This is a genomic window from Nonomuraea sp. NPDC001831, assembly GCF_042892035.1.
Classification (GTDB): Bacteria; Actinomycetota; Actinomycetes; order Streptosporangiales; family Streptosporangiaceae; genus Nonomuraea.
The window spans coordinates 566076-681418 of record NZ_JBIATU010000003.1; the positions used below are offsets into that span (position 1 = coordinate 566076).

Below are 115343 nucleotides of genomic sequence, written 5' to 3' on the forward strand. Positions count from 1 at the left end.
GGTGGCGACGGCGTCGGGGCCGTCGCTGGGCGGCATGCTGGTCGGCGTCTGGGACTGGCGGACGGTGTTCTTCCTGCACCTGCCGGTCGGCGCGGCCGTGCTGGCGGGCGCCTGGCGGATCGTGCCCAGGGGGACGGGCGAGGCGGCCACGTCCAGGCTGCCGGACATCGCCGGGCTGCTGCTGCTGGTGGGGGCCATCGGGCTGCCCTCGCTGGCGATCGTGCAGAGCGACGCGTGGGGGCCGGGGAGCCCCGGCACGATCGCGGCGCTGGTCGCGGGCGTCGTCGTGGCCGTGCTGTTCGTCCGGCGGGCGCGCACGCATCCCGCGCCGATCGTGGACCTGGGCGCGCTGCGGGCGCGCGGCACGCAGCGGGCCAACCTCGCGATGTTCCTGGTCGGGCTGGTGATGTTCGCGCTGCCGCTGGCCAACATCCTGTTCCTGACCGGGATCTGGGGGTACTCCGTGGCCGCCGCGGGGCTCGCCGTCACGCCGGGCGCGCTCGCCCAGGTGCTGACCGCGCCGCTGGCCGGGCGGCTGGCCGCCAGGACCGGCCACCGCCTGCTCGCCCTGTGCGGGGTGGCGCTGCTGGCCCTGTCCACGGCGTACCTGGCGTTCGCGGCGGGGGGCGAGCCGGCGTACCTGGCGGTGGTGCTGCCCGCGGTGGTGCTGTCGGGGGTCGCGGTGGCCGTGCTGATCACGTCGCTGAGCGGCGCTGCGGTGGCCGAGATCCCGCCCGCGCGGCTGGCCACCGGCACCGCCCTGTCGGTGACCTCGCGGGCCGTCGGGGCCGTCATCGGCGTCTCGGCGCTGGTGCTGGTGCTGTCGGGCGACCGGCTCGGGGCGGTGGGGGCCTACCACGGGGTGTGGCTGACGATGCTGGGGCTGTGCGCACTGGTCGCCGTCGCCGCCGCCGGCCTGCGCGCCCCGCGGGCCGAGCCCGCCGCGCAGCGCGCCTGACCGGCGCACGCCTTCAAGGGACGGGCCTGCCGGGTCAGTCGGGGGCGTAGGCCAGGACGTGGTCGTGGAGCAGGCGTCCGGCCTGCGGGTCGTCCCGCTCGAACGCCTCCACCAGGGGCTCGTGGTCGGCCGCGTTCTCGTGCGGCCGCATCCTGAACAGCCGGATCGACACGTGCGTCCACACCTCGACGCCGAGCGACTCCCACACCGACACCAGCAGCGCGTTCCCGGAGGCCGCGACGATCTCCCGGTGGAAGGCGACGCCGTGGCGCACCTGGTCGTCGAGGGAGCCGGCGGCCGCGGCGGCGTGCAGGCGGGCCACGTGGACGCGCAGCGCCGCCGCCGGCGGCCGGCCGAGACGGGTGGCGGTCTCCTCCAGGCCGGCCCGGACCTGGTAGACCTCGCGCAGGTCGTCGAGGGTGAAGCCGCGCACCCGGGCGCCGCGGTTGGGCGCCGACTCGACCAGCCGCAGCGCCTCCAGCTCGCGCAGCGCCTCGCGGACGGGGGCCTGGCTGACCTGGAGCTCGGCGGCCAGGCGGCGCTCGACGATGCGCTCGCCGGGCTCCCAGCGGCCGCTGATCAGGCCGTCGAGCAGCACTTTCCTGATCTCCTCGCGCAACGGCGGCCGCACCACGGGCTCCACAGATAATCCTTTCATCGGATGATCGATCATATGGTGTTTAATGGAAGCATGGAGAAAGACCTGGATCCACAGGAGACCGCCGAATGGCTCGAATCGCTTGAGGCGGTCCGGCGGGCGGCCGGTCCCGATCGGGCCGATTACCTGCTGCGCAGGCTCGCCACGAGCACGCGCTATCTCAACACGGTGCCCACCGCCGAGGAACCCGCCTACCCCGGCGACCTGGAGCTCGAAGAACGCGTCGCGGCCTACGACCGGTGGAACGCCGCCGTCATGGTCAGCCGGGGCAGCAAGCTCGGCCTCGGCGGCCACCTGGCCACCTACGCCTCGGCCGCCTGGCTGTACGAGGTCGGCTTCAACCACTTCTTCCACGGCACGGACGACCAGGTCTTCTTCCAGGGGCACGCCTCCCCCGGCGTCTACGCGCGGGCCTTCCTCGAAGGTCGCCTGAGCGAGGAGCAGCTCGACCTGTTCCGGCGCGAGACGCAGGGCGGGCTGCCGTCGTACCCGCACCCAAGGGCGATGCCGGGCTTCTGGCAGTTCCCGACCGTGTCGATGGGCATCGGCCCGCTCAACGCGGTCTACCAGGCGCGCTTCAACCGCTACCTGCACAACCGCGGCATCAAGGACACCTCGCACAGCCATGTCTGGGCCTTCCTGGGTGACGGCGAGATGGACGAGCCGGAGTCCACCGCGGCGCTGACGCTGGCCGCCAGGGAGGGGCTGGACAACCTCACCTTCGTGATCAACTGTAACCTCCAGCGGCTCGACGGCCCGGTACGCGGCAACACCCGGATCGTGCAGGAGCTGGAGAGCGTCTTCCGGGGCGCGGGCTGGCACGTCGTCAAGGCGCTGTGGGGTGCCGAGTGGGACGGCCTGCTCGGCTCCGACGAGCTCGTGGCCCGGCTCGGCGAGGTGCCGGACGGCCAGTTCCAGACGTTCGCCGCCGCCGACGGCGCCTACATCAGGCAGCACCTGTTCCAGGGGCTCGACGTGCCGTACTCCGACGACGACCTGCGGCGCATCGTCGGCGGCTCGCGGGCCGGGCACGAGCCGCGCAAGGTGTACGCCGCCTACCACCGGGCGCTGCAGAACCGGGGCGCGCCCACGGTGGTCCTCGTCCAGACGGTCAAGGGCTGGACGCTGGGCGCGGGCGTCGAGGCGCGCAACGCCAACCACCAGATGAAGAAGCTCACCCTCGACGAGTTCCGGGTCATGCGCGACCGGCTCGGCCTGCCGGTCCCCAACTCGGCGCTGGCCGGGGAGCTGCCGCCGTACCTGCACCCGGGGCCCGGCTCGGCCGAGGCCGAGTACGTCGCCGAGCGCCGCCGGGAGCTGGGCGGCCCGGTCCCCCGCCGCACGGTCGCCGCCCGGCCGCTGCCGCAGCCGGGCGAGCGGCCGTTCGCGGCCCTGGCCAAGGGCTCGACGCAGCCGATCGCCACCACGATGGCGTTCGTCCGGCTGGTCAAGGACCTGATGAAGGAGCCGGAGACCGGGCGGCGCTGGGTGCCGATCGTGCCCGACGAGGCCAGGACGTTCGGCATGGAGTCGCTGTTCCCCACAGCGAAGATCTACTCGCCGCTCGGCCAGCGGTACGAGTCCGTCGACCGGGAGCTGCTGCTGGCGTACAAGGAGGCGGTGGACGGGCAGATCCTCATCGAGGGCATCACCGAGGCCGGGTCGATGGCCTCCTTCACCGCGGCGGCCACCAGCTACGCCACCCACGGCGAGCCGATGGTGCCGTTCTACATCTTCTACTCGATGTTCGGCTGGCAGCGGACCGGCGACCAGATGTGGGCCCTGGCCGACCAGCTCGGCCGCGGCTTCCTGGTCGGCGCGACCGCCGGCCGCACCACCATGACGGGCGAGGGCCTGCAGCACGCCGACGGCCACTCCCAGCTCCTGGCCTCCGCCAACCCCGCCTGCCTGGCCTACGACCCGGCCTTCGCCTACGAGGTCGGCGTCATCGTCCGCGACGGGCTCAGGCGCATGTACGGCGAGGCCGCCGAGGACGTGTTCTACTACCTGACCGTCTACAACGAGCCGCTGCCCCAGCCGGCGATGCCCGAGGGCGTCGAGGAGGGCATCGTCAAGGGCATCTACCGCTACTCCGCCGGCGGCGGCGCCGCGCACCTGCTGGCCAGCGGCACCGCGATCCACTGGGCGCTGGAGGCCCAGCGGCTGCTGGCCGAGGAGTACGGGCTGGGCGTGGACGTCTGGTCGGTCACCTCGTGGAGCGAGCTGCGGCGCGAGGCCATGTCGGCGACCGGGGTGCCGTACCTGCGGCAGGCGCTGGCCGGGACCGAGGGGCCGGTGATCGCGGTCAGCGACTGGATGCGGGCCGTGCCCGACCAGATCAGGCCGTGGATCGACCGGCCGTGGACGTCGCTCGGCACCGACGGGTTCGGGCTCTCCGACACCCGGGAGGCCGTGCGCAGGCACTTCGGGGTCGATCCGCGGTCGATCGCGGACGCCGTGCTGAAGGCGGTGGAGGAGTAGCAACGAGGCGACTCGTCCCGGCGTAACCGTATTTATCGAGGAATCTCCCTAAGTTAGGGCCTGGTGCACCAACCGTGTTCTGCTGATCCCGGGGGGAGACGGGTGAGAACACGGTTGCGCCGGTCGCTGCGTACGCGCCTGGCACTGCTCGCCGGCATCGCCATGCTGCTGCTGAACGTCGTCGTCAGCGGCTTCGTCATGTTCGGCATCCACGACGACGTCGCCGACGTGCGCGCCAGCGACGTGTCCGCGCGGGCCCTGCGCGTCCTCCTCATGGTCAAGCGCAACCAGCTCCCCCAGGTGCTGGAACCCCTCGGCCTCGACGGCATCCAGGTCGTCGACCCGGCCGGACGGGCCGTCGCCTGGACGCCCAACCTGGCCGGCGCCCCCCGCCAGACGGCCCACATCCCCCGCGACCAGGCCAACTACGTCAGCAGGAGCTGCGACCTGCCGGCCTTCCCCGGCCGGTGCGAGCTCGTGGTCGCCCTGCGCGCCTTCCAGCCCGAGGGCACCTGGATCATCTACGCCTTCGACCCCGCGGTCCCCTGGTTCGTCAGCCCGCAGGTCGTGCTGTTCCAGATCGTGGTGTCGGCGCTGCTGGTCGGGCTGACCTTCTTCGGGGTGTCGCGGGTCGTGGCCAGGACGCTCGCCCCCGTCAGCAGCATCACCAAGCGGCTCGCCGAGATCACCGCGGACGGCGGCGGCCTGCGGGTGCCCGTCCCGGACACCGACGACGAGATCAGAGCCCTGGCCGAGACCGCCAACCAGACGCTGGAACGGCTGGAGACGGCGCGGGCCCGCCTGGAGGCCGCGATGGAGCAGCAGCGCAGGTTCGCCGGCGACGCCTCGCACGACCTGCGCAGCCCGATCACCGCCATGCGCGCGCAGGTCGAGGAGGCCATGCTGCATCCGGAGGAGACCGACTGGCGGGAGACCAGCACCCAGGTGCTGGCCAGCCTCGACCGGCTGCAGGCCATCGTCACCGACCTGCTCACGCTGACCAAGCTGGACGCCGGGGCCCCGAGCGACCGCGAGCCGGTGGACCTGGGCGACCTGGTCACCGCCGAGACCGCCCGGCCGCGGGCCAAGCGCGTGGTCACCCACCCGGACGAGGGCGTGGTCGTCATGGGCGACCGGCTGCAGCTCACCCGGCTGCTGACGAACCTGCTGGACAACGCCGAGCGGCACGCCGAGACGCAGGTCACCGTGACGGTCCTGGAGGAGGACGGCCGGGCCGTGCTGGAGGTCCTGGACGACGGCGCAGGCATCGAACCGGCCCAGCGCGAGCTCGTCTTCCAGCGCTTCACCCGCCTGGACGACTCCCGCAACCGCGACGCCGGCGGCACCGGCCTCGGGCTGCCGATCGCCCGCGAGATCGCCACCGCGCACCACGGCACGCTGACCATCGAGGACTCCCCCAAGGGCGCCCGCTTCGTCCTCCGCCTCCCCCTCGCCTGACGGGTGCGGGGCCGCGGGGTTCCTAGTGCTTGCCGTGGCCGCGGGCCAGGCCCTTGCCGTGCTTGGCCTTGGCAGCCTGATGGCCGACCTTCCGCCCCTTGCCCGAAGTGGCCGCAGAAGTGGCGCCGGACCTGGCGCCGGTCCTCGCGCCGGTTACGGTGGGCCGCTGGGCCGGCGGCTGGGCGAGGGGCTGTGCGGACGGACGGCGGCGGGAGCCGCTCTGCTCGCCGGCGCGGTCGGCGGCCTCCTGCGAGGTGCGGTCGCGCGCGACGGCCACGGCGTGCATGATGCCCTCCTGCTCGGGGGCCTGGTTCGGCGCCGGGTCGGCGTAGGAGGGCGTGCGGGTGGCGGCGGGCGGGCCGCCGTCGCCGTTCCAGGACGTCGTGAGGAGCACGCTGGTGACGAGCGCGGCCAGGGCGGTGAGCTGCCGCCAGCGCTGCGGCCTGCCCGGATGCGGGATCGACACCGAGAACGGCAGCAGCTCGCGGTGCGCGCGAAGCCCTCGCGCGGCGCCGGGCATGGTCCGGCGGAGCACGTGGTTGCGCTCGCCGGTCCTGCGTCCCGTGCGGTCCCCCCCGGGGATCCGCCGCCTGGCGTCCGGCCGCGCCCCGGCGACGGCCCCCACGTCCGCGACGCCCGCCGGGACGGCGACGCTCTCCGGGACGGCGACGCTCTCCGGGACGGGGGCGGGAGCGGTTTCCGGGGTGGGGAGGGAGACCTCCGGGGCGGGGCCCGGGGGGAAGAGGGTGGGGGCCAGGAGGTCGCCGGTGTTGGGCAGCGGGGTGGCCAGGGGGATGGCGGCGGTGTCGTGGGGTTCCTCGTCGCGCAGCGCGGCCACCCGGGTCAGGCGCCGCCGGGCCTCCTCGCCGTCGATCCGGCGGGCGGGGTCCTTGACCAGGAGACCGGCGATGACCGGCGCGAGCGGCCCGGCCAGGTGGAACGGCGCGGGCTCGGAGGTGAGCACCGCGGTCAGGGCGGCCAGGTGGCCACTGTGCGGGAAGGGCGACTGGCCCTCGACGGCCGCGTACAGGGTGGCGCCGAGGGACCACAGGTCGGCCTGCGGGGTCGCCTGGCCGCCGCGCAGGCGTTCCGGGGCGATGTAGGCGGGCGTGCCCACCACCATGCCCGACTGGGTGATGTTGGCCTGGTCGTCGAGGGTGGTGGCCAGGCCGAAGTCGGTGAGCAGGGCGTGCCGGTCGCCGTTCAGCAGGATGTTGCCGGGCTTGACGTCGCGGTGCACGATGCCGTCGGCGTGCGCCGCGCCCAGCGCCTCCAGCACCTGCAGCCCGAGGCGCGCGGCCTCGGGCGGGGACAGCGGCCCGCGCTCGGCGATCACGTCGGCGAGGCTGCGCGAGGGCACGAGCTGGAGCACGATCCACGGCCGTTCGTCGGCCACCACCACGTCGTAGACGGCGGCGATGTGCGGGTGGCTCAGCCGGGCGGCCAGCCGCGCCTCCCGCATCGTCCGGCCGAGCAGCCGCTCCCGCTCGGCCCCCAGCGTGTGCCCGAGGGTGACCTCCTTGACCGCGACCTGCCGGTCGAGCAGCTCGTCGTGGGCCCGCCAGACGCGGCCCATGCCACCGCGGCCCAGTTCGGACAGCAGCCGGTAGCGTCCGGCCAGCAACCAGCCCGCACAGTGGGAAAGTGACATGCCGCCCTGCCTACCCGATCATCCCGCCCTCATGCAACGGCCGCACAGGCTTCGAGTTGATCCTGTGAGAAGGGCGGGCGCGGGAGTCACCCGTTCGTGGGGAAGCCGAGGTTCACGCCGCCGTGGGACGGGTCCAGCCAGCGCGAGGTCACCACCTTGCCCCGCGTGTAGAAATGCACCCCCTCCGTGCCGTGCACATGCGTGTCACCGAACAACGACGACTTCCAGCCGCCGAAACTGTAGAACGCCATCGGCACCGGGATCGGCACATTGATCCCCACCATCCCCACCTCGACCTCGTTCTGGAACCGCCGCGCCGCACCGCCGTCGTTGGTGAAGATCGCCGTGCCGTTGCCGTACACACCCTCGTTGATCACCCGCAGGCCCTCCTCATAAGAGGACACCCGCACCACCGACAACACCGGCCCGAAGATCTCCTCGGTATGCGTCCGCGACCCCACCGGCACCTGATCCAGCACCGTCGGCCCCAGCCAGAACCCGCCGCCCCGACCGCCCAGCACCTCGCACTCCCGCCCGTCCACCACCAGCTTGGCCCCCTCGGCAACCCCCAGATCCAGATAGGACGCCACCTTGTCCCGATGCGCCGCCGTCACCAGCGGCCCCATCTCCGACCGCGGATCATCCCCCGGACCCACCACCAGCCGGCCCACCCGCTCCACGATCTTGCCGACCAGCTCATCACCCACCGGGTCCACGGCCAGCACGACCGAGATCGCCATGCACCGCTCACCCGCCGACCCGAACCCCGCCGACACCGCCGCATCAGCCACCAGATCCAGATCCGCGTCCGGCAGCACCAGCATGTGATTCTTGGCCCCGCCCAACGCCTGCACCCGCTTGCCGTGCGCACTGCCCCTCTCGTAGACGTACCGGGCGATCGGGGTGGAACCCACGAACGACACCGCCGCCACGTCCGGGTGCTCCAGCAGCCGGTCCACCGCCACCTTGTCGCCCTGCACCACCGAGAACACCCCCTCAGGCAGCCCCGCCTCCTGCCACAGCCGCGCCATCAGCAACGACGCCGACGGATCCCGCTCCGACGGCTTCAACACGAACGCGTTCCCACACGCGATCGCCACCGGGAACATCCACATCGGCACCATCGCCGGGAAGTTGAACGGCGTGATCCCCGCCACCACCCCCAACGGCTGCCGGATCGAGTACGAATCCACCCGCGTCGAGACACCCTCGGAGAAACCACCCTTGAGCAGATGCGGGATCCCGCACGCGAACTCCACCACCTCCAGCCCGCGCGCCACCTCCCCCAGCGCGTCCGCATGCACCTTGCCGTGCTCGGCCGAGATCAACGCGGCCAGCTCGTCACGATGGGCGTACATCAGCTCACGGAACCGGAACAGCACCCGGCCGCGCTTGATCAGCGAGGCGTCGCGCCACGCCGGGAAGGCCGCCACCGCGGCGGCGACCGCCGCGTCCACGTCGGCCGCCGACGCCAGCGCCACGTGACCGCTGACCTCACCCGTGGCCGGGTCGAAGATCTCCGCCGTGCGGTCGCCGCCGTCCGCCAGGGCGCCGTTGATCCAGTGCTTGACCGACTTCACCGTTCTCCCTCTCCCAGTGCCAGTTCCACCGCGTCCACGAGCGCGCCCTCGGCGCAGGGACGCGAGACCACGTCCGCGGCCGACAGGACGTCGGGATGGCCGTCGCCGACCGCGATGCCCAGGCCGGCGGCCTGGATCATGTCGATGTCGTTGGGGTTGTCGCCGATGGCGGCGACCTGCTCCAGCGGCACCCCCCGGGCCTGCGCCAGCTCGCGCAGGGCGCTGCCCTTGGTCGCGCCCTCCGGCAGCACCTCCAGGTACGTCGCCTCCGACCGGACGGTGACCGTGCCCGCGATGTCCAGGTCCGGCAGCCGGTCGCCGATCAGCATGCACTTGGTGATCCCGTCGGGGGGCAGCGCCGCCCAGTCGCCGGGGTCGCGCAGCGTGATGCCGTCGCGCCGGGCGTAGTCCCGCAGCCCCGGGACGTCGTCCACGGCCAGCGCCGCCCCGCCGGAGAACGCCACCGGGTACACGCCCGCGGGCAGCTCGCCGAACAGGCCGAGCAGCGTCTTCCAGGCGGTGGCGGGCAGGTGGCGGGAGCGCAGCACCTCGCCGGTCGCCAGGTTCACGGTGCGGGCGCCGTTGTAGAGGATGGCCGGGCCGTCCAGGCCCAGCTCGTCGTAGTAGGGGCGGGCCGAGCGTTCCATGCGGCCGGTCGCGATGACGACCTCGCCGCCCGCGGCCCGGTAGCGGCGCAGCGCGTCCCGGGCGGCGGGCACCATGGCCAGGTCGCGCCCGACGAGCGTGCCGTCGAGGTCGGTCACGATCCAGCGGATCACGTCGCGCTCCCCGCCCCGGCGACGCCGACGGCCCCGACAGCCCCGGCGGCCCCGGCAGCCCCGACGGCCCCGACGGCCCCGGCGGCCACGTCGGCCAGCACCGAGGAGGCCAGGTCGAACCCGCCGACGCAGGCCAGGTAGCCGCCCGGCTCGAAGATGCTGCCCGACAGCGGGAGGTAGACGCCGCCGGCCTGCCTGACCAGCAGGGACCCGGCCGCGACGTCCCAGGCGTTGACGCGGGTGCCGTACGCGACGTCGGACCAGCCGGCGGCGACGTGGGCGAGCTTGAGCGCGGCGCTGCCCGGACGGCGGATCGTCGCGAACGACTGGGTCATCCTGGAGAAGCGGCGCAGCGCGCCCTCCTCGTCCTCGGCCAGGTCGCGCGGCGTGGGATAGCTGGACAGCAGCACCGCCTCGCGGTCGGTGCGGGCGCCCGCGCTGCGCAGCGGCTCGCCGTTGCAGACGGCCCCGCCGAGCCAGGCGGTGAACTCGTCGGCGCGCACCGGGTCGTAGATCACCCCGGCCACCACCTCGCCGTCCACGGCGGCGGCGATCGAGGTGCAGAAGAACGGCAGGCCGACGGCGAAGTTGGCGGTGCCGTCGATGGGATCGACGTACCAGCTGATGGCGCCCTGTCCCCTGGTGCCGCCCTCCTCGCCGACCACCACGCTGTCGGGGCAGAGCCGGTCGAGCACCTCGCGGATGCCCTCCTCGGCCGCCTTGTCGTGCTCGGTCACCGGGTCGTGGAAGTCGCGCTTGGTCTGGATCTCGGGACGCGAGCGGAAGGCGCCGCGCAGCCGGTCGCCGACCGCCCTGGCCGCCTCGGCCGCGATGGCGGCCAGTTCGCGAGAGGTGTTCACGTCCATGTCTCCTCCAGGAGGGTCAGCAGGGCGCGGGGGTCCTCGACCGTGGCCTGAGGGCTCTGCCGCACCCGGTACGGGATCTTGTCGGTGCTCGCGGAGACCATCAGGACGGTCGCCCCCGCCCCGGCCCGGGCGCCGCAGATCACGTCCCGGTCGTAGTTGTCGCCGACGTACCAGGCGTCGGCCGGGTCCACGCCGAGGGCGCGGCAGGCGAGCAGGATCATCTCGGGGTTCGGCTTGCGCACGCCGACCTCGTCGCTGTAGACCTGCGCCGCGAACAGGTGCTCCAGCCCGGTCCCGGCCAGGTAGTCGCGGTGCACGGCCCCGCACAGCGCGTTGCTGACGACGGCGGGGACGACGCCGTTGCGCAGGCAGGCGTTCAGCAGCTCGGCCATGCCGGTGCGCAGCTTCCGGTCGCTGCGCAGCTCGCCCATGCGCTTGCACAGGGGCGTCGCCTCGACGGTGACCAGCGTGCGGGCCTGCTCGGGCCAGTCGGTGGCGACGAACTCGGCCCAGAACCGGCGGTGGGTCATCTCCTCGGGCGCGAACTGCCGGGACGTGGAGTCCTTCCAGTACTTGTCGGCCCGCGCCCCGGCCCGGATGTCGCTCTCGACGTCCTCGGCCGTCAGGCCGTCGAACCCGGTCCTGGCCAGCATGGCGTGCACCTCGGCGGCCAGCTCGGCCGCCCAGGACGGGCGTTTGGCGGTCTCGACGATCACGCCGCCGAAGTCCAGGAGCAGCGCCTTGGGGCGGATCACGCGGTCACCTCCGCCCGGTCCCAGGAGGAGATGCGGGCGCCGTCCGCGCCGAACAGGTGGAGCTGCTCGGTCCAGCAGGGCAGCACGTCGCCGGGCGCGGCCCGCACCGGCGTGTACGACAGGGCGAACAGCTCGGTGTCCAGGACGCGCAGCCGTACCGTCCAGGAGGAGCCGGCCGGCAGCACGGCCTCGACCAGCGCCTCCTCGCTCCAGGCGGCGGCGGGCGGCGTGCCGAGCCGCAGCGCCTCTGGCCGGATGCCGACGGCGGACGGGGTGACCCCCGAGCCGCGCGCCTCGACGAACCGCAGCAGGGATCCGGCCAGCCCGCCGGGCGCCGGACCGGCGTCCACGATGGCCATCGGCGGGCTGCCGACGAACTCGGCGACGAACCGGTTGGCGGGCCGCTCGTACATCTCCATGGGCGCGGCGAGCTGCTGCAGCTCGCCCTCGTTCATGACGGCGACGTCGGTGGCCATGGTGAGGGCTTCGAGCTGGTCGTGGGTGACGAAGACGATCGTCGCGCCGGACTCCTCGTGGATGCGCTTGAGCTCGGCACGCATCTCCAGCCGCAGCCGGGCGTCGAGGTTGGACAGCGGCTCGTCCAGCAGCAGCACTGACGGGTTGACCGCGAGCATCCTGGCCAGCGCGACCCGCTGCTGCTGGCCGCCGGACAGCTGGGACGGGTAGCGGTCCATGGCGGCGTCGACGTGCACCATCTTCAGCGCGGCCTCGGCCCGCGAGCGCCGCTCGGGGGCGGGCACCTTGCGCATGCGCAGCCCGAACTCCACGTTGTCGCGCACGGACAGGTGCGGCCACAGCGCGTAGTTCTGGAACACCAGCCCCATCGCCCGTTTCTCGGGCGGGACGTAGACCCCCTGCTCGACGGAGTCCAGGACGCGGTCGCCGACGGCGATGCTGCCCGCGGTGGGCTGTTCGAGGCCGGCGATCATGCGCAACGTGGTGGTCTTGCCGCAGCCGGAGGGGCCGAGCAGGCACATGAAGGCGCCGTCGGGGACCACGAGGTCGAGGTTCTTCACCGCGTAGTCGCCGCCGCCGTAGCTCTTGGAGACTGCGCTCAGGGTGATGTTCGGCATCTATCCTCCTAGGCCGGACGCCAGGCTGCTCTTGGTCAGCCGCTGGGTCAGGGAAGTCATGGTGAAGGAGAGCAAAGCGATCATGAGGACGACGCCGTTGGCGAGCTGCGTGTATCCGTAGTCGACCAGGCCGATGGAGAGCGTCGTGAGAAGCTGGGTGCCGGTGGTGGTCAGCATCACGACGATGCTGAGCTCCTTCAGCCCCGAGATGAACGGCAACACGATGCCGGTGACCAGGGCGCCCTTCTGGATCGGGAAGATGATCCGCCGCATCCGGTGCCACCAGGACGCCCCGGCGATCTGCGCGGCCTCCTCCGGCTCCCGGCCGAGCTGCATCATCGCCGCGATGCCCGAGCGCGAGCTGTACGGCAGGTGCGTCACCGCCATGACCAGGATCAGCAGGAACGTCGTCCCGTACAGCGCCGGGACGGGCCCGCGGGCGACGGCGAACAGCGACAGCGAGGCGGCGGCGAAGGCGATGCCGGGGATGAGGTACGGCAGGAACGACACCTGGCGCAGGAACCCGGCGATGCGCGGCGCGGTGCCGCGGACGACGACGTACCCGATGAGCAGGCCGGCGACCGCGCAGATCAGCGAGGCCAGGCCGACGATGCGCAGCGAGTTCCAGGCGGCCTGCCACAGCTCGGAGCCGCGCAGGATGCCGTGCGGGAACCCGACCGCGCCGGGCAGCCGGTCGGCGATCCAGTAGTCGAGCGTCAGGGTCGACAGGTCCAGCGGCGTGCGGGTGAGCGTGGACAGCAGCAGCGTGAGCACCGGGATCAGCACGCTGACCACGAAGACCACCGCGCCGAGCGCGAACGCGGGCCAGCGCCAGCCGCGCAGGTCGCCCAGCCGGTCCATCGCGCCCTTGCCGCCGACGGTGACGAACCTGCGCTGCTCGCGCATCAGCCGCATGTCGGTGAAGACGATCAGCACCCCGATGATCACGATGACGGTGGCGAGCACGGAGGCCACGCCGGTGCTGCGGTCCCTGATCGACTGGAACAGGCCGGTGGACAGCACCTGGTAGTCGGCGGGCAGGCCGAGCACGTACGGGGTGCCGAACGTGCCGAGCACCCGCCCGACCACGAGCAGCACGGCCGAGGAGAGCGCGGGCAGCATCAGCGGCACCACGATCCGCCGCACGACGACCCGCCGCGGCGCCCCGAGGATCCGGGCCGAGTCCTCGAGCTGGACGTCGATCCTGCGCAGCGCGTTGCCGACCAGCAGCAGCACGAACGGGTAGTAGTGCAGCCCGAGCGTGACGATGATCGGCAGCGGGCCGTAGGCCAGCCAGTCGGGGGTGCGCACGCCGGCCGACTCCAGGAAGCCCACCTGCCCGCCGGCCCGCTCGTTCTTGAACAGCGTCAGCCAGGCCAGCGAGAACGTCCACGACGGCAGCATGTACGGCACCACCAGCGCCCCGGCCAGCCACTTGCGGCCGGGCACGTTGGTCCGCGTCACCAGCCAGGCCATCCCGCCGCCGAGCAGCAGCGCGAACAGCACGGTGCCGACCGCGACGACCAGCGTGTTGACCAGCGGGCCCCAGAACAGCAGGCCGCTGATCTGGGAGCGGAAGACCCGCCACAGGTAGTAGCCGGTCCACTCGCCCGGCTGCTGGCCGGCGTGCAGCTCGTCGCCGAACTGGAGGCGGAAGGCGTCCGACAGGACCGCGATCAGCGGGGCGACGACGAGGTAGGCGAGCAGGACGACGAGGATCAGGCCGAGCGCGGCGGTCGGGTCGTGCCGCAGGACCTGCAGGCGGTAGCGGAGTCGGCGCCGTCTCGGCGGGCGAGGCGGCGGCTCCGTCTTGGTCAGAACAGCCATGGTCTTCCTTCGGGGGGTTTTCAGTGGCTTCGTTTGAGCATGGCGTCGGCGAGGGCGTCGGCGGCCTCGCCGAGCCGGCGGCCCACGGCGTCCAGGCGGGAGAGCAGTTCGCGTTCGCGCAGGGTGTCCATGTCCAGCGGGCCGGCGAACAGCTCGGTGAGCCGGGCCTGGTGGAGCTGGCGGACGCGGCTGCGGGACTTGCGGGTGGCGAGCACGGCCACGGTGACCGAGCCGGGATCGCCGGTGATCTTCAGCAGGGCCTGTTCGAGCTGGTCCAGGCCGTCGATGACGGCGCCCAGCGGCTCGGCGGCGAAGGTCAGGTCGGCGGGCCCGAACAGGTCAGCCTCGCGGACGAAGTCGCGTAACTGGTCCAGCACGTCGTCGATCGAGCGGGAGAGCCGGAACAGGTCCTCCCGGTCGATGGGGGTGGCCAGCACCCGTCTCAGCGCCCGGACGAGCTCGGCGCGGGCGGCGTCGCCCTCGTGCTCGACCTCGGCCATGCGGGCGCGGGCGGCGGCCTGCCCGGTCGTGCCCGAGGCGGCCGAGCGGGCCAGCACGGCGCCCTCCCTGGCCACGGCGACCTGGCCGCGGATCAGGTCGATCACCCGCCGTCCGGACCGGCCGCGCAGCTCGTCCCAGGCGCGGGCGAGCCGGCGGGGCCGTCCGCCGCTCACAGCAGCCTCAGGCCGAGCCCGGCCAGGGCGCCCAGGGCCATGGACGACGGCAGCGTGACCAGCCACGCCGTACCCATGTTCAGCACTCCTTGCCATCGCACCCTCCTGCTTCCTTCGCTTGCCACCACGCCGACGACCCCGGCGGTCACGGACTGGGTCATGCTCACCGGGCTGCCCAGGGCCGAGCTGCCGAGGACGGCGCCGGTGGCCGCCGTCTCGGCCGACAGCACGTGCAGCGGCCGGGTGATGACCAGGCCGCGGCCGACCCGCCCGCCCACCCGGGGCAGCGTGGTCAGCGCCCCGGCGAGGAACAGCGCCACCAGCACCGCCATCCACCCGGGCGCGAGCTGGACGGGCCCGACCCGGCCGAGCCCGTTGCGGCCCACGTCCACGGCGACGCTCACCACGGCGATCATCTTCTGGCCGTCGTTGACGGCGTAGGCCAGGCACTGGGCCGCGTACGCCACCAGGTGGGCGGCCAGCACCAGCCCCGGCATCCGGCGCGAGGACGGCACCCGCCGCGACGCGGTGCCCAGCAGGTAGCCGAGCACCAGCCCGACCAGCGGCGCGCACGCCCCGATCGCCAGGACGGTGACCAGGCTCGGCCAGGCCACCGGCAGCCCGGCGCCGAGCCCGGCGCCCGCGATGCCGCCGATCACCGCCAGCGTCAGGCTGGTGGGCAGCCCTTTGCCGGTCAGCGCCGCCACCACCACGACGGCGATCACCACGCCGGCCAGGAACACGGCCGCGCCGCTGCCCGAGTCGAGCCCCGCGAGCCCTTCGGTGAAGGTCCGCGCGACCGCGACGCCCAGCACGTACGGCCCGGCGAACAGGACCGCCACCAGCAGCGCGGCGGCCAGCCAGCCGGGCGTGCGCGGGAAGCGCAGGCCGAGGCCGATCAGCGTGGCGCCGTCGTTGGCCCCGCTGATCAGCACGAACAGGACGGCCACCGCGGCGAAGGCCAGCGTCCAGCCCATCAGAGGTAGAGCCGCTGGTCGCGCTTGGCCTCGTCGTAGCGCTCGCGCGCGGCCCTGACCTCGGGCAGGCCGGACACCTGCGCGACGGGCACGTCCCACCAGGCCTGCGCGCCGGGGCCGCCGCCGGGGACGGGCTCGACGTACACGACGGTGGTCCTGGCCGACTCCCTGGCCTTGACCAGGGCGGCCCGCAGCGACTCGGGGCCGTCGGCGCGCAGCACGTCGGCGCCCAGGCTGGCGGCGTTGGCGGCGAGGTCCACCGGCAGGGGCTCGCCGTCCAGCTCGCCGCCGGGCCCGCGGGTGCGGTACGCGGTGCCGAGCCGCCGGGCGCCCACCGACTCGCTGAGGTTGCCGATGGAGGCGAAGCCCCGGTTGTCCACCAGGACGATCACCAGCTTGATCCGCTCCTGCACGGCGGTCGCGATCTCCTGCGCCATCATCAGGTACGACCCGTCGCCGACCAGCACGAAGACCTCGCGGTCCGGCGCGGCCAGCTTCACCCCGAGGCCGCCGGCGATCTCGTAGCCCATGCACGAGTAGCCGTACTCGACGTGGTACTGCTCGGGGTCGGCGGGCCGCCAGAGGCGGTGCAGGTCGCCCGGCATCGAGCCGGCCGCGTTGACCACCACGCCGCCTTCCGCGACCTCGTTGAGGATGCCGAGCAGGACGGGCTGGGTGAGCTCGGGGCCCGCGTAGGTGTGGCCGATCTCCGACTGCCAGGCGGCGGCCAGGGCGGCGGCCCGGTGGGTCCACTCGGGGTCGGCCCGCCAGTCCACGTCGTCGAGGGCGCGCAGGGCCTCGCGGGCGTCGGCAACGAGCGTGGCGCCCGCGTTCTTGGCCGCGTCGAAGGCGGTGACGTTGACGTTGAGGAAGGCGGCCTGCCCGAACAGCGTCCTGGAGGCGGTGGTGAAGTCGGTGTAGCGGGTGCCGACGCCGATGACCAGGTCGGCCTCGCGGGCCAGGGTGTTGGCCGCGTCGGTGCCGGTGTGGCCGATCGCGCCGGCCGCGCAGGGGTGGTCGAAGGGCAGCGCGCCCTTGCCCGCCTGCGTCTCGCCCACCGGCACGCCGTGGTTCTCGGCGAAGCGGGTCAGCTCCGCCCACGCCCCGCTGTACCTGACGCCGCCGCCGGCCACGATCAGCGGCCTGCGGGAGCCGCGCAGCAGTTCCTTCGCCCTGGCCAGCGCGGCCGGCTCCGGGACCGGGCGGGGAACGTGCCAGACCCGCCGGGCGAACAGCTCCTCGGGCCAGTCGTACGCCTCGGCCTGCACGTCCTGGGGCAGCGCGAGCGTGACCGCGCCCGTCTCGGCGGGGTCGGTGAGCACCCGCATCGCCGCCAGCAGCGCGGCGGGAAGCTGCTCGGGCCGGTTGATCCGGTCGAAGAAGCGCGACACCGGGCGCAGCGAGTCGTTGACCGACACGTCGTAGGACCGGGGGTCCTCCAGCTCCTGCAGCACCGTGCCGGGGGCGCGGGTGGCGAAGACGTCGCCGGGCAGCAGCAGCACCGGCACCCGGTTGACGGTGGCCAGCGCCGCGCCGGTGACCAGGTTGGTGGCGCCGGGCCCGATGGACGTCGTGCAGGCGAAGGTGGACAGCCGCGCGCGGGTGCGGGCGTAGCCGACGGCCGTGTGCACCATGGCCTGCTCGTTGCGGGCCAGGTAGTACGGCAGCGCGTCGCCCGTGCCCGCGCCCTGCTCGGCCAGCGCCTGGCCGACGCCCGCGACGTTGCCGTGGCCGAAGATCCCGAGCACGCCGGCGATCAGCCGCTGCTCGACGCCGTCGCGCTCCGACCACTGGGCGGCCAGGAAGCGGGTCAGCGCCTGAGCCGTGGTCAGCCTCATGAGGCACCTCCTTGCACGAGATCGGGCACGCCGCCCTCCAGCAGGCCGAGCGCGGTGTCCACGGCGGCGCCCACGTCCCCGTCGGGCGGGTAGAGCAGCGCCCGGCCGACCACCAGGCCGCGCACGCCCGGCAGGCGCAGCGCCTTGCGCCAGGAGTCGTACATCTCGCCGGCGTCCTGGCCGGAGTCGCCGCCCAGCAGCAGCACGGGCAAGGTGGTGGACTCCACGACGCGTTCCATCTCCGGCACGACCGGGATCTTCAGCCAGGTGCGGGCGGAGGTCGCGCCGAGGCCCTGGCCGACGCTGATGGCGTGGATCACGGCCTCGGGCGACAGGTCGTGCCGCACCACGCCGTCCTGCCGCCTGGACCAGAACGGCTCGACCATCGCCATCAGGCCGTGCCTGGCCAGGTCGGTGACGGCCTGGCCGCAGCTGGCCAGGGTGGCGGCGGTGGCGCTGTCCTCCAGCGCGATCCGGCACAACATCTTGCCGCCGTCCAGGCCCATCGCGGCGATGGTGGGGGCGTCGTAGGCGGTGAAGCGGTCGTCGAACTCGAACACCGAGCCGTGCACGCCGCCGCGGTTCATCGAGCCGATGACGATCTTGTCGTCGAGCGCGCCGAGCAGCAGCAGGTCCTCGACGATGTCGGGGGTGGCCAGCAGGCCGTCCACGCCGGGCCTGGCCAGGGCGGTCGTGAGCCGGTCGAGCAGGTCGGCGCGGCTGCGCATGGCCATCGGGTGGCCGGCCACGCCGAGCGCGCCGCGGGCCGGATGGTCGGCCGCGATGATGAGCAGCTGCTCCCTGCCGTTCCTGAGGGGCCTGCGCCGGCGGGCGGCCGCCGCCTCGGCGACGCGCTCCGGCTGCCAGGCGCGCTGGTCGAGCAGCCGGCGGTAGTCCTGCTCACGCATGCGTGACGGCTCCTTCCGAGAGGGTGGCGGACAGGACGGCCTCGACCTCGTCCGCCGTGGGCATCGCGGGTGCGCAGGCCAGGCGCCCGGCGACGATCGCGCCCGCGGCGTTGGCGAAGCGCAGGGTGCGTTCCAGCGGCCAGCCTTCGAGCAGGCCGTGGCAGAGCGCGCCGCCGAAGGCGTCGCCGGCGCCGAGCCCGTTGACCACCTCGACCGGGACGGGCGGCACCCGTACGGTCTCCGTGGCGGTCATGCCGAGCACGCCGTCCGCGCCCTGTTTGACGATGGCCAGCTCGACGCCCGCCGCCAGCAGGCTCTCGCCGGCCGCGCGCGGGTCGCGGGTGCCGGTGGCCACCTCGACCTCGTCGAGGTTGCCGGCCGCGACGGTGACGTGCGCCAGCGCCTCCCGCACCCGCTCGCGGGCGGTGGCCGCGTCGGCCCAGAACATGGGCCGGTAGTCCAGGTCGAGCACGGTGTGCCGGGCGCGCCCGCGGGCCTGCCAGGCGGCCAGGTGGGCGGCGTGGGACGGCTCGGCCGACAGGCCGGTCACGGTGGCCCAGAACAGCCGGGCCCCGGTGACGGCCGCCAGGTCGAGGTCGCCGGGCGCGATCTCCAGGTCGGGCGCGTCCTGGCGGTAGAAGTAGAGCGGGAAGTCGTCCGGCGGCCTGATCTCGCAGAACGTGACCGGCGTCGGCCGGCCGGGCACGGCGCCGACCAGGCGGTCGTCCACCCCGTAGGAACGCAGCGCGTCGCGGACGAACGCGCCGAACGGGTCGTCGCCGGTCCGCGTGATCACCGCGCTGGAGCGGCCCAGGCGGGCGGCGGCCACGGCCACGTTGGTGGGGCTGCCGCCCAGGTACTTGCCGAACGTCTCCACGTGCCGCAGCGACACGCCGGTCTGGAGCGGGTAGACGTCCACGCCGACCCGGCCCATCGTCAGCACGTCGAGGGCGCTCACGCCAGGCCCCGCAGGAACGCCACGCCCGCCCGCACGTCGTCGGCCGGGCCGGCGCCCGCCGGGGGCTCGGCGTCGAGGACGACGTCCTGCTCCATGACGTACCAGCCGTCGTAGCCGGCGGCGGTCAGGCGTTCGACGATGCCGCGGACGTCCACGTCGCCGCGGCCGAGCCGGCGGTAGATCCCGGCGCGGACGGCGTCGGTGTAGGTCAGCTCACCGGCCCGGACGCGGGCGGCGAGCGCGGCGTCGACGTCCTTCAGGTGCACGTGGGCGATGCGCTCGGGGACGCGGGTGACCAGCTCCAGCGGGTCGCCGCCGCCGATGAGCAGGTGCCCGGTGTCCAGGCAGAGCGGGACGGCGCTGCCGCCGAGCACCCGGTCCACCTCCTGGCCGGTCTCGACCATGGTGCCGACGTGGGGGTGCAGGGTGAGCGCGCGGCCGTCGCCCTTGGCCTCGTGGAAGGCGCGGTCGAGGTTGCCGAGCAGGGTGCGCCAGCCGGTGTCGTCCAGCTCGGGACGGGCGTCGTAGCCGTCGGCGCCGGTGGCGGCGGCCAGCACGACGACCACGTCCGGGTCGAAGGCGTTCCAGGTGGCGCGGAGGGCGGGCAGCGGGTCGTGGGCGGGGTCGTGCAGGACCGCGGGGACGAATCCGCCCACGGCGCGCAGCCCGTACCGGCCGAGCAGGTCGCGGTCGGCGGGCAGGAAACCCTCGGGGCCCAGCTCGGTGGCGGTCAGGCCGAGCTCGGCCATCTCGGCGAGCACGCGGTCGGCGGTGAGCTGGTGTCCCCATCCGGGCACCTCGCACACGCCCCAGGAGATGGGTGCGGCGGCGATCCTCACTTGGCCACCTCCAGCACACGCACCGGACGGCCCTCGCGGCGCGCCAGGTCGGCAGCCTCGGCCAGGTAGAGGGCGGCCAGGGCGTCGCGGACGGTGCAGGGGCTCTCGCTCTCGCCCCTGGCCATCGACAGGAACGCGCCCATCTCGGCGACGTAGGCGTCCTCGAACCTGGTCTGGAAGTCCGGCCACGGCGGCCCGCCGGGGCTCAGGCCCTCGGCCGAGCGCAGCGGGGTGCGGTCGCCGAGCCCGACGGCGCGGGTGCCGAGCGTGCCGGCCAGCTCCATGCGCACGTCGTAACCGGCGCCGTTGTAGCGGGAGCCCTGCAGGGTGACCAGCGTGCCGTCGTCCATGACGATCAGGGCGGCGCTGTTGTCGACGTCCTCGGCGGCGGCGAAGTACGGATCGCCGCGGTTGGCGCCGACCGCCTGCACGACGTCCGCCTCGCGGCCGGTGACCCAGCGCAGGATGTCGAAGTCGTGGATGTGGCAGTCGCGGAAGATGCCGCCGGACTGGGCGACGTACTCGGCGGGCGGCGGCGCCGGGTCGCCGGTCAGCATGTGCACGCGGTGCAGCTCGCCGAGCTCGCCCGCCAGCAGCGCCTCGCGGGCGGCCCGGTAGCCGGCGTCGAAGCGGCGCTGGAAGCCGATGTGCACGCCGATCCCGGCCCGTTCGACGGCCTCGGCCACCCGCAGCGTCTCCTTGACGGTCGGCGCGGCCGGTTTCTCGCAGAACGCCGGCACTCCCCGCTCGCACGCCCTCAGCAGGCCCTCGGCGTGGGCGGAGGTCGGCGTCGCGAGCACCACCGCGTCCGCGTCGAAGGGATCGCCGGTACGGGCGCCGAGCCGCCGGGCCACCTCCTCCGCCCTCGCCGTGTCCACGTCGGACACGACGAGCTCGTCAACCAAGGCGGACAGGGTGGTGGCATGGAACATGCCTATACGTCCAAGGCCCAGCAGACCCACACGCATGATCGCTCCTCATCCAGGGGGGCCTCCAGTTCTAGATGAACAGGAGATGAACAGTCAAGACTTTGTCCTGACATAAGGATGAACTGTCGTAGCTGGGAGGCCAGGTCCTGGCTCAGCTCGCACGTAAGAATGTCTTGACAAATTATTCACGTGACGTTCATCGTGAGCACACAATGGCGCCGGTCGGGGCTGGCGCGGCGCCTTGCGAACCCGAGAGGCAAGAGGAGTGACGCCATCATGAGGCGTACCGGGAAGATCATCTCCATGGCGTTGCTGGCGTCCGCCGCCGTGGCGTGCGCGCCCTCCACCGCAGGCGGAGGACCGTCGGCGGCGGCGACGGCCAAGGCGCTGCCCGGCCCGTCGCTCGATGCGAACTTCGACCTGGAGGCGCTGGTCGCCGCGGCGAAGAAGGAAGGCAGCGTCCTGGTCTACGACTCCAGCGGCGACATCGAGGAAGTGGCCAAGGCGTTCACCGCGAAGTACGGCATCGCCATGGAGGGGGTGAAGTCCGACACCCCGCAGACGGCCGAGAAGATGACCAGGGAGCACGCCGCCGACAACGTCACCATCGACGCGGCCATGTACGAGGACGGCGGCGTCCTGGTCGGCCAGCTCGCGCCGCAGGGCGTCACCCAGACGTGGATCCCCGGCGACCTGAAGGACCAGATCCCCGCCGAGAACCAGAACCCGCTGCTCGCGCTCTCCAAGGCGACGGTCTTCGGCTACAACACCAAGCTCTCCCCCGGCGGCTGCCCGGTGAAGAACGTCTGGGACCTGACCGATCCGGAGTGGTCCGGCAAGCTGGTGATGCAGGACCCGCTGGGCAAGCCCACCGTGCTGTCGTTCTTCACCCAGCTCGACGCGTACGGCAACCAGGCGCTCGAACAGGCCTACCAGGCCAAGTACGGCAAGCCGCTGAAGACCGAGGAGAAGAGCGCCGCGCAGGAGTGGATCAAGCGCCTGTCGCTCAACAAGCCGGTGCTGACCGGCTCCGACGAGGACATCTCCGCCGCCGTGGGCGCGCCGGCCGCCACGGACAAGAAGATCGGCTTCATGTCGATCTCGAAGTTCCGCAACAACGAGGACAAGGGCTACCACCAGGCCGCCTGCGAGGGGATGACCCCCTTCACCGGCTTCAGCTACCCCAAGTACGCGGCGATCGCCACCAAGAGCAAGCACCCCAACGCGGCCAAGCTGTTCGTGCACTTCATCATGACCGAGGAGGGCGTCAAGCACGAGATCGGCGAGGGCGGCGTCTCGGGCAACAGCACGGTCAAGCCGATGGTCACCCCGCCCGGCCTGTCGGACTGGCAGGGCCAGCTCTTCCACACCGACCCCAAGGGCCTGCTCGGCGACCTGCAGAACCGCCAGGCCATGTCGGACTTCTGGCGCGTCAACCGCAGCTAGCGCGGGCCGTCGCACAGCCCGGCCGGGAGGATCCCCGGCCGGGCGCGTCGGCATGCCCTGGCAGTCGTGCAACACCTAATGTCCTGACATAAGGACGACCTATTGATTTCTTGTAAACTGGTCGTTACGTTTTGGGGCAACATCAACACCCCGAACGAGGAGGCGCAATGCGTCCCCTGTCCAGGCTCTCCCTGGCAGCCCTGATGTTGACCGTGTTGGGCGGGATCGCCGCACCCGCGTCCGGCGCCGGCGTGGCGACCGTGTACCCCGACGTCGAGACCCCTTCCCTCTACGACGACGAGGCCGGCGGCGACGCCAACGGCGACGACCCCGCGATCTGGGTCGACCCGTCCGACTCCGAGGACAGCGTGGTGATCGCCACCGCCAAGAAGGGCGGCCTGTACGTCTACGACCTCGACGGGCAGCAGCTCCAGCACCTGCCGGCGCCCGCCGCCCCCGGGCCGGACGACGAGGCGGGCCGCTTCAACAACGTCGACGTCGCCTACGGCTTCGGCGGCAGGGACCTGGCGATCGTCTCCGACCGCGGCCGGGACACGCTGCGCATCTACGCCATCTCGCACGGCCACCTCACCGACGTGACCGACCCGGCCGCGCCGTTCGTGTTCAACACGACGCAGCAGCAGGTCAACGACGCCGAGACGGCCTACGGCCTGGCCGCCTGGAAGGACTCCACCGGCACGTACGCGCTGGTCAGCCGCCGGCACAAGACCTCGGTCGGCCTGGTCAAGCTGCTCGCCAAGCCGGGCGGCAAGATCGGCTACCAGCTCGTGCGGACGCTGAGCCTGCCCAACTCCTTCACCCTGCCGAACGGCCAGACCTGGTCCCCCTGCCTTGAGCCGGACGAGCAGGCGCAGGTCGAGGGCATGGTCGTGGACCAGGAGCGGGACGTGCTCTACGCCGCCCAGGAGGACGTCGGCATCTGGCGGATGCGCGCCGACCTCACCGGCACGCCCGTCCTGGTGGACAAGGTCCGCGAGTACGGCGTCCCGGGCACCTACGACCCCGCGACCGAGGAGTGCACCCCCGGCGCCGACCCCGGCTACGGCGGCAAGCACCTCACCGCGGACGCCGAGGGCCTGACCATCTACTACCGCGAGGACGGCAAGGGCTACCTGCTGGCCTCCAGCCAGGGCGACAACACCTTCGCCGTCTACCGCAGGGAGGGCTCCAACTCCTACCTCGGCCAGTTCCGGATCGGCGAGGCGAACGGCATCGACGGCTCGGAGGTGAGCGACGGCTCGACCGTGCTCAATGTGCCGCTGGGCGAGTTCGACGAGGGCATGTTCATCGCCCACGACGGCGTGAACACGCCGGCCACGGCGGACCGGGAGAACACCAACTTCAAGTTCGCCGACTGGGGCGACATCGCCGACGAGCTGGACCTGGACGTGGACACCGACGGCTGGGACCCGCGCGACTGATCATCGCCGCCCAGCGGTCCCGCGACCCGGGGCGCCGTCCAGCCGGACGGCGCCCCTTCGCCGTTTCGGGCGTCATTCCGCTGATTTGGGCATGCCTTCGCGGAGCAGGGAGAATGGGGTGCGCGTGCGGAGGAGGAGCGTGACCGAGAGCCAGTCGCTTGACCACCTCGCCCGCCGCCTGGAAGAGGTGGTCGGCGAGCTGCGCGGCATCCCCGTCGACGTCGAGCGGCTGGAGGACCCCGAGCTCGTCCGCCGGCAGATCCTGCGCGCCACCCGGTCGTCGGCCGAGCTGCGGGCCATGCACCCGGTGGGCTCGCGCGAGCAGGGCCGCGAGGAGCAGCGCAGCCGGCGTACCGTGCTGGACGCCCTGCGCGAGGGCCTGTCGATGCGCACGATCGTCCATTCCAGCGTGCTGGACGACCCGCGCAAGGCGGCCCGCATCAAGGAGCTGCACGCCGCCGGCGACCTGCACCGGGTCATCGACGAGCCCATCCAGCAGCTGCTGATCTTCGACCGCTCCGTGGCGTTCGTCCGGATCACCCCGATCGCCTACACGCCGGGCGCGTTGATGATCAGGCAGCAGGGGCTGATCGCCACCCTCATCGACCTGTTCGAGCTGTCGTGGGCGCGGGCCAGGGAGGTCACCGAGCCGGCCCATCGGCTCTCGCCCCGGGAGCGGGAGGTGCTGGCGCTGATCGCCGAGGGCCGGTCCAACAGCGCCGTGGCCCGCGCCCTGTCGATCACGGAGGCGGCCGTCGGCAAGCACGTGGCCTCCGTGTTCGCCAAGCTCGACCTGCCCGCGACCGACGACGCCAACCGGCGGGTGCTGGCGGTGCTGGCCTACCTGCGCGGCGTGGCGAGGTAGGGCCAGGGCTACCTCGTCCTCGCCCCAGCACCCGTGCGGGCGGGCCGCGGCGGGCGCTTCGATGGACGTCATGCAGAGAATGACTGGATTGCTGGTCGGCGCGGTGTTCGGCGCGGTGTTCGTCGTCGTCAACGCGGGCGGCCCGCTCGACGGCGTGACCGCCGGCGTTCTGCGGGCCGTCGCGTGCCTGGCGGCGGCGGCCGTGCTCGCGATGTGGTTCGGCGCCGCCCGCGCCGAGCGCACCGCCCGCGCCGAGCCCGCCGAACCCGCCCGACGCCTGGAGTCCGCCGGCCCCGCCCGACGCCTGGAGTCCGCCGGCCCTCGCGCAGGGGCGGGCCGGCGGAGGCCCGGCGGGCGGGGCATGTTCGGGGGCGGCTACGTGGCCGTGGTGGTGGCCGAGGTGGTCCTGCTGTTCGGCGGGCTGCGGGTGCTGGCCGCGCTCGGACGTCCGGAGGAGGGGAACGTGGCGTGGGTGGCGTTCGTGGTGGGCGTGCACTTCGTCGCGCTCGCGCCCGTGTGGAAGGACTGGAGCATCGCCGTGCCGGGCGCGGCGCTCACGCTGCTCGGGGCCGGCGGGCTCGTCCTGGCCGCCACGCCCGCCGTGGCGTGGGTGCCGGTCGTCAGCGGGGTGCTGTCCGGCGTGGTGCTGCTGGCCGGCAGTCTCACCCTCGGCCTGCGCGGTACGGCGCGGGCGATGGCCTGACCGTCCGGCGGGCGCGCCTTCTCCCCCGGCACAGACCCTCTGATACTCTCTGTGCTGAATTGATTACTTTCTGTCGCTAGGGGAGCTAGTGTGAAGGTCGCCTGCGTCGGCGGTGGGCCCGCCAACCTGTACTTCTCGATCCTGATGAAGCGGGTCGACCCGTCCCACGAGGTCGCCGTCTACGAGCGCAACCCGGCCGGGACCACCTACGGCTGGGGCGTGACCTACTGGGACGACCTGCTCAACAACATGCGCGCCGCCGACCCGGAGTCGGCGGACGTCATCCGGGAGAACTCGATCCGCTGGGACAGCTGGGTCACCCACATCCAGGACCGCGCGACGGTGACGCTCACCGAGTCGGACGAGGGCTTCGGCATCTGCCGCCACCGCCTGCTCGACATCCTCGCCGACCGGGCCCGTTCGCTGGGCGTGCACGTCGAGCACGGCCGCGAGATCGCCTCGCGCGAGGAACTGGACGCCGACCTGGTCGTGGCCGGCGACGGCATCAACAGCACGCTGCGCGCGCCGCACGCCGACCATTTCGGCACCGAGATCGCAGTCGGCCGCAACCACTACATCTGGCTCGGCACCACGAAGGTCTTCGACGCCTTCACCTTCGCCTTCTCCGAGACCCCGCACGGCTGGATCTGGTGCTACTGCTACGTCTACAGCGGCGACCACAGCACGTGCGTCGTCGAGTGCTCCCCCGAGACCTGGAAGGGGCTCGGCCTCGACCAGGCCAGCGCGGCCGACGGCCTGGCGCTGCTGGAGAAGATCTTCGCCGACGTCCTGGACGGCCATCCGCTCATGGGAAGGGCGCACACCGACGGCAGCGCGTACTGGCTGAACTTCCGCACGCTGACCAACCGCACGTGGTACCGCGACGACCTCGTGCTGCTCGGCGACGCCGCGCACACCACCCACTACTCCATCGGCGCGGGCACCGCCCTGGCCTTCGGGGACGCCGCCTTCCTGGTCAACGCGCTGAACCAGGAGCCGGAGCTCCCGGCCGCCCTCGCCCGCTACGACCGCGAACGCCGCAAGGCGATCCTGCCGCACCAGAAGTCGGCCCGCCTCAGCGCCCAGTGGTACGAGAACCTGACGCGCTACATCGACCTCTCGCCGATGGAGTTCATCGCGCTGCTCGGGCAGCGGCACTCCCGGGTGCTGCCGCACATGCCGCCCCGCGTGTACGCCCGGGTCGACCGCGTCCTCAGCTGGTTCGGCGGGTTCGGCGGCTCCGGCAAGGACTGACCGGGAGGCGCGCCCGCTCAGGCCTCGATCAGGGGAAGTCCTTCGGGTTCACGGGGCTGGTGCGGGCGTTGCCGCCCCTGACCGGGTTCAGGGTCAGGGTCCAGATGGTGTACTGCGTCGAGGTCGTGCGGAAGCGCAGCCGGTCGTTGAACTTCTGGTACGTCGCGCCCCTGGTGAAGCGGCCCTTCGACACGCTGAACCGGTAGCCGGTGGTGAAGAAGATGCGGTACGTGCCGTCCCGGACGTCCCGGATGCGGGCGGTGGACCGCGCGCGCACGTAGACGCTGACCGCCTTGGTGCGCCCCTTGACGATGGTGACGACGCCGTCCTTCGACGTGCCGTTCTTGATCTTGAGTACGCCCCGGCCGCCGCTGAGACGGTCGTAGACGATCCGGCCGTTGGCCGGGCGGGAGGCGGCCTCCTGGACGACCGAGGAGGTCTGGACGGCGGCGGCCCGCAGGCCCGTCGTGGCGGCGCCGGCCGGGGCGGAGGTCAGCAGCGTGCCGGTCAGCGCGACGGCCGCGACGACCCCCGCGCGTAACGAAGTTGCTTCGAGGAGTCTCTTCACCATGGTCTTCTCCTTGGGGGCATGGTCAGACTGATCGCGTACCCGTGTATATCAGGACAGACCGCTTCTACGCTCGTAGACTTTAAGCCGTCCGTTCGGCTCCGAGAGGCGGCACGATGAGCTACGTCCCCGTTCCCTACGACCCTGAGCTGGCGGAAGGTCTCGCGGCGTTCCTGGCGGCGGTCGAGGGCATTCCGCTGCGCGCGGACACCATCCAGCGCAACCGCGAGATCTTCGCCGGGCTCATCCCGCCCATGGAGGCGATCGTCGCCGGCCGTCCCGTCGAGTGGTGGGACGTGGACGTGCCCGGCCCCGAGGGCGCCCCCGACGTCACCCTCACGGTCGTCCGTCCCAAGGGCGGGCCCGCGCCCGGCGCGGCGGCCGTGTACGAGATCCACGGCGGCGGGATGATCCTGGGCACCCGCTTCTTCGGCATCGAGGGCCTCATCCAGGCGGCCCTGGAGCACGGCATGGTCGGGGTGACGGTCGAGTACCGGCTCGCCCCGGAGAACCCGGCCCCGGCGGCGGCCGAGGACTGCTACGCGGGCTTCGTCTGGACCGCCGGACACGCCGAGGAGCTGGGGTTCGACCCGGGGCGGCTGCTCGTGTCCGGCTTCAGCGCGGGCGGGGGGCTCACGGCGTCCGTCGGCATCATGGCCCGCGACCGGAACGGCCCGGCCGCCGCCGGGCTCTACATCGGCGCACCCATGATCGACGACCGGAACTCGACCGTGTCGAGCCTCCAGTACGACGGCATCGGCGCCTGGGACCGCAACAACAACGACACCGCCTGGACCGCCCTGCTCGGCGACCGGCGGGGCGGCCCGGACGTGCTGCCGCACGAGGTCCCGGCGCGGGCGGCCGACCTGTCCGGGCTGCCGCCGGTCTTCATCGAGGTCGGGGCCGCCGAGGTGTTCCGGGACGAGGCGGTCGAGTTCGCCACGCGCATCTGGGCGACCGGCGGCCAGGCGGAACTGCACGTATGGGCCGGCGGCCACCACGGCTTCGCGAGCATCCCGTCCGCCCGCGTCTCCCGCGCCGCCCAGCAGACCAAACACTCCTGGCTGCAACGCACCCTGGGCATCTGACCCCACCCCCTCCCCACAACGAGGTGGGCGGCGGGCCGGGGATTCGGGGGCGGTGCGGGGTCAGGGGGTGAGGGTGCGGTGGAGCCAGGAGAGGCGGGTGGCGAGGGCGGCGTGCGTGATCTCGTGGTCCGGGGCGAAGATGTCGAACCCGTGGAAGGCGCCGTTCCAGATGTGCAGCTCGGCCTGCCCGCCGGCCGCCCAGATCCGCGTGGCGTACGCGACGTCCTCGTCGCGGAACAGCTCGGCCGCCCCCGCCTCGATGAACGCGGGCGGCAGCCCCGACAGGTCGGCCGCCCGCGCCGGGGCCGCGTGACAGGGCACGTCGGCGTCGGGGTCGCCGGCCCGCTCGCCGAGCAGGGCCCGCCAGCCCAGCAGGTTCAGGGCGCGTGGCCAGGTGCCGAGGCCGTCGTACTGGTGGCTGGAGACGGTGGTGTTGCGGTCGTCCAGCATCGGGCACAGCAGGAGCTGGCCGGCCAGGCGGGGGCCGCCGCGGTCGCGGGCCAGCAGGGCGACCCCGGCCGCCAGGCCGCCGCCGGCGCTGCCGCCCATGACCACCACGCGCCCGGGGTCCACGCCGAGCTCGGCGGCGTGCCGCGACATCCAGGTCAGCCCGGCGTAGCAGTCCTCGACGGGCGCCGGGTGGGGGTGCTCGGGGGCCAGGCGGTACTCGACGTTGACGGCGACGACGCCCAGCTCCTCGACGAGCGCGACCAGGCGCGGCGTGTCCATGGCCCGGTGGCCGGTGATCATGCCGCCGCCGTGGATGTTGTACAGCCCGGGGACCGGGGCCCGCAGGCGGCGCGGGCGCAGGACCGTGACCTCCAGGTCCGGCGCGCCGGCCGGGCCGGGGACGAGCAGCTCCTCGGCGTCGATCTCGCGGTCGCCGATCACCTCGGCGACCGGCGGCATGGGCATGGCCGCCCCGGCGGCGCGCATCAGGGGGATGGTGTCCAGGGTGGGGGCGGGACCGTCCGGCCGGGGCATGCCGTCCAGGACGGCGGCCAGCGCCGGGTCGAAGGGCACGGGGACGGGGGCGGGAGGCACGGAGGTGGAGGGCCCGAGGGCGGAAGGCGCAGGGTCGGGGGGCACGGGGGTGGGGGGCATGGTTCTCCTGGTCACTGTGGTGCGGCGAAGGCGAGTGCCCGTGCCGGGTTCTCGACCATGATCATGTGGATGGCCTCGGGGCTGACGCCGAGGCGGCGCAGGGCGGGCAGGAAGTGCCGCGGGATGTAGTCGTAGCCCTTGCCGCCGTACCGCTTGAGCTGGATCTTCTGGCACACGTCGTGGCCGAGCACGATCTGGCCCGCGTAGCCCCGTTCGACCAGGTCGGCGATGCCGCGCAGGACCTTGTGGTCGCTGCCCAGGACGAGGTGCCCCCACGGGCTGCCCGGCGCGGCCAGGAAGTCGAACTCGACGAAGACGCCGCGGGCCAGCAGCCGCTCGGCGAACTCGGGGCCGGACAGGACGTCCGTGCAGTGGCCCAGGACGACGTTGCCGGGGGCGACGCCCTCCTCCTGGAGGATGTCGAGCACCCGGAACTTCTCCTCGCCGACGCCGCCGACGTGGAAGGTGACCGGCGCGCCGGTGACGCGGGCGGCCCGACCGGCGGCCCGTACGCTCTTGAGCTCGCCCCCGGTCAGCGGCACCGACTCGGCGCCGACCTCGCCGATGATGCCCGCGCGCACGCCGGTGCCGTCGGCTCCGAGCACGACGTCGCGCACGATGACGTCGGCCAGCTCGTCCACGGTTCGCTCGTCCATGTCGGCCGGATGGAACGCCGGGGTGTACCAGCCGCCGCCCATGACGATGTGCATCCCGCTGGCCCGGGACAGCCGCAGCAGCGCCTCGGGGTCGCGGCCGAGGCCGATGGGCGAGACCTCGACCATGGTGCGGCCGCCGCTGTGGGCGAAGGCGAGGGTCTCGGCGAGCATCTCGTCGAAGTCGCCCAGCAGGTCGTTGTCGGCGTTCGGCCCGCCGTGGCGGGTGCGGGCGAGGTTGGCCAGGGTGAGCGGCTCGGCCGCCGCGGGCGCGTCCTCGCCGGGCCGGCGGGACCGGACGGGCCTGCGCAGGTCGATGAAGATGTGCTCGTGCATGGACGTCTGCCCGAGCAGCGCCGGGTCCACCGGGCCGGCGACGGTGAGCGCCTGCCCGGACAGGTCGGGGATGGGGAAGGGGTAGCGGCTCACGAGCCCGCCTCCTCGGTCCGGAGCGTGAGCAGCCGCCTCGGGTTGCGCACGGTGACGGTCTCGATCAGCTCGTCGTCGGCTCCGAGCATCCTCAGGTACGGCACGAACTGCCGCAGGACGAACGCGTAACCGCCGCCGCCGTAGGCCAGGAGCTGGGACTTGGCCCGTACGCCCTGCGACAGCAGGAGGCGTCCGGCGTGGCCCCGGCGGGCGAGTTCGAGCACGGCCGCGGCGACGTCCTGGTCGTCGGAGACGCTGAGCGCGGTGGGCAGCCTGCCGAGCTGGTCGAACTGCACGAAGACGCCGCGTCCGAGCAGCGGTTCGAGGTCGTCGGGCCGCGGGGAGAGCGCGTCGCAGTGCCCGACGGCCACCCGCGTGAGGTCCGCGCCCTCCTCGGCGAGCAGGTCGAGGACGCGCTGCTGGACGGCCGGGTCCTCGTTGCGGGCCAGCGAGACGGCGGCGCCGGTGGCCGCCGCCGCGCGGGCCGCGGCGACCAGGAGCGCGCGCTCGGCGGGCACGCCGGGGTCGAGCGCGGCCAGCTCGCCGATGACGCCGGCCCGCACGCCGCCCACGCCCTCGGTGAGGTCGCGCATCAGCTCCTCGGCCAGCTCCTCGGCCGGCGCGGCGACGCCCCGGGCGGAGGTCGGGGCGGCGGTGTCCCGGGCGGAGGTCGGGGCGGCGGTGTCCCGGGCGGCGGTCAGGGCGGCGGTGTCCCGGGCGGCGGTCCGTGCGGGGTGGTGCCGGCCGCAGCCCATGACGACGGTCACGCCGGTCTCCTCGGCGAGCCGGCGCAGCCCGGCCGGGTCGCGGCCGAGCCCGTCGGGTGTCAGGTCCACCACCGTGCCGCCGCCTGCCTGCCGGAAGGCGGCCAGCTCGGCGGCGGCCAGGTCCGCGTCGCCGAGCAGCAGGTCGTCCCGGTTGACGGCGCCCATGCCGACCTCGCCGAGCAGGTCCATCGTCAGCGGCGCGCGGTAGAGCCACAGAGCGCCGGCCGCCGTGGGGCGGGTGCGGCCGGTGCGCGCCCAGGACTCGGGCGTGTCGTCGGGCGGGGCGAAGTCGCTCAGCAGGTGCTCGTGCGGCAGGACCGCGCCCAGCGAGGCCGCTGGGACCTCGCCGGTGACGGCCACGACCGTGGCATCGGTGGTGGACACACGAGCAATATAGCCCCAGAGCGTCTACAAGTGTAGATAAAAGCGTCAGGCGACTCCGTCCACCGTCCGGGGGACGCCGAGCGGGTTGGCCTCGCGCAGCTCCGGCGGCAGGAGGGGGTCGGGGGTGTCCTGGAAGCACACCGGGCGCAGCCAGCGCTCGATCGCGGTGCCGCCGACCGAGGTCGAGGTGCTGGTGGAGGCGGGGTACGGCCCGCCGTGCTGCATCGCGGGCGCGACCGACACGCCCGTGGGCCAGCCGTCCACGACGACCCGGCCGGCCAGCCCGGCGAGCCTGGCCACCAGGCCGGCCGCCGCGCCCTCGCGCTCGTCGGCCGCCAGGTGCACGGTCGCGGTGAGGTTGCCGGGCAGCGCGTCGAGCACGGCGTCCCGCTCGGACTCCGAGCCGTACCGGGCCACGACGGTGACCGGTCCGAAGCACTCCTCCAGCAGCTCGGCGTGGGCGTCGCCGTCCGCGAGCCGCCCGGCTGCCACGGTCAGCACGCCCGGCCGGACGGCCAGCGGCGCGGCGTCGTCCTCGCCGGCGGCCAGCGCCTGCGTGACGCCGGGCAGCTGGGCGCGGGAGCGCACGCCGTCCAGGAAGGCCGCGCGCATGCGCGGGTCGAGCAGCGGTCCGGCGGGCACGGCGGCCGTGACCACGGCGTCGAGCACCGCGTCGCCCGCCGGGCCCGCGGGCAGCAGGACCAGGCCCGGCTTGACGCAGAACTGGCCGAGGCCCTGGGTGTAGGAGGCGGCCAGGCCCGCGCCGATCTCGGCCGCCCTGGTGGCGGCGGCCCGCTCGGTCACCACGACCGGGTTGAGGCTGCCCAGCTCGCCGTGGAACGGGATCGGCCGCGGCCGCGCGGCGGCCAGGTCGTGCAGCGCCCGCCCGCCGCGTACCGAGCCGGTGAAGCCGACGGCGGCGGTCAGCGGGTGCCGGACCAGCTCCGGGCCCGCCGCGAAGCCGTGGACCAGGCCCACGACGTCGGCCGGCAGACCGGCCTTCTCCGCGGCGGCGCGCAGCGCGCGGGCGGTCAGGACGCTGGTCGCCGGATGGTCCGGATGCGCCTTGACGACGACCGGGCAGCCGGCGGCCAGCGCGCTGGCGGTGTCGCCGCCCGGCACGCTGAAGGCCAGCGGGAAGTTGCTCGCCGCGAACACCGCGACCACGCCCAGCGGCACCTTGTAGCGTCGCAGGTCGGGGCGGGGGGCCGGGCGGGCGGCCGGGTCGGCGTGGTCGATGATCACGTCCAGGAAGGCGCCCGACTCGGCCACGTCGGCGAAGGCCCGCAGCTGGTAGCAGGTGCGGGCCAGCTCGCCGGTGAGGCGGACCCGGCCGAGCGCGGTCTCCGCGTCGGCGGTCGCGATGATCTCCTCGCCGCCCTCCTCCAGCAGCGCCGCGGCGGTACGCAGCAGGTCGGCGCGTACGGACCGGTCGGCCAGCGCGGGGGCCGCGGCGGCAGCGGCGCGCACGGCGCGGTCCACGTCCTGCGGCGTCGACTCCGCCGCGACGCGCTCGCGGACCTGTCCGGTACGCGGATCGACGCTCAGCACGTCACTCACGGTCTCGTCCTCTTTCATGATCTCCGTCAGGATTGTCGTCGGCGAGCGCGGCCAGCTCGCCCAGGGACACCGGGGCCGCCAGGCTCCGGGTGGACAGCGGGCGCAGGTCGCCGGCCGTGCTCTCGCGGCGGCTCAGGCAGGCCGCGACGCCGGCGGTCGCGAACCCGCACACCCGTCCCTGGCACCAGCCCATGCCCGGCCTGGCCAGCATCTTCAGCGTGCGCGGATCGTCGGCGCCCAGGTCGTCGTGGGCGCGGCGCAGGTCGCCGTAGGAGACCTCCTCGCAGCGGCAGACCAGCGTCTCGTCCCGCAGCCAGGACGTCCAGGCGCGCGGCACGGGGTAGGTCCGGTGCATGGCCGCGGCGAAGCGCCGCCCGCGGGCGATCGACCGGCGCAACCGGCCCATGAGCGCCGGGTCGGCCCGGCGGCCCAGCGTACGGGCCAGGGCCAGGGCGCTCAGCCGGCCCTCCTGGCGGGCCAGGACCGCGCCGCCGACGCCGGTCGCCTCGCCCGCGACGTACAGGCCGGGGACGCCGGTGCGCTGGAAGGCGTCCACGGTCACGACGAGCGAGCCGTCGACGTCCTTCCTGGTGCCGGCGCCGAGCATGAGCGGCAGTTCGAGGGACGGCGTGAACCCCCAGCCGAGCGCGACGAGGTCGGCGGGGATCTCGCCAGCCGGGCCGGCCGGGCGGCCGTCGCGGCCGAGCCGGGCCAGCCGGACGGCCTCGACCCGGTTCTCCCCCAGGATCTCGGTGACCACGGTCCCGGTGCGGTACGGCACGCGGTGGCGGGCCATCAGCGCGGCGTACCGCAGCGCCTCCAGCCCCTTGACCGGCACGGACGCGGCGCCGCGCGGGTCGCGCAGCCAGCCGAGCGTGGCGTTGGCCTCGGCGACCGCCGCCACCCGCGCCCCGGCCGCGGCCAGGCCGGTGGCGACCGGCAGCAGGAACGGCCCGGTCCCGGCGACGACCGCGCGGCGGCCGGCGAGCGTGCGCTGCCCCTTGAGCAGGGCCTGCACCCCTCCGGCGGCCATCACGCCGGGCAGGTCCCAGCCGGGGACGGGCAGCTGCCTGTCGTAGCCGCCGGGGCACAGGATCAGCGCGCGGGCGGTCACCGTCGTGCCGGACGCCCCCTCCTCGGGGACGGTGGGCGTCGTGCGCAGCGTGAACGTGCCGGCGCTGTCGCGGGTCGCCAGCCAGACCTGGTGGCCGGGCAGGTAGCGGACCCGTCCGGCGGCGGTCAGGGCGCGCAGCCGGTCGCGCAGCCGGGTGAAGACCGGCCAGTCGTGGTGCCCGGCGGCGTCCTCGGGGCGGGCGTGGCGTTCGTCGTAGTGCCGCCAGAACTGGCCGCCCGGCTGGCGGGCGCCGTCCACGAGGGCCACGTCCAGCCCGGCCGCGGCGGCCTCGACGGCGGCGGCCAGCCCCGCCGGGCCCGCGCCGACCACGGCGACGTCGTGCGCCTCACGCATGTGGGCCTCCCTGCTCGCCGTCTTGCTCGCCGTCCTGCTCGCCGTCTTGCTCGCCGGCTGCCGGGGCGTCGTCGCCGAGGCGCATGCCGTCGCGCGCCGGGACCAGGCAGGCGCGCAGGTCGGGGACGCCGTCGACGGTGATGAGGCAGTCGAAGCAGACGCCGATGCCGCAGAACAGGCCACGCGGCCGGCCCGCCCCGCGGGTGCTGCGCCAGTCGAGGATGCCGGCCGCGACCAGGGCGGCCCCGACGCTCTGGCCCGGCTCGGCGGGCACGCTCGCGCCGCGGAAGGTCATCTGGTGGGTCATCGGCGCCCCTCCTCGGTCGCGGCGGACCCGGCGCCGGGAAACCCGGTGCCGGAAGAACGGTCGGGGGCGGGGAAGCGGTCGGGGGCGAACGGCTTGAGGTCGAGGTCCGGGGTGCGGCCGGTGAGCGCCTGGGCGACGAGCTTGCCGGTGCCCGCGGACAGTCCGATGCCCGCGCCCTCGTGCCCGCAGGCGTGCCACAACCCGGGCGCGCGCGGATCGGGCCCGATCACCGGCAGATGGTCCGGGCAGTACGGCCGGAAGCCCAGGTACGTGCGCATGGCCCGGACGTCCCGCAACATCGGGAACAGCGCGATCGCCTTGGCCGCCAGCGCGCCGGCCGCCCGCGGGGAGAACGTGCGGTCGAAGCCGACGCGCTCCCGGGAGGCGCCGATGAGGATCGTGCCGCTGCCGGTGCCCTCCACGACGGGCGAGGTCTGCAGGGCGGCGTCGGAGCTGGCCACGTCCCCGACGTACTCGGCGGCGTAGACCTTGTGGCGGATCGTCCGGGGCGGCATGGGCTGGGTGACCAGCACGAACCCGCGCCTGGGCAGGACGGGCACGTGCACCCCGGCCAGGGCGGCGACGTCGCCGGCCCACGTGCCGGTCGCGTTGAGCACCGCCCCGGCGGGCAGGTCGCCGGCCGTGGTGCGCACGCCGGTCACGCGGCTCCCGTCGCGCAGGAAGCCGGTGACGCCGGTGCGGGTGCGCACCTCGGCGCCGTGCGCGCGGGCCAGCCGCAGCAGGTGGGCGACCACCAGCATGGGCTGGACCTGGGCGTCCTGGGGGTAGAAGGCGGCACCGGCGAGTCCGGGGGCGAGGTGCGGCTCGTAGTCGCGCAGCTCCTGCGCCGCCACGTCGCGCACCTCGACGCCGTGGCGGCGCTGGTGCTCGCCCAGCTCGCGCAGCGAGGCCAGGCCGGGCCCGGACGCCGCGACGACCAGCCCGCCCTTGGCCTCGAACTCCCACAGCCCGGCGTGCTCGGCCAGGTCCTCGCGCCACACCCGCTGGGAGTAGAGCGCGAGGTCCAGCTCGGGCCCGGCCTCCTTGTCGGACACGAGCAGATTGCCCTCGCCCGCGCTGGACGTGCCGCCGGCGATGGCGCCGCGCTCGACGACCACCACGCGCAGCCCGGCCAGCGCCGCGAAGTACGCGGCGGCCGCGCCCACCACGCCGGCGCCGACCACGACGAGGTCGGCGCTCACGGCGTGGCCTTCGCGCCGCCCGCCCGGCGGCTCACAGCAGGAACCCCGCCGGGAAGGGGTCGGTCGGGTCGAGGTGGAACTGCGAGGTGCCGGTGACCCAGGCGCGGCCGGTGATCGAGGGCAGCACGGCGGGCAGCGGGCCGACCGTGGTCTCGCCGAGCAGCCGTCCGGTGAAGCGGGTGCCGATGAACGACTCGTTGACGAAGTCGTCGCCGAGCGCCAGCTCGCCGCGGGCGTGGAACTGGGCCATGCGGGCACTGGTGCCGGTGCCGCACGGCGAGCGGTCGAACCAGCCGGGGTGGATGGCCATGGCGTGCCTGGACAGCTGCGCCGTCGAGCCGGGGGCGGCCAGGTAGACGTGGTGGCAGCCGTTGATGTCGGGCCGCTCGGGGTGGACCGGGCGGTCGTGCTCGTTGACGGCGTCCATGATCGCCAGCCCGGCCGACAGCAGGTCGCCGGCGCGGGCCCGGTCGAAGGGCAGCCCCAGCTCGGCCAGCTCGACGAAGGCGTAGAAGTTGCCGCCGAAGGCCAGGTCGTAGCCGATCTCCCCGAAGCCGGGCACCTCGACCTTGCGGTCCAGCGCGTACGCGAAGGAGGGCACGTTCTGGATGGTCACCGAGGTCGCCGCGCCGTCCTCGACCGCCACGGACGCCACCACGAGCCCGGCCGGCGTGTCCAGCCGGATCGTGGTGACCGGCTCGACCACGGGCACCATCCCGGTCTCCACCAGGACGGTCGCCACGCCGATCGTGCCGTGGCCGCACATCGGCAGCAGCCCGGAGACCTCGATGAACAGCACGCCGTAGTCGGCGTCGGGCCGGGTGGGCGGCTGGAGGATCGCCCCGCTCATCGCGGCGTGGCCGCGCGGCTCGTACATGAGCAGCGTGCGCACGTCGTCGCTGTTCTCCATGAACCACAGCCGGCGCTCGGCCATGGTCGCCCCCGGGATGGCGCCGACGCCGCCGACGATCACGCGGGTGGGCATGCCCTCGGTGTGGGAGTCGACGGCGTGGAAGGTGCGGCGTGATCTCACTTGTAGCCCTTTTCCAGGACGGCCTCGGTGTCGGCGGTGATGCGGGCGACCAGCTCGGGCGCCAGCGGCAGGCGCGGCGGACGGCAGGCGCCGCCCCTGCGCCCGGCCAGGTCCATGGACAGCTTGATCGACTGCACGAACTCGGGCTTGGAGTCCCAGCGCAGCAGCGGGTGCAGGTCGCGGTAGACGCGCAGCGCCTCGGGCAGGTCGGCGGGGTCGCCCGAGGTGGCCAGCCGGTACAGGCGGGTCGTGGACTGCGGGATCATGTTCGGGTACCCGGCGATCCAGCCGACGGCCCCGGCCAGGCCCAGCTCCAGCAGCACGTCGTCGGCCCCGATGAGCAGGTCGAGCTCAGGCGCCAGCTCGGCGATCTCGTACGCGCGGCGCACGTCCCCGGTGAACTCCTTGACGCCGACGATCAGGCCCTCGTGGTACAGCTCGGCCAGCAGCGCGGGGGTCAGGTCGACCTTGGTGTCGAACGGGTTGTTGTAGGCCACGACCGGCAGCCCGGCCTTGGCGACCTCCCGGTAGTGGGCGACGACGGCCTCGCGCGGGGCCCGGTAGGCGTTCGGCGGCAGCAGCAGCACGGACGTGGCCCCCGCCTCGGCGGCCTGCTCGGCCCACCGGCGGGCCTCCATGGAGCCGTACGCGGCCACGCCCGGCATGACGCCGAACCCGGGCGGCGCGGCCTGGACGGCCGTCTCGACGACGCGGGCCCGCTCCTGCGGCGTGAGCGTCTGGTACTCGCCCAGCGAGCCGTTGGGCGTCACACCGTCACAGCCGCCTTCGGCCAGGAAGCGCACGTGCTCGGCGAACCCGTCGTAGTCCACGGAGAGGTCGTCGGCGAAGGGCAGGGCCGTCGCGACGTGGATGCCGCGCCACGGCGTGGCGGAGGTGGTCATGCTGAGGTCTCCTCACATGGGGATATTCGAGAGATTATGCGGTGCAATGTCACAGCGACTACCTACCCGGCGGCCATCCACTTCTCCAGGCCGTCGGCGTCCAGGGGCAGCGCGGCCGACAACACGTCGGCGCCCTGCTCGGTGACCACCAGGTCGTCCTCGATCCGGACGCCGATCCCGCGCAGCTCCGGCGGGACGGTGAGGTCGTGCGGGTGGAAGTACAGGCCGGGCTCCACGGTGAGCGCCATGCCGGGGGCCATGACGGCGTCCTGGTAGGACTCCTGGCTCGCCCGGCCGCAGTCGTGAACGTCCAGGCCGAGGTGGTGGCCGACGCCGCAGACCAGGTGGCGGCGGTGGTGCTGGCCGGCGTCGGACAGCGCCTCGTCCACCGAGACCGGCAGCAGGCCCCAGCCGGCCAGGCCGTGCGCGACGACCTCCATGGCGGCGTGGTGGAAGTCGCTGAAGCGGCGGCCGGGCGCGACGGCGGCGAGCGCGGCCCGGTGGGCCCGTTCGACCAGGTCGTGCACCTGCCGCTGGGCCGGGGTGAAGCGGCCGGAGACGGGGAAGGTGCGGGTGACGTCGGCGGTGTAGCAGCTCTCCGCCTCGACGCCGAGGTCGAGCAGGAGCAGCTCGCCGGGGGTCACCGGGCCGTCGCAGCGCACCCAGTGCAGGGTGGGCGCGTGCGGGCCGCCGCCGACGATGGAGGGGTAGCCGGGGCCGTTGCCGTAGGCGCGGGCGTACCGGTCGAAGGTGCCCTGGAGCCATCGCTCGCCGCGCCCGGCCACGGCGACGGGGATCTCGCGGACGACCTCGGCGAAGCCCTCGACGGTGCGATCCACCGCCTCGCGCAGCTGGCCGAGCTCCCAGTCGTCCTTGAACATGCGCAGCTCGGCGAGGACCCGGGCGGCCTCCTGGTCGTCCGTCACCTCGATGGTCAGCTCGGCCAGCGGCTTGACCGGGACGCCCAGCGCCTTGGCCCAGTCGTCCAGGCCGGGGGCGGCGCCCACCCACAGCTCGCCGTACCTGGAGTCGGTGAAGAACGCCGGGTCGCCGGGGCGGGCGGGCGGCGGCACGTAGAGCGTGGCCTCGGCGCCCTCCAGCACGACGACGGCGTTCTCGATCTGGCAGCCGGTCAGCCAGACGAAGTCGCTGCCGGCGCGGAAGTCGTAGGCCATGTCGTTGCTGCGGATCGGGGCCTGCCCCGCGGCCAGCACGACCTTCCGGCCGGGCAGCGCCTCGGCCAGCCGCGCCCGGTGGGCGGCGGCGGCCTCGGCCGCGCCGGGCACCACGCGCGGCGTGCGGTCGGGGGTGCCCCAGCCGGTGTTCATGTACGCGGTGAACGCGGGAATCTCGGACAGCCTCGGGGGCCTGCCGTCACGCACCGGGATCACTCCTTCCATAGGGCTCAGTAATGTGTGGCATTGCACTGAACCCTAAGACGACGGGAGGCCGCCGCCAAGAGGTGACCAGAAAAATCCGCATATCGTGACAAAGGCTCGGTTACGCTGCGGGAGCCACGCGATCAACGAGCACACCCAGACCCCGCAAGCGGACGAGCACGGCGGGACGAGAGACGGGAAGAACGATGACCTCTTGGATCCTCATCGTCGTCGGCGTGCTGCTGGCCCTGGTCGGCGGGCTCTGGGCGCTCCAGGGACTGGGCGTGGTGGGCGGCAGCGTGATGACCGGCGACACCGCCTGGGCGGTCATCGGCCCGGTGGTCCTGCTGGTGGGCGTCGCCGTCGTGGTGATCGGCCTGCGCCTGCGGCGTTCGCCGTCCCGCTGAACGCGGCGATCCGGCCCGGGGAAGCGTGAAGCCGGCCGCGATCCGGGCGGCCGTCCGGTCAGGGAGGGCTCTGTCGCAAATGGCCTAGAATCCGACAGATGTCCCCCGCCTCCGCCCGGCTGGCCTGGCTGGACGCCCTGCGGGGGCCCGCCGCGCTGGCCGTCACCGCGCACCACGCGGGCTGGTCCTTCGCCCCGGCCGCGTGGGCGGTCGTGGACCGCAGGATCGACCTCGGCACGTGGGGCGTCTTCGTGTTCTTCCTGGTCAGCGGCTACATCATCCCGGCGTCCCTGGAACGGCGCGGCGACCTGCGCGCCTTCTGGACCGGGCGGGCCTTCCGCCTGCTGCCGCTGCTGCTGGCCGCCCTCGGCCTGGCGTTCCTGCTCGCCCTCGCGGGCCTGTTCCCGCTGGATCCGCGCCTCGGCGAACGTCCCGCGCCGCTGGTCGCGCTCGGCAACCTGACGATGCTGCAGGAGCTGCTCAACCTGCCGCCCGTCATCGGCGTCACCTGGACGTTGTCGTACGAGATGGCGTTCTACCTGATCAGCGTGGCGCTGTTCGCGACCGGCCAGGCCCGCAGGTCGGCGGGGATCGCCGTCGCGCTGGCGGCGCTGGCCGTGCCGGCGGGGCTGCTGCTGCCGGGCGCGTCGATCAACGGCGGGGCCGACCTGACCGCCGCGCTCCTGGTCCTCGCGGTCGTGGCGGCGATCGCGGTCACCACCCTCGGGGACGGCCGGGCCCGTACGGCGGCCGCCGCGGCGGGCGGGCTGCTCGGCCTGGCGCTGGTGGTCCTGGGCAGCCGGGCCGGCACCTGGCAGGGCGTGATCATCCTGGCCGCCATGTTCGCCGGGACCGCGGTGCACCGCGCCGAGCAGGGCGCGATCTCCTGGCGGACCGCCGGGCTCGCCTGCCTGGCGGTGGTGGCCTGCGGCGTCCCCGCCAAGGACGACCCGGGATGGGCGCCCGCGCTCGTGCTCGCGTTCGCCGTGTTCGGGGTGGGGCTGGCGTTGCGCCACAGGACGTTCCCGCGCGCGCTGACCCGGCTCGGCGTGATCAGCTTCTCCGTCTACCTGCTGCATCCCCTGCTGCTGCGCCTGCTGCCGAACCTGGTGCTGTACTACCTGGTCCTGATCCCGCTGTGCCTGGTGACGTACCACGTGATCGAGGCCCCGGCCCAGCGGCTCGGGCGCCGGCTGAGCGGGTCGCGCGCCCCCGTCCAGAAGTAGGGACCGACGCCGCGGGCGGGCACCCCCCAGCCCCCGCCCGCGCGTCAGGTGCCGCGAGCGGGTCTCGCTCGCGGAGGTGGCCGCCGTCGTCAGGCGACCACGAGTGACTGCGCCCTGAACTCCCTTCCGGCCACGATCTCGGAGACGAACCCGTCGGGTCCGACGGGACGGTCGCCGATCAGCGTGACCCGGTGCAGCGTGCGCGGCACGTCGAGGTGGTCGAGGTCGGACGGGGCGAGGTGGGCGGTGGCGCGGTTGTCCCAGAAGGCGACGCTGCCGGGCTGCCAGCGGAACCGCACGGTGTACTCGGGCCGGGTGAGCTGCTCGTACAGCAGGTCGAGGATGCGGCGGCTCTCCACGGCCGACAGGCCCACGATGTGGTCGGTGAAGCCGGGGTTGACGAACAACGCCCGCTCACCGGTCTCCGGATGCACCCGCACCACCGGGTGCACGGAGATCAGCAGGTTGTCGTTGATGCGCTTGACCAGCTTGCCGTCCTCGTCGGCGGCCTGGTAGCCGGCCAGGAAGCGGTGCTCGGCGCGCAGGCCGTCCACCAGGTCGCGCAGCGGCGCGGACAGGCCCTCGTACGCGGCCACCAGGTTCGTCCACTGGGTGTCGCCGCCGAACTCCGGCACGGTCTCGGCCCGCAGGATCGAGGCGGCGGGCGGGTTGACGGCGGCGGTGACGTCGGTGTGCCAGCCGGAGAAGTAGGAGTAGCGCCTCCGCTGGTAGAGCTCGCGATAGTTGACGCCGTAACGCTTCTCGTACCGGCGCGGGTCGATGGTCAGGATCTGCGGGAACTCCTCCGGCGGCGCGTCCTCGTGCGGGTGGGCGTGGGTCAGCTCGCCGAACTGGCGGGCGAAGGCGATCTGCGCGGCGTGGTCGAGCTCCTGCCCGCGGAAGAACACGACTTTGTACGCGAGCAGCGCCTGGCGGATCTCCTCGACCACGGACGGATCGAGCGGGTGGGCCAGATCGACGCCGGTGATCTCGGCGCCGATGTGCCCGGCGACGCGCCGGACGGTGAGCACGCTGGTGGGGGTCGACATGGTTCGGCCACTCCTCTGAGCTTCGGGGAAGGTCTGGGGGAAGGACGCTCGCGCGTCCGAGGAGAGCGGGGACCCGGAGGTCACCGCACGGCACAGAGCGCGCTCGCCTGCCGCCGGAGGTCGACGTGGAGGCGGGCCACCAGAAGGCTCTTCACGCCTCTGATCCTGCGCGAAATTTCCCACAAAAGCAATAGGTAATACATGAAAACTGGTCAGCTCGTGCCGGGGCCGCCGTCCGTCACCGTGACCCGGCCCGAGTACGCCGACGTGCCGTCCGGGTTGAGCTGGAGGATCGGGATCTCCTTGGTCTGGCGGGCGCCGCCCTCGACGATCCTGATCGGGCCGCTGGCGCCCTCGACCGACACCGTGCCGCTGGTCAGCATGTTCGCCATGTCCTGCGGCGAGGGCACGTCCGGCTCGCGGGCGAACGCCTTGGCCGTCTCCAGGGCCACGAACATGGCGTCGTGGTGCATGATGGCCATGCCGTCGTCCAGGCTCTCGTGCGGGAACAGGCGCCGGAAGCTGTCGGCGTCGTCGCCCTCGAACCTGGCCCGGATCGCCGTGAGCACCCCGCCGCCGGGCAGCGCGAGGCTCGCCGGGTGGGCCAGGGCCGTGTAGAAGAGCCGGATCCGGGTGTCCCCCCACATGCCGAGGTCGACCTTGCGGTTCATCTCGCTGGCGTCGTCGCCGGTGACCACGGTGACGCCGGGCCGCACGCACCGCTCGCGCTGGCTGAGCGCCTGCATCAGCGCGGGCAGCTGCTCGCTGCGCCCGGCGTACAGGACGGTGTTCGCGCCGGAGTTGCAGACGCGCTCGGCGATGACGTCGAGCACGGTGCCGGAGAACCTGGTCGAGGAGTCGAAGGACAACTCCATCACGCTCTCCCGGCCGGCCAGCGAACCGGTGTAGAACCGGGCGAGGGTCTTGACGTAGCTGTCGGCCGGGTTGAGATCCTTGATCACGACCGCCTTGAGCCGGGGGTTGACCTTCCTGGCGTGCACCACCCCGGCCTGCGCCTGCTCGCTGTTCAGCGCCGCGACGCGGGCCAGCCCGGGGAAGCCGGTGAGCTCGTCGGAGGTGATGACCGCCGAGACCATCGCGTACCGGCTCGCGCTCAGGGCGGCGACCGTCCTGCGGGTCGCGCCGGTGCTGGCGCCCAGCCCGGTCACCGCCACGATGTGCTCCTGCGCGGTCCGGTCCCGGACGGCCTCGACCGTCGGCTCCCAGTCCTGCGGCCCGTCGCTGGCGACCAGCACCCGCACGTACGGCGGCGAGGACGGCTGCCGGTTGCGCCACACCTGCGCCAGGTGGATGCCCTCCAGGCCGTGCCTGATGCTCTCCCGGTTCAGGGCGATGTCGGTGAGCGAGCCGGTCATCGGGAACATCGCGACGACGGTCACGTAGTCGTCCGGGTGCTCCTTCTCCACCGCGGCGTTCTCGGCGGCGATGCGGCTCATGACCGGGGCCAGGTCGGGGCCGAAGGCGTCGCTGTCGTCGGTGAGCCGCGACGTCCTGACGTACAGCCCGAGGACGACGACGGCCGCCACGACGAGCACCCCCGCCAGCGCCCTGCGCAGCAGGACGCGGTTGCGGCGGCCCGCCGCCCACTTCGCACCGACCTCCGCCGGCGCCGGATCGCCCACCCCGGCCGTGCCGAGGTCACCGTCGTCGCTCATACCTGTCGGCCTCCCGTAACAAGATCGCCGGACTGGTGGTCGACCGCCTGGCCAGGTCCCGCAGCCCGCGCGCGACCTGCTCGGCCCGGCTCCCGGACGGGTCGAGCAGCGGGTCGAGCCAGAACCAGCGGTCCACGACCAGGGCTCTGACCACGACGAGCCAGTCCCCGCGCTCGTGCGGGGCGGCGGTCGCCACCAGGGAGTCGTACAGCTCGTCCAGGGGGGTGACCAGCGGCAGCCGGTTGGGGGCGGTGGTCACCTCGTTGAAGCCGGCCAGCCATTCCGGCAGGCGGCTGCGGCCGTCCTCGCGCACGTCGAGCCGGTCGAAGAGCCGGTGCAGGCGATCGGCGACGTGGGTCAGATGGCCCTCGGGGTCGCCCCGGCCGACGCGGGCCAGGCGGTGGTGCAGGCTGCGCGGGTTCTCCTCGCCGCCGGGGCCGAGGTGGAACCGTTCCAGGTCGCCGTGCACGTCGTCCCAGCGGCCGGTGACGGCGAGCCGGTGCAGCAGCAGCCGCCGCAGCCACGGATGGATCACGGTGACCTGCGGGCCGCGCGCCCCCTCGTAGCGGCCGTGCGGGTCCCGCTCCTCCGGACGGCGGTCGAGCCAGAGGTGGTCGGCCAGCTCGTTGCGCAGGTTGGGCGTCCGGCCGGCCCGTTTGAGCAGGGCGCTCTCGGCGTCGTCCACGTTCCTGGCCGCCGCCCAGTCGGTGAGCTCGTCCAGGTGGGCCAGGTGCAGCCGGTCGGGCCAGCGCAGCAGGTCCTCGCGGCACACGACGGCGCGGAAGCCGTCGTCGTCCTGGGCCGTGGCGGCGAGCCTGCCCAGGCGCCGGGTCACGGCCGGATGGCCGCCGGTCAGCTCCCGGACGGCCGAGGCGTAGGCGCGCGACCTGTCGGCCTCCAGCGGCGGCATCAGCACGGGGTACCACCACGGCTGCTCCCGGGCGTCGTAGCCGGCCCGCCAGTCGCGGTAGCTCGCCTCCGCCAGCGTGGGCGGGTGGGCCGCGCCGGGCACCACCGTGCCGGGACGCGCCCACGAGCCGCCCATCGGCAGCCACTCCTTCGACTCCGCCACCACCAGCAGCGGGTCGGCGCCCTTGGCCGGGCCGAGCGCCCTGAGCAGCGCGCGGCCCGCCGCGGTCTCGGCCCCCTCCAGCAGCAGCAGGCAGCTGCGGGCGTGGCGGTGGCTCTTGGACCAGGAGTCGGTGAGGTCGGCGACCAGGGCCCGGCACAGGATCGCCCCGGCGGACCCGGACGGGTCGCCGCCGTGGCCGTCCCGCCGTCTGGCCAGGTCGATCACGTTGCCGTTGGCCATCTGGGCGGCCAGCCACGTCCGGCCCTTGTCGTTGAGCAGCCTGACCACGCGGCGGCGCTGGCCGCGGGCGGCGTACTGGAGCACCGAGGTGAGCGCGGCCAGCGGCTCGGCCCCCGGGATGCGGCCGAGCAGGTCGCGCAGCAGGGACAGGGCGTCGGACAGCCGCTCGGGGTCGCCGCCGTCCACGAGGTCGTCCAGCTCGCCGGCCAGCTCGTTGTCGGAGCGGTCCCGCGGGTCCAGGGCCAGCACGTGCAGCGCGAAGACCACCCGGGGCAGCCGGACGCTGGAGGTCTCCATCAGGTCGTGGGCGATGCGCTCGACCGTCTTGACCACCGGCGCGTCGCGCAGCCCCGGCAGCCGGAAGTCCACCCGCACCCGCGGCGAGTCGGGCCTGGTGACGCTCCGCCAGACGCGGGTGAGGCACACCTCGCGGTCGGTGCCGTCGGGGCCGAGCAGCACGATGACCGGGAGCCGGTCGCCGCTCCCGAGCGGGAGGCACTCCTTCGTCACCAGGCGAAGGTGAGCGTCGTTGAACGAATCCGCCATCGCAGCAACCTGCCGGGTCGTCGTCAGCTGGTGCGTGCCCGAGTGAGCCCCGAGGGTGAGCCCGAGAGTGAGCCCGAGGGTGAGCACGGGTGAGCCCGGGTGAGCATCGCCCCGCGGACGCTCGTTTCCATCATAGAAACGAAGTACCGGGCGACGACGGAAGAATCCGGATGAATGCGGAGCCTCCGGCCAGGGCCGGAGGCTCCGGCCCGGGTCAGGGGTGCGGGCGCTCGTCCACGACCTGCAGCACCTTCCCGGTACGCGGGTGCGTCACCAGCTCCGACGGCCGCACCCATTCGACGGTCAGCGGGTGCACCAGCCCCTCGGCCACGGACTTCGGGTAGAGCGGCTTGGCCGCGTACACGGCGTCCACGAGCCGCTGGGTCAGGCCGGGCGGCGGCTCCTGCGTGCAGGCCAGCCGGAGCAGCAGGCCGTCCTTGCCGTCCCAGCGGCGCTGGACCATCTGCATCGCCGACATCGCCCGGTCCGGGTCGGCGGCGACCAGCACGGCCCGGACGGCCTCGCTGGACATCGCCACCGTCTCCACCCTGGCCCCCTCCGACGTCCTGCCGACCAGCCGGAAGGCCCGGCAGTCCGCGTCGGTCCACTCCCCCAGGTCGCCGACCGGGTAGCGGATGACCGGCATCAGCGTCCTGAACAGGTTGGTGACGACCACCCGCCCGCGCACGCCGGGCGTGGTGACCGGGTCGCCGGTCACCTCGTCGAGCAGCTCCACCAGGGTGCGCTCGGGGAACGCCTCGTGCACCCGCACGTCCGCGCCGGGCACCGGGCCGCCGATCAGCCCGGCGTCCACGGAGGCGTAGCCGAGCGAGGCGATCGCCGCGCCGGGGAAGGCCTTGGCCAGCTGCGGACGCAGGTCGTCGAAGAGCAGGTCGCCGGCGAACAGCAGCAGCTCCACGGTGTCCGCGCCGCGCCCGCGCGCGATCACCGCCTCGGCCACCTTGCCGAGCTTCATCGGCGGCCCCGCCAGCACGTGCACGCCGAACAGCTCGATCAGGTCGGCGATGTAGCCGTCCTCGGCGTGGCAGGCGATGGGCAGGCGCACGTTGTCGACGGGGGCGTTGTGCAGGGCGTGCTCGATGTAGAGGAAACCGCCGTACATCTCGCCGGCGGAGAACAGGTTCGCCACCCGGTGGCCGGGACGCAGGCCCGCTCTCACCATGCCGGCACCGAACGCGGTGACCGAGTCGGCGTGCTCGGAGCGCGTCCAGGGGGAGAACTTGGGCGCTCCGGTGGTGCCGCCGGAGGCGTAGACGCCGGCGTCGGTCAGGGGGCCGGTCAGCAGCCTGTTGCCGGGGTAGGTGTTGGCGGCCCAGAAGGCGTTCTGGTCGATGATCGGCAGCGCGGTGAGGTTGTCCACGCCGTCGGGCAGGTCGCGGTAGAGGTCGGCGTAGAACGGCGAGTGCCGCCGGGCGAAGCCGATCAGGTCACGCAGGGACTTGGCGGGCATGTGTCACTCCTCGGTCGTCGATGCTCAGATCCGGCTGTGGGCGAGGCTCGGGACCCGCGCCAGCACCCGGCGGCGGTAGAACCACCAGTTGGTGGCCAGGAAGACGGCGTAGGCGCCGATGAACACCTGGAGGGCGGGCGCGACGGAGCCCGTCCCGGCCAGCGAGACGGCGAAGCCGCGGGGGATGAGGAACCCGCCGAACGCGCCGACCGCGGAGGCGATGCCGATGGCCGCCGCGGCCTCGCGCCTGGCCCGCAGCCGCGCGTCCGGCGACCCGTGCCTGGCCTGCGCGGTGAAGATGGCCGGGATCATCCGGTACGTGGACCCGTTCCCCGCCCCCGAGGCGACGAACAGCAGCAGGAACGCGCCCAGGAAGAGCAGGAAGCTGTGCCGTCCGAGCGCGGCCAGCGCGGCCACGGCCCCGGCGGCCATGGCGACGAACGACCACGAGGTGACCCTGGCGCCGCCGTACCGGTCGGCCAGCCAGCCGCCGACCGGCCGCGCCAGCGACCCGGCCAGCGGCCCGAGGAAGGCCAGGTACGGCGAGGCGGACTCGGCGAACGCCGACTTGGCGACCAGCGGGAACGCCGCCGAGTAGCCGATGAACGAGCCGAAGGTGCCGATGTACAGGAAGGACATGACCCAGGTGTGCGGACGCAGGAACGCTCTGCCCTGGGTGCCGAAGTCGGTGCTGGCGACGGCCAGGTTGTCCATGAACAGGTACGCGCACAGCGCGGCGGCCACGACGAGCGGCATCCACACCAGCCCGGCGTACGCCAGGCCGCCCGCCGCCACCAGCGGGATCAGCAGTTGCACGACCGCCACGCCCAGGTTCCCGCCGGCCGCGTTCACGCCCAGCGCGAACCCCTTGCGCCGCTCGGGGTAGAAGTAGGAGACGTTGGCCATGGAGGAGGCGAAGTTGCCGCCGCCGAGCCCGGCCGTGGCCGCGGCGGCCAGGAACATCCAGTAGGGCCTGGCCGGATCGGTGACCAGCCAGGCCAGCAGCCCGGTCGGCGCCAGGAGCAGCAGGGCGCTGGCCACGTTCCAGTTCCGCCCGCCGAAGGCCGAGACGGCGAAGGTGTAGGGCAGCCGCAGCGTGCTGCCGACCAGGTTCGGCACCGCGACCAGCCAGAACAGCTGGTCGACGGTGAACGGGAAGCCCGCCTTCGGCAGCAGGACGACGACGGCGCTCCACAGCAGCCACACCGCGAAGCCGAGATGCTCGACGAAGATGGAGAAGATCAGGTTCCTGGTGGCGACGCGGCGTCCGACGGCCGCCCAGAACCCCGGGTCCTCGGGTTCCCAGTGCTCGATCCAGCGTCCGGTCCGCCGGTTCATTCGGTTCTCCCCTCGTTGGTGGGACGGCCGGCGACCACGACGCCGTGGCCGCGGAACTCTGCGACGATCTCCCCGGCCGGGCGGCGTACGGTGACGTCGTAGACGCCGTGCCGACCGTGTCTTGCCCGTTCCGTGGCCTCGGCCACCAGCACGTCGCCCGCCGCGGCGGGGCGCAGGAACGTCACCTGGGCGCTGTGGGCCAGCATGACCGGGCCGCGGCTGTTGCAGGCGTGGTCGAAGGCGGCGTCGGCGAGCAGGAACAGGTAGCCGCCGTGGGCGACGCCGTGCCCGTTCACCATGTCCTCGGTGACGCGCATGCGCAGCCGGGCCCGGCCGCCGGCGGCCTCCTCCAGCGCGATCCCGAGCGCCCGGCAGGCCGGGTCGGGGCCGGTCGCAGGCTCGATCGCGGGGCCGGTCATGGGGCCGGTCGCGGGGCCGGTCGCGGGGCCGGTCGCGGGGCCGGTCATGGGGTGGCTCCGAGCCAGGTCCTGGCCATGGCCTGGACCGCCGAGCCGTCGGGGTCGGCGAGCTTGCCGGCCACGTAGCGGGAGGCCCAGGGCCCGGTCGGGATGCGGAAGGGCGGGTCGGGGGCGGTCAGCGCGTCCACGATCACGTCGGCCACCTGCCAGGAGGTCTGGCCGGCGCCCTCCCAGCCGGGGCCGCACACCCAGTCGAGGTAGGCGTCGAAGGCGGGGGCGTACGGGCCGGAGGCGGCCCGGATGGTCTTCCGGTTGATGTCCGGAAAAATCCCGAACCGGGTGTCGGAGACGAAGCCGGGCACCACCACGCTCACCCGTACGCCGTGCGCGGCCGCGACCGGCGCCAGGCTCTCCATGAACCCCTCGACCGCCGCCTTGGCCGCCGCGTACGCCTCGTTGAACGGCTGGCCCACGACGCCGTGCACGCTGCCGACCGTCACCAGACGCCCGCCGGCGGCCCGCAGCAGCGGCATCGCCACCCGGCTCACCTCGATCACCCCGAAGAAGTTGACCTCGAAGTTGGCGCGCAGCGCCTCCGGCGTGGACATCTCCATCGTGGGGTCGAAGTTCGACACGCCCGCGTTGTTGACCAGCGCGTCCAGCCCTCCGTACGTCTCGCGCACGCCCTCCACGCAGGCCCGCGCCGAGGCGGGGTCGGTGACGTCGAGCCGGCGGACGTCCAGGGCGACGCCGGCCCGGTCGGCCGCCGCGCGCAGGTCGCCGTCGCGGCCGGGGTCGCGCATGGTGGCCACCACCGTCAGCCCGGCCCGCGCGGCGGTCACCGCGGTGGCCAGCCCGATGCCCGACGAGGTCCCGGTGATCAGCACGGTCGTCATGACGCGCTCCCCGCCAGGTGCGCCCGCGGCTCGGCCCGGTCCATGCGGGCCTGGATGCCCGAGGCGGGCAGGAACGAGAACGCGGCCAGCAGCGTGCCGCCGGCCATGACGGCCTGCGCCGCGCCGAGCACGCCCAGCGCGGGCGTCAGCAGCGTGACCGCCGACCCGCCCGCGAGCGCGGCCAGCGGGATCACCCCCCAGGTCGCCGTGCGGAACGCGGCGTGCATGACGCCCTGGTTCTCGGCGGCCATCCGCGACTGCCGGATCGGCGCGCTGCACACGTTGATGCACGACATGAAGAAGCCGTAGCAGCCGAACGTCACGCCGATCACCGGCGCGGCGGGCAGCGCGGGCGCGGCCAGCACGCCGAGACCGACCAGGCAGTGCAGCAGCAGCGCCCAGGCCATGGTCCGGCCGAGCCCGAGCCGGTCGCTGATCCTCGGGGCGGCCAGCGCGCCGAGCACCGCGCCGACGGCCGCCGCCGACATCGCCGCGCCGAACACGCCCACCGAGACGCCGAGCCCCTGGTAGGCCAGCACCGGCAGGACCGTGACGAAGACGGGCCCGCCCGAGTTGAGCACCACCGCGGCCAGCACCACCCGGCGCAGCACCGGGTCGGCCCAGTTCAGCCGGAAGCCGAGCATCAGCCGCGAGCGCACCGGCACCCGCTCCCCGGTCGTGACGCCCCACGGCTTCATGGCCCGCAGGCACGCCGCCGAGACCAGGTAGCTGGCCGCGTCCACGAGCAGCGAGGCGACGCCGAGCAGGTGGTACAGGCCGGCCGCGATCGACGGCCCGGCCACCTCCGACACCGTGCTGCTGCCCTCCAGCCGCGAGTACGCCCGCACCAGCCGGTCCTGCGGCACGGTCGTGGGCACGGCGACGAGGTAGCCGATGTTGAAGAAGATGGTCGCGCCGCTGATCAGCGCCACGCACACGAACAACACCGGCGTCGAGAGCACCCCGCACCAGTACGCGACCGGGATGACCCCCACCGCCACCAGCCGGACGAGGTCGCACACGACCATGGTCAGCCGCTTGTCCCACCGGTCCACGAGCACCCCGGCGATCGGCCCGAGCAGCGGGATGCCGAGGTACTGGGCCATGGCCACGATGCCGACCTCCAGCGCGGAGGCGTGCAACACGAAGATCATCAGCGTCGGCACGACGAACACGGTGATCCGGTCGCCGAGCAGGCTCACCGTCTGGCCGCTCCAGTAGAGGCCGAACTCCCTGCCGAGCGACCCCGGCATCCTCACTGCTCCTCCCGCACGACGAAGGAGGACGTCTTGCCGGTGCGGTCGTTGCCGATCAGCGCGTCCACCGTCCGCACCCGGAAGGAGCCGGGGTCGTGCTGGAAGGCCGTGCTGAGGGTGAAGGTGGCGGCCAGGAGGTCGCGGCGCAGCCGTCCGGGCAGGTCGGGCGGGGTGTCGGGGCCGGTCAGCAGCAGCACGTCCACGCCGGAGACCCGGCCCTGCCGCTCGGTGACCAGGACCTGGGCGCGCAGCACGCCGGGCTCGCGCTCGGCCTGGGCGACGACGTCGTCCACGTGCAGGCCGAGGCCGCGCACCTGGACGACCGAGTCGCGGCGGCCGAGGATGCGCAGCGCCCTGCCGTCCCGGCCGCACGGGCAGGAGACGAGGCGGCCGGCGTCGCCGGTGCGGTAGCGCAGCACCGGGTTGAGCATGTCGGGGTTGAGCGTGGTGAAGTCCAGCAGCTCGTCGGCGTCGGTGTGCACGAGCTGGTCGGGCAGCGGGTGGAAGACGTCGGCCGGGCAGTCCGGGGTGTTGGTGGCGGCGACCCACGTCTCGGTGCTGCCGAACATGCCCCAGCGGCGGGCGTCCGGGGCGACCTCGGCCAGGTCCTCGTCGAGCTGGGGATGCCAGGCCTCGCCCAGCCAGAGCACCTTGCGCAGCGCGGGCAGGCGCAGGCCGGCCGCCCGCGCGTGGGCGAACCACAGCCGCAGCACGCTGGGCGTGCCGCCGAACGCGGTCACCCCGCGGTCGGCGAAGAAGCCGAGCCAGTCGCCGTACTCCTCCTTGCCGACCGAGCCCAGGGCGATGACCCGGCAGCCGGACAGGTCGGCGAGGGCCGCGGCCAGGAAGTGGGCGCCCCACATGCGGCCGGCGCCCCAGGCGTTGACGAAGACGTCGTCCGGTTCGAGCGGCTGCCAGTGGCGGTGCACGCCGTCCATGTAGAAGCCGGTGGGGGCGTAGCCGACCTTGGGCGCGCCGGTGCTGCCGCCGCTCTGGAAGAGCCAGGTAGCGCCCTGTCCTGCCTTGGGCTCCAGGTGCGCGAGCGCGACGTTGAGGTCGTCCTTGACCAGCGGCGGCAGGGCGGCCAGGTCCTCCAGCGTGAGCACCTTCTCGTGGCCCTCGTAGCGCGGCGCGAGCGCGGGCACGCTCCTCAGCCGCTCCAGCGAGCGCCTCGGGACGCGCAGCAGCGGCTCGGCCGCCGCGGACGTCAGCGAGAACGATTCGGTCATGAGGGTCACCAGCTCTCGGGTTCGTGCGAAAGGCGGTCTTTGAGGAAGCGGGCGTGGCCGTCGCGGTAGGCCGTCCAGCGGGCGCGGGTGACGTCGCGCTGGAGGGTGCGGGCGGGGTCGCCGAGGTCGGGCGCGATCACGCCGTCGGGCTCCAGCTCGGAGAACCAGTAGCGCTCGCCGTCGTGCAGGAAGTCGACGCAGAAGAACGGGATGGGCAGCCGCTCGTAGAAGTACGCCGTGGCCGCCGCCAGCTCGGGCGGCACGGGCGGGAACTCCATCGTGCCGCCCCTGCTGGCGTTGGCGACCGGCGAGCCCGGCTCCGGGATGCGCTTCATGACCGCGTACGGCTCACCGTCCACGACGTAGACGCGGTAGTCCACGGTGCCGTCGCCCAGGTAGGGCTGGACGACGAGCGTGGTGTCGCCGCCCTGGGCGAGGCTGGCCAGGCCGCGCAGCTCCTCGGAGTCGCGGGCCAGGTTCACCCCGCCGCCGCCGCACCAGCCGGCCGGCTTGACCAGGGCCGGGTAGGTGAGACCGTCGATGGCGGCCTCGTACAGGTGCTTGCTGGTGTCCCGGCCGGTGCCGATGCGCAGGGTCGGGATCGGCGGCACGGGCGAGTCGCGCAGCCGCAGGACGGTGGCGAGCTTGTCGTTGGCCACCGGCGACAGGGACGGCGGGAACGGCAGGTAGAAGCCGGCCTCCTCCAGCACGGCGTAGAGGGCGTACTGGTTGAAGACGTCCATCGACTGGTAGGGCAGGGAGTACAGGGCGGTGATGAAGAGCGTGTCCTCGGGGGTGACGGGCTCGTCGTCCACGAAGACGCGGGGCCGGCCGGGCTCCAGCGCGTCCACAGTGACCGAGTCCGGGGAGTTCCTGGTCCAGCGCAGGCCGAGCTCGCCGGCGACCTCCTCGTACAGGTCCCAGAAGAACGGGTGCCACATCGCGGTGGCCCGGGTGGACTCCCGGTCGGGGAAGATCCAGCACAAACGGCGCAACGGGCTCATGACTCTCCCTTCTGGCTCGCCCACCAGCGGCGGCCGGGCTCGGGCAGGGTGTCGATCGGGTCGTAGAAGGGGAAGCGGCGCTCCGGGCCGGGCGGCTCCAGCCCGATCCCGTGGCTCCTGGTCCAGTACGAGACGCCGCGTTCGAGGTCGTAGGCGGCGGCCTGGTGCACCCAGCGCTTGCCGACGTAGGGCACGTCGCAGACGATCCGGGGCGTGGCGTAGCCGGGCAGGTGGCCCATGATGGCCTCCTGGAGGCGCCGGGCCTGGTGCAGCGGGGTGCGCCAGTGCTCGGCGTTGGGGATCAGGTCGCAGACGTAGAAGTAGTAGGGCAGGATCCCGGCCTCGCCGTGCAGGGCGAAGCACAGGTCGAGCAGGTCGTGCGGGGTGGCGTTCACGCCGCGCATGAGCACGCCCTGGTTGCGCACGTCCCGCACGCCGGCCGCGAGCAGGGCCGCGGCCGCCTCGGCGACCAGCGGCGTCACCGAGCGGGCGTGATTGGCGTGGGTGTGCACGGCCAGGTTCACCCCGCGGGCCCGCGCGACGGCGGCCACCCGGCCCACGCCCTCGACCACGGCCGGCTGGAGCCAGTGCTGCGGCAGCCCGACCAGCGCCTTGGTGGCCAGCCGGATGTCGCGTACGGACTCCAGCTCCAGCAGCCGCAGCAGGAACGCCTCCAGCCGCGGCCACGGCATGTTCGCCAGGTCGCCGCCGGAGACCACCACGTCGCGGACGGCGGGCGTGCGCTTGAGGTAGTCCAGCATCAGCTCCTGCCGGTCCACCGGCCGGAGCGTGAGCCTGGCCTTGACGACCTGCGGGGTGGAGGTGCCGACCAGGTCCATCCGGGTGCAGTGGCCGCAGTACTGCGGGCACGTGGCCAGCAGCTCGGCCAGCACCTTCGTCGGGTAGCGGTGGGTCAGGCCCTCCACCGCCCACATCTCGGCCTCGTGCAGCGAGTCCCGCTGGGCCCGCGGATGGCTCGGCCAGACCGGGTGCCGGTCGGAGGCGACCGGCAGGAGGTAGCGGCGGACCGGGTTGGCCAGGAACGCCGCCGTGAACGCGGCCGGATCGCCCGGTTCGTCCGGCGCCATGACGTTGAGGAGCTGGGGCGTGACCAGGATGGACATGGTGGCGTACCGGGCCGCGTCGGCGGCCAGGTCGGCGAGGAAGGCGTCCTGGAGCAGGTCGCCGGTCACGGCGCGCAGCTGCGCCGCGTTGCGCACGCAGTGGGCGCGCTGCCACTGGGCGTCGCGCCACTGCGCCTCGGTGACCCCGCGCCACCCCGGCAGCCGCCGCCAGTCGGGCTCGGCGAGCGCCCGCCGCGCGTACACGTAGGGGCGGTCGGCGGCCCCGGACCCCGCACCCCCGGACCGGGCGGCCCCGGACCCCGCGGCCCCGGGCCCCGCGGCCCCGGACCGGGCGGTCTCGACGTCGGCGGCGGGGCGGCGGGGCTTGTCGTCGTTCGGGCTCATCCGGCGAACAGCGCCGCGTGCCGGGTGCGGAGCTCGCGCTTGAGCACCTTGCCTGTGGGGCCGAGCGGGTAGTCCTGCTCGGTACGCGCCAGGATCACCGCGGCCAGCGTGGCCAGGCCCGCGTCGGCCAGGGCCTTGTTGGCCTTCTCCCTGATCTCCTCGGCGGTGACCGCGGCGGCCTCGGCCTGCGCCCGTACGACGGCGATCGGCACCTGCCCCTCGGGCCCCGGCACGCCGACGACCGAGCAGTCCTGGACGAGGTCCGCGCAGTCGGCGATGAGGACCTCCTCGACGGGCAGGCTGTAGACCGGCCCGGCCGCGGTGTCGATCACGTCCACGGTGCGGTCGAGGTGGTAGAAGTTGCCCTCGGCGTCCCGGCGGGCGACGTCGCCGGTGAGCCAGTAGCCGTTGAGCTCGAAGCTGCCGGTCAGCCTGGGGTCGTGCCAGTAGCCGGGGGTGCGCGACGGGGTGATCACGCCCAGCAGGCCGACCTCGCCGTCGGGCAGCTCCCGGCCGTTCTCGTCCAGCACGGCGGCCTTGATCACGGCGTCCTGGGGCTTGCCCACGCAGCGGTCGGCGCGCGGCGTCTCGGGGGAGGTGACCTGGCCGAACAGCGCCATGCCCATCTCCGAGGAGCCGAGCCCGTCCACGAACTGGGAGCCGGGCAGCGGCTCGCCGGCGGCCTCGCCGCGCGGCAGCAGCCACGACCTGATCAGCCCCGCGGGCCGCTCGCCGAGCTGGACGAGCCGCCGGATGTGGCCGTAGTGGGCGCTGTCCCCGGTGTTGAACCAGGAGTGCACCCTGGCCGCACCGCGAACCGGCAGCTCGCCGGTGGCCAGCTCGACGAACGTGCGCGGGAACGACGCCACCATGGTCGGCTGGAACGCCTCCATGACCGGCTCCACCCCGGCCCGCCGCCAGTCCGACATGATCACGGTCGGCAGCCCGAGCAGCACCGCGGTGAGGAAGTAGCTGAGCCCGCCCGCGTGCGTGTGCGGCATGAGCGACATCAACCGGTCGTACGGCTCCGCCGGGAAACGCACCATCCGCTGCTGTTTGCCGTCCCAGAAGCTGCGATGTCCGAGGATGGTGGACTTGGGGGTACCGGTGGTGCCGGAGGAGTGGATGAGCGCCACCACGTCGTCCGGCTCGTGCCGGTACGGGTACTGCTCCGGCAGCCCGCCCGACGCCGCGTCGTGGGCCCGCACCTCGGCCGCCAGGGCGACGAACCGGGGCCGGGCGCGCGGCGTGTTGCGGTAGGCGAGCTGCAGCCGGGTCGTGTCGTCGGCGACCACGCCCACCACGCCGACGTGCTCCAGGTAGCCGGCCATGACGTCGGCCCGCATGGCGTCGTTGACCATCGCCGGGATCGCGCCGAGCGCGGTGAGCGCCAGGAAGTGCAGCAGCGGCTCCAGGCCCTCGGCGACCACGACGCCCACGGGCTCGCCGGGCCGCACGCCGTTGGCGTGGTACCAGGTGGCGTAGCGGTCGCGCAGGGCCGCGAGGTCGGTCAGGCTGTGGCCGCGTAACACGACCTGGCCGCGGTGGTCGGTGTGGTGGCTGCAAACGAACGGCACCGACCGGTTGGGGTTGGCCGCGAGCGCGTGGTCGAGGAAGTTGCCCGCGCCGAGGCCGGGCTCGGTCATGAAGCCCTGCCGTACGGCCAGGGGGGCGATGGGGGTCTGGTCAGTCATGGATGTGCCTCCACGTCGCGTCGATCTCCGCGGCCACCCGGTGTCCTGAGCGGATGGCGCCTTCCATCAGGCCGAAGAACTCGGTGCTCGTCTCGGTGCCGGCCCAGTGCACCCGCTGGTGGGGGGTCGTCAGCCGCGGGCCGAGCCGCGGCCAGTCGCCCGGCCCGAACAGCGCCGCGTAGCAGCCCCGGCTGTGCTCGTCGCTCAGCCAGTCGGTCACGTGGCAGGCGTCCGGGGCGGGCAGCCCGGGGAACAGCCGCGCGACCTGGGCCCGCGCCCGCTCGGCCTGCTCGCGCGGGGGCAGCGCGGCGAACGCCTTGGCCTGCGCGCCGGTCACGAACCCGGTCAGCACGCCCGCCGAGCCATTGGCGGGCGAGTCGTCCACGGTGGACAGCAGGGGGCCGTCCGCGCTGACCGACCAGCCCGAGAGGCCCTGCTCGCGCCAGAGCGGCGCGGGGTAGACCAGGTGCACCTTCACCGCGCAGCCGGGCGCCGTACGGGGGCCCGACCGCGGCGCGGGCAGGCCCGGACGGAACTCCACGGCGTCGGCCAGCGTCGGCGGGACGGCGACCACCACCGCGTCCGCCCTGGTGGCGCCGGTCGCGGTGACGACGTCCACGCCGGTCGCGTCCTGGTGGACCGCGCGCACCGGCTCGCCGAGGCGCACCCGGTCGCCGAGCCGGGCGGCCAGGCGCAGGCACACCTGGTGGGCGCCGCCGTCGATCCGGTCCTCCTGCGCGCCGCCCGCGAAGGCGTTCAGGTAGCGCAGGCCGCCGCCCGAGCGCAGGTAGAAGGCCAGGTGCAGGACGGACACGTCCGCCGGGTCGGCGGCCATCATCTCGCCGGCGAACAGCGGGAAGAACAGCCGCGCGTCCGGATGCGTCAGGTGCTCGGCGGCCCAGTCCGCCGCCGTGGTGGCGTCCAGGCGGGCGGCGTCCGGGGTCAGCCAGGGGGCGTCGGGGCGGACGGCGGCGGCCAGCTCCTCCAGCGCGTCGAACAGGCCGCCCAGCGCGACCGCCGACAGGGGCGGGAATCGGCCGGTCCCGGGCTCGCCGCCGAGCGCGAACCTGGCCGCGCCGTCCACGGTGGCCGGGGTGGTCTTCAGGTCCAGCTCGGCCAGCAGGGCCGTCAGCGCGGTGTGCCGTTCCCCCAGGTACGCCGCGCCCGCGTCGGCCCAGCCGCCGGGGGCGACCTCGATGCCGTGCGTACGCCCGCCGACGCGGTCCCTGGCCTCGATCACGGTGACCTGCGCGCCGGACGCGGCCAGGTCGGCGGCGGCGGTGAGCCCCGCGAGGCCCGCTCCCACGACGACGACCCTCATGCCAGGCTCGCGATCTTCTTGGCCAGCGCGGCGGGGGTGGGCGCGTCGAGGAAGTCGTCGAAGTCCAGCTCGGCGCCGCAGTCGCGGGCGATCGCGCTGAGGACGCGGGTGGCGAGCAGCGAATCCCCACCCAAGACGAAAAAGTCGGAATCATCCGTTATTTCGGGGTTTTCCAGTACCCGCCGGAAGATGTCAGAGACGGCGGTGACGTCCACGTGCATGATCTCCTTCAGTTGGTGGTGTAGCGCCGGTGCGAACCGGCGCGGTCGACCTTTCCGCTGGTGGTGTAGGCCAGTTCGGGCACGACGGTGATCCGGCTGGGCACCAGGTGGCCCGGCACCCGGTCCCGCAGGTAGTCCCGCACCTCGGCGGCCAGCCCGCTCTCGGCGCCCCGGCCGGACTCCGGGTCCTGGACGCCCCGGCCGGACTCCGGGTCCTCGGCGTCCCGGCCGGTCGGCGGGCGGGGGACGACGTACGCGGCGAGCGTGGTGTGGTCGGCGACCGTGACGCCCGCCACCGCCACCGCGCCCACGCCCGGATGGCCGGCGATGTGCGCCTCGACCTCGGCCGGGTCCACCCGGATGCCCCGGATCTTGAGCTCGTGGTCGAGCCGTCCCTCGTGGACGAGCGCCCCGCCGCCGGTCACGGTGACCCGGTCCCCGGTGCGGAAGAACCGCCCGCCGCCCGCCTCCGGGACGACGAAGCGCGCGGCGGTCGCCTCCGGCAGGCCCAGGTAGCCCAGTGCCAGGGCCGGCCCGCCGACCAGCAACTCGCCCTCCGCGCTCACCCGCTGCTCGACGTGCGCGAGCGCCCACCCGATCGGCACCCGCTCCCCCGCCGCCGACACCCGCTCCCCCACCGCCGAGCCGGACGAGTCCGCCGACGCCCGCTCCCCCACCGCCGAGCCGGACGAGTCCGCCGGCGACCGCTCCTCCGCGACCCCGTCGGCCATCGGGCCGTGCAGGTCGATCGCGTGCGTGATGAGCGTGGTCTCCGTGCACCCGTAGGTGTTGAGCAGGCGGACGCCGCCGGTGTCCAGGGCTCGCCAGTCCGCCAGGCGCGACGGGCTGACGGCCTCGCCGCCGATGATCACCAGCCGGACGCATGGAGGCAGCGCGGCCCCTTCGTCGGCCAGGTGCCGTACCAGCTCGTGCCAGAACGCCGTGGGCAGGTCCAGCACGCTGATCCGCTCCTCGGCGACCGCGCGCGACAGCCGGCGGAACGAGCCCGAGTGCGCGCCGTCGTGGAAGACCAGCGCCGCCCCGCCGGTCAGGGCGGGCAGGATCTCCTCCAGGCAGGTGTCCCAGTTCAGCGAGGCGAACTGGAGCACCCGGTCGGCCGGGGTGATGCCGAACAGCTCGCGCAGCGCCCCGGTCACGACGGAGATCGCCCGCCTGGGCGTCACCACGGGCTTGGGCGCGCCGGTCGAACCGGAGGTGAACAGCACGTACGCGGGCGCGTCCCCCGCGACGACCGGCAGCTCGCCCGCCGGGTCGTCGCCGGGGTCGCCGTGATCGGGCGGCTCGATCACCCGGACGCCGTCCGGGGCCCATGCGTCCGGCCCGGACGCGAGCAGCGTGCGGCAGCCGGCCGCCGCCAGCATCGCCTGCCGGCGGGCCCGCGGGTGTGCCGGGTCGACGGGCACGTACGCGCCGCCCGCCGCCAGCGTGCCGAGCAGCGCGGCCACGGTCCCCGGCGTGCGGGACGCCGGCACGCCCACCGCCCCGGGATCGGGCCCGAGCCGCCGGGCGATCGCGCGGACCCAGGCGGCCAGCTCGGCGTAGGTGACGGTGCGACCGTCGTGGACCAGGGCCGGACGATCGGGATGGAGCCCGGCCGTGCGGGCGAACTCCTGGAGAACGTCGTGGTGCGGTTCGGACAACGCTGCCTCTTCCCCGGGGTGACGCGACGGGGCCGGCCGCGCGTCGGCGCGTCTGTCAGCCCGTGTCAAGCGAATGTGGAGCGAACCCAAGCGAGATCGCGTTCAGAGTGCAGCAGGGCGCTGCACGGGGGCTTGATGGCGTCAGGATTTCGGCTGTACTGCCTGTCATGTCTCCTGTATGGCGGCCTGCGACGTGGCAAAGGGGAAATGCGATATGTCAGACGAAACAGCACGGGCGGGTCTGGCGGACGTACTGAAGATCGGGCTCCTGGGGGCGGTCCGGGCATGGCGGGGGCGCCAGGAGATCCCGCTCGGGCCGCCTCGGCAGCGCGCGGCGCTGGCCCTGCTCGCGCTGGACGCGGGCCGGCTCGTCTCGGTGAACCGGCTGATCGAGGGCCTGTGGGGCGAACGGCCGCCGGCCGGGGCGCGCAACCTGGTGCAGGGGTACGTCTCCCGGCTGCGTCCCCTCCTGGCCGCGGCCGGCGTCACCATCGCCTACCGCCCGCGCGGCTACCAGCTCGGCCTGGACCCCGGACAGGTGGACGTGCACGAGTTCCGGACGGCGGTCACCCGGGCGCGCGCCGGGGAGACGGCCGAGCGGCAGGCCACCGGGCTGCGCCGCGCCCTGACCCTGTGGCGCGGCGAGCCGCTGACCGGCGTCTCCGGCGGTGAGCTGCTGGACCGGCTGCGCGACGCGCTGGCCGAGGAACGCCTCGGCGCCGTCGAGGAGTGCCTGGACGCCGAGGTCCGGGCGGGCCACGCGGCCGTGCTGGTCCCCGAGCTGATCGCGCTGGTCGCCGAGCATCCGTTCCGCGAGGGGCTGGTCGGCCTGCTCATGCTGGCGCTGTGCCGGGCCGGCCGCCGCGTGGACGCGCTGGAGCGCTACGAGCGCACCCGCCGCCGCCTCACCGAGGAACTGGGCCTCGACCCCGGCCCCGAGCTGCGGCAACTGCACCAGCGCATCCTGCGCGGGAACGTTCCGCCGATCAGGCCGGCCGATTCCCGGGAAACGGTGACGCCCGCCCAACTGCCGCCCGCCCCCGGCCAGTTCACCGGCCGCACGGCTCAGCTCCGGCTGCTCGACCTGCTCACGCCCGGCGGCGACCCATTCGCGCCCGGCGGCGACGCGCCCGCAGACGGAGGCGACCCGTTCGCGACCGGCCGCGACCCGCTCGCGGGCGGCGGCGACCCGGCCGCCGGGGGGACGGCGATCTCGGTGCTGACCGGCGCGGGCGGGTCCGGCAAGACGGCCCTGGCCCTGCACTGGGCCCACCGCAACCGCCACCGTTTCCCCGACGGCCAGCTCTACGTGGACCTGCGCGGGCACTCGGCCGAGCGGCCGCTGCTGCCGATCGAGGCGCTCGGCCGGTTCCTGCGCGGGCTGGGCCTGCCCGCCGAGCGCGTGCCCGGCACGGTGGAGGAGGCCAGCGCGGCCTACCGCAGCCTGCTGGCCGACCGGCGGGTGCTGGTCGTGCTGGACAACGCCGGCAGCGAGGAGCAGGTCCGCCCCCTGCTGCCCGGCGGACGTCGCTGCGCCACCGTGATCACCAGCAGGGACCGCCTGGACGGCCTGGTCGCCCGGGACGGCGCGATCCCCGTCCCACTCGGCGTGTTGTCCACCGGCGAGGCGGTCACGCTGTTCGGCGGGATCCTCGGCGGCGAACGGCTGGCCGCCGAGCGGGACGCGGCGCTCGACCTGGCCAGGGCGTGCGGCCGGCTGCCGCTGGCGCTGCGCATCGCCGCCGCGGGCATCCTCGGCAGGCCGGGCGGGGACGCCGCCGGCGACATCGCCGGTCAGGTGCGCCGGCTCACCGGCACCCGATTATCGGCCCTGGCGGTCACCGGAGATCCGCACGCGGCCGTGCGCGGCGCGTTCGACCTGTCCTATCACCGCCTGGATCCGGCGGCGCGGCGGCTGTTCCGGCTGCTCGCGCTCGTCCCCGGGCCCACGTTCACCGCGGGGGCGGCCGGCGCGCTGGCCGGGACCGTCCCCGCCGAGGCCGAGCGGCTGCTGTCCGGGCTCGCCGCCGCGCACCTGGTCGAGGAGCCGGAGCCGGGCCGGTACACCTTCCACGACCTGATGCGGGAGTACGCCCGCGAACGCGTGCTGGCCGAGGAGTCCGCGCCGGGACGGGCCCGCGCCCTGGACGCGCTGATGGCCTGGTACCTGCGGATGGTCCGGGAGGCCGGCGACGTCGCCTACCCCCACCTGCTGCGCGCCCCCGCCGACGGCTCCGCCCGCCCGGCCGCCTTTCCCGGCGCCGCCGCCGCGCTGGCCTGGCTGGACGCCGAACGCGCCAACCTCGTCGCCGCCGTGCGGAACGCCACCGACCATCCGTACGCCTGGCGGCTCATCGACGCCATGAACGGCTACCTCGACCTGACCGGCGGCCAGCCCGGCTGGACGGACGTGCTGCGGGACGTGCGGCGGGCCGCCCGCGCGGCCGGCGACCACCTGGGCCAGGCGGCCGTCGGGCACTGCCTGGCCGCCACCCGGTGGCGGGCCGCCGAGCTGACCGAGGCGGTCGCTGAGCTGCGGGGGGCGTTCACGGCCGCCGAACTGGCGGGCTGGCCGGAGGGGAAGCTCGCGGCGCTGGCCGCGCTCGGCGTGGTCCACCTCCAGCAGGGCAGGCTCGGCGCGGCCCGGCGGCTGCTGACCCTGGCCGTGGACGGCTCGCGGCGCTCCGCGCGGGTGGGGGCCGTGCCGCTCGTCGACCTCGGGCTGGCGCTGACCCAGATGGGCCGGCTCGACGCCGCCGAGGAACGCCTGAGCGAGGCGGTGTCGCTCTGCCGCGACCGCGGACTGCCGGCGACCGAGGCCGCCGCGCTGGCCAGCCTCGGCAACGTGCTCCGGCTGACCGGCCGGCTGGGCGAGGCCGTCCGGTGCCTGACGGCGGCGCGCGGGCTCGGCGCCGCGATCGGCGAACGGTACCAGGCCGACCTGTGCCGGGAGCTGGCCGACGTGCACCTGGACGCGGGCCGGCGGGCCGACGCGCTCGGCTACGCCGAGGAGGCGCTGCGGCGGGCGCTGGCGGTCGGCGATCCCAAGCTGGAGCTGGACGCCCTGCTCGGGCTCGGCCGGATCCGCTGCCAGACCGACCCCGGAGCCGCCGTCGGGCAGCTGAACGCCGCGCTGGAGCGGGCCCGCGGCATCGGCGCCGCCGTGGGCCAGGCGGACGCGCTCGTGGGGCTGGCCGTGGCGCGTACCCGCCTGGACGAGCACGTGACCGCCATGCGCGACACGCTGGCGGGGCTGGCGCTGGCCAGGAAGGCGGGCGCGGTGCTGGTGCAGGGCGCGGCGCTGGCGGCGGGCGCCGAGGCGGCGCTGGCGGCCGGCGACCCGGGCCTGGCCATCTCCTACGCCGCCCGCGCGGCCCGCGTCCACGCCGGCTGCGGCTACAAGCTGGGCGAGGCGCGGGCCCTGGTGACGCTGGGACGCGCCCACCGCCGCACCGGCGACGAGCCGGCCGCCGAGCGGTTCCGGGCACGGGCCGGCGACCTGTTCACGGCGGTCCTGGACCCGCCACCGGCCCGGCCCGCCGAGGTGGCCGCGGGCCGATGACCGGCCCCGCCGGGATCAGCCTCGCGGGGATCAGCCTCGCGGGATCGGCCTCGCGGGCATCAGCCCGCGGGCATCAGCCCCGCCGGGATCAGCCTCGGCGGGATCAGTCTCGCCGGGATCAGTGGAGGACGCCGTGCTCCGCGGCCCAGGCGGCGACCTGCGTGCGCGAGCCGAAGTTGAGCTTGAGCAGGATGTTGGCGACGTGCCGGGCGGCGGTGGCCGGGCTGATGAACAGCTCCTCGCCGATGGCCCGGTTGGACAGCCCCCGGCTGATCAGCACGACGATCTCCCGCTCGCGCGGCGTGAGCACCGACGCCGGGCCGGCGGCAGTGCCCGACGCAGTGCCCGACGCAGTGCCCGACGCGGGCCCCGACGCGGGCCGCGCCGCGCGCTGGGCCGGCCGCTCGCCCCGCAGGCCGTAACGCAGGGCCTCCTCCTCCGTCATGCCGCCGCCCATCGTCCACCAGAGCTGGACCTGCCCCTCGCCGGCCTGCGCGCGGGCGCGGGCGAGCAGCGGCTCGGGCGTGGCGGAGGTCCACACGGGCAGCCCGAGCCGCTCCTCCATGGCCTTGGCCGCGGCCCACAGGCGTACGGCGGTCTCCAGGTCGTGCTGCTTCTCGGCCAGGACGGCCAGCGCGACCAGCGCGGAGATGATCGGCAGGTGCTGGCCCATGGACCGGCTCAGCGTCACGCACCGGGCCAGCCGCGCCCTGGCCCGCTCCGCCTCGCCCTGGCGGGCCAGGACCGCGCCGAGCAGCCCGAGACTGGTGGCGAGGACGGGCTTGGCCCCCATCTCCTCGGCCAGCTCGGCGCACTCCTCCAGGTGGCGGCGGGCGCTGTCGAGGTCGCCGAGGAAGTCGGCGAAGCGGCCCAGCTCCAGGTGGGCCCTGGTGACCCCCCACCGGTGGCCGAACCGGGAGTAGACCTCGATGGCCTCCTCGCCCCTGGTCAGCGACTCGCGCCGGAGGCCCTGGAAGGCGGCCACCCCGGACAGCAGCAGCCGGGCCGACGCCTCGATCAGGCCGTTGCCGACGCGCAGGGCCAGGTCCAGGGCCTCCTCGCCGCGCTCGGCGGCCAGCGCGATGTCGCCTTTGGTGCCCACGTACATGCCGGCGATCACGAGGGTGAAGGCCAGCATGAAGTCGTCGCCGGTCGCCCGGCGCAGCTCCAGGGCGCGGGCGGCCGACTCGCCGCAGGCGGCGGCGTCCTGCTGCTCGTAGGCCAGGTTGGCGTGGTGGAGCAGGGCCTCGGCGGACAGGTCGCGGAGTGGGCGGGCGGCGGGCAGCGCGAGCAGGCTCTCGTACCAGCGGCGGCCCTCGGTCAGCTCGCCGAACCCGGCCCACAGCGGCATGTAGCCGCATGCCAGCCGCAGGCCGGGCTCGGCCAGGCCGGACTCGACGGCCCAGGAAAGGGCCTCGCGGGCGTTGCCCAGCAGGTCCTGGAGCGCGAGCAGCCGGGCGTAGCGCTGCGGCCAGGTCAGGCCGGGCGTGGCCCACACGTCGCGGCCGTGGTGGTGGGCGAGGTCGGCCAGGCCGTGGAGCAGCCGGTCGCGCAGCTGCCGGGTCTCGCCGGCCGACTCCAGCTTCCCGGCGGCGAACTGGCGGGCCGACTCCAGCAGCCGGTAGCACGAGCTGCGCTGGTCGAACAGCACGAGCGACTTGTCGACCAGGCCGCTGAGCACGTCGAGGATCTGGGCGGCGGCCAGGCTCGGCCCCGCACAGACGGACTCGGCCAGGTCGAGGGTGAACGGCCCGCTGAACACCGCGAGCCGCCTGAAGAGCACCTGCTCCTGCGGCGAGAGCAGGTCGTGGCTCCATTCCAGGGTGGCCAGCAGGGTGCGCTGCCGGGCCGGCGCGGTACGGCCGCTCGCCGTCAGCAGCCGGAACCGGTCGTTGACCCGGGCCGAGATCTGGCCGGGCGACATCGCGGCGGTCCTGGCCGCGGCCAGCTCCAGGGCCAGCGGCAGGCCGTCGAGTGCGTGGCAGAGCCGGGCGATGTCGCCGGCGTTGGCGCCGGTGACCGCGAGCCCCGACCCGGCCGACCGCGCCCGGTCGAGGAAGAGCTGCACGGACTCGACCCGCTCGACCTCCTCGGCCGCCTCGGCCGGGCCGGGCAGCGCCAGCGGCGGCACCCGCCACACCAGCTCGCCGGGGATCTTCAGCGGCTCCCGGCTGGTCACCAGCAGCCGCAGGTCCTCGCAGGAGGACAGCAGCCGCTCGGCCAGCTCGGCGCACGCCTCGACCAGGTGCTCGCAGTTGTCCAGGACGAGCAGCGGCTTCTTGCCGCGCAGGAAGTCGACCAGCGTGTCGAGCAGCGGCCGCACGCCCTCCTCGTGCACGCCCAGCACCTTGGTGATCTCGTGGACCAGCAGGTCGGCCCGGGTCAGCCTGGACAGCTCGGCCAGCCAGACCCCGTCGGGGAAGGACGGGACCAGCCGGGCGGCGATCTGCAGCGCGCACCGGGTCTTGCCGGTGCCTCCGACGCCGCTGAGCGTCAGCAGCCTGACCTCACCGACCAGCCCGCACAGCTCGTCCAGGTCCCGTTCCCGGCCGATGAACCTGTCGGGCTCGGCGGGAAGGTTGTGTCTGAGCAACGTCACCATGATCCTCATGTGTCTGGACCCCAGGATTGGCACCCAGTGTGACACCGCCCTCACGAGCTGTCAGAGGTTTGCCCCAAGCGCGGGACCGGGGCGCGGACCGGGACGACCCGCAGCCGCGCGTCGATCAGCAGGGTGACGTCGTGCTCGGCGATGATCCTGCGGCACTCGGCGGGGTCGGGCTCGTGCGCCGCGACCAGCCGCGCGCCCGCGCCGAGCACCATGTCGTAGGCCCGCAGGTCGGCCCCGGCGACCAGGACGACGTCGGCCGCGCCCACCTTGCGGGCGGTGGTGAGCCGGGCGGTGGGCTCGATCGGGCCGTCGGCGCCGAGCAGGCTGTCGAAGCCGGCCGTGCCGGGGATGCCGGTGAAGGAGTAGACCTGCCGGATGTCGGCCTCCTGGGCGATGGCGTCGGCGTCGTCCCGGTCAGTGATCATGATGCGGGCGCCGGCGGCGGCCGGTCCGCCGGGGATGGACACGACCACGCCGCCCGCGGCGAGCACGGCGTACCCGGCGACGGGCAGGTGGCAGCCGCCCCGCAGCAGCACCACCACCGGGTCGCCGGGGCGCAGGCCCCGCCGCCGCAGGCCCTGGGCGGCCTGGCGGGCGCGGACGGCGAGCGTGCCGTACGTGAGCGTGGCGCCGCTCGCGGCCTCGGCGACCGCCACCCGCGGGCCGAGAGCGGCGGCCCGCAGCAGGACCGTCTCCGTCCAACCAGTCATGGCACCCAGGCTAGGAAGGGGGCGGCCGGGCGGCATGGTCCAGAGTGTGTAACCGGGTGTGTAATCCGGCCGCGGCCATACCCGATCGCGCATGGCTTGAGCCCGCGCGGGGGCGGCGCGCGTACCTCCTGACGGCAGATCCCGGTTCCGGTTTCGGAGGTACGTCATGCACCGCAGAGTCGCCCTGCTCGCCGTCGTCGCGCTCGCCGTGGCGGGCGCGCCGGTCCCCGCGCAGGCAGGGACCGCCCTGGACCGCGGGCCCGTGGGCTGGTCGGGGGCCGGTTCGTCGTCCCAGCGCAGGACCGTCATGGAGTACTGGACGCCGGAGCGCATGCGGGCGGCCAGGCCGCTGTCCGCGCCCGTGCCGCGCCGCGGGACGTCCTCCGGCGGGCCGACGCAGGGCACGCCCTGGGCGACGCGCGGGGTCACGGGCAGCCGCCGGATCACGACCTCGTCCTTTACCGGCTCCCGGACCGGCGGGGCGGCCTCCTCGCTCGCCGGAAGCACGGCGGCGGCCCGCCGGGCGGCGCCCGCGCAGGACAGTCCGGGCCAGGCGTGGGCCGACGGGGGCGGCGTCGCCCGCACGGTCGGCCGGGTCTTCTTCACCACCGCCGAGGGGCGTACGGCCTCCTGCTCGGGCACCGCGGTGACCAGCGCCAACCAGAGCGTGGTGATGACCGCGGGCCACTGCGTCAAGATGAACGGCGCCGCCCACCGCAACTGGGTGTTCGTCCCGGGCTTCGACGACGGCCGCCGCCCGTTCGGCACGTGGGTGGCCACCCGGCTGCTGACCACCCAGCAGTGGAACACCAGCGAGGACATCAACTTCGACGTCGCCGCCGCCGTGGTCGCGCCCTTGCAGGGACGCACGCTCACGGACGTCGTCGGCGGCCAGGGCGTGGCCTTCAACCAGCCCACCGGACGGCAGATGTTCTCCTTCGGATACCCGGCCGCCGCCCCCTTCGACGGCTCCGACCTGGTGTTCTGCAGCGGGCGGGTGTTCAAGGACCCGGTCAGGACCCGCGACCAGGGGCTGCGCTGCGCGATGACCGGCGGGTCGAGCGGCGGGCCGTGGTTCGAGGGCTTCGACACCGCCAGCGGCCTCGGCTGGCTGAACTCCGTCAACAGCTTCAAGTACGACTTCGCCCCCGACTTCATGTTCGGCCCGTTCTTCGGGAACGAGGCCATGGCCGTCTACCAGGCCGCACAACGCTCCGGCGCCGCCTGACCACCGCCGGCGTCCCCTGACTGATCTGTTTTGGGCCCCCCGGCCGGTATTCCGGCCGCGCGGCGGACGCTCTGACCCGGCGCACGAACGCCATCACGCCGTCAGGCGACCGACGGGGGACCACGTTGACCCAGACCAGTGCCGACGCCCATGCCGCGTCCCGCCTCCGCCCGGTGGCGGTGCTGCGGTTGCTGGCGGGCCGGGGCGCGTTCCGGGCCGGTACGCAGGTCGCCGCGGCGGCGCCGGCGGCCGTGTGGGACGGGGTGACGTTCGGCCACTACGCCACCGCGCTCGGGTTGTGCGGATGGCTGCTCCTGGTCGCGGACGCGCCGGAGAAGGCGGCGCTGAAGACGCTGGCGCGGGTCAGCCGGACCGGCCCGGCGGTGGCCCGGCTGACGGCGGCCATGTCCGCCGCGCCGGTCGCGGTGCTGCTGGCGGTGCTCGTTCCCGTGGCGGTGGCCGCGCCGTCGTCCGTGGCGGCCCTCTGTCTCGCGGCCGGGGCGTGGTCGGCCTGCACGGGCCTGCTGATGACGGTCTCCGGGCTGCACCGCGTACGGGGCCGGCCGGTGCTGGACACGGCGGCCTTCGCGGCGAGCGGCGGCGTGGTGCTCGCCGTCACCGCCGCCACCCTGTGGTTCGGCTGGCCGCCGCTGACGCACCTGCTGCTCGTCCTGGCGGGGACGGTCGCGGTGACCTGCGGGGCGCTCGCGGCGCTCCCCCGCGACTGGCTGCGCCGTCCCCCCGGCCGCGGGCGGCGGGCGTTGCTGCGTCCGCTGTCGCGGGCCGCCTGGTTGCTGGGGGCGGCCGACCTGTGCGACGCGCTCTGTTTCGCGGTCGTGTACCTGGTGCTCGGCGCCTCGGGGCGGGCCGGGCAGAGCGGCGTGCTGTATCTCGCGCTGCTGCCGGCGGTCGCGGTCTGCCAGCTCGTGATCTACCTGCTGCGGGTCGCGCAGCCCGCGACCTCGCGACGGCTGCGCGGGCTCGCCGGACGGGCCGGGCGGGCGCGGGCGGCACGGCTGCTGGGCCGGGCCGCGTGGGCGGGGGCCGCCGTCGCCGTCGCCTGCGCCGTCCTGCTCGGGTGGGGGCTCGCGACGTCGCCGCCGGTGCTGGCCGGGCTGGTCGTCGTCGTTCTCGCGCTGTTCCTGACTGTGATGTACGCGGCCTACCTGGTGGAGAACACCAACAACGACGTGCTCGCCGTGACGTCGGCGGGCGCGTTCGCCGGGCTGACGGCCACCGCCTCGCTGGCGGTCGTCGTCGTGCCGTGGTCGGGGGCGACCGGGGGCCTGGTGGCGCTCGCCCTCGGGGTGCCCGTGAAGGCCCATGTGATGCGCCGGATGCTGATCTCGCGGAACTCGGAGTGACGACATGTACGTAATGGGCATCTCCCGGGCGCACGACTCCGCGGCGGCGCTGGTGCGCGACGGCGAGATCGTGGCGTTCGCCGAGGAGGAGCGGCTCACCCGCGTCCGGCACGACGGCCGGTTCCCCCGCCGGGCGGTCGCGTACTGCCTGGAACAGGCGGGGATCGGCCTGGACGAGGTGGACCACGTGGCCTTCCACGAACAGCGGACGGGCTCGCCGTCCGGCTGGGAGGTCAAGGAGGCCGCCGGGCACACCGGGCCGGCCGGGTTCGGGGTGCACCGGGTGGACCACCACCGCGCGTACGCGGCCGGCGCCTTCCACGTGAGCCCGTTCGACTCCGCCGCCGTGCTCACGATGGACGGGACCGGCACCGGCCTGGCCGTCGCCGACGGGGACCGGATCAGGCACCTGCGGCACGTCGGTCACCCCCACGCGCTGGGCGCCCTGTACGCGGCGGTCACCGGCTACCTCGGCTTCCGTCCCGGCCTGGACGAGGACAAGGTGATGGCGCTGGCGGCGTACGGCGGCGACACCTACGTGCAGCCCTTCGCCGACCTGCTGCGCCTGACCCCGTACGGCGGCCACGAGCTGGACCTGAGCTGGTTCGACCCGGATCCTGGCGGCGGGCGGCACACCGTCTCGGCGAAGTTCCTCGACGCCTTCGGCCCGCCGCCCCCGCCCGCCGGTGAGACCCTCACCCAGCACGCCGTGGACGTCGCCTTCGCCCTCCAGGCCACCCTTGAGCGAGCCGGACTGCACCTGGCCCGATGGCTGCGCGAGACGACCGGGGCGACCCGGCTCGCGGTGGCCGGCGAGACGGCGATGAACCCGATGCTGAACGGCCGCCTGCTGGCCGAGTCCGGCTTCGAGGAGCTGTTCGCCCAGCCCGCCGCCGCCGCGCTCGGCGCGGCGCTGGAGGTGAGCGTCGGCCGGTACGGCCGGCCCCGCCCGGCGGGCGGTCACGTCTTCGCCGGGCCCGGCTTCACCGCGGAACGCATGGAGAAGGCGCTGCGCGACGCGGGCGTGGACTACCGGCGGCCGGACGACATCGCCGGGCACGCCGCCGCCCGCATCGCCGACGGCCTGATCGTGGGCTGGTTCCAGGGCCGGACGGAGTGCGGGCCGCGCGGCCTGGGCAACCGCTCGCTGCTGGCCGACCCGCGCGACCCCACGTCCGCCGCGCGCATGAACGAGCGGGTCAGGCGCCGCGAGCCGTTCCTGCCGCTCGCGCCGTCGTGCCTGGCCGAGCGGTCCGCGGACTACTTCGCCGAGGGACATCCCTCGCCGGTCATGCTGCTCGGGTTCGACGTGCTGGACCACCGCCGCGGCGAGGTGCCCGCGATCACGCACGTGGACGGCAGCGCCCGCGTGCAGACGGTGAGCCGCGCCGCCAACCCGCTCTTCCACTCCCTGATCACCCGCTTCGAGGCGCTGACCGGCGTGCCGATGCTGGCCGGCGCCTCCTTCCGCGACGACGACGAGCCGATCGTGTGCACGCCCGAGGACGCCGTCGCCTGCTACCTCAGGACCGGCGCGGACGCGCTGGCCCTCGGCCCGTTCTGGGCCCGCAAGCAGCGGACGGACGACTGGGACGACCGGGAGGCGGGCCGATGAGCGGCGCGAGGTCCCTGGTGGTGCTCGGGGCCGCCGACGGCTCGCTGTCCACCTACCGGGCGGCGGCCGGCCTGGGCCTGCGCACGATCGCGGTCGACCGTTCGGCCGGCGCGCCCGGCGTCGCCCTCGCCGACGAGTACCTGCCGGTCAGCACGCACGACCCGGCCGCCGTCACGGCCGCGCTCGCCGGGCGCGCCGACCTGGCGGGCGTGGTGGCGCCCGCCAGCGACGTCGCGGTGCCCGCGCTGCGCGCGGTCGCCGACGCGTACGGGCTGCCGGGCCGGCTGTCGGAGACGGCGGCGCGGGCCTCGGTGGACAAATGGGTGCTGCGCGGCATCCTCGACGACCTGGGCGTGTCCTCCTACCCGTGGATCGTCGGCGACGACCCGGCCGACCTGGCCGTCCGGGCGCGCGGGCTGCCCTTCCCCGTGGTGGTCAAGCCCGCCGACGCCCAGAGCGGGCGCGGGGTGAGCAGGTGCGCCTCCCCCGGCGAGGTGCGCGCCGCCGCCGAGGAGGCCCGGCGCAGCTCGTACGGGGGGCTGGTGATGGTCGAGGAGGAGATCCGCGGGATCCTGTGCAACTGCGAGTGCGTCGTGGACGACGGGCGCGTGGCGTTCGTCGCGACCAGCCTGCAGACGGTGAGCCCGCCGCCGCTGGTGCTGACCACGAGCCGCCGGATGCCGGCCGGGCTGCCCGGCGGCGTCCTGGACACCACGCGTTCGATCATGGACAAGGTCTGCGAGCGCCTGGACTACCGGCGCGGCCCGCTCAACCTCGACCTGATCGTCACCCCGGACGGCCGGCCGTACGTCATCGAGCTCGGGCTGCGCACGGGCGGCAACGGCACCGACGACATGGTGCGGTCCTGCTACGGCGTCGATCCGGTGCGGGCCGCCGTGCAGGCGGCGGTCGGCCTGCCGATCGAGCTGCGCCCGCACCCGCCCCGGCCGGTCCTGTGGCAGGTGCTGACCGCCGGGCGGGCGGGCGAGCTGGTGTCGGTGTCCGGGGTGGCGGCGGCCAGGGCGCTGCCGGAGGTGGCCGAGCTGGTGCTGCTGGCCCGCCCCGGGCAGCGGGTGCGGCCCTACCGCGACGTCTCCGACCGGCTCGGCTGGTTCGTCGTGCACGCCTCCGGCCCGGCGGAGCTGGACGCGGCCGCCGCCGCCGTGACCCGGGCGCTGCGCTTCGAGGTGCGCGGCGATGGGCGGCGCTGACGTGGCCCGCCCGGCCGGCGAGGCGGCCGATGTACCGCGTTGAGGTGGCGGCCTCGATCGGCGAGGTCGGGGCCGGGGAGTGGGACGCGCTCGCCGACGGCGTGCCCTTCGTGCGGCATCACTGGCTGGCCCTGGCCGAACGCGTCCTGTCCGGGCACCGGCCGCGCTACCTGCTGGTCCGCAAGGACGGCGGGCTCGTGGCCGCGGCGGTGTGCGCGCTGGAGCACCGGCTGCACAACCCGGTGCTGGAGTCCCGGTTCGGGCGGCTGACCAGGAGGTGGCCGTTCCTCCAGGTCCAGGCGCCGATGACGGCGACGTCCGGGCTGCTGGGCGGTGCGGGGCCGCAGCGGCGGGTGCTGCTGCGGGCGGTGCGGTCGCTGGTCAGGCGCGAGCGGCTGCTGTTCTGCGTCGTCGACCACCTGCCGTACGCCGCCGGGCAGCCGGGCTACAGCCGCCTGGGCTGGTTGCCGGAGACGCTGCTGGACCTGACGTGGCCGTCGTACGAGGCGTACCTGGACCACCTGCCGCGCAAGAGGCGGGCCGAGATCCGGCGCACGCAGCGCCGGGCCGCGCGGGAGGGCATCGAGGTCCGCCCGGTGACGGCCGGGCCGGGCGGGCAGCCGGACCGGCTGCTGGACCGGCTGGGCCCGATGGTGGCCGCGGTGGACCTCCGCCACGGGCCGCACGTCTTCTACCGGCCGGGCCTGTTCGCCGAGGCAGCCGGCGCCCTGGGCGCGGACCTGACCGTCCTGGCCGCCCGCCGGCACGGCGCGCCGGCCGGCTGCGTCGCCCTGCTGCGCGACGGCGACGAGCTGGTCGCCCGGTGGATCGGGCGCGACTACGCCCTCACCGAGGGCACCGCCGTCTACCACGCGCTGCTCACGGCGTGCGTACGGGCCGCCGTCGGCTCGGGCGCGCGCAGGCTGCGGCTCGGCGGCGCGGCGTACGAGACGAAGAAGCAGTTCGGGGTGCGGCTGGAGCCGCGCAGCCGGTTGTTCGCCGCCCGCAGCGAGCTGGTCACCCGGCTCGTCGGCGGGCTGGGCCACCGCCTCGACCCGCCGCAGCTCCCGCCATCCAGCACGTGACCCGGAAAGGACGAGGGCCGGTGCGCGCCTCCTATCTCCCTTCGCTGACCCTGGACGAGTACCTGCGCCTGGTCGCGACCGTCCACCCGCAGTTGCACGCCGTGCTGGACTTCGAGCGGCCGGGCGCGGCGCGGGCGCTCGGCGTGCTGGCCGCGACCAGCAGCGAGTTCGACTCCGACCGCGACGGGCGCGGCGACTCCTACCGCCGGGCGCAGCAGGACGCGCTGGTGCGCTGGACCGGCATCCGGGCGCTGCTCGGGCTGCTCGCCCCCGACCCGGCGGCCGGGCCGCCGCTGCTGCTGGACGTCCTCGGCGGGGACGGGACGGTCGCGCGGGCGGCCGCCGGGCGGCTCGGCAGCCTGGACGCCAAACCGGCGATCATCACCGGCGACCTGTCCGGCCAGATGGTCGACCGGGCCCTCGCGCAGGGGCTGCCCGCGGTGCGCCAGGCCGCCCAGTTCCTGTTCCTGCGGGAGGGGTCGGTCGGCGGGGTGCTGCTGGCGTACGGAACCCATCACATCCCCCCGGCCGACCGGCCGGGCGCGGTGGCCGAGGCGGCGCGGGTGACGCGGCCCGGCGGCCGGATCGTGCTGCACGACTTCGACGACTCCGGCCCCATGGCGGGCTTCTTCGCCCGGGTCGTGCATCCGCACGCGGCGGGCGGGCACGCCTACCGGCACTTCACCCGGCCCGGCCTGGCCGCCCTGTTCGCCGACGCCGGCCTGCCGGTACGAGTGCTCGACCTGTACGACCCGCTGATCGTCCGGGCCGGGAGCGAGCAGGCCGCCAAGGAGCGGATGTGCCGCTACGTCGCCGACATGTACGGCCTGGGCGCGTACTTCGCCGCCCTGGCGGACGTCGAGGCGGCCTGGCGGGTGCTGGAACGGCACTTCGACCACGGGACGCGCCGGCCGCCGGAACCCGCCGCACCGCCCCGCCCCGTCGTCTACCGGCGCGACGGGCAGTACGTGGCGGAGGTCCCGAGAACGGCCCTGATCGCCCTGTCCACCAGACCCGCCGGACGTCTCCCGGCGTGAGCCGCCGCTCAGCGCTCGCGGGGCTCCGGGGGCAGCTCGCCCGCGAAGACGCGTAGCTGGAGGGCCAGCGTGGCGTAGTAGCCGACCAGGGTGGTCAGCTCGAACAGGCCGCGCTCGCCGAGCGCCGCCGTGACCGCCCGGTAGTCCTCCTCGCCCAGCGTCCCCGTCCGGGTCAGCTCGCGGGCGGCGAGCACGGCGGCGCGTTCGGCCGGGTCGGCCAGGCCGGGCGGACGTCCCTCGCGCACCGCGGTCAGCTCGGCCTCGGTCAGGCCGCAGGACCGGCCCACCGCCTCGTGCGCGTCGCGTTCGAAGTCGCTGCCCCAGTGGGCGGCGACCACGAGGATCGCCAGTTCCCTGGCCCGGCCGGGCAGCACCGAGCCGTAGCGCACCGCCGCGCCCAGCGCCTGCAGCGCGCCGCCGACCGGCGGGCTCAGCAGCATGGCGTTGAACGGGCCGCGCAGCCGTCCTTGCTCGTCGGCGAGGGGGAAGACCTGAGGGCCCGCCGCCCGGGGGCCGCCGGTGATGGCGCGGTAGACCTCGGCCTGGGCGTCGTCCAGGTCCTGCGGGGGAAGGGCGGGCAGCCGGGCGGTCATGCGGTGCTCCTGTCTCGCCGACGACCCGGGCACCGGGCTGCGCCGGCGGGTGGACCTGCGGTGACGTCTCGCCCTCGGGTGCCGGTGGCGCGGTTAGCCGGGGCCGGATCACGGAACATCCTAGGTCTCTAGCCGCGCGGCCGTCTTGGAGATCATGACCATGGAGTTCGCCACTCCCCGCCACCGCCATCGCCGTCCGCAGGGGCGTGCCTCGTGACCAGGACCGGGGTTTCCGGGCCGCTGCTGGTCGTGCTCGGCCTGCTGTCGGCGGTGGCGCCGCTGGCCACCGACATGTACCTGCCCGTGTTCACCGACCTGGCGGCCGACCTGGGGGCGGGGGCGGCCGGGGTGCAGCTCACGCTGACCGCGTTCCTCACCGGGCTGGCGCTGGGGCAGCTCGTCATCGGGCCGCTGTCCGACCGGTTCGGCCGCCGCCGGCCGATCCTGCTGGCCACCGCCGCGGCCCTGGCCGCCTGCGTCCTGTGCGCGCTCGCGCCGGACATCCGGACGCTCGTCGCCCTGCGTTTCGTGCACGGGTTCGCCGGGTCGGCGGGCATCGTCATCGGCCGCGCGGTGGCGGCCGACCTGACGTCCGGCCGGGCCGCGGCGCGGATCTTCTCGCTGCTGGCCTCGGTGGTCGGCGTCGCGCCCGTCGTGGCCCCGCTGATCGGCGGCGCGCTGTCGCCCGCCGGGTGGCGCGCGGAGTTCTGGGTGATGGCCGGGATCTCGGCCGTGATGCTGCTCGGTTCGGCGCTCGTCGTGCCCGAGACGCTGCCGCCCGGACGCCGGCACGCGGGCGGCCTGGCCGCCACCGGGCGGACCGTGCGGCGGCTGTTCGCCGACCGGGGCTATCTCGGTTACGCCTTCTCCTTCGCGTTCGGCTTCGCGGGGCTGATGGGGTACATCTCGGCCTCGCCCTTCGTCGTGCAGAACGTCCTGGGCCTGTCCACCCCCGCCTACACCGTGACGTTCGCGGCCAACGCGCTGGGCATGACGCTGACCGGCCTGGCCGCGGCGCGCCTGGTGCGCCGGTTCAGCCCGGAGGGGCTGCTGCGGACCGGGCAGGGGGTCGTGCTGGGGCTGTCGGCCGTCCTGCTGGTGCTGCTGGGGGCGGGGATGGCCGCGGTGGCGGTGCTGCCGGTGCTGTTCGTGCTGGTCAGCTCGTTCACGCTGATCATGGGGAACGCGGCGGCGCTGACGGTGGGGCGGGCGCCGTACGCGACCGGCACGGCGGCGGCCGTGATGGGCGCGTTGCAGTTCGCGCTCGGGGCGCTGGTCTCGCCGCTGGTCGGCCTGGGCGGCGCGGGCACCGGGCTGCCGATGGGCGTCACGCTGGTCGTCAGCGCGCTGCTCGGCATCGGCGCCCGCCTGCTGACCCGGGGCCTCCCGGAGACCGGCCCCACCGCCGCCGAGGCCCCCGCCCGCGGCTGATCCGGCGTCCTCGTGGCCCGCTTTCAGGGGGCCGGGTGGGTGCGCAGGGCCGTGACGAGCCAGTCGAGGGCCGGGGCCGACGGGGTCGGGGGCGGCCAGGCGTTGATCACGGCGAGCAGGCGGAGGTAGCGGTCCCTGCGCGGGTCGTTCGCCGCCGTCAGCCTGGCCAGCAGCCGCCGCCGCAGGCCGGCGTCGTCGGGACGGCCCAGGAGGCGTGCGTACTCGCCGGCGACCGCCGTCACGACCGGCGCGGACTCGGGCGCGGCGGGGTCCACGCCCGCCGCCAGCGCTTTCCCGGCCGCCCACACGCCCACCGACACGGCGTCCCGCCGCACCCCTTCCCCATGGCCCGCGGCCTGGTCGGTGGCATGGTCGGTGGCGTGGTCGGTGGCGTGGTCGGTGGCATGGTCAGTGGCGTGGTCGGTGGCGTGGTCGGTGGCGTGGTCGGTGGTCAGGTCGTGCAGCCTCGCGCGGAAGGACGGGTCCGCCATCAGTTCGGCCAGTTCCAGCCACGCCTCCACCTGCTCCGGCTCGGCGTCGTCCGGCAGTTCGGGGGTCAGCGAGACCCTGATCCCCGCGAGCCCCGGCCCGGCGTCCGGGACGGCGGCGTCCAGGAAGTCGCCGACCAGGCGGCGGCGTTCGTCCTCCGACAGTCCTGCGAGTCTGTGCATGAGCTCCATCTCCTCGGGTCCCGAGCCGCGCCGGGCCACCGCCGTCAGCACCGCGCGCCGCACCCGCAGCGTGCGGATCCGCACCGCCAGGGCCTCGGCGTGCGCCGCCGCGACCTGCGCGAGCGTCAGCTCGCGGTCCACGACCTTGCGGACCGTGACCAGGTCCACCCCGAGGTCGCGCAGCGTGCGCACGAGGTCGAGGCGGGCCGCGGCGGCGGCGTCGTAGAGGCGGTAGCCGGCCGGACTGCGTTCCACCGGCGGCACGATCCCGCGGTCGGAGTAGAACCTGATGGTCCTGACCGGCAGTCCGGTCCGCCGCGCCAGGTCGCCGATCGTGTAGAGGGTGCCGCCGTCCATGGCTCCACCCTGGCGTCTCCCCTTGGTGGAGACTCAAGCGCCTCCCTCGTTGCGCGGCGGCGGACGATGACCGTAGTGTCAAGCCTCGGATCGTGACTGGCGTGATCGTAAGGTGGGACTGACCACCGGGGAGCGGTCCTGGACGTCGCCGCGCGCCTGGGTGCCCTCACTTCGACGGCTCGGGAGAAGTCATGGCTGAAGAGCACCCCCATTCCTACGGCGCCCACGACGCGGCCACCGTGTCGGCCGCCTACCGCAACGCGCTCGACGTGATCGGCGCGGTGGAGCCCGGCGTGGCCGGCGCGATCCGCGCCGAGCTGGCCGACCAGCGCGCCTCGCTGAAGCTCATCGCGAGCGAGAACTACGCCTCCCCGGCCGTCCTGCTCACGATGGGCACGTGGCTGTCGGACAAGTACGCGGAAGGCACGATCGGGCACCGCTTCTACGCCGGCTGCCAGAACATCGACACCGTCGAGCAGCTGGCGGCCGACCACGCCAAGGCCCTGTTCGGCGCCGAGCACGCCTACGTCCAGCCCCACTCGGGCATCGACGCCAACCTGGTGGCGTTCTGGGGCATCCTGGCCCATCGGGTGGAGGCTCCGGCCCTGGCCGCCGCCGGGGCGCGGCACGTCAACGACCTGTCGGAGGACGACTGGGAGACCCTGCGCAGGGCCCTGGGCGACCAGCGGGCCCTCGGCATGTCGCTGGACGCGGGCGGTCACCTGACCCACGGCTTCCGTCCCAACATCTCGGGCAAGATGTTCCACCAGCGCTCCTACGGCACCGATCCGGAGAGCGGCCTGCTCGACTACGACGCGCTGCGCGCGACCGCCCGCGAGTTCCGCCCGCTGGTGCTGATCGCCGGGTACTCGGCCTACCCGCGGCGCATCGACTTCGCCCGCATGCGGGAGATCGCCGACGAGGTGGACGCCGTCCTGATGGTGGACATGGCGCACTTCGCCGGGCTGGTCGCGGGCAAGGTGTTCACCGGCGTGCACGACCCGGTGCCGTACGCGCACGTCACGACGACCACCACGCACAAGTCGCTGCGCGGGCCGCGCGGCGGCCTGGTGCTGTGCCGGCGCGAGTACGCCGACTCGATCGACCGGGGCTGCCCGATGGTGCTGGGCGGCCCGCTCGGCAACGTGATGGCGGCCAAGGCCGTCGCCCTGGCCGAGGCCCGGCAGTCCGCGTTCGCCGACTACGCGCGGGCGGTGGCCGGCAACGCGGTCGCCCTGGCCGAGGGGCTGTCGCGGCGCGGCGTACGGCTGGTCACCGGCGGCACCGACAACCACCTGGTGCTGCTCGACGTGTCCACGTACGGGCTGACCGGCCGGCAGGCGGAGTCGGCGCTGCTCGACGCCGGGATCGTCACCAACCGCAACGCGATCCCACGCGACCCCAACGGCGCCTGGTACACCTCGGGCATCCGGGTCGGCACCCCGGCGCTCACCTCGCGCGGGTTCGGGACGCAGGAGTTCGACCAGGTCGCCGAGCTGATCGTCGGCGTGCTGACCGACACCACGCCGTCGGCCACCTCCAAGGCCAGGTACGACCTGCCGCAGAGCACCGCCGAGAAGACCCGCGCCGCGGCGGCCGAGCTGCTGGCCGCCCACCCGCTCTACCCGGGCCTCGACCTGGGCTGACGCGCCTGCCGCCCCGCCCCGCTCACTCCGGGCCGCGACGGGCCCGTCCCGCGAAGTAGGCGGCCGCCGTCCGGGTGTGGGCGGGGAACGCCAGCTCGGCGGGCCCGTCGATGACCAGCCACTCGCTCGTCTCGTCCGTGGCCTCCATCGGCGGCAGCGCGGACGCGGTGACGCGCGGGCCGAGCCCGAAGATCAGCACGGTTCCGTCCGGGGCGCTGACCACGTCGAAGAGCGTGACGTCGGCGGCCTCGGCCACCACGCCGGTCTCCTCGCGCAGCTCGCGCACGGCCGCCTGCTGCCAGGACTCGCCCAGGTCGATGAACCCGCCGGGCAGCGCGAGCTCGCCGCGGCGCGGCTCGACGTCCCGGCGTACGACGAGCAGGCCGTCGTCGACGGGCAGCAGCGTCACCGCGACCGGCAGCGGGTTGAGGTAGCTGGTGTTCCCGCAGGCCGCGCAGGTGCGGGGCCAGGGCTGGCCGGGGGCGAAGGCGGCGCCGCAGAAGGAGCAGTACGCGTTCCTGATCACGCCGCGATCCTAGAGCCCGGCCCGAGGAACGCACCGGCTCGCGCCCGCCGACGCCCGCCCGCCGACGCCCGCCGACGTCCGCCCGCGTCCGCCCACGTCCGGCCGGCCGGCCCGATGGCCGCCCCGGCCGGACGGCGGTGCCGCGGGGTCAGCCGGCGACCGAGCGGTCCGCGCGGCTGACCAGGGGGTTGCCGCGGTGGGGTTGCCAGGCGGCGCGCAGGCCGCGCAGCTCCTCCCGGACGCGGGCCGAGGAGATCAGCCGGAGGTCGTCGCTCAGGTCGAGGACGGTGGCCGCCGCCTGGTCCACCTCCCCCGCGCGGAGGAGGGATTGGGCGGCCCGCAGCCCGATCAGCGCGCGGGTGCGCAGCTCGACCGGCCGTCTGGCCCGCATGGACGCGGCGAAGTGGCGGGCGGCGGTGGCGTGGTCGCCGAGCTGGGTGAGGGTCAGGCCGATCTGGTGCTCCAGGGACTCGCGCCGGTAGTTGCCCGTCCACTCCGACTCGGGGGCGGAGTCGGCGCGTTCGAGCTGGGTCTCGGTACGGCTGAGCAGCCGGAGCGCGTCCCAGCGGGTGCCGGCGGCGGCGTGGGTCTCGGCGCGCATGCCGGTGATCCACGCCTGGGTGCGGGCGGGGCCGTGCCCGGCCAGCGCGGACGAGGCCGCCTCGGCCAGGGCCAGCGCCTCGCCGTCGTGGCCCAGCTCGGCCGCCTGGACGGCCATGCTGCGCAGGGCGGTGGCGCGCAGCAGCAGGTCGGCGGCCTCGTCGGCGAGCCGCACGCTGCTGATGTAGTAGCGCTGGGCCAGGGCGTGGGCGCCGGCGTCCATGGCCATGTAGGCGGCCAGGTAGCTCAGCTCGGCGGCGGCGGCGAACAGGTCGGGCCTGCGGCGGCCGGTCGTGCCGTGCAGCAGGGGCGTGACCTCGCGGGACAGGTAGGCGGCGACCGCGGCGCGGGCGTGGCCGCCGCCGTAGCGGTCGTCCAGGTCGGCGAAGGCGCGGGTGGTGGCGCGGATGCGTTCGACGTCGCCCGCGCCGGCCCGGCGGGCGGCCGCGCGGCCGGCCGCCCGCTGCGCGGACAGGACCGATAATCCGGATAAGCCGGATAACGCGGCCAGGGTGAACGTGCGCCGGTTGAGCAGGTCGTCCTCGCCCAGCACGGCGAGCCGGGCGACCGGGTCGCCGCGCCAGGGGTCGTCGGCGGACGGCGGCCCGCCCGGCTCCGGCCAGCCCAGATGCGCCGGGCGCAGGCCGGGCCGGCCCAGGCGGCGGCGGAACGCCTCGACCGCCGCGCGCACCGCCTCGGGGCGCGGGATCGTGCCGGTCAGCCAGTGGCCGACCGCCGAGCGGTCGTAGTGCACGCGCTCGCCACTCTCGGCGGCGACGGCGTTGACGTGCCGCGCGGTGGCCGCGTGCGTCCAGCCCGCCTGCTCGATCAACGCCGCCAGCGCCCGGTTGACGACTGGGTGGGTACGGCGGGGCGGCATCTCGTCTTCACATCGCTTCACATCACTGTGGCCTCGACGGTGCGCCGGACGGGGCGCACCGTCAAGAGTGCGGGCCGTGCTCCTCGTGGGACGGCCTCGATCGGCGGACGGCGAGGGAGGGGCTGATGGACGGGCTGCACGGCGCGGGCCGGCACGAGACCGGCCTGGAGGAGGCGGCGCAGGAGGAGCTGACGGCCGCGCTGGCGGGCCGCCCGCTGGTCTGCGTCGAACGGTTCAGCACCGCGCTGCGCACCGGCTACACCGGCCCGGCCCCGGTCGAGGCGCTGCGCCCGGCGCTGAGCATCGGCTGCTACGCGGCGTGGGACCCGGCGCTGCCCGGCATGGTCGTCGCCGCCGAGGAGCGCACCAGGACGCGGTCGGTCGCCGAGCGGCACGCCTGGCTGCCCCGCGTCCGGCACGAGGCCGCCCGGCACCTGCTCAAGCTGGACCGCCCGCCGGTCGTCTTCACCTGGTACGACAACGCCCGCCTGCGCGAGCTGGCCGGCCCCGGCGGGGTCGTCGCGGCCATCGACGCCGACGTGCGGGCCGCGATCGAGGCCAAGCACCTGCTGGACGACCTGCTGCGAGCGGCCGGCGTGCCAGCGGTGGCCCGCGTCCCCTGCGTGCACGTCGAGCGGCTGCCCGGACTGGCCGAGCTGCGGCGCGCGGTCGGCACCGAGCGGGTCGTGGTGCAGGCGGGCCGGCGGGCGGACCGGCACGGCACCGTGGTCGTCGCGGGCGAGGACGACATGCCGCGCGCGGCCCGGCTGCTCGGGCCGTACCGGGTGGCGGCGTACGTGCCGGGCTGGCCGTGCACGATCGCGGTGCTCAGCGTCCCCGACCGGGACGGCGGCGTCCGGGTGTACGCCGACCGCCCCGCCCACACCTCGGCCGGGATCCCCGAGCTGGGCGCCGGGCCGATGCGCAGCACCGGCGACGACTGGTCGCGCCCCTGGCCGACGCCCGCCGCCGCGCTGCTCATCGAGTGCGCCGAGCGCATCGCGTTCTGGGCCTGGCGCAGGTACGGCGCGGCCGGCCTGTTCAGCGTGGAGGCCATCCTCACCCCGGGCGAGCGGGTCTGCCTGACGGCGATCAAGTGGCGGCACCAGGAGGGCACCGAGGTGTCGTCGGTCAACCAGCAGGCCGCCGGGCTGCCCCCGTTCGTGCTGGCCCACCTGTCGGTGATGCTCGGCGGGCCGGTGACCTGGCTGGGGGACGCGCAGGAGTTCAACCAGCGCACGCTGCTGCGCTCGGCCCGGCCGGGCGGGCCGTTCCACGTCCGGGTCCGCCTGGCCCGCGACACGCCCGTCCGCGTGTCGGCCGCCCACGGCCCCGGCGTCTACCGTCTGGACCGGTCGGGGAGCCTGCGGTGGGTGCGGCGGGGGGCGCACCCGTCGCAGGCGCGGGCGAGCCAGGGCGAGTTCCTGCTGGCCAACCTGCCCGAGCCGGACGTCGTCTGCCATCCGGGGGCCGACCTCGCCACCGTCGAGGGCGTCGCCGAGGGCGCGGCGCACCCGTTCGACGGCCCGGACACCGCCTCCCTGGCCACCCGGCGGATCGTCGCGGCCGTCGAGGACCTGTTCGACGAGGTCAAGGAGCTCTGATCGGCAGATTGCCGCAGGGAGCCCGCGGACCGATGAGTTCTCCCGTCCCCGGTGGTCCAACCTGGTGTCACCCGACTCCGCGGAAGGACCCACGCCGATGAGCACCACGCACATCCTCGACATCCCGGGCGGCCGCCTGCGCTACCACGTCCGCGGCAGCGGCCCGCTGCTGCTGCTCGTGGGCGCGCCGATGGAAGCCGCCCCCTTCGCTCCGCTGGCCGAGGAGCTGGCCGGCGAGCACACCGTCGTCACCCACGACCCGCGCGGCGTGGCCGGCAGCACGCTCGACGACCCCGGGCAGGACTCCACCCCCGACCTGCGGGCCGACGACGCGCTCGCGATCATGGACGCGCTCGGCGCCGGGTCGGCCGACGTGTTCGGCAGCAGCGGCGGCGCGGTCACCGGCCTCGCCCTGGTCACCCGCCACCCCACCCGCGTGCGCACCCTCGTCGCGCACGAGCCGCCCGTGCTGGAGCTGCTGCCCGACGCGGCCCAGCGCCGCGCCGAGGTGGACGACATGATCGAGACGTTCCACCGGGAGGGTCCGGGGGCGGCGTTCGGGAAGTTCATGGCCGCCGCGGGCTTCCAGCCCGGCGAGGAAGCCCCGGCCCCGCCGCCGAGCGAGTCGCCCGAGCAGGACCTGGCCGCCGCCGCCCACTTCTTCCTGCACGAGCTGCGCGGCACCACCCGCTACGTGCCCGACGTCGCGGCGCTGACGGCCGGGCCGGCCCGCGTCGTCGTGGGCGTCGGGGCCGACTCGGACGGCCTGCTCACCCATCGCACCTCGCAGGCGCTGGCCGGCCTGCTCGGCGCGCCGCCGGTGGTGTTCCCCGGCGAGCACACCGGCTTCGTCGACCGTCCGAAGGAGTTCGCCGACGTGCTGCGGGAGGTGCTGGCCCGCTGAGGCGGCGGGCTCCCGGTGGCGCGCTCCCGGTGGGAGGCTCAGCCGCCGGGGGTCAGGTTCGCCGGGAAGCCGCCGGTCGCGATCGGCCCCCAGCGGTCGATCGTGATCCGGATCAGCGACTTGTTCTGGCGGCGCATGGCCTGCCGGTACTCCTCCCAGTCGGGATGCTCGCCGGCGATGCACCGGTAGTAGTCCACCAGCGCGTCGAGGGCCTCGGGCATGTCCAGCACCTCGCCTCGCCCGTCCACCTGGACGTAGGGGCCGTCCCAGTCGTCGGACAGGACGCAGATCGAGACGCGCTCGTCGCGCCGCGCGTTCGCGGCCTTGGCGCGCCCGGGGTAGGTGGAGACCACGATCCGGCCCTCGTCGTCGACGCCGCACGAGACCGGCGAGAGCTGGGGACGCCCGTCGGCGCGGGTCGTCGAGAGCAGGCCGTGGTGCCGGGGGCGGAGGAAGTCGAGAAGTTCGGGCAGGTCGACGCGGCGGGCGGTCGCGATCCTGGGAGCCATGCGGGACGCCTTTCCTGTGCGGTGCCGGCTTCGATCCTGCCATCCGGCGCGGGCCCCGGCTTCCGGGGCCCGCCCAGACGGCCCTATGGTGTGGTTCGCCGGCATACGCCGGTACGTGCCCGAGGGGAGGGCGGAATGCCGGAAGTCCGTCCGCTCCGGCCGGGCGATCCCGACCGGATCGGCGACCACCGGCTGCTCGGCGTGCTCGGCTCGGGCGGCCAGGGGGTCGTCTACAAGGGCGTCGACGGCGCGGGCCGCGAGGTCGCGATCAAGCTGCTGCACAGCCACCTGACCCAGGACGACGACGTCACCCGGGGCCTGCTGCGCGAGGCCGAGGCGGCGCGCCGGGTGGCCGCGTTCTGCACGGCCGCCGTTCTGGACGTCGGGGTGGCCGACGGGCGGCCGTACATCGTGAGCGAGTACGTCGCGGGCGACACGCTGCAGAGGCTCGTCCGGGAGTCGGGGCCGCGCACGGGAGGCGCGCTGGACCGGCTGGCGATCTCCACGCTGACCGCGCTGGCCGCCATCCACGAGGCCGGGATCGTGCACCGCGACTTCAAGCCGGGCAACGTGCTGATGGGGCCCGAGGGGCCGATCGTCATCGACTTCGGCATCGCCAAGGCCCTGGGGGCGACGACGCAGGCCTCGGCGCCGATGGGGACGCCGGCGTACATGTCGCCCGAGCAGTTCGCGGGCGAGCGGGTCGGGCCGGCGTCCGACGTGTTCAGCTGGGCGGGGACGATGGTGTTCGCGGCCACCGGCCGTCCGCCGTACGCGGGTGAGACGGTCGCCGCGATCCTGCACAAGGTCATGAGCGGGGCGCCCGACCTGACGGGCGTGCCGGCCCGGCTGGTGGAGCCGATCCGGTCCTGCCTGGCCAAGGACCCCGCCGCCCGTCCCACGCCCGCCGGCCTGCTCCGCCACCTCATCAGCGCCCCCGGCTCCCCCGACCCGACCCCCCTCCCGAGCCCCCCACCCCCGCCGTACTCGGCGTCCGCGCCCGGCGTCCCCGACGCGGCCCACCTCCGTCCCCAGCACCCGGCGCATCCGGGGGTTGATGGCGGCCCGGACAGGCGCGAGGGAACCCCGGCGACGCCCCCTCCGCCCGGCGCCCCGATCCCCTCGCGCGGCCCTGGAGCGACCGCGCCGCCTGCTGGCGCCGGAGCCGGGGCGACGGCTCCGCCGCGCGGGCCTGGAGCGACGGTTCCACCCGCCGGGGCCGGAGCCGGTGGGACGGCCCATCCGTCCGGCGCCGGTGCGACGGTTCCGCCGCGCGGCCCTGGAGCGACGGTTCCGCCGTCCGGGGCCGGGGCGACGGGGCCGGCGTTTCATGGGGAGGCGACCAGGCCGGGCACGGATCGGCGGGTGAGCCGGCGGGCCGTGGTGGTCGGCGGTGCGACGGCCGCGGTGGCCGCGGCGGCGTCCGCCTTCCTGCTCCTGCGCCCCGCGAACGGCCTCGCCGACGACCCGTCCCCCCGTCCCACCGGCGACCCGACCGGCGCCCCTGCGACGGGCACGCCGACGGCGCCGGTCACGCCCACGACAGCCGCGACGAGCCCGGCGCCCAGCACGTCCCCCACCGGGTCCCCCACGGCGTCCACCACCGCCTCCCCCGCGGCCGAGCCGTTCGGCGCGCCCGTCAGGGAGCCGGTGGCGCTGCCCGCGGGCAGCGGGACGCCGGCCGTGCTGGCCGCCGCCGGCTCCACCGTCGTCTGCGGCACGTCCAAGGGCACGGTGCTCGTCTGGGACCTCGACCCGGCGTCCGCGCCCGTCCGCAGGCTCGGCGACGGCGGCGCCGCCGCGACCGCCGTGGCCTGCGGCGACGGCAAAGCCGCCACCGGGCACGGCGACGGCGCGATGCGGCTGTGGAACCCGGCGGGCGGCGCTCTCCGCACGAAGAAGGCGGCCGACCCGGTCATCGCCGTCACCACCGCCGGACGCGCGGTCGCCGTCACCCAGAAGTACGACAGCCTGAAGGATCTGCACAGCGTCGTCCGCCTGTGGGACCTGGCCACCGGCCGCCAGATCGGCCCCGCCGTCACCGACCACTTCCAGGGCGTCAACGGCCTGGCGTTCGGCCGCCTCGGCGACGACGAGGTGCTGGTCACCGGCGACGGCGCCAACCGCGTCCGGGTGCGCCGCCTGTCAGACGGAAAGGTGACACACACCTACAAGACCGGCGAGATCGGCGGCATCGAGCTGCTCGCCTGCGGCGAGCTGGACGGCCGTCCCGTCCTGGTCTCCACCCACCTCGACGCCACCCTGCGCGTCTACGACCTGGCGACCGGCAGGCGCAGGAAGAAGTGGGACTTCAGCCGCCGCAGCCCCGACGACCGGGGGGCGTCCGCGCTGGTCGTGGGCGCGCTCGGCGGCAGGCCCGTCGCGGTCGTCGCGCACACGCCGGGCGGCGGCGAGACGGTGGTCCGCGTCTGGAGCCTGACCGACGGCAAGGTCGTCGGGGAGCTGGGCCCAGGGCCGGGCGCCGAGGTGCGGGCCCTGGCGCTGGCCGAGCTGGAGGGCCGTCCCGTGGTCGTGGGCACCGGCGGCGACGCCCTGCTGAGCGCGTGGAGCCTCGGTTCCGCCTGACGCTCATCCAGGTTTAAGAATCGCGGCCTAGGGTTCGGGCTGTGCTCACGGACGAAGCGGTGAAGGAGCCCGTGCGGACGCGTCCGCGCCGGGTCTGGCGGCGGCGGCTGGCGACGGCGGTCGCGGTGCTGTTCGCGGCGGGGACGGCGGTCCGGCTCGGCGGCCTGGAATCGGGCGTCCTGCTGGTTCCGCTGGTGTCCTTCACGCCGTACTTCGGCGTGGCGGCGCTGCTGATGCTGGGGGTGGCGGCGCTGGTCCGCAGCAGGGCGGCGGTCGCGGTCATGCTGGCGGTGTGCGCGTGCCTGGCCTGGCTGGTGCTCCCGCGCGCCCTGGCCGGCGGTACGGACGCCGCGGCCGGCCGCCCGTTGCGGGTGCTGACCGCCAACCTCAACGGCGGCCGCGGCGACTCCCGCACGATCGTCGACCTGGTCCGCACGCTGAACGTGGACGTGCTCAGCCTCCAGGAGCTGACCTGGGCCGAACGCGACCGGCTGGCGGCGGCCGGGCTGGAGACGCTGCTGCCGTACCAGGTCACCAGGCCGGAGACGTGGGGGCCGGTCGGCAGCGGCGTGTACGCGCGCCACCCGCTGCGCGAGCGTACGGGCCTGTTCCAGCCGGTCGGGCACCACATGCCGGTCGTGGAGGCGGCGCTGCCCGGCGGCGCGGTGGAGGTGGTGGTCGTGCATCCGGTGGCGCCGGTGCCCTCGACGGTGCCGGAGTGGGAGGCGGGGGTCGGGACGCTGCCGCCCGCGCCGTCCACGGGCGCGCCGCGGATCCTGGCCGGGGACTTCAACGCCACGCTGGACCACGCCGTGTTCCGGCGGCTGCTGGGCACCGGCTACACCGACGCAGCGGCGGCCACCGGCAAGGGGCTGGTGCCCACGTGGCCGATGCGCCGGATCCCGCCGCTGGTGGCGATCGACCACGTGCTCACGGACGGGCGGGCCCGCGCGGTGGACGTGCGCATCCTCGACCTGCCCGGCTCCGACCACCGCGCCCTCTTCGCCGACCTCCGCGTCCGAAGCTGACAGGCCGCGCGTTCCGGACGGGCCGGGCGTTCCGGACGGGCCGCGCGTTCCCGACAGCCGGGCGTTCCGGACGGGCCGGGGCGGTGTCAGGCCAGCCAGGCCGCCGTGTCGCTGGGCAGGCGGTCGCCGTCCAGGGCGCCGCTGGCCAGCAGAACCGTGCCGTGGGCGGGCAGCGGCACCGGGTCGGCGCCCAGGTTGACCACGCAGGTCAGCCCGGACTCCCGGGTGAAGGCGAGCACGTCAGGCCCGAGGTCGAGCCAGGTGAGCGTGCCGTCGCCGAGCCGCTCGGCACGGATGCGCAGCCCGTCCCGGTAGAGGTTGAGCATCGAGCCCAGGTCGGCGGTCTGGGCCTCGACGGTGAGCTTGTTCCAGGCGTCCGGCTGCGGCAGCCACGGCGTGGCCGTGCCGAAGCCGAACGGCGGCTCGTCGCCCGACCACGGCAGCGGCACCCGGCACCCGTCGCGGCCCTTCACCGTGTGGTTCGAGCGCCGCCACATCGGGTCCTGGCGCAGCTCGTCGGGGATGTCGTCCACCTCCGGCAGACCCAGCTCCTCGCCCTGGTAGATGTAGACGCCGCCGGGCAGCGCCATGGCCAGCAGCGCCGCCGCGCGTGCCCGGCGGTAGCCGAGCTCCAGGTCGGAGGGGGCGCCGTCCCTGCGGTCGGCGTGGTCCCAGGAGGTGTCGGCGCGGCCGTACCGGGTGACGACGCGGGCGACGTCGTGGTTGGACAGCACCCAGGTGGGCGGGGCGCCGAGCGGGGCGTGGGTGGCGAGGGTCTGCTCGATCACCTGGCGCAGCCCGGCGGGCTCCCAGGGGCAGGCCAGGAACGGGAAGTTGAAGACGGTGTGCAGCTCGTCGGAGCGCAGGTAGCGGGCCAGGCGCTCCTGGTCGGGCAGCCAGACCTCGCCGACCAGGACGCGGCCGTCGTACTCGTCGGTGATCCGGCGCCAGCTGCGGTAGACGTCGTGGACCTCGTCGAGGTCCTCGTACGAGCCGGTCAGGCCGTCGGGCTTGGCGAGCAGGGCGGCCGAGTCGATGCGGATGCCGTCCACGCCGCGGTCGTACCAGAAGCGCAGCACGTCGTGGAACTCGCGGTGCACCTCCGGGTTGGTCCAGTTGAGGTCGGGCTGGCCGGGGTCGAACAGGTGCAGGTACCACTGGCCGTCGGGCACCTGGGTCCAGGCGGGGCCGCCGAAGATCGACTGCCACTCGCCGGGCTCGTCCCGGAACCAGAACCGGTCGCGCACGGACGGGTCGCGCAGCGCCTCCTGGAACCACGCGCTCGCGGTCGAGCTGTGGTTCGGCACGACGTCGATGATGATCCTGATGTTCAGCCCGTGCGCCTCGGCGATGAACTCCTCCGCCTCGGCCAGGGTGCCGAACACGGGATCGATGTCCCGGTAGTCGGCCACGTCGTACCCGCCGTCGGCCAGCGGCGACGGATACCAGGGGTTGAGCCAGATCGCGTTCACCCCGAGCGCCGACAGGTACGGCAAACGTGCCCGCAGCCCCGCCAGGTCGCCCACGCCGTCACCGTTGCCGTCGGCGAAGCTGCGCAGGTAGACCTGATAGATCGCGGCTCCCCGCCACCACGTTTCGGACATGCTGAAGACAACTCCTTGCCATAGGTGGAGGCACTCAGCCCTTGAGGCTGCCGGCGGTGAGTCCCGCCATGATGTGCCGCTGGAAGATGAAGAAGACGATGACGGTCGGGATGCTGGCGATCACCAGGCCGCCCATGACCTGGTCCTGCGACACGGCCCCGGCGGTCTGGGCCAGGCCCACGCTGAGCGTCATCTTCTCGCTGTCGCTCATGACGAGCAGCGGCCAGATGAAGTCCTTGAACGAGGTGACGATCGTGAAGATCGACGTCACGCCGAGGATCGGGCGGGAGACCGGCAGCACCACCGACCACAGGATGCGGAACGGGCCGCCGCCGTCGATCTGGGCGGCTTCGAGCAGCTCGCGGGGGATGGAGTCGAAGAACCTCTTGAGCAGGAAGATGTTGAACCCGTTGGCCGCGGCGGGCAGCCACAGGCCCCACGGGTTGTTCAGCAGGTCCCAGCCGAGGACCGGCACGTCGTGGATGGCGAGGTAGGTGGGGATGAGCACGACCATCGGCGGGATCATCAGCGTGGCCAGCATGGCGCCGAGGATGACGTTGCCGAACGCCGGACGCAGCTTCGACAGCGCGTACGCGGCGGCGACGTCGACGCACATGGTGATCAGCCAGCCGCCGCCGGCGTACAGGACGGTGTTCCTCAGCAGCGTGCCGATGTCGAACAGCTCCCACGACTCCAGGAACTTCCCGAAGTTCAGCTCCTTCGGGAAGAGCGTGGGCGGCACCTGGGCGAACTCCTCGGCCGACTTCAGCGCGCCGGTGATCATCCAGTACATCGGCAGGAGGAACACGACGGTGAACGTGACGACCGTCGCGACCAGGACCGTCCAGTAGATCCGCCGTCCCCACCGGCTGTTGAGCTGGTGCGGGGAGATGATCGTGCGGAACTGCACCTCGATGCGCCTGGGCGGCCGTCTCCTGTCCCGGCGTCCTGGCGCGGGCGGCGCGGCGGGGCGGCGCAGGGTGGCGTTCGACATGGTCAGCCCTTCTCCTCGCGGGTCAGCCGGAGCTGCACGGCGGCGAAGGCGAGCAGGACGACCATGAGCATCATCCCCAGCGCGCCGCCCGCGCCGTAGTCGCTGTAGGTGAACGCCTGCTGGAACATCAGGAAGACGACGGTGGCGGTGGCGTTCTCGGGGCCGCCGCCGGTGAGCAGGTACGGCTCGATGAAGACCTGCATGGTGGCGACGATCTGCAACATCAGCATGAGCAGCAGGATCAGCCGGGTCTGCGGGATCGTGATGTGCCTGATCCGCTTCCACACGCCGGCGCCGTCGAGCTCGGCGGCCTCGTACAGGTCGGGCGGGATGTTCTGCAGCGCGGCGAGATAGATCAGGGTGGCCGAGCCCATGTTCATCCAGGTCGAGACGAGCACCAGGCAGAGCAGCGCGGTGTCGGTCGAGTAGATCCAGTTGAGTCCGGGCAGCGAGAAGAAGCCGAGGATCTGGTTGAACAGGCCGACGTCGGGGTCGTAGAACCAGCGGAAGAGCAGCACCGCGACGGCCGGGGGCAGCATGACCGGCAGGTACACCACGAACCGCAGGTAGGCCCGGCAGTGGCGGAGCTCGTTGAGCAGGATCGCCACCGCGAACGGCAGCCCGTAGCCGAGCACCAGCGCGAGGACGGTGAACATGAGCGTGTTCAGCCACGCGGGCCCGAAGGCGGGGTCGGCGAAGGCGGCCCTGAAGTTGTCCAGCCCGACCCACTCCGGCTCGTTGACCAGGTCGGTCTTCTGGAAGCTGAGGATGAACTCCTGGACGATGGGATACCAGGAGAACAGGACGAAGCAGAACAGCGCCCCGACCATGAACCCGTAGGCCGTCAGGTTCCTCCGCAACGCCCGGCGCAACGGCGAGGGCGGCCTCGGCCGTCGCGCGGCTCCGGCGGTCGCAATGCTCATGGGGTGTCTCCGATCACCGACTCGACGTACCGGGGCGCCGGCGGGCGCGGCGCCCCGGTCTCACGTTCCGCTCAGCCCTTGCCGAGCATGGCGTTCGCCTTGGTCTCGGCGTCCGCGAGGAGCTGGTCGACATTGGCGTCCTCGCGGCTCAGCACGGCCGACATGGCGACGTCGAGGATGGCGTAGAGCTCCTGGGCGTGCGGCGGCTCCATCTTGGGCGGGATGGTGGCCGAGGCGTCGACGTACGGCTGGTAGTTCTCCACCGGCAGGGTGGCGCTGGCCTTGCGGGCGTCCTGGATGGCCTTGCCGGTGGGCGAGGCGCCGTAGACGTCGTTGTCGGGCACGCCGACCGGGTTGCCGAGCGACTTGCCGCGGGCGAAGTCGAAGCGGCCCTTGCCGACGGTGTTGAAGCGGAAGTTCACCCAGGCCAGACCGGCCTTGGCCTGCTCGGGCGTGGCCTTGGGGTTGACGAAGAACGCCTCGCCGCCGCTCAGCGACGCCTTGGCCTCGGGGAAGCCGGTGATGCCGTAGTCGGTGGCGGCGCCCTTGAACTTGTTGACCACGTCGGTGACGACGTCGGGGGCGCCGAGCATCATGCCGACCTTGCCCGAGCCCATGGCCTGCATGAGCGGTTCCCAGGCGTTGAACAGCTTGGCGCCGGTGCTCTTGTCCACCCAGCGCAGGTCCTTGAGGAACTGCAGCACGGCCTTGCCCGCGGGCGAGTTGAACGCGGCGGTCTTGCCGTCGGCCGAGACCATGTCGCCGCCACGGCCGTACAGGGCCTGGTTGAAGTGCCAGCCGCCGGTGTTGCCGCCGGAGTACTCGCCGTAGCCGATGACGCCGGCGCCGAGCGCGGCGATCTTCTTGGCGGCCTCGCGGACCTCGGCCCAGGTCTTGGGCGGGCTGTTGGGGTCGAGCCCGGCCTTGGTGAACAGCGCCCGGTTGTAGACCAGGCCGACGCTGTAGTGGACGTTGGGGACGCCGTAGACCTTGCCGTCCTTGGTGACCAGGTCGCGGACGTCCTGGCGCAGGTCGTTCCAGTTCTTGATCTCACCGGTGTACGGCGTGATGTCCAGGCCCTGTCCCTTGGCGATCACGTCGGCGTAGTTGGTGACCGGCACCACGAACACGGTCTCCATCTGGCCGCCGGCCAGCTTCGGGCCGAAGGTCTTGGGGTCGAAGCAGGGCTGCTGGTCGGTGCTCTTGACCGTCACGCCGGGGTTGGCCTTCATGAAGGCGGCCACGTCGTCGTCCCAGGCCTGCCGCTCCTTGGGGGCGGACTTCGCGGGCTGGCAGGCGACGGTGATGCTCACCTGCGCGGCGCCCGGGGCGCTGCCCCGCGCGTCGGGCTTGGTGTCGTCGCCACTGCCGCAGGCCGCGGCGCTCATGCTCAGGCCTGCCGCCACGAGCAGCCCCACAGTCCTGCGATAGTCCGATCTCTTCATCGATCTGACCCTTCCGAAGCTTGACGAAGCCGGGGGACGGTGAGGCGCCCCGCTGTGCGCTCACAATGGCAGATCCCTCAGATGTCCGCAATGTTTCGACATGGGATTGCAAGATAACGACTAGGTCACCGGAAGAGCTTCTCAGGACGAGCCGCGCACCCGCCCCGTCGAGGCCCTGACCACCAGCTCCGGGTCGAAGAGCAGCTCGTCGGCGGGCACCACGTGCTTGTCGATCTGGGCGATGAGCAGGTCGACCGCGGCCCGGCCCATGGCGTCGATCGGCTGGCGCACGGTGGTCAGCGGCGGGTCGGTGCAGTTCATCAGGGCCGAGTCGTCGAACCCGACCACCGAGACGTCCGCCGGCACCGACAGGCCGGCCCGGCGCACGGCCCGGACCGCGCCGAGCGCGAGCATGTCGCTGGCGCACACGATGCCGGTCACCCCCCTGGCCACCAGCCTGGCGGCCGCCGCGTGGCCGCCCTCCAGCGAGTACATGCTGTGCTCGACCAGCGCGGGATCGACCTGGCCCGCCACGGCGGCGAGCTTGCGCCGCGACGGCACGTGGTCGCGCGGCCCGAGCACCAGGCCCACCCGCTCGTGGCCGAGGCTGCGCAGGTGGCCGAGCGCGATCTCGGCGGCCACCACGTCGTCGGCCGACACCTGCGGGAACCCCAGGTGCTCGACGGCGGCGTTGACCAGGACGGTCGGCAGTCTGCGCTCGTAGAGCAGCCCGTAGTGCTCATGGGAGGCGTCGGCCTGGGCGTAGTGGCCGCCGGCGAAGACGACGCCGCTGACCTGCTGGGAGAGCAGGAGGCTGACGTAGTCGGCCTCGCTCACCCCCCCGACCGTGCGGGTGCACAGCACGGAGGTGAAGCCCTGCTGGGCCAGGGCGCCGCCGACGACCTCGGCGAACGCCGGGAAGATCGGGTTCTGCAGCTCGGGCAGCACCAGGCCGACCAGCCGGGCGCGGTCGCCGCGCAGCCGGGTGGGGCGCTCGTACCCGAGCACGTCGAGGGCCGTGAGCACGGCCTCCCTGGTGGCCTCCGACACGCCGGGCTTGCCGTTGAGCACCCGGCTCACGGTCGCCTCGCTCATGCCGACCTTCTTGGCCACGTCTCCGAGTCGTCGGGTCATGCGCAAACTATACGGCCAATCCCGCAAAGACTTGCAACAGCTTGCGCCCATCCTTGCGGGCGAGGTCCGCGATTTTCGCCGCTCCCGCAGGGCGCACGACCTGCTTCGTCCGTCAAGTCCGCGAAATCACGCGGCAGTCAAGTATTTGCGAAATGAAGTAGAAACATTGCGGATTTCTATGGGTCAACTTAAGGTGCGGGCAACCCTCCCAGCCCGACGAGAGGTGACACCCCCCATGAGACGCAAGCCCTCCCTCTTACGACCGCTCGCGGCGGCCGTGGCCGTCGCCCTGGCCCTGATCGGCTGGACGGCCCCACCGGCCGCGGCCGCGGGCCCCAACCTGGCGGCCGGGAAACCGGTCACGGTGAGCAGCACCACCGACGTCTACGGCGGCGGCAACGCCACCGACGGCGACCAGGCCACCTACTGGGAGAGCGCCAACAACGCCTTCCCCCAGTGGATCCAGGTGGACCTCGGCTCCGCCGTCAGCGTGAACGAGGTGGTCCTGAAGCTGCCCTCCACCTGGGAGCCCAGGACGCAGACGCTGACGGTGCAGGGCGGCACCGAAGGCTCGCCGCTCACGACGCTCTCGGCCTCGGCCGTGCGCACGTTCGCCCCGGCGGCGACGATCACCTTCACCGCGGCGACCGTCCGGTACGTCCGGGTGACCGTCACCGCCAACACCGGCTGGCCCGCCGCCCAGGTGTCGGAGTTCGAGGTGCGCGGCCCCGGCTCGGGCGACACCCAGCCGCCGTCCGCGCCCGGCGGCCTGGCCTACACCGAGCCGGTCGCCGGCCAGATCAGGCTGACCTGGACCGCCGCCACCGACAACGTGGGCGTGACCGGGTACGACGTCTACGCCAACAACGCGCTGCGCGGCAGCGTCGCCGGGAACGTGCTGACCTACACCGATGCCCAGCCCACCACGCTGACGGTCTCCTACCAGGTCAAGGCCAGGGACGCGGCGGGCAACCAGTCCCCGGCGAGCAACACCGTCACCCGCGCCGGCAGCGGCGGCGGCGGCTCCAACCTGGCCGCCGGCAAGCCCATCACCGCCTCCTCCTACGTGCACACCTACGTCGCCGCCAACGCCAACGACAACAGCGTGACGACGTACTGGGAGGGCGCGGGCGGCAGCTATCCCAACACGCTGACCGTGCAGCTCGGCGCGAACGCCGACGTCTCCTCGGTCGTGGTCAGGCTGGACCCGGCCGCCGTGTGGAGCACCCGCACCCAGACGTTCCAGGTGCTCGGCAGGGAGCAGGGCGCCTCGGGGTTCACGAGCCTGGTCTCCTCGGCGGCGTACACGTTCGACCCGGGCTCGGGCAACACGGTGACGGTGCCGGTCGGGGCGCGGGTGGCCGACGTGCGGCTCTCGTTCACCGCCAACACCGGGGCCCCGGCGGGGCAGGTGGCCGAGCTGCAGGTCATGGGCGTGCCCGCGCCGAACCCCGACCTGACCGTGACCTCGCTGTCCTGGTCGCCGCAGGCGCCGGTGGAGACCGACGCGGTCACGTTGTCGGCCGTGGTCAGGAACGCCGGCAACGCGGCGTCGGCCGCGACCGACGTCGCCTTCTCCCTCGGCGCCGGCAAGGTCGCCACAGCGAACGTGGGCGCGCTGGCCGCGGGCGCCTCGGCGACCGTGACCGCGAACATCGGCGCCCGGGAGGCCGGCAGCTACCCGGTCACCGCCAAGGCCGACGACGCCGGGACCGTCATCGAGCAGAACGAGTCCAACAACTCCCTCACCGGCCCGTCCCCGCTGGTCGTCAAGCCGGTGGACACCTCCGACCTGGTCGCCGCGCCGGTCTCCTGGACGCCGGGCAACCCGGCCGCCGGCAGCACGGTCGCCTTCTCGGTCGCGATCAGGAACCAGGGCACGGTGGCCTCGGCCGCCGGCGCGCACGGCGTCACGCTGACCGTCGCGAACGAGGCGGGCACGGTCGTCAGGACCCTGACCGGCGCCCACAGCGGCGCGATCGCGGCCGGCGCCACCACCGCCCCCGTGTCCCTGGGCACCTGGACGGCCGCGGGCGGCCGCTACACCGTGAAGACCGTCATCGCGACCGACGCCAACGAGCTGCCGGTCAAGCAGGCCAACAACACCAGCGTCCAGCAGCTCTTCGTCGGCCGCGGCGCGAACATGCCGTACGACATCTACGAGGCCGAGGACGGCGTGACCGGCGGCGGCGCGCAGGTCGTCGGCCCGAGCAGGGACGTCGGCACGGTGGCCGGCGAGGCGTCGGGCCGCCGCGCGGTGACGCTGAACCAGACCGGCTCCTACGTCGAGTGGACCACCAAGGCCGACACCAACACCCTGGTCACCCGCTTCTCCATCCCGGACGCCCCGGGCGGCGGCGGCACGAGCTCGACCCTGAACATCTACGTCAACGGCGCCTTCCACAAGGCCATCGACCTGACCTCGAAGTACGCCTGGCTGTACGGCGCGGAGGCGAGCCCCGGCAACTCGCCCGGCGCCGGCCCGGCCCGCCACATCTACGACGAGGCCAACGTCATGCTGAACGCCACGGTCCCCAAGGGCAGCAGGATCAGGCTGCAGAAGGACCCGGCCAACAACACGACCTACGCCGTCGACTTCGTCAGCCTGGAGCAGGTCTCGCCGGTCGCCAACCCCGACCCCGCGCACTACGCCGTGCCGGCCGGGTTCTCCCAGCAGGACGTGCAGAACGCCCTGGACAAGGCGCGCCAGGACGCCGGCCTGACCGGCGTCTACCTGCCCGCGGGCACGTACCAGACGACGGGCAAGTTCCAGGTGTACGGCAAGGCCGTCAAGGTGGTCGGCGCGGGCCCCTGGTACACCAGGTTCGTCTCGCCCGCGGGCCAGGACGGCACCGACGTCGGCTGGCGCACCGAGGCGTCGTCGAACGGCTCGACGTTCGCCGGGTTCGCCCACTTCGGCAACTACACCTCGCGCATCGACGGCCCCGGCAAGATCTTCGACCTGTCGAAGGTCTCGAACATCACGATCGACGACCTCTGGGTCGAGCACCAGATCTGCATGTTCTGGGGCACGAACGTCGACCACGTGACGATCAGGAACTCGCGCATCAGGAACACCTTCGCCGACGGCGCGAACTTCACCAACGGCAGCACGAACAACCTGATCACCAACGTCGAGACCCGGGCCACCGGCGACGACAGCTTCGCGCTGTTCGCGGCGATCGACAACGTCAACGCCGACCAGTCGGGCAACGTCTTCGAGAACATCACCTCGCTGCTGACCTGGCGGGCCGCGGGCGTCGCGGTGTACGGCGGCCAGAACAACGTCGTGCGCAACGCCTACATCGCCGACACCCTGGTCTACTCGGGCATCACGATCAGCTCGCTGGACTTCGGCATCCCGATGCGGGACTTCGGGCCGGGCCAGACGAAGTTCGAGAACATCTCGCTCGTCCGGGCCGGCGGGCACTTCTGGGGGCAGCAGACGTTCCCGGCGATGTGGATCTTCTCCGCCTCCAAGAAGTTCACCGCGATCCGGGTCACCGACGTGGACATCGTGGACCCGACCTACAGCGGGATCATGTTCCAGACCGCCTACTCCAGCCCGAGCACGCCGCTGAACCCGGTCACCGACACCGTGTTCACGAACGTGTCGATCTCGGGGGCGCGGCGCAGCGGCGACGCCTTCGACGCCAAGTCGGGCTTCGGCATCTGGGTCAACGAGCTGCCCGAGCCGGGGCAGGGCCCGGCGGTCGGCTCGGCCACGTTCGGCAATCTGCGGCTGAGCGGCAACGCGACCGACATCCGCAACACGACGAGCACGTTCACGCTCAATGTGAACTGAGCGCGTCCGGAGGCGCCGTCCGGGTCCGCGGGGCCCGGACGGCACGTCCGCGATATGACCCAAATGGTATGCAAGCTCCGTGGACAACTTTAAAGTTTCTTTACATAATCCGATGAACCCGCTGGTCGCGGGCCCGCGCTCGGGCGACGAAAGGGTTGTCCACCATGAAGCGAACGCGCCGTCTCCTCGTCGTGCTGCTGGCCTCCGTCCTGGCGGCACTGGGCGTCCTCGTCGTCCAGACCTCCGCCCAGGCGGCCAACCTCCTCACCAATCCGGACTTCGAGACCGGATCCCTGTCGCCGTGGTCGTGCACCGGCGGGCTGGGGTCGGTGGTCTCCACCCCGGTCCACTCCGGCACCAAGGCGCTGGCCGCGGCGGCCAGCGGGTCCGACACCGCGCAGTGCACCCAGTCGGTGTCGGTGCGGCCGAGCACGACGTACACGCTGAGCGCGTGGGTGCGCGGCAGCTACGTCTACCTCGGCGTGACCGGCGGCTCCTCGTCCTGGACGTCGTCGGCGGGGGCGTACACGCAGCTCACCGTGTCGTTCACGACCACCGCGAGCCAGAGCACCGCGGTCATCTTCCTGCACGGCTGGTACGGCCAGGGCACCTACTACGCCGACGACGTCAGCTTCGACGGCCCCGGCGGCACCGCCTCCCCCACGATCACCCCGACCGTCACCCCCACCGTCACGCCCACGGTGACGCCCACCGTCACCCCGACCGTGACGCCCACGGTGACGCCCACGGTGACGCCCACGGTCACGCCGACCGTGACGCCCACCGACACCACCTGCCCGACCAAGCCGCGGCCCGCGGGCAAGGTGATCCAGGGCTACTGGGAGAACTGGGACGGCGCGATCAACGGCGTGCACCCGCCGCTCGGCTGGATCCCGATCACCGACCCGCGCATCAAGGCGCACGGCTACAACGTGATCAACGCCGCGTTCCCCGTCATCCGCTCCGACGGCACCGTGCTGTGGGAGGACGGCATGGACGCCACCGTCAAGGTCGCCACCCCGGCCGAGATGTGCCAGGCCAAGGCCGCCGGCGCGACGATCCTCATGTCCATCGGCGGCGCGGCGGCCGGCATCGACCTCGGCTCCAGCGCCGTCGCCGACCGGTTCGTGGCGACCGTCGTGCCGATCCTGAAGAAGTACAACTTCGACGGCATCGACATCGACATCGAGACCGGCCTGACCGGCGGCGGCAGCATCACCCAGCTCTCCGCCTCGCAGTCGAACCTCATCCGGATCATCGACGGCGTGCTCGCCCAGATGCCGGCCGGGTTCGGCCTGACCATGGCGCCGGAGACGGCGTACGTGACGGGCGGCAGCGTGACGTACGGGTCGATCTGGGGCGCGTACCTGCCGATCATCAAGAAGTACGCCGACAACGGCCGCCTGTGGTGGCTGAACATGCAGTACTACAACGGCAGCATGTACGGCTGCTCCGGCGACTCCTACTCCGCCGGCACCGTGCAGGGCTTCACCGTGCAGACCACCTGCCTGAACAACGGCCTGACCATCCAGGGCACGACGATCACCGTGCCCTACGACAAGCAGGTGCCGGGCCTGCCCGCGCAGCCGGGCGCCGGCGGCGGGTACATGGCCCCCTCGCTGGTCTCGCAGGGCTGGAACGCCTTCAACGGCCAGCTCAAGGGCCTGATGACCTGGTCGATCAACTGGGACGGCTCGAAGGGCTGGACGTTCGGGGACAACGTCAAGGGCCTGCAGGGCCGCTAGGGACAGGACGCGGCGGCCTTCCGGCGCGCCAGGGGCGCCGGAAGCGCCGCCGTGTCCGCGAGATAACGCTTGGCTGTGAATCCGGCCCACTGGTTTGCCGCGTTTGCGGGGGCATGGAACGCTCTAGGCAAAAAGCGCCGAGGACCAGGTGGGGATTCAGGTGTCAACAGTAAGCGGGAGGGCGGCGGCGCGGCGTTCCGGCCGGTTGGCCACCTGCGTCATGGGGTTCGCCGCCATGGCGCTGCTCGCGGCCGGCTGCTCCCTCGGCGCCACCGCCGAGCAGGAGACCACCGGCGCCCAGCCGCCGCAGACGTCCTCGCCCGCCGCCACCGCCGAGGCGCTGAAGCCGCCGCCCGTGGACGCCGACTGGCCGCGCTGGGGCCTGACCCACACCGGCGTCAGCGCCAACAACATCACCCCGCGCCTGGAGCAGGACGTCGCCCGCGCGCTGTCGGAGACGCCGATGCTGCAGAACCAGCACATCATGGGCTTCGGGGCGCTCAACCCCGAGCCGCGGCGGGGCGAGTACTTCTGGGAGGACCTCGACAGCCGGACGAACTTCATGCGGGAGTCCGGCGGCATCGGCGTCATCACGCTGTGCTGCGCCCCCGACTGGATGAAGGGCGGCCCCGAGGGCCCGACCGAGGAGTCGGCCTGGAAGGAGCACCTGGAGGACGCGCCGTACCCGGAGCACTTCGACGACTTCGCCAAGCTGGCGGCGACCGTGGCCGAGCGCTACCGGGACGTGAAGTACTTCATGGTCTGGAACGAGTTCAAGGGCTTCTGGCGGGACCACGCCAAGCCCGCGGACTACAAGGGCTACACCGAGCTGTACAACAAGGTGTACGACGCGGTGAAGGCGGTCCGTCCGGACGCCAAGATCGGCGGCCCGTACCTGGGCTTCGACAGCGACAGCAAGGGCGACACCGAGCTGCGCGGCCCGTGGGGGGCGGTCAACCAGCACGCCCTCGACGCCTTCGAGTACTGGTTCAAGCACAAGAAGGGCGCCGACTTCGTCGTCGTGGACGGCGCCTCCCCCACCGAGACCCACGAGCTGCTGCCGGACGCGTTCGGCGCCCTGGGCAAGTTCGGCGCGATCACCAAGTGGCTGCGCGAGAAGACCGGCGACCTGCCGGTGTGGTGGTCGGAGTGGTACTTCGTGCCCGAGGACGGCACCGTCTGGGACGAGCCCATGCGGCTGGCCGTGCAGGCCGTCTCGATGATGGAGTTCGCCAGGAGCGGCGCGAGCACCGCCCTGTACTGGAACCCGCAGGCCAAGGACGGCGAGTGCCGGGCCTGCATGTGGGACCCGCGCACGGGCGCGCTGATGCCCACCGGCAAGCTGGTGAGCGACTTCACCCGCTGGTTCCCGGCGGGGGCCGAGCTGGAGCCGGTCACCTCCGCCGACCGGCGGGTGCGGGTGCTGGCCCAGCCCCGGCAGCTCCTCGCCGTCAACACCGCCGGCAAGCAGGTCACCACGACGGTCGACGGCAAGGAGCTGACGCTCAAGCCGTACGAGATCAGGTGGAGCGACCGCTAGCGCGGCGGTCACACGGGCGAGATGGCGGTCCGGTATGAGGGCCGCCATTGATCCGGCTGACTCGCCTTGACAAGATGCGCAAGATCCCCAGTAAATCCACCGAGGGAACTTGCGCATGTTGAAGCTCCGACCAGGGCTGAGCGCGCTCGTCGTGATCGCGTCGCTCAGCCTGACGACGCCGCCCTCGCAGGCGGCCCCGCGCGGCGCGCCCGCCTGCGCGCCCGGCACGACCGTCACCACCGACTCGGGCCAGGTGTGCGGGATCGCGGGCGAGGGCCTGCGCTCCTGGCTCGGCATCCCCTACGCCGCCCCGCCGGTCGGCGACCTGCGCTGGACGCCTGCGCGCCGGGCCACGCCCTGGCCCGGCGTGTTCTCCGGCACCGGGCGGGGCAGCCCGTGCCCGCAGGCCGAGCTGCTCGGCTCCCCCTCCGAGGACGAGGACTGCCTCAAGCTCAACGTCGCCGCCCCCGAAGGGGCGCGCGACCTGCCCGTCATGGTGGAGTTCCACGGCGGCGGCTTCCGGTACGGCGCCCCGTCCGACGGCTCCTACCTGGCGAAGGCCGGCGGCGTCGTGCACGTCGGCGTCGGCTACCGGCTGGGCGTCCTGGGCTTCCTGTCCCACCGGGCCTTCGGCCGGAACGCCGGCAACTACGCCCTGTCCGACCAGCAGGAGGCGCTGCGCTGGGTGCGGCGCAACATCGCCCGCTTCGGCGGCGACCCCGGCAACGTGACGATCTTCGGGGCCAGCGCCGGCGGGTCGAGCGTCTGCGCGCACACGGCGTCGCCGACCGCGAAGGGCCTGTTCGAGAAGGGCATCGTGCAGAGCGGCGAGTACAACTCGCTGCGCGGCGTGAACACCTTCTGGCAGCCGCAGGACTGCAAGGCCGAGCTGCCCACGCAGGCCGAGGCGCAGGCCCAGGCCGGCCGGTTCGCCGCCGCGCTCGGCTGCGAGCAGGCCGCCGACCCGGCCGCGTGCCTGCGGGCCAAGCCGGTCAAGGCGCTGCTCGACCAGTCCGGCGACGGGCTCGGCCCGGACCGCGGGACGATCGCCCCCATCGTGGACGGCCGCATCCTGACGATGTCGCCGTCCCGGGCGTTCGCCAGGGGCAAGGTCAACAAGGTCGCCCTCATGCACGGCGTCGGCCGCGACGAGGTCCAGCTCCCCGCCGCGAACACCCCGGACGAGTACGAGACCCTGGTCCGCCGGCAGTACGGCCCCCTCGCCCCCGAGGTGCTCGCCCGCTACCCGCTGGCCAGGTTCCCCGCTCCGGCGGCGTTCATCGCGTACCGGACGATCGTGGCCGACAGCAACTCGGTCTGCCCTGCGCTGCTCAACGACGAACGGCTGGCCGCGCACCTGCCGGTGTACGCCTTCCAGGTGGACAACACCGACGCGCCGCCGCTGTTCTTCCTCGACCGGACCAAGCCGAACGGCGCCTTCCACATCAGCGAGGCGCCCTTCCTGTACTCCGACGTCAAGGACCTGGACGCCAACCAGCGCTCCTTCGGCGCCCAGCTCGTCGCCCAGTGGACGGGCTTCGCCCGTACCGGCGACCCGACCGCGGAGGGGACCCCGCTGTGGCCCCGGTACACCCGCACCGACCCCGCCGTCATGTCCCTGGCCCCGGCCGGTGACAGCCAGGTGACGCGGGAGATCGCCAGGCAGCACCAGTGCGCGTTCTGGAACAAGGAGGCGACCTCATGATCCGGCTGCTGACCGCGCTCTGCCTCGCGCTGCTGCAGGGCCCGGCGCCCGCGCAGGCGGCGACCGGCGGCGACTGGCCCATGTGGCAGCAGGGCCCGCTGGGCTGGCGGCACAACGCGGCAGAACGCGCGATCAACCCGCGCACGGTCGGCGGCCTCGCGCTGAAGTGGGCCTTCGCCTATCCCAAGGAGGCCGGCACGCCGCGCAGCCAGCCCGCCGTCGTGGGCGACACCGTGTACTTCGGCTCCCCCGAAGGCAAGCTGTACGCCAGGGACGCCGCCACCGGCGCCGCCCGCTGGGAGTTCGACCTGGCCACCGTCGGCACCGGCCGCACCCAGGTGCAGGACGGCCCGGCCGTGGCCAGGGGCAAGGTCTACTTCGGCGACGTGCGCGGCTGGTTCTACGCCGTGGACCAGCGCACCGGCCGGCTGGCCTGGGCCCGCCGGCTCGACGACACCGTCACGGCGATCGTGACCAGCTCGCCCCTGGTCTTCGGCGACCGCGTCTACGTCGGCGTCTCCAGCGGCGAGAACATCCTCGGCAAGGAGCACGCCTGCTGCACCTTCCGCGGCCACCTCGACGCCATGGACGCCGACACCGGCCGCCCGGTCTGGCGCTTCGACACCGTCCCGAAGGCCCGCCAGGACGGCACCTGGCCCAACGGCGTCCCCCGGTACGCCCCCTCGGGCGGCGGCGTGTGGAGCTCCCCGGCCCTCGACCCGCTCACCCGCACCCTGTACGTCGGCACCGGCCAGAACTACACCGGCAGCGCCGGCCACTACGACTCGGTGCTGGCGCTGGACATCGACACCGGCCGGCCGCGCTGGACCCGGCGGATGACCGACGTGGACACCTGGCGGCTGGAGTGCTCGCTGCCCACCCCCGAGGACCGCGAGTACTGCCCGAACCTCCCCGACGGCACCGCGCTCGACTTCGACCTCGGGGCCGCGCCCAACCTGTTCAGGGCGGGCGGGCGCGCCCTGGTCGGCATCGGGCAGAAGGCGGGCGTGTACCACGTGCTCGACGCGCGTACCGGGAAGATCGTCTGGCAGCGGCAGCTGTCCAAGCCGATGCCCGGCGGCGGCCTGTCCGGCGTCCAGTGGGGCACCTCCTTCGACGGGCAGCGCCTGTACGTGGCCACGTACATGGCCCAGCCCGGCACCCTGTTCGCCCTCGACCCGGCGACCGGGCACCTGCTGTGGGAGACGCCCAACCCGGCCGACGGCTGCGCCACCGGCGGCGCGGCCCAGTACCCGAACGTCTGCCGCCTCGGCCACACCCCGGCCGTCTCCAGCACGCCCGGCCTGGTCTGGGAGGGCAGCATGGACGGCAAGATGCGGGCCTACTCGGCGCGCACCGGCGAGGTCGTGTGGGCCTACGACACCATGCAGGAGGTGCCGGGCGTCAACGGCCTGACCGGGCGCGGCGGGGCCGTCTCGGGCGGCGGCGGGGCCGTGGTGTCGCACGGCATGCTGTTCGTCCAGTCGGGGTACTCCTTCACGCCGTACCCGAACCCGTACGGGTCGGTGTTCCTGGCCTTCAGCCTTCCGTAGGCGCCGCCGGGGCGGTCGAGCCGCGCACCACCAGCTCGGTCGCCAGCTCGACGTGGTGGGAGTCGATCCGCTCGCCGGCCGCCAGCCGCAGCGCGGTGCGCAGGGCCGCCCGGCCCATCTCGCGCAGCGGCTGGCGCACGGTGGTGAGCTGCGGCGAGGCCATCCGGGCGATCTGGGTGTCGTCGAAGCCGACGATGCTCAGGTCCTCCGGGATGCGCAGGCCGCGCGACCTGGCGGCCTCCATGACCCCGAGCGCGATCTCGTCGCAGCCGGCGAAGATCGCGGTCGGGGGCTCCGGCAGGTCGAGCACGCTCGCGCCGTTGACCAGGCCGTCCTGGTAGTGGAAGTGGGCGGTGCGCACGTAACCGGGCGGCTCGGGCGCGCCGGCCGCCTCCAGCGCCGCGCGGTAGCCGTGCAGGCGGGCCTGGTTGCAGGCCGAGGTCGGCGGGCCGCCGATGTAGGCGATGCGGCGGTGGCCCAGGGACAGCAGGTGCTGGGTGGCGGTCAGGCCGCCGGCGAAGTTCGTCGAGCCGACGCTGGTCACGCTGGTGGTCGGCAGGTTGAGCGGGTCGATCACGACCAGCGGCAGCCGGGCCCGCGTCAGCGCCCCGAGCTGCGCGCCGGTCAGCTCGCTGGTCACCACGATGAGCGCCCGCCGCCCGGCGGCGACCAGGTCGCGCGCCCAGCCGCCGGTGCGCTGGTGGCTCTTCCTGATGCTGACCACGACCGACGTCTCCAGCTCGTCGCCGGCCTCGATCGCGCCGTGGATGATCTCGGTGGAGTAGGCGTTGAGGTCGTCGTCGAACTGCACCTCGACCGTGGCGGGGCCGCCCGCCTCGCCGCGGCGCGGCGTGGCGGGCACGTAGTCGTGCTGCTGGAGCAGCGACTGCACCAGCGAACGGGTCGCCGGGGCCACGTCGCTGCGGCCGTTGAGCACCTTGGAGACGGTGGCGACGGACACGCCGGCCGAGGCCGCGACGGTGGCCAGCGTGGCGCGCCTAGGAGCCGGCATCTGTTCCTCCTCGGATCTCCACGGGTGTGACCAGCCGCCTGCCCGCGCCGGCGGGCCGCGCCGGGCCGGTCAGCCGGACCACGCCGCGGCACGGCAGGTCGGCGGCGGACGTGCCGACGAGCACCTCGACGTCTCCCGGCTCCACGACCCGCCGCAGGTCGCGCCCGGTGAAGGCGGTCCTGTCGGTGTGGACGAGGAAGGAGACCCGCCTGCTCTCGCCCGGTTCGAGGCGCACCCTGGCGAAGCCGGTGAGCTGCTTCACCGGCCTGGTGACCTGGGCGAGGACGTCGTGCAGGTAGAGCTGCACGACCTCGTCGCCCGCCCGGCCGCCGGTGTTGGCGACGCGGACCGAGACGGTGAACTCGCCGTCGGTCGGCACCTCGGCGGCGCTGATTCGCAGGTCGCCGACCTCGAAGGTGGTGTAGGAGCGGCCGTGCCCGAAGGGGAACAGCGGGGTGGGATCGAGGTTGCTGATGCCCTTGCTGTCGGCTCCGAGCGGGGGCTGCAGGTAGGTGCCCGGCTGCCCGCCAGAGTGGCGGGGTATCTGCACGGGAAGCTTGCCTCCAGGCTGGACACGACCGCTCAGTATACCGGCGATCGCCCCGCCGCCCTCCTCTCCCGGCATGAACGCCTGGACCAGCCCGGCGGCTCCGTCGTGCACCTCGCCCAGCGCGTACGGGCGGCCGGAGACGACCACCACGACGACCGGCGTGCCCGTCGCGAACAGCTCGGCCAGCAGGTCGGCCTGGAGGCCGGGCAGCCGCAGGTCCTCGGCGTCGCAACCCTCGCCCGACGTGCCCTGGCCGAACAGGCCGGCCAGGTCGCCCACGACCGCGACGCACAGGTCGGCCGCGCGGGCGGCGGCGGCCGCCGCGGCGAACCCGGACCGGTCGCCGCCCTGGACCGCGCAGCCCGGCTCGTGCACGATCTCGGCGCCGGGCAGCTCGGCGCGCAGCGCGTCCAGCACGGTCGGGGCCTCGACGCCGAGCCCGAGCCCGGGGTAGCGGGGCAGCACGTGGTTGGGGAAGGCGTAGCAGCCCATGAACGTGCGCGGGTCGTCGGCGCACGGGCCGACGACGGCGATCCGGCCGAGGTCCGCGCGCAGCGGCAGCGCGGTCCCGGCGTCCAGCAGCACGATCGAGCGTTCGGCCAGCTCGCGGGCGAGCGCGCGGTTGGCGGCCGAGTCCAGCTCGACGTCCCGCGCGCCGGCGACCGAGCCCTCCGGCGTCCAGCCGGGGTCGAGCAGGCCGAGCTGCACCTTCTGGGTGAGCAGCCGGCGCGCGGCGCGGTCGATCAGCGACTCGGGCAGCTCGCCCCGGCGCACCCGCTCGACCAGGTGGGCGCCGAAGCCGAGGGTGTCGGGCAGCTCGACGTCCACGCCGGCGGCCAGCGCCTGCGCGCCCGCGTCCGCCGGATCGGCGGCGACCTGGTGCATGGTCGCCAGGAACGGGACCGCCCAGTAGTCGGACACGACGGTGCCGGTGAACCCCCACTCCTCGCGCAGCAGCTCGGTCAGCAGCCAGGAGTCGACGGCGGCGGGCACGCCGTCCACGTCGGAGTAGGAGTTCATCACCGAGCGGGCGCCGCCCAGGGTGATCGCCGCCTCGAACGGCGGCAGGATCATGTCCATCAGCTCGCGGCGGCCCATCGGGACCGGGCCGTGGTTGCGGGCGGCCCGCGAGGCCGAGTACCCGGCGAAGTGCTTGAGCGTGGCGATCACGCCGGCGCTCTCCAGGCCGCGCACGTACGCCGCGCCGAGCATCGAGACGAGGTACGGGTCCTCCCCCATCGTCTCCTCGACCCGGCCCCACCGGTAGTCGCGGACCACGTCGAGCACCGGGGACAGGCCCTGGTGGGCGCCCACGGCGCGCATGTCCCGCCCGATGGCCGCGGCCATGCGCTCGACCAGGCCGGGGTCGAAGGTGGCGGCCCAGGCGATGGCCGCCGGGTAGACGGTGGCGCCGTAGGTGGTGAAACCGGTCAGGCATTCCTCGTGCACGAGGGCGGGGATGCCCAGCCTGGACAGCCCGACGACCTCGCGTTGCAGCCGCACCACCTCGGCGGCGCCCTCGGCCACCGTCACCGGGACGCTGCCGAACACCCGGGTCAGGTGGCCGAGCCCGTGCCGGGCGGCCTCGCCCAGGGGCACGGTGCCGGAGGCGGCGAAAACGTCCTGCATGGGGGCCACGTTGTGGGTGCCCGTGCCGTCCGGGTCGGGGGCGGGGGCGGCCTCCTCGTGCGCCATGTCGTTGCCCACCCACCGGCTGCCGAGCTGGGCGACCTTCTCCTCCAGCGTCAACTCCTGAAGGAGGGCCTCGACGCGCTCGGCCACGGGAAGCGCCGGGTCCAGCCACGGACCGAGGACCCGATCCGCGGGGGTCCGATCTAGAGCCGTCATGAACTGCACTCCTTCAAGAGTTTCTGCCGCAAAATTTCGAAATGTTTCGGAGCTGGCCTGCCACCTGCACAATGCCGCAACTGGCGCAGAATAGCCAGCTAGATGCCCGCGCGAGATTACTACACAGGCCCGGCCGGCGCCCAGATCCGGTTTCCGGGACAGGGTCTTGACAGGGTAATGGTCGAAATCTAGATTGACGTGCCGCGCGGTCATGTCGCAAATGTTTCGACTAGTTCACTCAACGGCGAGCGGACGAGCGGCATTGGGGGGTTTGCCGATCCGACCGCCGGCCAACGCGTCCCAAGGACAACCGAGCCGCGGCCAGGCCACGGCATTCGAGTACGGAGATCAGCGTGGAGACCAGGACAACCTCTCGCCGCACCTTCCTCAGCCTCTCGATGGGGCTGCCCCTGGGAGCCGCGCTCGCCGCCTGCGGCACGTCGGGCCCCACCCGCGCGGGTGGCGGCGGCCCGACCGGCGGTGGCGGCGGCGGCGCCAAGGCCACCTACTGGTACCTGTCGGTCGAGCCGCAGGAAGGCGTGCGCCGCCGGGCGATCGAGCGCTTCAACAAGGCGAACCCCACCACCCAGATCGAGGGCACGGCGTTCCAGAACGACGCCTACAAGACCAAGATCAAGACGGCCATCGGCGCCGGCCAGGCCCCCACGCTGATCTGGGGCTGGGGCGGCGGCACCCTGCGCAGCTACGTGCAGGCGGGCCAGGTCGAGGACCTCACGTCCTGGTTCTCCGAGAACGCCGCCGTCAAGGACCGGCTGTTCCCCTCCTCCTTCGGCGCGGCCACCGTGGACGGCAAGATCTACGCGATGCCGTGCGAGACCGTGCAGCCGATCGTCCTGTACTACAACAAGGAGGTCCTGGAGAAGGTCGGCGTGCAGCCGCCGACGACCTGGGGCGAGATCATGGACATCGTGCCCAAGATCAACGCCAAGGGCATCGCGCCGTTCTCGCTCGGCGGGCAGTCGCGCTGGACCAACATGATGTGGCTGGAGTTCCTGTTCGACCGGATCGGCGGCCCCGAGGTGTTCCAGGCGGTGTTCGAGGGCCAGAAGGACGCCTGGTCGCACCCCGCCGCCCTCGACGCCCTGACCAAGATGCAGGACCTGATCAAGGCGAACGGCTTCATCAAGGGCTTCTCCTCCATCACCGCCGACTCCAACGCCGACCAGGCGCTGCTCTACACCGGCAAGGCCGCGATGATGCTGCACGGCGGCTGGACGTACGGCGGCATGAAGAACGACGGCGGCGACTTCGTCCCCGGCGGCCACCTCGGCTACATGAACTTCCCGCCCGTGGACGGCGGCAAGGGCGACCCGAGCAACACCGTCGGCAACCCCGGCCAGTACCTGTCGATCTCCGCCAAGGCCACGCCCGAGCAGAAGGAGATCGCCAAGAAGTTCTTCACCAGCGGCGTGCTCGACCAGACCGAGGTCAAGGAGTGGGCGGACACGGGGGCCGTCCCGATCGTCAAGGGCGCCGACGCCGCCTTCGCCTCCTCCCCCGACGCCGAGTTCCTGAAGTTCGTCTACGGCATCGCCAGCAACGCCAAGACCTTCGCCCAGTCGTGGGACCAGGCGCTCAGCCCGACCGCCGCCGAGGTGCTGCTGGACAACATCGCCAAGCTGTTCCAGCTGTCCATCTCGCCGCAGCAGTTCCAGACGAACATGAACGCGGTCATCGGCAAGTGAGCGTGATCCCGATCCCCGCCGGGCGGCGGGCGCCGACGACGGCCGGGCGAGGGGGCCGCGGCTCCCTCGCCTGGCTGGCCGTCCCGGCGTTGCTGCTCTTCGTCGCCTTCGGCGTGATCCCGCTGGTAGGGGTCCTCGTCCTCAGCTTCACCTCCTGGGACGGGCTCGGCGACATCGGCTTCGCCGGCCTGTCGAGCTGGCAGGCCGTGCTCGCCGATCCCGGGCTGCCGCACGCGCTGTGGGTGACGTTCCTCGTGATGGCCGCGTCCTGGGCGGTGCAGACGCCGGCCAGCATCCTGCTCGGGGTGTTCCTGGCCGGTCAGCAGCGCTACCGGGCCGTGCTGTCGGTGTTCTACTTCATCCCGCTGCTGCTCAGCTCGGCCGCCATCGCCATCACCTACAAGGCGCTGCTCGACCCGAACTTCGGGCTCGGCGCCGGGCTCGGCCTCGACCTGCTGGCCCAGGACTGGCTGGGCGAGCCCGTCCTCGCCTTCAGCGTGGTGATCTTCGTGGTGTCGTGGCAGTTCATCCCGTTCCACTCGCTGATCTACCAGGGCGGCGTGCGGCAGATCCCGCGCTCGATGTACGAGGCCGCCCAGCTCGACGGCGCGGGCCGGGTGCGCACGTTCTTCAGCATCACGCTGCCGCAGCTCAAGTACACGATCATCACGTCCTCCACGCTGATGGTGGTCGGGTCGCTGACGTTCTTCGACCTGATCTTCGTGCTGACCGCCGGCGGTCCCGGCGACGCCACCCGGGTGCTCGCCCTGGACATGTACAAGCGGGGGTTCCAGGCCAACCTGATGGGCCCGGCCAGCGCGATCGCGGTCATCCTCGTCCTCGTGGGCCTGGCGCTGGCGCTGCTGCTGCGCCGCCTGGGCGGCCGCGACGCCGCGGCGAGCCAGCTGGAAGGGGCCTGACATGGCGACCACGCTGACGAAACCGGCGCGGCGGGCCGCCGAGGCGTCCCGGCGGGCGGGCGGGCCGGCCGCCGCCCGCCGCAACTGGGTGGCCGGGGTGGCCGGGTGGATCTGGCTGGCGATCGTGGTGGTCCCGATCTACTGGATCGTCATCACCAGCTTCAAGGAGCAGAGCTCCTACTACGCCTCCAACCCGCTGGCGCCGCCGGCGGAGCCGACGCTGGGGGCCTACAAGCTGGTGCTGGAGTCGGACTTCGCGCTGTACTTCCTCAACAGCCTCCTCGTCACCCTCGGCGCGGTGATCCCGGCCGTCGGGGTGTCGTTCATGGCGGCGTACGCGATCGTGCGCGGCGGCGGGCGGTTCCTGCGCGGGGTGAACTCGCTGTTCCTCATGGGGCTGGCGATCCCGCTCCAGGCCACGATCATCCCGATCTACCTGATCATCATCCGGCTGCACCTGTACGACTCGCTGCTGGGCATGATCCTGCCCTCCATCGCGTTCGCGATCCCGCTGTCGGTGCTGGTGCTGTCCAACTTCATCAGGGACGTGCCCAAGGAGCTGTTCGAGTCGATGCGGCTGGACGGCGCCACCGACTGGGGCATGCTCTGGCGGCTGACCTTCCCGCTGACCCGCCCGGCCGTGGTGACGGTGACGATCTACAACGCGCTGACGATCTGGAACGGCTTCCTGCTGCCGCTGATCCTGACCCAGAGCCCGGACAAGCGCACGCTGCCGCTGGCGTTGTGGACGTTCCAGGGCCAGTACAGCGTGAACGTGCCCGCCGTGCTGGCCTCGGTCGTCCTGACCACGCTGCCCATCCTGATCCTCTACGTGGTGGGCCGCCGTCAGCTGCTCAGCGGGCTGACGGCGGGCTTCGGCAAGTGAGCGACGGCCCTCCCCCGCTCCTGCCGGGGAGGGCCGTCCGCCGCGGCGCGCACCAGGGCCTCGGCGGTCCCGGCCAGGGCGGCGCGCGCCCGCGGCCGACCGGCCGGCGGCGCGGCGCGCAGGGGCGCCAGCAGGCGCACCTCGACGGCCAGCCGCCGGGTCGCGGCCACCCGCAGCACCGAGGCGAGCAGCGAGTCCTCGCCCACGTAGCAGGCGCGGGTCGAGGGCCGGCCGTCCTCGCGGTAGCGCAGCGCGGCGGGCCGTACGGCGGCGCCCGCGTCGATCGCCGCCTGGAACACCGCCGGCCGGAAGTCGCCCATGCCGAGCCCGCACCACGTGGTGCCCTCGGGGAAGGCCACGACGGAGTCGCCCGCTCTCAGCGCCGCGGCCACGGCGGCGACCGCCGACGGCAGCGCGGACAGGCGTTCCCTGTCGATGAACAGCGCGCCCGAGCCCGCGGCCAGCGTGCGGACGGCCGGCCAGGCGGCGATCTCCCGCTTGGCCAGCGGGCGCGAGGGCACGGCGGCCGCGATGACCAGCGGGTCCAGCCACGACACGTGATTGGCCACGACCAGCTCCCCGGCCTCCCGACGTCCCCCCGAACCCGCGGCCCCGACCCCCACCCCGGCCGCATCCGGCGGCCGGGTCGCCTCCGCCGCCTCCTCGGCGACGAGGTCCAGACGGATGCCCAGGGCACGCAGCAGCAGCCGGGCCCACGTTCCGGTGACGCGCGCCCGCACGGCCGGGCCGGCGTGGCGGAGGGACAGCGCCACCGGCACCCCGGCCAGCACCACCACGGCCGCCGCGAGCAGCCGCAGCGCCCGGCGGGCCGCCCCCGCCGCGACGACCGCCGCACCCACGCACATGTCCGGCGTGCACGGGCCCGTACGCAGCCACGGGCCGGTCACGGCGTCCCGCCCAGGAAGTGACGCAGGTAGCGGGTGTTCACCTGGGCCATCGAGAGCAGCACGAAGAAGTCGGCCGTGCCGAAGTCCCGGTCGTGCGCGGGCGGCCCGCACACCCACGCGCCCAGCCGCAGGTAGCCGCGGAGCAGCGCGGGCGGCACGAACCGGTCGGAGCGCGGCGCGCCGCCGTCCGCCCAGGGCACGTACGGCGTGACCCGGTGCTCCTCGGGGCCGAGCGGCACCCGCCCGGCCACCCCGGCCGCCAGCGCGCCGCCGTCGTCGAGCGGCACCGAGCAGCAGCCGGCCAGCCACCGGTGGCCGCCGCTCACCATGTACCGGGCGATCCCGGCCCACATCAGCGCGACCACCGCGCCGTCCCGGTGGTCCGGGTGCACGGTGGTACGTCCTGCTTCGACGAGGTCGTTGCGGATGGGGGCCAGGGCGCGCAGGTCGAACTCGCCGTCGGAGTAGAGCCGGTCGGACCGCCCCGGCGGCAGCAGCCGGTACGTCCCCACCACCCGCCGCCCCTCCCGCACCAGGAGGTGGTCGCAGTAGGCGTCGAACCGGTCCACGTCGAGGCCGGAGACCGGGCTGTCGAGCCGCGCCCCCATCTCCTCGGCGAAGACCTCGTACCGCAGCCGCTGGGCCGCCTGGAGGTCGGCGGGGCTCGTGGCCATGCCGACCGTGTACCGGCTCGTGTCAAGAGAGATCGTCATGGGCGCGGGGTCCTTCCCTGAAAGCGTCTCGCGACCATGTCGTCATGCCGACATGACGGCGGGCTCTCTCGTCGGGGGCACCCAGGCGTCGGAGCGGTGAACTAGCTCGCGGCCTCCTTCTCGCGGTCGCGGCGGTTGGCGTACAGGCTGGTCAGGGTGACCGTGGTCAGGACGGCGACGATCACGCCGAGCGAGGCGAGCGTCGGGATCTGCGGCATCCAGTCCCAGACGCCGTGCGCCCAGTGCAGGACGAGCTTGACCCCGATGAAGGCCAGGATGACGCTCAGCCCGTGGTTGAGGTGGCGCAGCTTGGTCAGGACGCCCTGCAGCACGAAGTACAGCGCCCGCAGGCCCATCAGCGCGAAGGCGTTGGTGGCGAAGACCAGGAACGGGTCCTCGGTCACGCCGTACACGGCCGGCACGGAGTCCACGGCGAAGACGATGTCCGTGCCGAGGACGGCGACGGCGGCCAGGGCCAGCGGCGTCAGCGCCAGCCGCCCGCCTTCGCGCACGGCCAGCCGGGAGCCGCGGTAGTCGTCGGTGACCGGCACGAACCGGCGCACCAGCCGGACGCTGCGCATGGAGGAGATGTCCACCTGCTGCTCGTGGCCGCCGAGCACGTCCTTGAGGATCTTCCCGGCGGTGACGATGAGGATCGCGCCGAACAGCAGGAACGCCCACGTGCCGCTCTGCAGGGCGGCGGCGCCGAGCCAGATGAAGACGCCGCGCAGGACGAGCGCGCCGACGATCCCGTACAGCAGGACCTGCCGGGCCAGCGCGGGCGGGACGGCGAAGGCGGCCAGCAGCAACATGAACACGAACAGGTTGTCCACCGACAAGGACTTCTCCACCACGAACCCGGTGAAGAACTCCACGGCGACGCCGCCGCCGTGGTCCGCCCACAGGTAGCAGCCGAAGATCACCGGCAGCACCAGGTAGAACACCGACCAGCCGGCCGCCTCGCGCATGCGGACCTCGTGCGGGCGCCTGGTCAGCAGAAGATCCAGCGCCAGCAGCAGCACGAGCCCGGCGATCGCGACCAGCCAGAGGGTGGGCGTGGCGATGGTGGTCAGGGCGGGGGCAGCCTGCAATGTGCCCGGGGGCATGGGTCCTCCTCGAACGCGCGTCATCGTTCGAGGTCTCCTTCGCCCGTGCGCCGATCGCGCGGGCGGCCGCCCGGGGACGTCTGGGACGTCCGTACTGACCGGGCCGGCGCTTGCGAAGTACTCCCCTCGGCACCCTCAGCCTAGGCTAAGTCACGACATGTCACCACCTGTTGGGCGGCCCCGTCTGCGTCGGCTGCGAGAGCGCAGGGCCGAGGCATGGTCTTCACCTGCTCGCGACGAATCACGCGCCGCAGTTCGGCGAGCGCCGGGCGACTCAGTCTCCGTTGAGGACGCGCGTCATCCAGTCCAGCGATCCCGTGCTGAGCACCTCGTCCGCGAGGCGCTTCGCGGACGCCGTCCGTAGCGCGGCGAGCGAGCTGTCGATCCACGGCTGGACGTTCTGGTGCCCCTGCTCGCGGTACTCGACGGCCTGCATCAGGCATTCGAGCTTGTCGGCGTCACGAGCGCAGACGGCCTCGAGGCTGGCCTTCCCCTCGTACTCACCGACCGCGCCGGCCAGCATCTCCGCCACCGGCTCCGGGAGACCTCGTACCTGGTCGGCGGTGACCTCCTCGTTCTGCGCCGCCGTCAAGTAGCGCTTACCGACGTAGGGGATGTCGGTGACACGGGTCTCCTGGGTGTCGTGCAAGAGGCTCATGAACGCCGCGCGCTCGGGGTTGCCGCCCTCCAGAGCCGTGATCACACTCGCGATGACCGCTGTCCGGAAGGAGTGATCGGCGATGCTCTCAGGATCGCGCACCCCCGCGACCAGCCAGCCGGTGCGCTTGTAGCGCTTGAGCAGTCCGATCTCGTACAGCAGGCCCGTCAACCTCGCCAGTTCCTCCGCCATGGAAGTCCCTTCTCACCCTCGGTGGATCATGCGCAGAGCGTAGATGACCGCCTCCAGTTCGCGCTGGGACTGGGCTGACGCGATGGCCTCGTCCAGGATGCGGACAGCCGCGTCCCTGAGGGCGTCCACGGTCTGGCCGTCCACTGTCGAGGGGCGCAGCATGACCAGTGCCCACAGCGTGTGGGCCACCACGTCGAGGTAGGGATTGGCGGAGTTCAGCTTGCCGGTCAGATGCCGGAGAAGCTCGGTCCCGCGCCACGCATCCGGTCTCAGCTCGATCATGAACGTGTCCGCCGGCTGGGGTTCGCCCACCTCCCCGAGCCAGTAGGCCCAGTAGTTGAGATTGGCCACCTCGCAGACCTCGTCGGCCAGATGGACGCGGATGAAGTGCTGCAAACCCTCACGGTCGCCGAGTCTGGCCAGCGAATGGGCGCCGGACCGGACAACGGCCCATGACGGCGTCCACCCGGCCGCCCGGCTCATCCGACGTTCTCCGGCGCGTTGCATCGTTGTGAGCCAGTCCGCCGTGTCCGCGGTGTCGTCGAAGCCGGCGACATAGTGGGCCTGGCGGCGCAGCAACATGCCGTCCGCCCGGCTCGTGTCGGCACGCTCGGCCACGACCTTCAGGTGCTCGAAGAAGTGCGCGCGTTCGTCGGGCA

General features: G+C 73.9%; 93 protein-coding genes and 1 riboswitch (2 of these 94 cut by a window edge). Of the genes, 32 read left to right on the forward strand and 61 right to left on the reverse strand.

From position 1 onward, the window contains the following. Positions 1-958, forward strand: the 3' portion of a protein-coding gene (locus ACFYYW_RS13405) for a DHA2 family efflux MFS transporter permease subunit (protein ID WP_387648186.1). It extends 425 nt beyond the left edge of the window; 958 of the gene's 1383 nt are visible here — the last part of the coding sequence; its start codon lies off the left edge, out of view; it ends in the stop codon at positions 956-958. Positions 959-992: 34 nt separating this feature from the next. On the opposite strand, the gene ACFYYW_RS13410 is transcribed toward ACFYYW_RS13405, so the two are convergent. Further along, positions 993-1631 carry a GntR family transcriptional regulator gene (locus ACFYYW_RS13410; protein WP_387648189.1) on the reverse strand — a complete coding sequence of 213 codons (639 nt, stop codon included), beginning with the start codon at positions 1629-1631 and terminating at the stop codon, positions 993-995. Between the two features lie 18 nt (positions 1632-1649). Between ACFYYW_RS13410 and aceE the strand changes: the two genes are divergently transcribed. Then, on the forward strand, positions 1650-4097 hold the full coding sequence (gene aceE, locus ACFYYW_RS13415; protein WP_387648192.1) for a pyruvate dehydrogenase (acetyl-transferring), homodimeric type: 2448 nt from the start codon (positions 1650-1652) through the stop codon (positions 4095-4097). A gap of 102 nt (positions 4098-4199) precedes the next feature. Then, a complete protein-coding gene (locus ACFYYW_RS13420) occupies positions 4200-5555 on the forward strand; it encodes a HAMP domain-containing sensor histidine kinase (protein ID WP_352323738.1) in 1356 nt (451 codons plus the stop codon). A gap of 22 nt (positions 5556-5577) precedes the next feature. Here the strand turns inward: ACFYYW_RS13420 and ACFYYW_RS13425 are convergent, their stop codons facing one another. From ACFYYW_RS13425 to ACFYYW_RS13490, 14 genes are all read right to left on the reverse strand, one after another. Beyond that, positions 5578-7206 (reverse strand): protein kinase, encoded by a 1629-nt coding sequence (locus ACFYYW_RS13425; protein ID WP_387648195.1) that lies wholly within the window; start codon positions 7204-7206, stop codon positions 5578-5580. A gap of 86 nt (positions 7207-7292) precedes the next feature. Continuing rightward, complete coding sequence (locus ACFYYW_RS13430; RefSeq protein WP_387648197.1) at positions 7293-8786, reverse strand: CoA-acylating methylmalonate-semialdehyde dehydrogenase; 1494 nt, start codon at positions 8784-8786, stop codon at positions 7293-7295. Beyond that, a complete protein-coding gene (locus tag ACFYYW_RS13435) occupies positions 8783-9565 on the reverse strand; it encodes a Cof-type HAD-IIB family hydrolase (RefSeq protein ID WP_387648199.1) in 783 nt (260 codons plus the stop codon). Before ACFYYW_RS13435 ends, ACFYYW_RS13430 begins: the two co-directional genes overlap by 4 nt. After that, positions 9562-10431, reverse strand: a complete 870-nt coding sequence (locus tag ACFYYW_RS13440; RefSeq protein WP_387648202.1) for an inositol monophosphatase family protein — start codon at positions 10429-10431, stop codon at positions 9562-9564. Before ACFYYW_RS13440 ends, ACFYYW_RS13435 begins: the two co-directional genes overlap by 4 nt. Continuing rightward, positions 10422-11186: an HAD-IA family hydrolase gene (locus ACFYYW_RS13445; RefSeq protein ID WP_352324737.1), complete on the reverse strand. Its 765-nt coding sequence runs from the start codon at positions 11184-11186 to the stop codon at positions 10422-10424. Before ACFYYW_RS13445 ends, ACFYYW_RS13440 begins: the two co-directional genes overlap by 10 nt. Further along, positions 11183-12280 (reverse strand): ABC transporter ATP-binding protein, encoded by a 1098-nt coding sequence (locus ACFYYW_RS13450; RefSeq protein WP_352324735.1) that lies wholly within the window; start codon positions 12278-12280, stop codon positions 11183-11185. Before ACFYYW_RS13450 ends, ACFYYW_RS13445 begins: the two co-directional genes overlap by 4 nt. Continuing rightward, entirely contained in the window at positions 12281-14107 is a 1827-nt protein-coding gene (locus ACFYYW_RS13455) for an iron ABC transporter permease (protein ID WP_352324733.1), read from the reverse strand. A 20-nt stretch (positions 14108-14127) separates the two neighbouring features. Then, positions 14128-14781: a DUF47 family protein gene (locus ACFYYW_RS13460; protein ID WP_352324732.1), complete on the reverse strand. Its 654-nt coding sequence runs from the start codon at positions 14779-14781 to the stop codon at positions 14128-14130. Then, entirely contained in the window at positions 14778-15758 is a 981-nt protein-coding gene (locus tag ACFYYW_RS13465; RefSeq protein WP_387648207.1) for an inorganic phosphate transporter, read from the reverse strand. The genes ACFYYW_RS13460 and ACFYYW_RS13465 overlap by 4 nt, the downstream gene beginning before the upstream one ends. Then, complete coding sequence (gene iolD, locus ACFYYW_RS13470) at positions 15758-17596, reverse strand: 3D-(3,5/4)-trihydroxycyclohexane-1,2-dione acylhydrolase (decyclizing) (RefSeq protein ID WP_387648210.1); 1839 nt, start codon at positions 17594-17596, stop codon at positions 15758-15760. The genes ACFYYW_RS13465 and iolD overlap by 1 nt, the downstream gene beginning before the upstream one ends. Then, the gene (locus tag ACFYYW_RS13475) at positions 17593-18504 is read right to left on the reverse strand and encodes a deoxyribose-phosphate aldolase (protein WP_387648212.1); all 912 of its coding nucleotides are present in this window, start codon (positions 18502-18504) and stop codon (positions 17593-17595) included. The genes iolD and ACFYYW_RS13475 overlap by 4 nt, the downstream gene beginning before the upstream one ends. Further along, positions 18497-19438, reverse strand: coding sequence for a 5-dehydro-2-deoxygluconokinase (iolC, locus tag ACFYYW_RS13480; RefSeq protein WP_387648902.1), 942 nt, complete (start codon positions 19436-19438; stop codon positions 18497-18499). The genes ACFYYW_RS13475 and iolC overlap by 8 nt, the downstream gene beginning before the upstream one ends. Before the next feature lie 20 nt (positions 19439-19458). Then, complete coding sequence (locus ACFYYW_RS13485) at positions 19459-20301, reverse strand: TIM barrel protein (RefSeq protein ID WP_387648215.1); 843 nt, start codon at positions 20299-20301, stop codon at positions 19459-19461. Continuing rightward, on the reverse strand, positions 20298-21269 hold the full coding sequence (locus ACFYYW_RS13490) for a Gfo/Idh/MocA family oxidoreductase (protein ID WP_352324725.1): 972 nt from the start codon (positions 21267-21269) through the stop codon (positions 20298-20300). The genes ACFYYW_RS13485 and ACFYYW_RS13490 overlap by 4 nt, the downstream gene beginning before the upstream one ends. A 237-nt stretch (positions 21270-21506) precedes the next feature. Here ACFYYW_RS13490 and ACFYYW_RS13495 point away from each other — a divergent pair, with 237 nt between their 5' ends. The 5 genes from ACFYYW_RS13495 (at position 21507) to ACFYYW_RS13515 (ending at position 26940) form a co-directional block, all read left to right on the forward strand. After that, positions 21507-22676 carry an ABC transporter substrate-binding protein gene (locus tag ACFYYW_RS13495; protein ID WP_358006489.1) on the forward strand — a complete coding sequence of 390 codons (1170 nt, stop codon included), beginning with the start codon at positions 21507-21509 and terminating at the stop codon, positions 22674-22676. A 203-nt stretch (positions 22677-22879) separates the two neighbouring features. After that, positions 22880-24118, forward strand: a complete 1239-nt coding sequence (locus ACFYYW_RS13500; protein WP_387648220.1) for a phytase — start codon at positions 22880-22882, stop codon at positions 24116-24118. A 139-nt stretch (positions 24119-24257) separates the two neighbouring features. Beyond that, entirely contained in the window at positions 24258-24983 is a 726-nt protein-coding gene (locus ACFYYW_RS13505; RefSeq protein ID WP_352324722.1) for a helix-turn-helix transcriptional regulator, read from the forward strand. Positions 24984-25062: 79 nt separating this feature from the next. Next, positions 25063-25686, forward strand: a complete 624-nt coding sequence (locus tag ACFYYW_RS13510; RefSeq protein WP_387648223.1) for a hypothetical protein — start codon at positions 25063-25065, stop codon at positions 25684-25686. Positions 25687-25776: 90 nt separating this feature from the next. After that, the gene (locus ACFYYW_RS13515; RefSeq protein WP_387648226.1) at positions 25777-26940 is read left to right on the forward strand and encodes an FAD-dependent monooxygenase; all 1164 of its coding nucleotides are present in this window, start codon (positions 25777-25779) and stop codon (positions 26938-26940) included. Positions 26941-26968: 28 nt separating this feature from the next. Here the strand turns inward: ACFYYW_RS13515 and ACFYYW_RS13520 are convergent, their stop codons facing one another. Then, the gene (locus tag ACFYYW_RS13520) at positions 26969-27511 is read right to left on the reverse strand and encodes a hypothetical protein (protein ID WP_352324719.1); all 543 of its coding nucleotides are present in this window, start codon (positions 27509-27511) and stop codon (positions 26969-26971) included. Positions 27512-27624: 113 nt separating this feature from the next. On the opposite strand from ACFYYW_RS13520, the gene ACFYYW_RS13525 reads away from it, so the two are divergent. Further along, positions 27625-28596 carry an alpha/beta hydrolase fold domain-containing protein gene (locus tag ACFYYW_RS13525; protein WP_387648229.1) on the forward strand — a complete coding sequence of 324 codons (972 nt, stop codon included), beginning with the start codon at positions 27625-27627 and terminating at the stop codon, positions 28594-28596. Positions 28597-28656: 60 nt separating this feature from the next. On the opposite strand, the gene ACFYYW_RS13530 is transcribed toward ACFYYW_RS13525, so the two are convergent. From ACFYYW_RS13530 to ACFYYW_RS13575, 10 genes are all read right to left on the reverse strand, one after another. Beyond that, positions 28657-29700, reverse strand: coding sequence for an alpha/beta hydrolase (locus tag ACFYYW_RS13530; RefSeq protein ID WP_387648232.1), 1044 nt, complete (start codon positions 29698-29700; stop codon positions 28657-28659). 11 nt (positions 29701-29711) lie between these two features. After that, positions 29712-30782: a phosphotriesterase gene (locus tag ACFYYW_RS13535; protein WP_387648235.1), complete on the reverse strand. Its 1071-nt coding sequence runs from the start codon at positions 30780-30782 to the stop codon at positions 29712-29714. Continuing rightward, positions 30779-31933: a phosphotriesterase gene (locus tag ACFYYW_RS13540; protein ID WP_387648238.1), complete on the reverse strand. Its 1155-nt coding sequence runs from the start codon at positions 31931-31933 to the stop codon at positions 30779-30781. Before ACFYYW_RS13540 ends, ACFYYW_RS13535 begins: the two co-directional genes overlap by 4 nt. A 45-nt stretch (positions 31934-31978) precedes the next feature. Then, entirely contained in the window at positions 31979-33493 is a 1515-nt protein-coding gene (locus ACFYYW_RS13545; protein WP_364391327.1) for an aldehyde dehydrogenase (NADP(+)), read from the reverse strand. Continuing rightward, on the reverse strand, positions 33486-34961 hold the full coding sequence (locus tag ACFYYW_RS13550) for an NAD(P)/FAD-dependent oxidoreductase (protein WP_387648241.1): 1476 nt from the start codon (positions 34959-34961) through the stop codon (positions 33486-33488). The genes ACFYYW_RS13545 and ACFYYW_RS13550 overlap by 8 nt, the downstream gene beginning before the upstream one ends. Continuing rightward, positions 34954-35268: a (2Fe-2S)-binding protein gene (locus ACFYYW_RS13555; RefSeq protein ID WP_387648244.1), complete on the reverse strand. Its 315-nt coding sequence runs from the start codon at positions 35266-35268 to the stop codon at positions 34954-34956. The genes ACFYYW_RS13550 and ACFYYW_RS13555 overlap by 8 nt, the downstream gene beginning before the upstream one ends. Beyond that, positions 35265-36470: an NAD(P)/FAD-dependent oxidoreductase gene (locus ACFYYW_RS13560; protein WP_387648246.1), complete on the reverse strand. Its 1206-nt coding sequence runs from the start codon at positions 36468-36470 to the stop codon at positions 35265-35267. The genes ACFYYW_RS13555 and ACFYYW_RS13560 overlap by 4 nt, the downstream gene beginning before the upstream one ends. 31 nt (positions 36471-36501) lie before the next feature. Next, positions 36502-37503, reverse strand: coding sequence for a proline racemase family protein (locus ACFYYW_RS13565; RefSeq protein WP_352329986.1), 1002 nt, complete (start codon positions 37501-37503; stop codon positions 36502-36504). Continuing rightward, entirely contained in the window at positions 37500-38405 is a 906-nt protein-coding gene (locus ACFYYW_RS13570; protein WP_358292699.1) for a dihydrodipicolinate synthase family protein, read from the reverse strand. The genes ACFYYW_RS13565 and ACFYYW_RS13570 overlap by 4 nt, the downstream gene beginning before the upstream one ends. Before the next feature lie 62 nt (positions 38406-38467). Further along, positions 38468-39787: an aminopeptidase P family protein gene (locus tag ACFYYW_RS13575; protein WP_387648249.1), complete on the reverse strand. Its 1320-nt coding sequence runs from the start codon at positions 39785-39787 to the stop codon at positions 38468-38470. Positions 39788-39990: 203 nt separating this feature from the next. Here ACFYYW_RS13575 and ACFYYW_RS13580 point away from each other — a divergent pair, with 203 nt between their 5' ends. Together ACFYYW_RS13580 and ACFYYW_RS13585 are read left to right on the forward strand one after the other, a co-directional pair. Beyond that, a complete protein-coding gene (locus ACFYYW_RS13580) occupies positions 39991-40191 on the forward strand; it encodes a hypothetical protein (RefSeq protein ID WP_352329981.1) in 201 nt (66 codons plus the stop codon). Positions 40192-40289: 98 nt separating this feature from the next. Further along, positions 40290-41417, forward strand: a complete 1128-nt coding sequence (locus ACFYYW_RS13585; RefSeq protein WP_387648251.1) for an acyltransferase family protein — start codon at positions 40290-40292, stop codon at positions 41415-41417. A gap of 89 nt (positions 41418-41506) precedes the next feature. Here the strand turns inward: ACFYYW_RS13585 and ACFYYW_RS13590 are convergent, their stop codons facing one another. The 16 genes from ACFYYW_RS13590 to ACFYYW_RS13665 all read right to left on the reverse strand — a co-directional run bounded on the left by ACFYYW_RS13590 (position 41507) and on the right by ACFYYW_RS13665 (position 59979). After that, positions 41507-42466: a TauD/TfdA family dioxygenase gene (locus ACFYYW_RS13590; protein ID WP_364417804.1), complete on the reverse strand. Its 960-nt coding sequence runs from the start codon at positions 42464-42466 to the stop codon at positions 41507-41509. 80 nt (positions 42467-42546) lie between these two features. Then, positions 42547-42669, reverse strand: a complete 123-nt coding sequence (locus ACFYYW_RS13595) for a putative leader peptide (RefSeq protein WP_352324370.1) — start codon at positions 42667-42669, stop codon at positions 42547-42549. A 9-nt stretch (positions 42670-42678) separates the two neighbouring features. Beyond that, positions 42679-44142 carry an ABC transporter substrate-binding protein gene (locus ACFYYW_RS13600; protein WP_387648253.1) on the reverse strand — a complete coding sequence of 488 codons (1464 nt, stop codon included), beginning with the start codon at positions 44140-44142 and terminating at the stop codon, positions 42679-42681. Next, positions 44126-46000, reverse strand: coding sequence for a hypothetical protein (locus ACFYYW_RS13605; protein WP_387648255.1), 1875 nt, complete (start codon positions 45998-46000; stop codon positions 44126-44128). Before ACFYYW_RS13605 ends, ACFYYW_RS13600 begins: the two co-directional genes overlap by 17 nt. Before the next feature lie 214 nt (positions 46001-46214). Further along, positions 46215-47471 (reverse strand): phenylacetate--CoA ligase family protein, encoded by a 1257-nt coding sequence (locus ACFYYW_RS13610; RefSeq protein ID WP_387648258.1) that lies wholly within the window; start codon positions 47469-47471, stop codon positions 46215-46217. Between the two features lie 24 nt (positions 47472-47495). Beyond that, a complete protein-coding gene (locus ACFYYW_RS13615) occupies positions 47496-48809 on the reverse strand; it encodes an MFS transporter (RefSeq protein WP_387648260.1) in 1314 nt (437 codons plus the stop codon). After that, a complete protein-coding gene (paaI, locus tag ACFYYW_RS13620) occupies positions 48806-49276 on the reverse strand; it encodes a hydroxyphenylacetyl-CoA thioesterase PaaI (RefSeq protein ID WP_387648263.1) in 471 nt (156 codons plus the stop codon). Before paaI ends, ACFYYW_RS13615 begins: the two co-directional genes overlap by 4 nt. Beyond that, on the reverse strand, positions 49273-50124 hold the full coding sequence (locus ACFYYW_RS13625; RefSeq protein ID WP_352324376.1) for an SDR family NAD(P)-dependent oxidoreductase: 852 nt from the start codon (positions 50122-50124) through the stop codon (positions 49273-49275). The genes paaI and ACFYYW_RS13625 overlap by 4 nt, the downstream gene beginning before the upstream one ends. Next, positions 50121-51377, reverse strand: coding sequence for an MFS transporter (locus ACFYYW_RS13630; protein ID WP_387648266.1), 1257 nt, complete (start codon positions 51375-51377; stop codon positions 50121-50123). Before ACFYYW_RS13630 ends, ACFYYW_RS13625 begins: the two co-directional genes overlap by 4 nt. Before the next feature lie 2 nt (positions 51378-51379). After that, positions 51380-52609, reverse strand: coding sequence for an AMP-binding protein (locus ACFYYW_RS13635; RefSeq protein WP_352324378.1), 1230 nt, complete (start codon positions 52607-52609; stop codon positions 51380-51382). A gap of 5 nt (positions 52610-52614) precedes the next feature. Continuing rightward, positions 52615-53613, reverse strand: a complete 999-nt coding sequence (locus tag ACFYYW_RS13640; protein WP_387648270.1) for a RimK family alpha-L-glutamate ligase — start codon at positions 53611-53613, stop codon at positions 52615-52617. Further along, positions 53610-55082, reverse strand: coding sequence for a KamA family radical SAM protein (locus tag ACFYYW_RS13645; protein WP_387648273.1), 1473 nt, complete (start codon positions 55080-55082; stop codon positions 53610-53612). Before ACFYYW_RS13645 ends, ACFYYW_RS13640 begins: the two co-directional genes overlap by 4 nt. Continuing rightward, positions 55079-56776: a class I adenylate-forming enzyme family protein gene (locus ACFYYW_RS13650; protein WP_387648276.1), complete on the reverse strand. Its 1698-nt coding sequence runs from the start codon at positions 56774-56776 to the stop codon at positions 55079-55081. The genes ACFYYW_RS13645 and ACFYYW_RS13650 overlap by 4 nt, the downstream gene beginning before the upstream one ends. Continuing rightward, the gene (locus ACFYYW_RS13655) at positions 56769-58097 is read right to left on the reverse strand and encodes a flavin monoamine oxidase family protein (protein WP_387648279.1); all 1329 of its coding nucleotides are present in this window, start codon (positions 58095-58097) and stop codon (positions 56769-56771) included. Before ACFYYW_RS13655 ends, ACFYYW_RS13650 begins: the two co-directional genes overlap by 8 nt. Next, positions 58094-58312, reverse strand: a complete 219-nt coding sequence (locus ACFYYW_RS13660) for a phosphopantetheine-binding protein (protein WP_352324385.1) — start codon at positions 58310-58312, stop codon at positions 58094-58096. Before ACFYYW_RS13660 ends, ACFYYW_RS13655 begins: the two co-directional genes overlap by 4 nt. A 14-nt stretch (positions 58313-58326) precedes the next feature. Then, positions 58327-59979 (reverse strand): amino acid adenylation domain-containing protein, encoded by a 1653-nt coding sequence (locus ACFYYW_RS13665; RefSeq protein WP_387648281.1) that lies wholly within the window; start codon positions 59977-59979, stop codon positions 58327-58329. A 214-nt stretch (positions 59980-60193) separates the two neighbouring features. Between ACFYYW_RS13665 and ACFYYW_RS13670 the strand changes: the two genes are divergently transcribed. Next, positions 60194-63541 (forward strand): BTAD domain-containing putative transcriptional regulator, encoded by a 3348-nt coding sequence (locus ACFYYW_RS13670; RefSeq protein WP_387648284.1) that lies wholly within the window; start codon positions 60194-60196, stop codon positions 63539-63541. A 118-nt stretch (positions 63542-63659) separates the two neighbouring features. Here the strand turns inward: ACFYYW_RS13670 and ACFYYW_RS13675 are convergent, their stop codons facing one another. Both ACFYYW_RS13675 and ACFYYW_RS13680 read right to left on the reverse strand, forming a co-directional pair. Beyond that, entirely contained in the window at positions 63660-66134 is a 2475-nt protein-coding gene (locus ACFYYW_RS13675) for a LuxR C-terminal-related transcriptional regulator (RefSeq protein WP_387648287.1), read from the reverse strand. Between the two features lie 59 nt (positions 66135-66193). Beyond that, positions 66194-66862: an AMP-binding protein gene (locus tag ACFYYW_RS13680; RefSeq protein WP_387648290.1), complete on the reverse strand. Its 669-nt coding sequence runs from the start codon at positions 66860-66862 to the stop codon at positions 66194-66196. 166 nt (positions 66863-67028) lie between these two features. Here ACFYYW_RS13680 and ACFYYW_RS13685 point away from each other — a divergent pair, with 166 nt between their 5' ends. The 6 genes from ACFYYW_RS13685 to ACFYYW_RS13710 all read left to right on the forward strand — a co-directional run bounded on the left by ACFYYW_RS13685 (position 67029) and on the right by ACFYYW_RS13710 (position 74402). After that, complete coding sequence (locus ACFYYW_RS13685) at positions 67029-68090, forward strand: trypsin-like serine peptidase (RefSeq protein ID WP_387648293.1); 1062 nt, start codon at positions 67029-67031, stop codon at positions 68088-68090. A gap of 125 nt (positions 68091-68215) precedes the next feature. After that, positions 68216-69454 (forward strand): hypothetical protein, encoded by a 1239-nt coding sequence (locus tag ACFYYW_RS13690; protein WP_387648296.1) that lies wholly within the window; start codon positions 68216-68218, stop codon positions 69452-69454. 4 nt (positions 69455-69458) lie between these two features. Beyond that, positions 69459-71069: a carbamoyltransferase gene (locus ACFYYW_RS13695; protein WP_387648299.1), complete on the forward strand. Its 1611-nt coding sequence runs from the start codon at positions 69459-69461 to the stop codon at positions 71067-71069. Beyond that, complete coding sequence (locus tag ACFYYW_RS13700) at positions 71066-72280, forward strand: hypothetical protein (protein WP_387648302.1); 1215 nt, start codon at positions 71066-71068, stop codon at positions 72278-72280. Before ACFYYW_RS13695 ends, ACFYYW_RS13700 begins: the two co-directional genes overlap by 4 nt. Before the next feature lie 29 nt (positions 72281-72309). After that, positions 72310-73365: a GNAT family N-acetyltransferase gene (locus ACFYYW_RS13705; RefSeq protein ID WP_387648305.1), complete on the forward strand. Its 1056-nt coding sequence runs from the start codon at positions 72310-72312 to the stop codon at positions 73363-73365. Positions 73366-73385: 20 nt separating this feature from the next. Next, entirely contained in the window at positions 73386-74402 is a 1017-nt protein-coding gene (locus tag ACFYYW_RS13710) for a class I SAM-dependent methyltransferase (RefSeq protein ID WP_387648308.1), read from the forward strand. Between the two features lie 8 nt (positions 74403-74410). Here the strand turns inward: ACFYYW_RS13710 and ACFYYW_RS13715 are convergent, their stop codons facing one another. Beyond that, entirely contained in the window at positions 74411-74995 is a 585-nt protein-coding gene (locus ACFYYW_RS13715; protein WP_352329788.1) for a carboxymuconolactone decarboxylase family protein, read from the reverse strand. Positions 74996-75208: 213 nt separating this feature from the next. On the opposite strand from ACFYYW_RS13715, the gene ACFYYW_RS13720 reads away from it, so the two are divergent. Beyond that, on the forward strand, positions 75209-76426 hold the full coding sequence (locus tag ACFYYW_RS13720) for a multidrug effflux MFS transporter (RefSeq protein WP_387648311.1): 1218 nt from the start codon (positions 75209-75211) through the stop codon (positions 76424-76426). A 23-nt stretch (positions 76427-76449) separates the two neighbouring features. Here the strand turns inward: ACFYYW_RS13720 and ACFYYW_RS13725 are convergent, their stop codons facing one another. Then, entirely contained in the window at positions 76450-77454 is a 1005-nt protein-coding gene (locus ACFYYW_RS13725) for a MerR family transcriptional regulator (RefSeq protein WP_387648314.1), read from the reverse strand. An 82-nt stretch (positions 77455-77536) separates the two neighbouring features. After that, positions 77537-77623: riboswitch (ZMP/ZTP riboswitch) on the forward strand. Between the two features lie 22 nt (positions 77624-77645). On the opposite strand from ACFYYW_RS13725, the gene ACFYYW_RS13730 reads away from it, so the two are divergent. After that, positions 77646-79100: a glycine hydroxymethyltransferase gene (locus tag ACFYYW_RS13730; RefSeq protein ID WP_364417835.1), complete on the forward strand. Its 1455-nt coding sequence runs from the start codon at positions 77646-77648 to the stop codon at positions 79098-79100. Between the two features lie 22 nt (positions 79101-79122). Here ACFYYW_RS13730 and ACFYYW_RS13735 read toward each other — a convergent pair whose 3' ends face one another. Together ACFYYW_RS13735 and ACFYYW_RS13740 are read right to left on the reverse strand one after the other, a co-directional pair. Then, positions 79123-79626 carry an NUDIX domain-containing protein gene (locus tag ACFYYW_RS13735; RefSeq protein ID WP_352328157.1) on the reverse strand — a complete coding sequence of 168 codons (504 nt, stop codon included), beginning with the start codon at positions 79624-79626 and terminating at the stop codon, positions 79123-79125. Positions 79627-79774: 148 nt separating this feature from the next. Further along, the gene (locus ACFYYW_RS13740; protein WP_387648318.1) at positions 79775-81106 is read right to left on the reverse strand and encodes a hypothetical protein; all 1332 of its coding nucleotides are present in this window, start codon (positions 81104-81106) and stop codon (positions 79775-79777) included. 125 nt (positions 81107-81231) lie between these two features. Here ACFYYW_RS13740 and ACFYYW_RS13745 point away from each other — a divergent pair, with 125 nt between their 5' ends. After that, a complete protein-coding gene (locus tag ACFYYW_RS13745; RefSeq protein WP_387648320.1) occupies positions 81232-82710 on the forward strand; it encodes a hypothetical protein in 1479 nt (492 codons plus the stop codon). Between the two features lie 97 nt (positions 82711-82807). Further along, positions 82808-83614 carry an alpha/beta fold hydrolase gene (locus ACFYYW_RS13750; protein WP_387648323.1) on the forward strand — a complete coding sequence of 269 codons (807 nt, stop codon included), beginning with the start codon at positions 82808-82810 and terminating at the stop codon, positions 83612-83614. 38 nt (positions 83615-83652) lie between these two features. On the opposite strand, the gene ACFYYW_RS13755 is transcribed toward ACFYYW_RS13750, so the two are convergent. After that, entirely contained in the window at positions 83653-84123 is a 471-nt protein-coding gene (locus ACFYYW_RS13755; protein ID WP_352328161.1) for a PPOX class F420-dependent oxidoreductase, read from the reverse strand. A 135-nt stretch (positions 84124-84258) separates the two neighbouring features. Here ACFYYW_RS13755 and ACFYYW_RS13760 point away from each other — a divergent pair, with 135 nt between their 5' ends. Beyond that, positions 84259-86709 carry a WD40 repeat domain-containing serine/threonine protein kinase gene (locus ACFYYW_RS13760; RefSeq protein ID WP_387648325.1) on the forward strand — a complete coding sequence of 817 codons (2451 nt, stop codon included), beginning with the start codon at positions 84259-84261 and terminating at the stop codon, positions 86707-86709. 41 nt (positions 86710-86750) lie between these two features. Then, a complete protein-coding gene (locus ACFYYW_RS13765) occupies positions 86751-87737 on the forward strand; it encodes an endonuclease/exonuclease/phosphatase family protein (protein WP_387648328.1) in 987 nt (328 codons plus the stop codon). Positions 87738-87823: 86 nt separating this feature from the next. Here ACFYYW_RS13765 and ACFYYW_RS13770 read toward each other — a convergent pair whose 3' ends face one another. From ACFYYW_RS13770 to ACFYYW_RS13790, 5 genes are all read right to left on the reverse strand, one after another. Continuing rightward, positions 87824-89341: a glycoside hydrolase family 13 protein gene (locus tag ACFYYW_RS13770; RefSeq protein WP_387648331.1), complete on the reverse strand. Its 1518-nt coding sequence runs from the start codon at positions 89339-89341 to the stop codon at positions 87824-87826. Positions 89342-89375: 34 nt separating this feature from the next. Then, the gene (locus ACFYYW_RS13775; RefSeq protein WP_387648334.1) at positions 89376-90335 is read right to left on the reverse strand and encodes a carbohydrate ABC transporter permease; all 960 of its coding nucleotides are present in this window, start codon (positions 90333-90335) and stop codon (positions 89376-89378) included. A gap of 2 nt (positions 90336-90337) precedes the next feature. After that, positions 90338-91258 (reverse strand): sugar ABC transporter permease, encoded by a 921-nt coding sequence (locus ACFYYW_RS13780; protein WP_352325894.1) that lies wholly within the window; start codon positions 91256-91258, stop codon positions 90338-90340. 71 nt (positions 91259-91329) lie between these two features. Further along, entirely contained in the window at positions 91330-92703 is a 1374-nt protein-coding gene (locus tag ACFYYW_RS13785) for an ABC transporter substrate-binding protein (RefSeq protein ID WP_387648338.1), read from the reverse strand. Between the two features lie 141 nt (positions 92704-92844). After that, complete coding sequence (locus ACFYYW_RS13790) at positions 92845-93837, reverse strand: LacI family DNA-binding transcriptional regulator (RefSeq protein ID WP_387648341.1); 993 nt, start codon at positions 93835-93837, stop codon at positions 92845-92847. Positions 93838-94072: 235 nt separating this feature from the next. Here ACFYYW_RS13790 and ACFYYW_RS13795 point away from each other — a divergent pair, with 235 nt between their 5' ends. From ACFYYW_RS13795 to ACFYYW_RS13815, 5 genes are all read left to right on the forward strand, one after another. Next, on the forward strand, positions 94073-97642 hold the full coding sequence (locus ACFYYW_RS13795; protein WP_387648344.1) for a discoidin domain-containing protein: 3570 nt from the start codon (positions 94073-94075) through the stop codon (positions 97640-97642). Between the two features lie 164 nt (positions 97643-97806). Then, entirely contained in the window at positions 97807-99387 is a 1581-nt protein-coding gene (locus ACFYYW_RS13800; protein WP_352325889.1) for a carbohydrate binding domain-containing protein, read from the forward strand. A gap of 160 nt (positions 99388-99547) precedes the next feature. Then, positions 99548-100927, forward strand: coding sequence for a xylan 1,4-beta-xylosidase (locus ACFYYW_RS13805; RefSeq protein WP_387648347.1), 1380 nt, complete (start codon positions 99548-99550; stop codon positions 100925-100927). A 115-nt stretch (positions 100928-101042) separates the two neighbouring features. After that, a complete protein-coding gene (locus ACFYYW_RS13810; protein WP_387648350.1) occupies positions 101043-102632 on the forward strand; it encodes a carboxylesterase/lipase family protein in 1590 nt (529 codons plus the stop codon). Further along, positions 102629-104185, forward strand: a complete 1557-nt coding sequence (locus ACFYYW_RS13815) for a PQQ-binding-like beta-propeller repeat protein (RefSeq protein ID WP_387648352.1) — start codon at positions 102629-102631, stop codon at positions 104183-104185. Before ACFYYW_RS13810 ends, ACFYYW_RS13815 begins: the two co-directional genes overlap by 4 nt. On the opposite strand, the gene ACFYYW_RS13820 is transcribed toward ACFYYW_RS13815, so the two are convergent. Together ACFYYW_RS13820 and ACFYYW_RS13825 are read right to left on the reverse strand one after the other, a co-directional pair. Further along, a complete protein-coding gene (locus ACFYYW_RS13820) occupies positions 104172-105197 on the reverse strand; it encodes a substrate-binding domain-containing protein (RefSeq protein WP_364336868.1) in 1026 nt (341 codons plus the stop codon). The genes ACFYYW_RS13815 and ACFYYW_RS13820 overlap by 14 nt on opposite strands. Beyond that, positions 105184-107595: a glycoside hydrolase family 3 N-terminal domain-containing protein gene (locus tag ACFYYW_RS13825; protein WP_387648355.1), complete on the reverse strand. Its 2412-nt coding sequence runs from the start codon at positions 107593-107595 to the stop codon at positions 105184-105186. Before ACFYYW_RS13825 ends, ACFYYW_RS13820 begins: the two co-directional genes overlap by 14 nt. A 353-nt stretch (positions 107596-107948) precedes the next feature. On the opposite strand from ACFYYW_RS13825, the gene ACFYYW_RS13830 reads away from it, so the two are divergent. Genes ACFYYW_RS13830 through ACFYYW_RS13840 form a run of 3 tightly spaced genes read left to right on the forward strand, consistent with a single transcriptional unit; the run spans position 107949 to position 111107 of the window. Continuing rightward, complete coding sequence (locus ACFYYW_RS13830; RefSeq protein WP_352328308.1) at positions 107949-109301, forward strand: extracellular solute-binding protein; 1353 nt, start codon at positions 107949-107951, stop codon at positions 109299-109301. Beyond that, positions 109298-110221: a carbohydrate ABC transporter permease gene (locus tag ACFYYW_RS13835; RefSeq protein ID WP_387648359.1), complete on the forward strand. Its 924-nt coding sequence runs from the start codon at positions 109298-109300 to the stop codon at positions 110219-110221. Before ACFYYW_RS13830 ends, ACFYYW_RS13835 begins: the two co-directional genes overlap by 4 nt. Before the next feature lies 1 nt (position 110222). Further along, entirely contained in the window at positions 110223-111107 is an 885-nt protein-coding gene (locus tag ACFYYW_RS13840; RefSeq protein ID WP_387648362.1) for a carbohydrate ABC transporter permease, read from the forward strand. Here the strand turns inward: ACFYYW_RS13840 and ACFYYW_RS13845 are convergent. The 5 genes from ACFYYW_RS13845 to ACFYYW_RS13865 all read right to left on the reverse strand — a co-directional run. After that, on the reverse strand, positions 111068-112015 hold the full coding sequence (locus ACFYYW_RS13845) for a lysophospholipid acyltransferase family protein (protein ID WP_387648364.1): 948 nt from the start codon (positions 112013-112015) through the stop codon (positions 111068-111070). The two genes, ACFYYW_RS13840 and ACFYYW_RS13845, sit on opposite strands and share 40 nt — an antisense overlap. Further along, the gene (locus ACFYYW_RS13850; protein ID WP_387648367.1) at positions 112012-112728 is read right to left on the reverse strand and encodes a GNAT family N-acetyltransferase; all 717 of its coding nucleotides are present in this window, start codon (positions 112726-112728) and stop codon (positions 112012-112014) included. Before ACFYYW_RS13850 ends, ACFYYW_RS13845 begins: the two co-directional genes overlap by 4 nt. A gap of 101 nt (positions 112729-112829) precedes the next feature. Then, positions 112830-113834, reverse strand: a complete 1005-nt coding sequence (locus ACFYYW_RS13855) for a TerC/Alx family metal homeostasis membrane protein (protein WP_387648370.1) — start codon at positions 113832-113834, stop codon at positions 112830-112832. A gap of 274 nt (positions 113835-114108) precedes the next feature. Then, positions 114109-114684 (reverse strand): HD family hydrolase, encoded by a 576-nt coding sequence (locus ACFYYW_RS13860; protein ID WP_387648373.1) that lies wholly within the window; start codon positions 114682-114684, stop codon positions 114109-114111. A gap of 12 nt (positions 114685-114696) precedes the next feature. Continuing rightward, on the reverse strand, positions 114697-115343 hold the 3' portion of the coding sequence (locus ACFYYW_RS13865) for a helix-turn-helix domain-containing protein (protein ID WP_387648376.1). The gene runs 493 nt beyond the window's last position; only the last 647 of its 1140 coding nucleotides appear in the window; the start codon falls outside the window, past its right edge; it ends in the stop codon at positions 114697-114699.

Bases quoted from the DNA above. Each gene is read 5' to 3' on its own strand.
- ACFYYW_RS13645 (WP_387648273.1), bottom strand. From the start codon at position 55,082: ATGAGCCCGAACGACGACAAGCCCCGCCGCCCCGCCGCCGACGTCGAG.
- ACFYYW_RS13775 (WP_387648334.1), bottom strand. From the start codon at position 90,335: ATGTCGAACGCCACCCTGCGCCGCCCCGCCGCGCCGCCCGCGCCAGGA.
- ACFYYW_RS13630 (WP_387648266.1), bottom strand. From the start codon at position 51,377: ATGCCGGGGTCGCTCGGCAGGGAGTTCGGCCTCTACTGGAGCGGCCAG.
- ACFYYW_RS13510 (WP_387648223.1), top strand. From the start codon at position 25,063: ATGACTGGATTGCTGGTCGGCGCGGTGTTCGGCGCGGTGTTCGTCGTC.
- ACFYYW_RS13605 (WP_387648255.1), bottom strand. From the start codon at position 46,000: ATGGCGGATTCGTTCAACGACGCTCACCTTCGCCTGGTGACGAAGGAG.
- ACFYYW_RS13570 (WP_358292699.1), bottom strand. From the start codon at position 38,405: ATGACCACCTCCGCCACGCCGTGGCGCGGCATCCACGTCGCGACGGCC.
- ACFYYW_RS13785 (WP_387648338.1), bottom strand. From the start codon at position 92,703: ATGAAGAGATCGGACTATCGCAGGACTGTGGGGCTGCTCGTGGCGGCA.
- ACFYYW_RS13640 (WP_387648270.1), bottom strand. From the start codon at position 53,613: ATGAGCCCGTTGCGCCGTTTGTGCTGGATCTTCCCCGACCGGGAGTCC.
- ACFYYW_RS13525 (WP_387648229.1), top strand. From the start codon at position 27,625: ATGAGCTACGTCCCCGTTCCCTACGACCCTGAGCTGGCGGAAGGTCTC.
- ACFYYW_RS13855 (WP_387648370.1), bottom strand. From the start codon at position 113,834: ATGCCCCCGGGCACATTGCAGGCTGCCCCCGCCCTGACCACCATCGCC.
- aceE (WP_387648192.1), top strand. From the start codon at position 1,650: ATGGAGAAAGACCTGGATCCACAGGAGACCGCCGAATGGCTCGAATCG.
- ACFYYW_RS13800 (WP_352325889.1), top strand. From the start codon at position 97,807: ATGAAGCGAACGCGCCGTCTCCTCGTCGTGCTGCTGGCCTCCGTCCTG.
- ACFYYW_RS13715 (WP_352329788.1), bottom strand. From the start codon at position 74,995: ATGACCGCCCGGCTGCCCGCCCTTCCCCCGCAGGACCTGGACGACGCC.
- ACFYYW_RS13450 (WP_352324735.1), bottom strand. From the start codon at position 12,280: ATGCCGAACATCACCCTGAGCGCAGTCTCCAAGAGCTACGGCGGCGGC.
- ACFYYW_RS13550 (WP_387648241.1), bottom strand. From the start codon at position 34,961: ATGCGTGAGGCGCACGACGTCGCCGTGGTCGGCGCGGGCCCGGCGGGG.
- ACFYYW_RS13815 (WP_387648352.1), top strand. From the start codon at position 102,629: ATGATCCGGCTGCTGACCGCGCTCTGCCTCGCGCTGCTGCAGGGCCCG.
- iolD (WP_387648210.1), bottom strand. From the start codon at position 17,596: ATGAGGCTGACCACGGCTCAGGCGCTGACCCGCTTCCTGGCCGCCCAG.
- ACFYYW_RS13635 (WP_352324378.1), bottom strand. From the start codon at position 52,609: ATGACCGAATCGTTCTCGCTGACGTCCGCGGCGGCCGAGCCGCTGCTG.
- ACFYYW_RS13455 (WP_352324733.1), bottom strand. From the start codon at position 14,107: ATGGCTGTTCTGACCAAGACGGAGCCGCCGCCTCGCCCGCCGAGACGG.
- ACFYYW_RS13475 (WP_387648212.1), bottom strand. From the start codon at position 18,504: ATGCGTGAGCAGGACTACCGCCGGCTGCTCGACCAGCGCGCCTGGCAG.
- ACFYYW_RS13650 (WP_387648276.1), bottom strand. From the start codon at position 56,776: ATGACTGACCAGACCCCCATCGCCCCCCTGGCCGTACGGCAGGGCTTC.
- ACFYYW_RS13495 (WP_358006489.1), top strand. From the start codon at position 21,507: ATGAGGCGTACCGGGAAGATCATCTCCATGGCGTTGCTGGCGTCCGCC.
- ACFYYW_RS13840 (WP_387648362.1), top strand. From the start codon at position 110,223: ATGGCGACCACGCTGACGAAACCGGCGCGGCGGGCCGCCGAGGCGTCC.
- ACFYYW_RS13595 (WP_352324370.1), bottom strand. From the start codon at position 42,669: ATGTATTACCTATTGCTTTTGTGGGAAATTTCGCGCAGGATCAGAGGC.
- ACFYYW_RS13750 (WP_387648323.1), top strand. From the start codon at position 82,808: ATGAGCACCACGCACATCCTCGACATCCCGGGCGGCCGCCTGCGCTAC.
- ACFYYW_RS13490 (WP_352324725.1), bottom strand. From the start codon at position 21,269: ATGCGTGTGGGTCTGCTGGGCCTTGGACGTATAGGCATGTTCCATGCC.
- ACFYYW_RS13770 (WP_387648331.1), bottom strand. From the start codon at position 89,341: ATGTCCGAAACGTGGTGGCGGGGAGCCGCGATCTATCAGGTCTACCTG.
- ACFYYW_RS13705 (WP_387648305.1), top strand. From the start codon at position 72,310: ATGTACCGCGTTGAGGTGGCGGCCTCGATCGGCGAGGTCGGGGCCGGG.
- ACFYYW_RS13615 (WP_387648260.1), bottom strand. From the start codon at position 48,809: ATGAACCGGCGGACCGGACGCTGGATCGAGCACTGGGAACCCGAGGAC.
- ACFYYW_RS13850 (WP_387648367.1), bottom strand. From the start codon at position 112,728: ATGACGATCTCTCTTGACACGAGCCGGTACACGGTCGGCATGGCCACG.
- ACFYYW_RS13655 (WP_387648279.1), bottom strand. From the start codon at position 58,097: ATGAGGGTCGTCGTCGTGGGAGCGGGCCTCGCGGGGCTCACCGCCGCC.
- ACFYYW_RS13580 (WP_352329981.1), top strand. From the start codon at position 39,991: ATGACCTCTTGGATCCTCATCGTCGTCGGCGTGCTGCTGGCCCTGGTC.
- ACFYYW_RS13825 (WP_387648355.1), bottom strand. From the start codon at position 107,595: ATGACGGCTCTAGATCGGACCCCCGCGGATCGGGTCCTCGGTCCGTGG.
- ACFYYW_RS13820 (WP_364336868.1), bottom strand. From the start codon at position 105,197: ATGCCGGCTCCTAGGCGCGCCACGCTGGCCACCGTCGCGGCCTCGGCC.
- ACFYYW_RS13425 (WP_387648195.1), bottom strand. From the start codon at position 7,206: ATGTCACTTTCCCACTGTGCGGGCTGGTTGCTGGCCGGACGCTACCGG.
- ACFYYW_RS13780 (WP_352325894.1), bottom strand. From the start codon at position 91,258: ATGAGCATTGCGACCGCCGGAGCCGCGCGACGGCCGAGGCCGCCCTCG.
- ACFYYW_RS13760 (WP_387648325.1), top strand. From the start codon at position 84,259: ATGCCGGAAGTCCGTCCGCTCCGGCCGGGCGATCCCGACCGGATCGGC.
- ACFYYW_RS13670 (WP_387648284.1), top strand. From the start codon at position 60,194: ATGTCAGACGAAACAGCACGGGCGGGTCTGGCGGACGTACTGAAGATC.
- ACFYYW_RS13520 (WP_352324719.1), bottom strand. From the start codon at position 27,511: ATGGTGAAGAGACTCCTCGAAGCAACTTCGTTACGCGCGGGGGTCGTC.
- ACFYYW_RS13500 (WP_387648220.1), top strand. From the start codon at position 22,880: ATGTTGACCGTGTTGGGCGGGATCGCCGCACCCGCGTCCGGCGCCGGC.
- ACFYYW_RS13790 (WP_387648341.1), bottom strand. From the start codon at position 93,837: ATGACCCGACGACTCGGAGACGTGGCCAAGAAGGTCGGCATGAGCGAG.
- ACFYYW_RS13730 (WP_364417835.1), top strand. From the start codon at position 77,646: ATGGCTGAAGAGCACCCCCATTCCTACGGCGCCCACGACGCGGCCACC.
- ACFYYW_RS13610 (WP_387648258.1), bottom strand. From the start codon at position 47,471: ATGCCCGCCAAGTCCCTGCGTGACCTGATCGGCTTCGCCCGGCGGCAC.
- ACFYYW_RS13585 (WP_387648251.1), top strand. From the start codon at position 40,290: ATGTCCCCCGCCTCCGCCCGGCTGGCCTGGCTGGACGCCCTGCGGGGG.
- ACFYYW_RS13860 (WP_387648373.1), bottom strand. From the start codon at position 114,684: ATGGCGGAGGAACTGGCGAGGTTGACGGGCCTGCTGTACGAGATCGGA.
- ACFYYW_RS13625 (WP_352324376.1), bottom strand. From the start codon at position 50,124: ATGACGACCGTGCTGATCACCGGGACCTCGTCGGGCATCGGGCTGGCC.
- paaI (WP_387648263.1), bottom strand. From the start codon at position 49,276: ATGACCGGCCCCGCGACCGGCCCCGCGACCGGCCCCGCGACCGGCCCC.
- iolC (WP_387648902.1), bottom strand. From the start codon at position 19,438: ATGGGCCGGGTCGGCGTGGACGTCTACCCGCTCCAGACCGGCGTGTCG.
- ACFYYW_RS13600 (WP_387648253.1), bottom strand. From the start codon at position 44,142: ATGAGCGACGACGGTGACCTCGGCACGGCCGGGGTGGGCGATCCGGCG.
- ACFYYW_RS13440 (WP_387648202.1), bottom strand. From the start codon at position 10,431: ATGGACGTGAACACCTCTCGCGAACTGGCCGCCATCGCGGCCGAGGCG.
- ACFYYW_RS13700 (WP_387648302.1), top strand. From the start codon at position 71,066: ATGAGCGGCGCGAGGTCCCTGGTGGTGCTCGGGGCCGCCGACGGCTCG.
- ACFYYW_RS13755 (WP_352328161.1), bottom strand. From the start codon at position 84,123: ATGGCTCCCAGGATCGCGACCGCCCGCCGCGTCGACCTGCCCGAACTT.
- ACFYYW_RS13465 (WP_387648207.1), bottom strand. From the start codon at position 15,758: ATGGGCTGGACGCTGGCCTTCGCCGCGGTGGCCGTCCTGTTCGTGCTG.
- ACFYYW_RS13685 (WP_387648293.1), top strand. From the start codon at position 67,029: ATGCACCGCAGAGTCGCCCTGCTCGCCGTCGTCGCGCTCGCCGTGGCG.
- ACFYYW_RS13795 (WP_387648344.1), top strand. From the start codon at position 94,073: ATGAGACGCAAGCCCTCCCTCTTACGACCGCTCGCGGCGGCCGTGGCC.
- ACFYYW_RS13725 (WP_387648314.1), bottom strand. From the start codon at position 77,454: ATGGACGGCGGCACCCTCTACACGATCGGCGACCTGGCGCGGCGGACC.
- ACFYYW_RS13745 (WP_387648320.1), top strand. From the start codon at position 81,232: ATGGACGGGCTGCACGGCGCGGGCCGGCACGAGACCGGCCTGGAGGAG.
- ACFYYW_RS13695 (WP_387648299.1), top strand. From the start codon at position 69,459: ATGTACGTAATGGGCATCTCCCGGGCGCACGACTCCGCGGCGGCGCTG.
- ACFYYW_RS13810 (WP_387648350.1), top strand. From the start codon at position 101,043: ATGTTGAAGCTCCGACCAGGGCTGAGCGCGCTCGTCGTGATCGCGTCG.
- ACFYYW_RS13555 (WP_387648244.1), bottom strand. From the start codon at position 35,268: ATGACCCACCAGATGACCTTCCGCGGCGCGAGCGTGCCCGCCGAGCCG.
- ACFYYW_RS13410 (WP_387648189.1), bottom strand. From the start codon at position 1,631: ATGATCGATCATCCGATGAAAGGATTATCTGTGGAGCCCGTGGTGCGG.
- ACFYYW_RS13530 (WP_387648232.1), bottom strand. From the start codon at position 29,700: ATGCCCCCCACCCCCGTGCCCCCCGACCCTGCGCCTTCCGCCCTCGGG.
- ACFYYW_RS13740 (WP_387648318.1), bottom strand. From the start codon at position 81,106: ATGCCGCCCCGCCGTACCCACCCAGTCGTCAACCGGGCGCTGGCGGCG.
- ACFYYW_RS13680 (WP_387648290.1), bottom strand. From the start codon at position 66,862: ATGACTGGTTGGACGGAGACGGTCCTGCTGCGGGCCGCCGCTCTCGGC.
- ACFYYW_RS13590 (WP_364417804.1), bottom strand. From the start codon at position 42,466: ATGTCGACCCCCACCAGCGTGCTCACCGTCCGGCGCGTCGCCGGGCAC.